This window comes from Clostridium thermobutyricum (assembly GCF_000371465.1).
In the GTDB taxonomy this organism is placed as follows: Bacteria; Bacillota; Clostridia; order Clostridiales; family Clostridiaceae; genus Clostridium; species Clostridium thermobutyricum.
Genome location: NZ_KB850956.1, coordinates 549,889 through 665,231 on the forward strand (window position 1 = coordinate 549,889; position 115,343 = coordinate 665,231).

Annotated in this window: 112 protein-coding genes, 1 tRNA gene, 1 other RNA gene, 1 pseudogene and 1 riboswitch (2 of these 116 only partly in view); of the genes and pseudogenes, 100 read left to right on the top strand and 15 right to left on the bottom strand. The window is 26.0% G+C overall.

Going from position 1 to position 115,343, the window contains the following annotated elements; all coding sequences use genetic code 11:
• The 6 genes from clpX to HMPREF1092_RS02450 all read left to right on the top strand — a co-directional run.
• Positions 1 to 293: the final stretch of an ATP-dependent Clp protease ATP-binding subunit ClpX gene (gene clpX, locus HMPREF1092_RS02425; protein ID WP_002597001.1), read on the top strand. Its footprint begins 982 nt before the window's first position; 293 of the gene's 1,275 nt are visible here — the last part of the coding sequence; the start codon falls outside the window, past its left edge; its stop codon occupies positions 291 to 293.
• Positions 294 to 434: 141 nt separating this feature from the next.
• Positions 435 to 2,750: an endopeptidase La gene (lon, locus tag HMPREF1092_RS02430; RefSeq protein ID WP_002597002.1), complete on the top strand. Its 2,316-nt coding sequence runs from the start codon at positions 435 to 437 to the stop codon at positions 2,748 to 2,750.
• The gene (gene yihA, locus HMPREF1092_RS02435; RefSeq protein WP_002597003.1) at positions 2,750 to 3,346 is read left to right on the top strand and encodes a ribosome biogenesis GTP-binding protein YihA/YsxC; all 597 of its coding nucleotides are present in this window, start codon (positions 2,750 to 2,752) and stop codon (positions 3,344 to 3,346) included. The genes lon and yihA overlap by 1 nt, the downstream gene beginning before the upstream one ends.
• A 137-nt stretch (positions 3,347 to 3,483) precedes the next feature.
• Positions 3,484 to 3,945 (top strand): hypothetical protein, encoded by a 462-nt coding sequence (locus tag HMPREF1092_RS17060; RefSeq protein ID WP_002597004.1) that lies wholly within the window; start codon positions 3,484 to 3,486, stop codon positions 3,943 to 3,945.
• 23 nt (positions 3,946 to 3,968) lie between these two features.
• A complete protein-coding gene (locus HMPREF1092_RS16920; RefSeq protein WP_002597005.1) occupies positions 3,969 to 4,232 on the top strand; it encodes a hypothetical protein in 264 nt (87 codons plus the stop codon).
• Between the two features lie 167 nt (positions 4,233 to 4,399).
• Positions 4,400 to 4,921 (top strand): hypothetical protein, encoded by a 522-nt coding sequence (locus HMPREF1092_RS02450; protein WP_002597006.1) that lies wholly within the window; start codon positions 4,400 to 4,402, stop codon positions 4,919 to 4,921.
• Between the two features lie 125 nt (positions 4,922 to 5,046).
• Here HMPREF1092_RS02450 and HMPREF1092_RS02455 read toward each other — a convergent pair whose 3' ends face one another.
• Entirely contained in the window at positions 5,047 to 5,970 is a 924-nt protein-coding gene (locus HMPREF1092_RS02455; RefSeq protein WP_002597007.1) for a hypothetical protein, read from the bottom strand.
• 79 nt (positions 5,971 to 6,049) lie between these two features.
• Between HMPREF1092_RS02455 and HMPREF1092_RS02460 the strand changes: the two genes are divergently transcribed.
• On the top strand, positions 6,050 to 7,273 hold the full coding sequence (locus tag HMPREF1092_RS02460) for a hypothetical protein (RefSeq protein WP_002597008.1): 1,224 nt from the start codon (positions 6,050 to 6,052) through the stop codon (positions 7,271 to 7,273).
• A gap of 10 nt (positions 7,274 to 7,283) precedes the next feature.
• On the opposite strand, the gene perR is transcribed toward HMPREF1092_RS02460, so the two are convergent.
• The gene (perR, locus tag HMPREF1092_RS02465; RefSeq protein ID WP_002597009.1) at positions 7,284 to 7,691 is read right to left on the bottom strand and encodes a transcriptional regulator PerR; all 408 of its coding nucleotides are present in this window, start codon (positions 7,689 to 7,691) and stop codon (positions 7,284 to 7,286) included.
• 371 nt (positions 7,692 to 8,062) lie between these two features.
• Here perR and HMPREF1092_RS02470 point away from each other — a divergent pair, with 371 nt between their 5' ends.
• The 3 genes from HMPREF1092_RS02470 (at position 8,063) to HMPREF1092_RS02480 (ending at position 9,351) form a co-directional block, all read left to right on the top strand.
• Positions 8,063 to 8,392, top strand: a complete 330-nt coding sequence (locus HMPREF1092_RS02470; RefSeq protein WP_002597010.1) for a hypothetical protein — start codon at positions 8,063 to 8,065, stop codon at positions 8,390 to 8,392.
• A gap of 76 nt (positions 8,393 to 8,468) precedes the next feature.
• On the top strand, positions 8,469 to 9,062 hold the full coding sequence (locus tag HMPREF1092_RS02475) for an EAL and HDOD domain-containing protein (protein WP_002597011.1): 594 nt from the start codon (positions 8,469 to 8,471) through the stop codon (positions 9,060 to 9,062).
• Between the two features lie 100 nt (positions 9,063 to 9,162).
• Positions 9,163 to 9,351: a hypothetical protein gene (locus HMPREF1092_RS02480; RefSeq protein WP_002597012.1), complete on the top strand. Its 189-nt coding sequence runs from the start codon at positions 9,163 to 9,165 to the stop codon at positions 9,349 to 9,351.
• 34 nt (positions 9,352 to 9,385) lie between these two features.
• Here HMPREF1092_RS02480 and HMPREF1092_RS02485 read toward each other — a convergent pair whose 3' ends face one another.
• Positions 9,386 to 10,858, bottom strand: coding sequence for a nicotinate phosphoribosyltransferase (locus HMPREF1092_RS02485; protein WP_002597013.1), 1,473 nt, complete (start codon positions 10,856 to 10,858; stop codon positions 9,386 to 9,388).
• 108 nt (positions 10,859 to 10,966) lie between these two features.
• Here HMPREF1092_RS02485 and HMPREF1092_RS02490 point away from each other — a divergent pair, with 108 nt between their 5' ends.
• From HMPREF1092_RS02490 to HMPREF1092_RS02505, 4 genes are all read left to right on the top strand, one after another.
• Complete coding sequence (locus tag HMPREF1092_RS02490) at positions 10,967 to 12,976, top strand: ATP-dependent helicase (protein ID WP_040413601.1); 2,010 nt, start codon at positions 10,967 to 10,969, stop codon at positions 12,974 to 12,976.
• 162 nt (positions 12,977 to 13,138) lie between these two features.
• On the top strand, positions 13,139 to 14,320 hold the full coding sequence (locus tag HMPREF1092_RS02495; RefSeq protein ID WP_002597015.1) for a M20 metallopeptidase family protein: 1,182 nt from the start codon (positions 13,139 to 13,141) through the stop codon (positions 14,318 to 14,320).
• A gap of 70 nt (positions 14,321 to 14,390) precedes the next feature.
• Entirely contained in the window at positions 14,391 to 15,362 is a 972-nt protein-coding gene (locus HMPREF1092_RS02500; RefSeq protein ID WP_002597016.1) for an RluA family pseudouridine synthase, read from the top strand.
• 15 nt (positions 15,363 to 15,377) lie between these two features.
• Positions 15,378 to 16,997 carry a putative polysaccharide biosynthesis protein gene (locus HMPREF1092_RS02505; RefSeq protein WP_002597017.1) on the top strand — a complete coding sequence of 540 codons (1,620 nt, stop codon included), beginning with the start codon at positions 15,378 to 15,380 and terminating at the stop codon, positions 16,995 to 16,997.
• Positions 16,998 to 17,045: 48 nt separating this feature from the next.
• On the opposite strand, the gene spoVB is transcribed toward HMPREF1092_RS02505, so the two are convergent.
• A complete protein-coding gene (gene spoVB / locus HMPREF1092_RS02510) occupies positions 17,046 to 18,542 on the bottom strand; it encodes a stage V sporulation protein B (protein ID WP_002597018.1) in 1,497 nt (498 codons plus the stop codon).
• Between the two features lie 163 nt (positions 18,543 to 18,705).
• Here spoVB and HMPREF1092_RS02515 point away from each other — a divergent pair, with 163 nt between their 5' ends.
• From HMPREF1092_RS02515 to ssrS, 27 genes are all read left to right on the top strand, one after another.
• Entirely contained in the window at positions 18,706 to 20,001 is a 1,296-nt protein-coding gene (locus tag HMPREF1092_RS02515; RefSeq protein WP_002597019.1) for a PQQ-dependent sugar dehydrogenase family protein, read from the top strand.
• A 100-nt stretch (positions 20,002 to 20,101) separates the two neighbouring features.
• The gene (locus tag HMPREF1092_RS02520) at positions 20,102 to 20,584 is read left to right on the top strand and encodes a hypothetical protein (protein ID WP_002597020.1); all 483 of its coding nucleotides are present in this window, start codon (positions 20,102 to 20,104) and stop codon (positions 20,582 to 20,584) included.
• Between the two features lie 22 nt (positions 20,585 to 20,606).
• Entirely contained in the window at positions 20,607 to 22,262 is a 1,656-nt protein-coding gene (locus tag HMPREF1092_RS02525; protein WP_002597021.1) for a B12-binding domain-containing radical SAM protein, read from the top strand.
• Between the two features lie 183 nt (positions 22,263 to 22,445).
• A complete protein-coding gene (locus HMPREF1092_RS02530) occupies positions 22,446 to 22,772 on the top strand; it encodes a hypothetical protein (RefSeq protein ID WP_002597022.1) in 327 nt (108 codons plus the stop codon).
• Positions 22,759 to 24,708 carry a V-type ATP synthase subunit I gene (locus tag HMPREF1092_RS02535; protein WP_002597023.1) on the top strand — a complete coding sequence of 650 codons (1,950 nt, stop codon included), beginning with the start codon at positions 22,759 to 22,761 and terminating at the stop codon, positions 24,706 to 24,708. The genes HMPREF1092_RS02530 and HMPREF1092_RS02535 overlap by 14 nt, the downstream gene beginning before the upstream one ends.
• Positions 24,709 to 24,733: 25 nt before the next feature.
• A complete protein-coding gene (locus tag HMPREF1092_RS02540; protein ID WP_002597024.1) occupies positions 24,734 to 25,225 on the top strand; it encodes a V-type ATP synthase subunit K in 492 nt (163 codons plus the stop codon).
• Positions 25,226 to 25,241: 16 nt separating this feature from the next.
• Positions 25,242 to 25,832 (top strand): V-type ATP synthase subunit E, encoded by a 591-nt coding sequence (locus HMPREF1092_RS02545; protein ID WP_002597025.1) that lies wholly within the window; start codon positions 25,242 to 25,244, stop codon positions 25,830 to 25,832.
• An 11-nt stretch (positions 25,833 to 25,843) separates the two neighbouring features.
• Positions 25,844 to 26,845, top strand: coding sequence for a V-type ATP synthase subunit C (locus HMPREF1092_RS02550; RefSeq protein ID WP_002597026.1), 1,002 nt, complete (start codon positions 25,844 to 25,846; stop codon positions 26,843 to 26,845).
• Positions 26,838 to 27,149, top strand: a complete 312-nt coding sequence (locus HMPREF1092_RS02555; protein WP_040413892.1) for a V-type ATP synthase subunit F — start codon at positions 26,838 to 26,840, stop codon at positions 27,147 to 27,149. The genes HMPREF1092_RS02550 and HMPREF1092_RS02555 overlap by 8 nt, the downstream gene beginning before the upstream one ends.
• A 17-nt stretch (positions 27,150 to 27,166) precedes the next feature.
• Positions 27,167 to 28,945 carry a V-type ATP synthase subunit A gene (locus HMPREF1092_RS02560; protein ID WP_002597028.1) on the top strand — a complete coding sequence of 593 codons (1,779 nt, stop codon included), beginning with the start codon at positions 27,167 to 27,169 and terminating at the stop codon, positions 28,943 to 28,945.
• A complete protein-coding gene (locus HMPREF1092_RS02565) occupies positions 28,938 to 30,317 on the top strand; it encodes a V-type ATP synthase subunit B (protein ID WP_002597029.1) in 1,380 nt (459 codons plus the stop codon). Before HMPREF1092_RS02560 ends, HMPREF1092_RS02565 begins: the two co-directional genes overlap by 8 nt.
• Positions 30,318 to 30,320: 3 nt before the next feature.
• Positions 30,321 to 30,962 (top strand): V-type ATP synthase subunit D, encoded by a 642-nt coding sequence (locus HMPREF1092_RS02570; RefSeq protein WP_002597030.1) that lies wholly within the window; start codon positions 30,321 to 30,323, stop codon positions 30,960 to 30,962.
• A gap of 207 nt (positions 30,963 to 31,169) precedes the next feature.
• Entirely contained in the window at positions 31,170 to 32,120 is a 951-nt protein-coding gene (locus tag HMPREF1092_RS02575) for an MraY family glycosyltransferase (protein WP_002597031.1), read from the top strand.
• 94 nt (positions 32,121 to 32,214) lie between these two features.
• Positions 32,215 to 32,305: riboswitch (SAM riboswitch) on the top strand.
• A 73-nt stretch (positions 32,306 to 32,378) separates the two neighbouring features.
• Positions 32,379 to 33,245 carry a methylenetetrahydrofolate reductase gene (locus HMPREF1092_RS02580; protein ID WP_002597032.1) on the top strand — a complete coding sequence of 289 codons (867 nt, stop codon included), beginning with the start codon at positions 32,379 to 32,381 and terminating at the stop codon, positions 33,243 to 33,245.
• 13 nt (positions 33,246 to 33,258) lie between these two features.
• Entirely contained in the window at positions 33,259 to 33,711 is a 453-nt protein-coding gene (locus tag HMPREF1092_RS02585) for an S-ribosylhomocysteine lyase (protein ID WP_040413602.1), read from the top strand.
• Positions 33,704 to 33,886, top strand: coding sequence for a hypothetical protein (locus HMPREF1092_RS17485; RefSeq protein WP_002597034.1), 183 nt, complete (start codon positions 33,704 to 33,706; stop codon positions 33,884 to 33,886). The genes HMPREF1092_RS02585 and HMPREF1092_RS17485 overlap by 8 nt, the downstream gene beginning before the upstream one ends.
• Positions 33,887 to 33,918: 32 nt before the next feature.
• Positions 33,919 to 34,374 (top strand): vitamin B12 dependent-methionine synthase activation domain-containing protein, encoded by a 456-nt coding sequence (locus tag HMPREF1092_RS02590; protein WP_002597035.1) that lies wholly within the window; start codon positions 33,919 to 33,921, stop codon positions 34,372 to 34,374.
• Positions 34,361 to 36,751 (top strand): homocysteine S-methyltransferase family protein, encoded by a 2,391-nt coding sequence (locus HMPREF1092_RS02595; protein WP_002597036.1) that lies wholly within the window; start codon positions 34,361 to 34,363, stop codon positions 36,749 to 36,751. The genes HMPREF1092_RS02590 and HMPREF1092_RS02595 overlap by 14 nt, the downstream gene beginning before the upstream one ends.
• Positions 36,752 to 36,917: 166 nt before the next feature.
• The gene (locus tag HMPREF1092_RS02600; RefSeq protein ID WP_002597037.1) at positions 36,918 to 38,678 is read left to right on the top strand and encodes a tetratricopeptide repeat protein; all 1,761 of its coding nucleotides are present in this window, start codon (positions 36,918 to 36,920) and stop codon (positions 38,676 to 38,678) included.
• A gap of 251 nt (positions 38,679 to 38,929) precedes the next feature.
• Complete coding sequence (locus tag HMPREF1092_RS02605) at positions 38,930 to 39,469, top strand: RNA polymerase sigma factor (RefSeq protein ID WP_002597038.1); 540 nt, start codon at positions 38,930 to 38,932, stop codon at positions 39,467 to 39,469.
• Entirely contained in the window at positions 39,456 to 39,776 is a 321-nt protein-coding gene (locus HMPREF1092_RS02610) for a hypothetical protein (protein WP_002597039.1), read from the top strand. Before HMPREF1092_RS02605 ends, HMPREF1092_RS02610 begins: the two co-directional genes overlap by 14 nt.
• 475 nt (positions 39,777 to 40,251) lie before the next feature.
• Positions 40,252 to 41,325, top strand: coding sequence for a pyridoxal phosphate-dependent aminotransferase (locus tag HMPREF1092_RS02615; RefSeq protein WP_002597041.1), 1,074 nt, complete (start codon positions 40,252 to 40,254; stop codon positions 41,323 to 41,325).
• Positions 41,326 to 41,439: 114 nt separating this feature from the next.
• Positions 41,440 to 41,988 carry an ECF transporter S component gene (locus HMPREF1092_RS02620; protein WP_002597042.1) on the top strand — a complete coding sequence of 183 codons (549 nt, stop codon included), beginning with the start codon at positions 41,440 to 41,442 and terminating at the stop codon, positions 41,986 to 41,988.
• 123 nt (positions 41,989 to 42,111) lie between these two features.
• The gene (gene helD / locus HMPREF1092_RS02625) at positions 42,112 to 44,400 is read left to right on the top strand and encodes an RNA polymerase recycling motor HelD (RefSeq protein ID WP_002597043.1); all 2,289 of its coding nucleotides are present in this window, start codon (positions 42,112 to 42,114) and stop codon (positions 44,398 to 44,400) included.
• A 184-nt stretch (positions 44,401 to 44,584) separates the two neighbouring features.
• Positions 44,585 to 44,833, top strand: a complete 249-nt coding sequence (locus HMPREF1092_RS02630) for a DUF1292 domain-containing protein (protein ID WP_002597044.1) — start codon at positions 44,585 to 44,587, stop codon at positions 44,831 to 44,833.
• Positions 44,834 to 44,844: 11 nt separating this feature from the next.
• Positions 44,845 to 45,240 carry a hypothetical protein gene (locus HMPREF1092_RS02635; protein ID WP_002597045.1) on the top strand — a complete coding sequence of 132 codons (396 nt, stop codon included), beginning with the start codon at positions 44,845 to 44,847 and terminating at the stop codon, positions 45,238 to 45,240.
• A gap of 67 nt (positions 45,241 to 45,307) precedes the next feature.
• Positions 45,308 to 45,505, top strand: a non-coding RNA gene (ssrS, locus tag HMPREF1092_RS16730) — 6S RNA.
• A 124-nt stretch (positions 45,506 to 45,629) separates the two neighbouring features.
• Here ssrS and HMPREF1092_RS02640 read toward each other — a convergent pair.
• Complete coding sequence (locus HMPREF1092_RS02640) at positions 45,630 to 45,836, bottom strand: hypothetical protein (protein WP_002597046.1); 207 nt, start codon at positions 45,834 to 45,836, stop codon at positions 45,630 to 45,632.
• Between the two features lie 294 nt (positions 45,837 to 46,130).
• Here HMPREF1092_RS02640 and HMPREF1092_RS02645 point away from each other — a divergent pair, with 294 nt between their 5' ends.
• The 4 genes from HMPREF1092_RS02645 to HMPREF1092_RS02660 all read left to right on the top strand — a co-directional run bounded on the left by HMPREF1092_RS02645 (position 46,131) and on the right by HMPREF1092_RS02660 (position 49,078).
• Positions 46,131 to 46,337, top strand: coding sequence for a DUF896 domain-containing protein (locus tag HMPREF1092_RS02645; protein WP_002597047.1), 207 nt, complete (start codon positions 46,131 to 46,133; stop codon positions 46,335 to 46,337).
• Between the two features lie 13 nt (positions 46,338 to 46,350).
• A complete protein-coding gene (hprK, locus tag HMPREF1092_RS02650) occupies positions 46,351 to 47,262 on the top strand; it encodes an HPr(Ser) kinase/phosphatase (RefSeq protein ID WP_002597048.1) in 912 nt (303 codons plus the stop codon).
• A 59-nt stretch (positions 47,263 to 47,321) separates the two neighbouring features.
• Positions 47,322 to 48,701: an aminopeptidase gene (locus HMPREF1092_RS02655; RefSeq protein ID WP_002597049.1), complete on the top strand. Its 1,380-nt coding sequence runs from the start codon at positions 47,322 to 47,324 to the stop codon at positions 48,699 to 48,701.
• Between the two features lie 152 nt (positions 48,702 to 48,853).
• On the top strand, positions 48,854 to 49,078 hold the full coding sequence (locus tag HMPREF1092_RS02660; protein WP_002597050.1) for a phage holin: 225 nt from the start codon (positions 48,854 to 48,856) through the stop codon (positions 49,076 to 49,078).
• A gap of 25 nt (positions 49,079 to 49,103) precedes the next feature.
• Here the strand turns inward: HMPREF1092_RS02660 and HMPREF1092_RS02665 are convergent, their stop codons facing one another.
• On the bottom strand, positions 49,104 to 49,937 hold the full coding sequence (locus tag HMPREF1092_RS02665) for a PHP domain-containing protein (protein ID WP_002597051.1): 834 nt from the start codon (positions 49,935 to 49,937) through the stop codon (positions 49,104 to 49,106).
• A 156-nt stretch (positions 49,938 to 50,093) separates the two neighbouring features.
• Between HMPREF1092_RS02665 and HMPREF1092_RS02670 the strand changes: the two genes are divergently transcribed.
• From HMPREF1092_RS02670 to folK, 7 genes are read left to right on the top strand one after another with little or no spacing between them, the layout of a single operon-like run.
• Positions 50,094 to 50,672, top strand: coding sequence for an anthranilate synthase component II (locus HMPREF1092_RS02670; RefSeq protein ID WP_002597052.1), 579 nt, complete (start codon positions 50,094 to 50,096; stop codon positions 50,670 to 50,672).
• 5 nt (positions 50,673 to 50,677) lie between these two features.
• A complete protein-coding gene (gene pabB, locus HMPREF1092_RS02675) occupies positions 50,678 to 52,033 on the top strand; it encodes an aminodeoxychorismate synthase component I (RefSeq protein ID WP_002597053.1) in 1,356 nt (451 codons plus the stop codon).
• Positions 52,030 to 52,770, top strand: coding sequence for an aminotransferase class IV (locus tag HMPREF1092_RS02680; RefSeq protein WP_002597054.1), 741 nt, complete (start codon positions 52,030 to 52,032; stop codon positions 52,768 to 52,770). The genes pabB and HMPREF1092_RS02680 overlap by 4 nt, the downstream gene beginning before the upstream one ends.
• Before the next feature lie 7 nt (positions 52,771 to 52,777).
• A complete protein-coding gene (folE, locus tag HMPREF1092_RS02685) occupies positions 52,778 to 53,329 on the top strand; it encodes a GTP cyclohydrolase I FolE (RefSeq protein WP_002597055.1) in 552 nt (183 codons plus the stop codon).
• 7 nt (positions 53,330 to 53,336) lie between these two features.
• The gene (locus HMPREF1092_RS02690) at positions 53,337 to 53,813 is read left to right on the top strand and encodes an HD domain-containing protein (RefSeq protein WP_002597056.1); all 477 of its coding nucleotides are present in this window, start codon (positions 53,337 to 53,339) and stop codon (positions 53,811 to 53,813) included.
• Positions 53,814 to 53,833: 20 nt separating this feature from the next.
• On the top strand, positions 53,834 to 54,643 hold the full coding sequence (folP, locus tag HMPREF1092_RS02695) for a dihydropteroate synthase (RefSeq protein WP_002597057.1): 810 nt from the start codon (positions 53,834 to 53,836) through the stop codon (positions 54,641 to 54,643).
• Positions 54,644 to 54,650: 7 nt separating this feature from the next.
• Positions 54,651 to 55,466: a 2-amino-4-hydroxy-6-hydroxymethyldihydropteridine diphosphokinase gene (gene folK / locus HMPREF1092_RS02700; protein ID WP_002597058.1), complete on the top strand. Its 816-nt coding sequence runs from the start codon at positions 54,651 to 54,653 to the stop codon at positions 55,464 to 55,466.
• 10 nt (positions 55,467 to 55,476) lie between these two features.
• On the opposite strand, the gene HMPREF1092_RS02705 is transcribed toward folK, so the two are convergent.
• A complete protein-coding gene (locus HMPREF1092_RS02705; RefSeq protein ID WP_002597059.1) occupies positions 55,477 to 55,959 on the bottom strand; it encodes a DUF4883 family protein in 483 nt (160 codons plus the stop codon).
• Between the two features lie 109 nt (positions 55,960 to 56,068).
• On the opposite strand from HMPREF1092_RS02705, the gene HMPREF1092_RS02710 reads away from it, so the two are divergent.
• The 3 genes from HMPREF1092_RS02710 (at position 56,069) to HMPREF1092_RS02720 (ending at position 59,909) form a co-directional block, all read left to right on the top strand.
• The gene (locus tag HMPREF1092_RS02710; protein WP_002597060.1) at positions 56,069 to 56,524 is read left to right on the top strand and encodes an N-acetylmuramoyl-L-alanine amidase CwlD; all 456 of its coding nucleotides are present in this window, start codon (positions 56,069 to 56,071) and stop codon (positions 56,522 to 56,524) included.
• Positions 56,525 to 56,598: 74 nt separating this feature from the next.
• The gene (locus HMPREF1092_RS02715) at positions 56,599 to 57,618 is read left to right on the top strand and encodes a pyruvate kinase (RefSeq protein ID WP_002597061.1); all 1,020 of its coding nucleotides are present in this window, start codon (positions 56,599 to 56,601) and stop codon (positions 57,616 to 57,618) included.
• A gap of 233 nt (positions 57,619 to 57,851) precedes the next feature.
• Complete coding sequence (locus tag HMPREF1092_RS02720) at positions 57,852 to 59,909, top strand: methyl-accepting chemotaxis protein (RefSeq protein WP_002597062.1); 2,058 nt, start codon at positions 57,852 to 57,854, stop codon at positions 59,907 to 59,909.
• Between the two features lie 120 nt (positions 59,910 to 60,029).
• Here the strand turns inward: HMPREF1092_RS02720 and HMPREF1092_RS02725 are convergent, their stop codons facing one another.
• The 5 genes from HMPREF1092_RS02725 to HMPREF1092_RS16415 form a co-directional block, all read right to left on the bottom strand.
• A complete protein-coding gene (locus HMPREF1092_RS02725; protein WP_002597063.1) occupies positions 60,030 to 60,980 on the bottom strand; it encodes a polysaccharide deacetylase family protein in 951 nt (316 codons plus the stop codon).
• Positions 60,981 to 61,166: 186 nt separating this feature from the next.
• Positions 61,167 to 61,496 (bottom strand): hypothetical protein, encoded by a 330-nt coding sequence (locus HMPREF1092_RS02730; RefSeq protein ID WP_002597064.1) that lies wholly within the window; start codon positions 61,494 to 61,496, stop codon positions 61,167 to 61,169.
• Positions 61,497 to 62,278: 782 nt separating this feature from the next.
• On the bottom strand, positions 62,279 to 63,460 hold the full coding sequence (locus HMPREF1092_RS02735) for a tyrosine-type recombinase/integrase (protein ID WP_002597065.1): 1,182 nt from the start codon (positions 63,458 to 63,460) through the stop codon (positions 62,279 to 62,281).
• A gap of 114 nt (positions 63,461 to 63,574) precedes the next feature.
• Positions 63,575 to 63,703, bottom strand: a complete 129-nt coding sequence (locus HMPREF1092_RS17630; protein WP_002597066.1) for a hypothetical protein — start codon at positions 63,701 to 63,703, stop codon at positions 63,575 to 63,577.
• Between the two features lie 1,298 nt (positions 63,704 to 65,001).
• Positions 65,002 to 65,787: a helix-turn-helix domain-containing protein gene (locus tag HMPREF1092_RS16415; RefSeq protein WP_002597067.1), complete on the bottom strand. Its 786-nt coding sequence runs from the start codon at positions 65,785 to 65,787 to the stop codon at positions 65,002 to 65,004.
• A gap of 203 nt (positions 65,788 to 65,990) precedes the next feature.
• Between HMPREF1092_RS16415 and HMPREF1092_RS02745 the strand changes: the two genes are divergently transcribed.
• The 9 genes from HMPREF1092_RS02745 (at position 65,991) to HMPREF1092_RS02780 (ending at position 73,957) form a co-directional block, all read left to right on the top strand.
• On the top strand, positions 65,991 to 66,179 hold the full coding sequence (locus HMPREF1092_RS02745) for a helix-turn-helix transcriptional regulator (protein ID WP_242830401.1): 189 nt from the start codon (positions 65,991 to 65,993) through the stop codon (positions 66,177 to 66,179).
• A 5-nt stretch (positions 66,180 to 66,184) separates the two neighbouring features.
• Positions 66,185 to 66,412, top strand: a complete 228-nt coding sequence (locus tag HMPREF1092_RS02750) for a helix-turn-helix transcriptional regulator (protein ID WP_002597069.1) — start codon at positions 66,185 to 66,187, stop codon at positions 66,410 to 66,412.
• A gap of 152 nt (positions 66,413 to 66,564) precedes the next feature.
• The gene (locus HMPREF1092_RS02755) at positions 66,565 to 67,551 is read left to right on the top strand and encodes a helix-turn-helix domain-containing protein (RefSeq protein ID WP_002597071.1); all 987 of its coding nucleotides are present in this window, start codon (positions 66,565 to 66,567) and stop codon (positions 67,549 to 67,551) included.
• A gap of 26 nt (positions 67,552 to 67,577) precedes the next feature.
• On the top strand, positions 67,578 to 68,393 hold the full coding sequence (locus HMPREF1092_RS02760) for an ATP-binding protein (protein WP_002597072.1): 816 nt from the start codon (positions 67,578 to 67,580) through the stop codon (positions 68,391 to 68,393).
• Positions 68,394 to 68,674: 281 nt separating this feature from the next.
• The gene (locus tag HMPREF1092_RS02765; RefSeq protein ID WP_002597073.1) at positions 68,675 to 68,989 is read left to right on the top strand and encodes a hypothetical protein; all 315 of its coding nucleotides are present in this window, start codon (positions 68,675 to 68,677) and stop codon (positions 68,987 to 68,989) included.
• A 65-nt stretch (positions 68,990 to 69,054) separates the two neighbouring features.
• On the top strand, positions 69,055 to 69,216 hold the full coding sequence (locus tag HMPREF1092_RS17065) for a hypothetical protein (protein ID WP_002597074.1): 162 nt from the start codon (positions 69,055 to 69,057) through the stop codon (positions 69,214 to 69,216).
• An 85-nt stretch (positions 69,217 to 69,301) separates the two neighbouring features.
• A complete protein-coding gene (locus HMPREF1092_RS02770) occupies positions 69,302 to 69,841 on the top strand; it encodes a hypothetical protein (RefSeq protein ID WP_002597075.1) in 540 nt (179 codons plus the stop codon).
• Positions 69,842 to 73,103: 3,262 nt separating this feature from the next.
• The gene (locus HMPREF1092_RS02775; RefSeq protein ID WP_002597077.1) at positions 73,104 to 73,454 is read left to right on the top strand and encodes a hypothetical protein; all 351 of its coding nucleotides are present in this window, start codon (positions 73,104 to 73,106) and stop codon (positions 73,452 to 73,454) included.
• A 293-nt stretch (positions 73,455 to 73,747) separates the two neighbouring features.
• Positions 73,748 to 73,957: a hypothetical protein gene (locus HMPREF1092_RS02780; RefSeq protein ID WP_002597078.1), complete on the top strand. Its 210-nt coding sequence runs from the start codon at positions 73,748 to 73,750 to the stop codon at positions 73,955 to 73,957.
• 224 nt (positions 73,958 to 74,181) lie between these two features.
• Here HMPREF1092_RS02780 and HMPREF1092_RS02785 read toward each other — a convergent pair.
• Positions 74,182 to 74,265: transfer RNA gene (locus tag HMPREF1092_RS02785), tRNA-Leu, on the bottom strand.
• A gap of 237 nt (positions 74,266 to 74,502) precedes the next feature.
• Here HMPREF1092_RS02785 and HMPREF1092_RS02790 point away from each other — a divergent pair.
• From HMPREF1092_RS02790 to HMPREF1092_RS02820, 7 genes are all read left to right on the top strand, one after another.
• Complete coding sequence (locus tag HMPREF1092_RS02790) at positions 74,503 to 75,195, top strand: iron-sulfur cluster assembly scaffold protein (RefSeq protein ID WP_002597079.1); 693 nt, start codon at positions 74,503 to 74,505, stop codon at positions 75,193 to 75,195.
• Between the two features lie 31 nt (positions 75,196 to 75,226).
• The gene (locus tag HMPREF1092_RS02795) at positions 75,227 to 76,228 is read left to right on the top strand and encodes a GGGtGRT protein (protein ID WP_002597080.1); all 1,002 of its coding nucleotides are present in this window, start codon (positions 75,227 to 75,229) and stop codon (positions 76,226 to 76,228) included.
• Between the two features lie 101 nt (positions 76,229 to 76,329).
• Entirely contained in the window at positions 76,330 to 77,637 is a 1,308-nt protein-coding gene (locus tag HMPREF1092_RS02800) for a hemolysin family protein (RefSeq protein ID WP_002597081.1), read from the top strand.
• Positions 77,638 to 77,809: 172 nt separating this feature from the next.
• Positions 77,810 to 79,135, top strand: coding sequence for an NCS2 family permease (locus tag HMPREF1092_RS02805; protein WP_002597082.1), 1,326 nt, complete (start codon positions 77,810 to 77,812; stop codon positions 79,133 to 79,135).
• A 248-nt stretch (positions 79,136 to 79,383) separates the two neighbouring features.
• Positions 79,384 to 80,817: an amino acid permease gene (locus HMPREF1092_RS02810; RefSeq protein WP_002597083.1), complete on the top strand. Its 1,434-nt coding sequence runs from the start codon at positions 79,384 to 79,386 to the stop codon at positions 80,815 to 80,817.
• A 277-nt stretch (positions 80,818 to 81,094) separates the two neighbouring features.
• Positions 81,095 to 81,394 carry a hypothetical protein gene (locus tag HMPREF1092_RS02815; RefSeq protein ID WP_002597085.1) on the top strand — a complete coding sequence of 100 codons (300 nt, stop codon included), beginning with the start codon at positions 81,095 to 81,097 and terminating at the stop codon, positions 81,392 to 81,394.
• 82 nt (positions 81,395 to 81,476) lie between these two features.
• Positions 81,477 to 82,343, top strand: coding sequence for a LysR family transcriptional regulator (locus tag HMPREF1092_RS02820; protein ID WP_002597086.1), 867 nt, complete (start codon positions 81,477 to 81,479; stop codon positions 82,341 to 82,343).
• Between the two features lie 98 nt (positions 82,344 to 82,441).
• Here the strand turns inward: HMPREF1092_RS02820 and HMPREF1092_RS02825 are convergent, their stop codons facing one another.
• Positions 82,442 to 83,404, bottom strand: a complete 963-nt coding sequence (locus tag HMPREF1092_RS02825) for a TDT family transporter (protein WP_002597087.1) — start codon at positions 83,402 to 83,404, stop codon at positions 82,442 to 82,444.
• Between the two features lie 601 nt (positions 83,405 to 84,005).
• Here HMPREF1092_RS02825 and HMPREF1092_RS02830 point away from each other — a divergent pair.
• The 15 genes from HMPREF1092_RS02830 to HMPREF1092_RS02900 all read left to right on the top strand — a co-directional run bounded on the left by HMPREF1092_RS02830 (position 84,006) and on the right by HMPREF1092_RS02900 (position 95,651).
• Complete coding sequence (locus HMPREF1092_RS02830) at positions 84,006 to 85,193, top strand: molybdopterin molybdotransferase MoeA (protein ID WP_002597088.1); 1,188 nt, start codon at positions 84,006 to 84,008, stop codon at positions 85,191 to 85,193.
• 2 nt (positions 85,194 to 85,195) lie between these two features.
• Positions 85,196 to 85,765, top strand: a complete 570-nt coding sequence (locus HMPREF1092_RS02835; protein WP_002597089.1) for a molybdenum cofactor guanylyltransferase — start codon at positions 85,196 to 85,198, stop codon at positions 85,763 to 85,765.
• On the top strand, positions 85,766 to 86,257 hold the full coding sequence (mobB, locus tag HMPREF1092_RS02840; protein WP_002597090.1) for a molybdopterin-guanine dinucleotide biosynthesis protein B: 492 nt from the start codon (positions 85,766 to 85,768) through the stop codon (positions 86,255 to 86,257).
• Between the two features lie 3 nt (positions 86,258 to 86,260).
• Positions 86,261 to 86,752: a MogA/MoaB family molybdenum cofactor biosynthesis protein gene (locus HMPREF1092_RS02845; RefSeq protein ID WP_002597091.1), complete on the top strand. Its 492-nt coding sequence runs from the start codon at positions 86,261 to 86,263 to the stop codon at positions 86,750 to 86,752.
• 38 nt (positions 86,753 to 86,790) lie between these two features.
• Complete coding sequence (gene modA, locus HMPREF1092_RS02850; protein WP_002597092.1) at positions 86,791 to 87,519, top strand: molybdate ABC transporter substrate-binding protein; 729 nt, start codon at positions 86,791 to 86,793, stop codon at positions 87,517 to 87,519.
• A complete protein-coding gene (gene modB / locus HMPREF1092_RS02855; protein WP_002597093.1) occupies positions 87,520 to 88,176 on the top strand; it encodes a molybdate ABC transporter permease subunit in 657 nt (218 codons plus the stop codon). It abuts the gene before it with no gap.
• A 10-nt stretch (positions 88,177 to 88,186) separates the two neighbouring features.
• Positions 88,187 to 89,206 carry a molybdopterin-binding protein gene (locus HMPREF1092_RS02860; RefSeq protein ID WP_002597094.1) on the top strand — a complete coding sequence of 340 codons (1,020 nt, stop codon included), beginning with the start codon at positions 88,187 to 88,189 and terminating at the stop codon, positions 89,204 to 89,206.
• A 1-nt stretch (position 89,207) separates the two neighbouring features.
• A complete protein-coding gene (moaC, locus tag HMPREF1092_RS02865; protein WP_002597095.1) occupies positions 89,208 to 89,684 on the top strand; it encodes a cyclic pyranopterin monophosphate synthase MoaC in 477 nt (158 codons plus the stop codon).
• A gap of 6 nt (positions 89,685 to 89,690) precedes the next feature.
• Positions 89,691 to 90,668, top strand: coding sequence for a GTP 3',8-cyclase MoaA (moaA, locus tag HMPREF1092_RS02870; RefSeq protein WP_242830402.1), 978 nt, complete (start codon positions 89,691 to 89,693; stop codon positions 90,666 to 90,668).
• A gap of 1 nt (position 90,669) precedes the next feature.
• A complete protein-coding gene (locus HMPREF1092_RS02875) occupies positions 90,670 to 91,101 on the top strand; it encodes an MOSC domain-containing protein (RefSeq protein ID WP_002597097.1) in 432 nt (143 codons plus the stop codon).
• Between the two features lie 78 nt (positions 91,102 to 91,179).
• Positions 91,180 to 92,388: an NADP-dependent isocitrate dehydrogenase gene (locus HMPREF1092_RS02880; protein ID WP_002597098.1), complete on the top strand. Its 1,209-nt coding sequence runs from the start codon at positions 91,180 to 91,182 to the stop codon at positions 92,386 to 92,388.
• Between the two features lie 369 nt (positions 92,389 to 92,757).
• Positions 92,758 to 93,069 carry a hypothetical protein gene (locus HMPREF1092_RS02885; protein ID WP_002597099.1) on the top strand — a complete coding sequence of 104 codons (312 nt, stop codon included), beginning with the start codon at positions 92,758 to 92,760 and terminating at the stop codon, positions 93,067 to 93,069.
• A gap of 12 nt (positions 93,070 to 93,081) precedes the next feature.
• Complete coding sequence (locus HMPREF1092_RS02890) at positions 93,082 to 93,393, top strand: hypothetical protein (RefSeq protein ID WP_002597100.1); 312 nt, start codon at positions 93,082 to 93,084, stop codon at positions 93,391 to 93,393.
• A 164-nt stretch (positions 93,394 to 93,557) separates the two neighbouring features.
• Positions 93,558 to 94,910 carry a PTS sugar transporter subunit IIC gene (locus HMPREF1092_RS02895; RefSeq protein WP_002597101.1) on the top strand — a complete coding sequence of 451 codons (1,353 nt, stop codon included), beginning with the start codon at positions 93,558 to 93,560 and terminating at the stop codon, positions 94,908 to 94,910.
• Positions 94,911 to 95,120: 210 nt separating this feature from the next.
• The gene (locus HMPREF1092_RS02900) at positions 95,121 to 95,651 is read left to right on the top strand and encodes a DUF3284 domain-containing protein (RefSeq protein WP_002597102.1); all 531 of its coding nucleotides are present in this window, start codon (positions 95,121 to 95,123) and stop codon (positions 95,649 to 95,651) included.
• Between the two features lie 34 nt (positions 95,652 to 95,685).
• Here HMPREF1092_RS02900 and HMPREF1092_RS02905 read toward each other — a convergent pair whose 3' ends face one another.
• Positions 95,686 to 96,924, bottom strand: coding sequence for an aminopeptidase (locus HMPREF1092_RS02905; RefSeq protein WP_002597103.1), 1,239 nt, complete (start codon positions 96,922 to 96,924; stop codon positions 95,686 to 95,688).
• A gap of 171 nt (positions 96,925 to 97,095) precedes the next feature.
• On the opposite strand from HMPREF1092_RS02905, the gene glsA reads away from it, so the two are divergent.
• From glsA to HMPREF1092_RS02975, 14 genes and pseudogenes are all read left to right on the top strand, one after another.
• Positions 97,096 to 98,013 (top strand): glutaminase A, encoded by a 918-nt coding sequence (gene glsA / locus HMPREF1092_RS02910; protein WP_002597104.1) that lies wholly within the window; start codon positions 97,096 to 97,098, stop codon positions 98,011 to 98,013.
• A 114-nt stretch (positions 98,014 to 98,127) separates the two neighbouring features.
• Complete coding sequence (gene polA, locus HMPREF1092_RS02915) at positions 98,128 to 100,713, top strand: DNA polymerase I (RefSeq protein WP_002597105.1); 2,586 nt, start codon at positions 98,128 to 98,130, stop codon at positions 100,711 to 100,713.
• A 15-nt stretch (positions 100,714 to 100,728) separates the two neighbouring features.
• Complete coding sequence (gene coaE / locus HMPREF1092_RS02920) at positions 100,729 to 101,328, top strand: dephospho-CoA kinase (protein WP_002597106.1); 600 nt, start codon at positions 100,729 to 100,731, stop codon at positions 101,326 to 101,328.
• 17 nt (positions 101,329 to 101,345) lie between these two features.
• Complete coding sequence (locus HMPREF1092_RS02925; RefSeq protein WP_002597107.1) at positions 101,346 to 101,891, top strand: lytic transglycosylase domain-containing protein; 546 nt, start codon at positions 101,346 to 101,348, stop codon at positions 101,889 to 101,891.
• Between the two features lie 86 nt (positions 101,892 to 101,977).
• Positions 101,978 to 103,111, top strand: a complete 1,134-nt coding sequence (locus HMPREF1092_RS02930) for a glycosyl hydrolase family 8 (protein WP_002597108.1) — start codon at positions 101,978 to 101,980, stop codon at positions 103,109 to 103,111.
• A gap of 170 nt (positions 103,112 to 103,281) precedes the next feature.
• Entirely contained in the window at positions 103,282 to 105,432 is a 2,151-nt protein-coding gene (locus HMPREF1092_RS02935) for a YhgE/Pip domain-containing protein (protein WP_002597109.1), read from the top strand.
• A 111-nt stretch (positions 105,433 to 105,543) separates the two neighbouring features.
• Positions 105,544 to 107,418, top strand: a complete 1,875-nt coding sequence (locus HMPREF1092_RS02940) for a sensor histidine kinase (RefSeq protein ID WP_002597110.1) — start codon at positions 105,544 to 105,546, stop codon at positions 107,416 to 107,418.
• Positions 107,419 to 107,422: 4 nt separating this feature from the next.
• Entirely contained in the window at positions 107,423 to 109,345 is a 1,923-nt protein-coding gene (locus HMPREF1092_RS02945; protein WP_002597111.1) for a sensor histidine kinase, read from the top strand.
• Between the two features lie 61 nt (positions 109,346 to 109,406).
• A complete protein-coding gene (locus tag HMPREF1092_RS02950; protein ID WP_002597112.1) occupies positions 109,407 to 109,910 on the top strand; it encodes a TspO/MBR family protein in 504 nt (167 codons plus the stop codon).
• Between the two features lie 103 nt (positions 109,911 to 110,013).
• A pseudogene (locus HMPREF1092_RS02955) lies at positions 110,014 to 110,367 on the top strand (toprim domain-containing protein); the annotation flags it as partial.
• Positions 110,368 to 110,470: 103 nt separating this feature from the next.
• Positions 110,471 to 111,763 (top strand): tyrosine-type recombinase/integrase, encoded by a 1,293-nt coding sequence (locus HMPREF1092_RS02960; RefSeq protein ID WP_002597114.1) that lies wholly within the window; start codon positions 110,471 to 110,473, stop codon positions 111,761 to 111,763.
• A gap of 8 nt (positions 111,764 to 111,771) precedes the next feature.
• Entirely contained in the window at positions 111,772 to 112,020 is a 249-nt protein-coding gene (locus HMPREF1092_RS02965) for a hypothetical protein (protein WP_002597115.1), read from the top strand.
• A 110-nt stretch (positions 112,021 to 112,130) separates the two neighbouring features.
• Entirely contained in the window at positions 112,131 to 114,047 is a 1,917-nt protein-coding gene (locus HMPREF1092_RS02970) for a hypothetical protein (protein WP_002597116.1), read from the top strand.
• Positions 114,028 to 115,343, top strand: partial view of a tyrosine-type recombinase/integrase gene (locus tag HMPREF1092_RS02975; RefSeq protein WP_002597117.1) — the 5' portion only. The gene runs 700 nt beyond the window's last position; 1,316 of the gene's 2,016 nt are visible here — the first part of the coding sequence; its start codon is at positions 114,028 to 114,030; the stop codon falls past the right edge of the window. The genes HMPREF1092_RS02970 and HMPREF1092_RS02975 overlap by 20 nt, the downstream gene beginning before the upstream one ends.

Consider the following 115,343-nt stretch of genomic DNA (forward strand, 5'->3'; position numbering starts at 1 on the left):
CTCTTGTAAAACAATACAAAAAGTTATTTGAATTAGACAATATTAACTTAGTATTTAAGGATGAATCTTTAAGAGCTATTGCTAAAGAAGCAATTAAAAGAAAAACTGGAGCAAGAGGATTAAGAGCCATAATAGAAGAAGTTATGATGGAAATTATGTTTGAAGTTCCATCTGATGAAACTGTTAGTGAAGTTATAATAAATGAAGAATGTATAACTTCTAAAAAAGATCCAGAAATAATTAGAGGGAATTCTAACGAAAATTTATTAGAAAGTCCTAAAATAGAAGAATAATAAAAACTCATCTTTGTAATTCAAAGATGAGTTTTTTTAATATTTAAATATTGGATTTTTATAAAGATTGAAAAATAAGTTACTTATGTTATACTAAATAAGTATAAATATAAATTAGAAGAAGTTCGGAGGAAGATGAAAATGGAAAATAATAGAGTACTTCCTTTAATTCCTCTTAGAGGATTAACTATTTTTCCTAATATGGTTATTCATTTTGATGTGGGAAGAGAAAAATCAAAAGAAGCTATTGAAGTGGCAATGAGAGCTGATGGAGATATATTCTTAGCACCACAAAAAGATTTAGAAATAGATGAACCTAAGAAGAGTGATGTAAATAAAATAGGGACAATAGCAAATATAAAGCAAATTGTTAAATTACCTAATGATGTTTTTAGAGTTCTTATTGAAGGAAAAGAAAAAGGAAAAATATTAAAATTTAAGAATAAAAAAAGTTATTTAGAAGTAGAAGTAGAGAGAATTAAAGAAGAAGTAATAGATGATGTGGAAATAGATGCGTATTTAAGAAGCCTTAAAAAAGCTTTTATATCATATATGAAAGCTATAGGTGATACAAATCCAGAAATGATTAAAGGAGTAGAAATGGACAATGATCCTTGGAGACTATCAGATATAATTTCTGGAATTGTTGCTACAAAAGAAGCAGATAGGTTAAGTCTTTTAGAAATATCAGATTTAAAAAAGAAGATAAAAAAATTATTATTTATAATAGATGAAGAAATTTCTATTATAAAGCTTCAAAAGAAAATAGGAAAAACTGTTAAAGATAAAGCTGATAAAAGTCAAAAAGAATATTTTTTAAGAGAGCAAATAAAAGCTATACAAGAAGAACTTGGTGAAGATGATGAAGAATCAGAAATTTCTAAATTAGAAGAGCAAATACAAAATAGAAATTTACCAAAAGAAGTTAAAGAAAAAGCTTTATATGAAGTTAAGAGATTAAAATCAATGAGCTCAAATTCTTCAGAAAGCAATGTAACTAAAACATATATTGAATGGATTTTAGATATTCCTTGGGAAATATCAACAGAAGAGAATATAGATATTAATTTTGCAGAAGAAATTATTAATAGAGACCATTTTGGGCTTAAAGATGTAAAAGATAGAATAATAGAATTTTTAGCAGTAAAACAAATAAGTGGAGATATGAAAGGTCCTATATTATGTCTTGTTGGACCTCCTGGAGTTGGTAAGACATCTATTGTTAAGTCAATTGCAGAATCTATGAATAGAAAATATTCAAGAATTGCATTAGGTGGTATGAGAGATGAATCTGAAATAAGAGGTCATAGAAAAACTTATGTTGGAGCAATGCCAGGAAGAATAGCATATGCACTTAAAGGTGCTAAAAGCATGAATCCAGTACTACTTTTTGATGAAATAGATAAGATAAGTTCAAGTTATAAAGGTGAGCCATCTGATGCTTTACTAGAAGTTTTAGATTCAGAGCAAAATAATACATTTAGAGATAACTATTTAGAAGTTCCTATGGATCTTTCAAAAGTATTATTTATAGCTACAGCAAATAGCTTAGATACTATACCAAGACCACTACTAGATAGAATGGAGATAATAGAGGTATCTGGATATACTTATGAAGAAAAATTCAATATAGCTAAAAAATATTTAGTTAATAAGCAATTAAAAGAACATAATGTAACAAATAAAATAGTTAAAATATCTGATGATGCTATAAGATTAGTTATAGAAGGATATACTAGAGAATCAGGTGTCAGAGGATTAAATAGAGCATTAGGTTCATTAATTAGAAAGGCATTAACAGAAATGCTTAAGAAAGGCAATAAGTCTATAACAGTAAATAGTAAAAAAGCAGAAGAACTTTTAGGAAAAAGATTTTATTCATTAGAAACAATGGATAAAGAGGATAAAGTTGGGGTAGTTACTGGAATGGCTTGGACTGCTTATGGTGGAGATACTTTACCTGTAGAAGCTATGGTTATGGAAGGTACAGGTAAGCTTCAGTTAACAGGAAAACTTGGAGATGTTATGCAAGAATCTGCAAAAGCTGCATTTACTTATGTTAGAGCAAATGCTAAAAAGTATGGAATAGATGTAGAATTCTATAAAAAGAAAGATGTTCATATTCATGTTCCAGAAGGAGCAGTGCCAAAAGATGGTCCCTCTGCTGGAGTAACAATGGTAACAGCTTTAGTATCAGCACTTTCAGAAAAAAAAGTTAAATATAATATAGCCATGACAGGAGAAGTAACTTTAACAGGTAGAGTTTTACCAATAGGTGGACTTAAAGAGAAAGCTCTTGCAGCTTCTAGATTTGGAATAGACACTATAATAATTCCTAAAGAAAATGAAAAAGATATAGATAAGATACCTGATTCAGTTAAAGACAGCTTAAACATAATAACTGCAAGTCATGTTGATACTGTTTTAGAAAATGCGATAATTGGAGTGAATAAATAATGAGAATAAAACAATCAGAATTTATAACATCAGCTGTTAGGAAACCACAATATCCTACTGATGAAAGAGTTGAAATTGCTTTTGTAGGAAGATCAAATGTTGGTAAAAGTTCTATAATAAATGCTCTTACGAATAGAAAAAAATTAGCAAAAGTTAGTCAAACTCCAGGAAAAACAAAGTTAATTAATTTCTTTTTAATTAATAATGATTTTTATCTTGTAGATTTACCTGGATATGGATATGCTAAAGTTTCTAAAGCTGAAAAAGAAAGCTGGGGAAAAACAATAGAGGATTATCTTGCAGGAAGAGAAGAACTTAAGAGGGTTGTTCTTTTAGTAGATTCAAGACATAAGCCAACTGCTGATGATATACTGATGCATGAATGGATTCTTCATTATGGATATGATGTTATTGTTGTTGCAACTAAAAGCGATAAGCTTTCAAATAATGAATTAAGAAAAAGTGAAAAAGTTATAAGAGAAACATTAAAGCTACAAAAAGAAGATAAATTATATTTCTTTTCATCTTTAAATAAAAAAGGAAAAGATGAATTAATAAATAATTTATTTGAAGATTTAGCTACAGATTTAGATTAAATTTATATTGGACTGAGAAATTAAAAAATTTCTCAGTCCTTTTTATTTAGTTTTGTGTCAAAAATAATGACGTCTCATACAATATAGTATAAACAACAAAAAAACAAAAAAACTTAAAAAATAGGAGGATTTTGTTTATGGAAATTAATGATATTTTAAACGGATTTAACGAATCAGATTGTGATGATTCAAATTCATGTGATTGCAATAATAATCATCATCATAATGATGGATGCAATAATGGATGTAATAACTTTGGTAATAATGGATGCAATAATAACTTCTTTTGTTGGTTTATATTGATAATATTATTATGTGGTTGTAATGGAAATAATAGAGGCGGACGTAGAAATAATTGCTGTTGCTGCTGTGATTGTTGTTGTGATTGTTGCTGCGAAAAACCTAGATTTAAAAAATGTAAAGAAACTTTCTATGTTCCAGTAGATCCTTGCTTTGGAATGATGAATAATAATCAAGGCTGGGGTGGATTCGGAGATGGATTCGGATGCGGAAATAGCTGGTTTGTATGGATCATATTAATATTAATATGTTGCTGTGGATCTGGTTTCAATGGAAATTCATGTAATTCATTTTGCTAATAAATAGTATGGAGGAATAAATTATGTCAAGAAGAAGAAGAAGAAGATGTTGCTGCTCAAACGGAAGTACAGTTATAATGCCTAATTGGAATAATAGTGGAAGTTGTCAAAATGATAACTGGGGAATCTGGATAATATTAGTTTTAATAATTGCTTGCTGTGGATGCGGAAACGATGGATTTGGAAATAATTCAAATTGCTGTAATAATGGAAATAATAGCTGGTTTTGCTGGTTATTTTTAATAATCATTGTTTGCGGTTGCGGAGGAAATGGATGGGGATGGTAATCTCTTAATTTCTTTAGGTGATTAAATCTAAACAAATTAATCAATTTAATAGATGAATTGATAGTTGTTGGAGGGCTTTTATAGCCCTCCAAAAAAATGCCTAAAAATAATAACAAAAATATATTTTATACATATAATGTAAAGATAAATTATAATTGGAGGTTAATATGGGTAGTAAGAGAAAGCATAGGAATAGAAATGAAGATGATTATTTAGAAGATTCACAAGGTCAAATTAATAATCCTTTTGGATTAGATATGAATAGTTTAATGGGAATGCTAGGAAATATAGATAAGAATAAACTTAACAATATGATGAATTCTCTAAATCAAAATGGTATAAACATGGATAACTTTAATGGGAATATTAATAATGGAATAGAGAATAATATGAATAGCCAAAATAATTTTGGAAATATGGATCCAATGAAATTATTAAATAATTTAATGAATAATAATATGAATAATGCTGTAAATAATAACGCTAATATTAATAATGAAGGCTTTAGTGGAGTAAATAATGAAAATAATATTAAACATAATGAAAAGAAGGATTATAATGTAGATAAAGATGATCCTAATATCCAAATGTTATTATCATTAAGAAAGATAGTTAGTAAAGAGAGAATTAAATTTATAGATAAGGCTATTTATTTATATGTAAATGGGGCATTTGGGGATTTAAATTAAAATGAATAAAAATAATATTACTGGTAAATAATATTACTGTAAAAGAAAAAATCTTTTATAAACTATATTATTAAATTAGTATAGTTATCCCCCATCCCCCTTTTAAGGCCGCAAAAGCGGCCTTTTTATTTTTTATTAAAAAAGAAATTCATTTTTGAAATTCTAAGAGTATTATTATAATAATCTTTATTTAAAGTAACTTCTACATTAAAAGGCTCTATAGTGTTATCTTTTAAATTTTTCCTATTAAAATATAGAGTATAATTACATTCTTTTATGTCTCCATTGTCATCTATTTCAGTATCAAAGAAAAAGCCATCAATTAGTTTATAAGAAAAATTGCTTTTATCAAGTTTCCAAAGATTAGATAAATCCTTAGAAGAAATTGAATCAGTGAATACATCAGGGTGACTTTCAACTTCAACATCAAGGTTTATATATTTTATAAGAGGAATAATACTATCAATTCCAGGGACTACTAATGAATCTCTAGTAGAATTAATTAATTCATTATTTATAATCATGTTAGATCTTATATTTTCCTTATTTTTATTATAATTTAATGAAATAAATTGAGGTGTTTTATTTAAATTAGAATCAATAACACCGCAAACATTATTGGAGTTTTGTAATGTTAATTCAAAATTATTATTATAAGAAAAAAGATAATTAATAGTTGAATTATTTTTTATACCTTGAATTAATATTTCAGGTTTATTATCTCTAGAGATATTTATAAATCTAAGTTTAAATATATTACCTTCTCCATTAGAGCAAAGAAAATTGTCCTCTAAAAGAGAGCTTAGAAGAATTGTTGATTTTTGAGTTGTTATTTTAACGTCATAAGAATTATCAGATTGTATTATTTCTATAGTTTCATTTACTCCATCACCAGTTAAATCAATTAAATGTTTTTTGTTAATATCTACTGAAGAATAAGTGCTAATAGTTTTTTTTGAGTTAATAAAGAAAATAAAAAGAGTAAAACAAAGAATTACTACTAATAATATAAGTAAGTATTTAAAATATTTTAATTTATTAAATTTCATTAATATCCCTCCCATAATAAAGTATATGAAAAAGAATAGAATAAATGATTAGATATTATATTTGTAAAAGGAGAAAAAGATGAGATACAGAAAAAGAAAAAGAATCTATTGTGCCTTATTATTAATTATTTTATTATTTAATTTTATATCATGTAGTAAAGAAGAAAGTAAAAATGTAAAACTTTATTACAATAAAAATACGGTTAAAGAGATAAGTGTAGTAGAAGAGATTATAAAAGAATATAAAAAGAAAGTTGGAAAAGAAATTACCTTAGTTGGAGTTGAAAAAGAAGAGGATATGGTAGAATTTATAGGAGAGGATAAAGAATCTAATATAGTAATTTTAGATGGATATTCTTTTGTAGATTTTGCTAATAAAGATTATTTAAGAGATATAAGTTATCTTTATAAAGATAAGAAAACAAGAGAAAAATTTGCACTTATAAATAATGTTTATGGAAGATTGTTAGGAAGTTATTATGGAATAGGATTTATGCCATTTTCATTAGATTTAGTATGTAATGATAAATTATTAGAAAGCATGGGGTTAAATGTTAAAGAAGATAATTTATTTAAAGCTATATCAATTTTAACTAGCAAAGGAATAAAAATACCAACATACATAAAAAGTGAGTATACAAAAGAATTGCTTTTAAGTGCTGTTGTTGCAAATGATACTATAATATATGATATGAATCAAGAATATGTAAAAGGAAAATTAGAAAATGATATATATACTATAAAAGATGGTCAAAAGATATTTAATGTAATAAATGATTATTATAAGCAAGGAATTTTAAAAGAAAGCAATTTCATAGAAGGTGGAGAGGATTTAATAGAAAAATTTAATAAAGGAGAAATTCCTGTTGTACTTACAACTACTCTTTCTTCAGATAAATTTGATAGCTCAATAAATACAACTCTAATCAATAAGCAACCTATAGAAAATAAATATGTAAATGCTGCAACTGGAGTAGATATAATAATTTGTGCAACAGTTGGAAATCATCAAGAAAATGATGTAGAAAGTTTTCTAAGATTTTTACTTCAAGGTGGAGCCATGGAAGGCTTAGATAAACTAAAAGTAGTAACAGGAAATAAAATGGGAGACAGTTCTTTAATAGGAGTCCAAGGAGATATGGCAAGTAGTATTCAAGCTATAGCAGAAGTAAATAGATTTTATTTTAATAGAATATCAAATAAAGATATATTGAGTATTAGTGATGAAGTTAAAAATGTAATGGAAGGAAAATATGATGGGAAAGAGTGGGAAAGAGTGTTAAATAAAAAAACAACGCAGTAATTGCGTTGTTTTATTGACAATCTTTACAGATTCCATAGAAATATAGTTGGTTTGAAAGAACTTTATAATCTGAAACTTTTTGTGCATCAGTATTTATATCTTTAAATACTTCATTAGATAAATCATCAACTCTACTACATTTGATACATTGAATATGTGGATGAGTTTCGCATTTACCATCATATCTAAAGTTTCCTTCTCCAACATTTAATTCTTTTACTAAACCTACTTCTACTAGAGTTTTTAAAGCTTTATATACTGTAGCTAAACTCATAGTTGGGTATTCTGGTTGAATAGCTTTGTATATAACTTCAGCAGATGGATGCTCTTTTGTACTCATAAGATACTTGTAAACTGCAAGTCTTTGAGGAGTAAGCTTAAGTTTTTTTTCTTTAAAAATTGTTGTTATATTCTCCATAGTAAATACTCCTTATCTTATATATAAGGTTATTATATATGCTAAACTAAAAAAAATCAATGATTATTCAATAAATATCTATCTTAATTAATAAATATTATTATCTAATATATGAAAAAATAATATAAAATATTATAAAATGGTTGAATTAGAAAAAGTTTTATGTTAAAATATAAACAAAGTTGTTAAAAAAATAACGATTCCGTGTTTATTTATTTTTATTTTTATAGAACAGTTCTCTGTTCTTTTTTTTTTAATAATTTATTAAATTTAAATCAAAATATACACAAATGGAAAAGATTAGTTGCAAGAAAAGGTGCAAGGTGATAAAATCGAGATATAGAATAGGATAAATTTAGGAGGAAAGTCACATGGCTAAATACAAAGTTGGAGATAAATTAATAATAATAAATGACCCTACAAAAGAAAAAGAAAAATTAAAAGAACTTACAAAATTAGAAGTTGAAGACCAATATGCTCAAATTTCTTGGGGAATAAAAATTGTAAAGGTTGAATATGATAAGCCAAATGTTACATTAACATATAGAAATATAAAGGGTGAATTAAATAAAGTTTTTGCTGAATGCAGAGATATTGAAAATTTTGATCAAGAAAAAGTTTTAGAAAAAGCTTTATTAAAGGCATTCCAAAATGAAATAATAGACCTTTCAGTAGGAAAAAATATTGGATTCTTTAAATAAACATTATATTACCGTATGCTATTAATTTAGTATACGGTAATTATTCTAATGTTAGGGTTTATTAGGAGGAATTTTGATGAATATATTTTTGGCAAAGCAAGGGATATATAATCGCCAAAATGAAATTGTTGCTTATGAACTATTATATAGAAATTCTTATAAAAATTATTATGATGAAAGTGTAGATGGGAATTATGCAACTCTACAAGTAGTTTCAAATATTTTAAATATAGGAAAAGAAAACTTAATAGAAGATAAAAGAGCATTTATAAACTTTTCAAAGAAATGTTTAATAAATGGATTAGTTAATACTTTGTCAAAAGATAATATAGTAGTAGAAATATTAGAAAATATAGATCCTACAGAAGAAGTTAAAAGGAAAATTAAAGAACTAAAAGATGAAGGCTACATAATTGCATTAGATGATGTTACCTTAAATATAAGATACATGGAATTCGCAGAATTAGTAGATATATATAAAATAGATTTCATAGATACAACTAAAAAAGATAGAAATATAATTTTATCTAAAATTAAAAGTATAAACTCAAAAGCAAAATTTTTAGCAGAGAAAATAGAGTGCAAAGAAGATTATGAAGAAGCTTTTTGCGAAGGGTATGATTATTTTCAGGGGTATTATTTAAGCAAACCTATAGTTGTTCAAGAATAAAAAGAGAAAAATAGGAAAATTTACAAAATACTTTATTTTTTGAGAAAAGTATTATATAATATTTATAAAATGGTTTCGTTTACAAGATGGAGGAGAATTTATGAGAAAATGCCCGTTTTGGTCATCAGATGAAAATTATACTGAATGCTTTTCAGAATGTGTCATGAATAAAGATGTAGAAAATGGAGATGAATGCGTTTTTATAAGTTATTTAGATTTAGATGATGGCTTTGGAAAACTAAGAATTGAAGATGTATTAAAAGAGGTAGTATTAGATATTGCTGAATAAAAATATTAAAAAGAGACGTTTTTAACGTCTCTTTTTAATATGCATTATTAGCAGCATGAAGTAATGTGTGTTTTAATGACCAAAGTTTGTGAGAAAGGTCAATATAATAAGTATGTGGATTTTCAAATCTAAGGATTTCAGACCAAAATCTATTTAACTCATTTTTAGCTCTATCCTTTGCTTCTAAAACTGTAGGGCATTCATAAATAAGATTACCTTTATCAAAAATTTTAACTGCTAAATCTTCATAGTAGAAATTAGTTATAGTCTTATTCTTCCATGTATCACTTGGGTGAAAAATAGTAAGAGGTTTATTAACATCTATTTCTTCGTCATTAAGAAGAATTAAATCAGCAATAGCCTTTTGTGAATTATTATCAAATAATCTAACAGTTCTTTTAAATCCTGGATTAGTTATCTTTTCATTATTTTCACTTATTTTAATTTTAGGAATTATTTCATTATCATTTTCTACAGCAACTAATTTATAAACTCCGCCAAATACAGGTTCAGATTTAGCTGTTATAAGTCTTTCACCAACACCAAATGAATCTATTTGAGCTCCTTGAGCTAAAACATCACGTATTATATGCTCATCAAGAGAGTTAGAAACAACTATCTTACAATCAGGATATCCAGCTTCATCTAGCATTTGTCTACATTTAGTTGTAAGATAAGTTATATCTCCAGAATCAATTCTTATACCAGTTGGTCTTTTACCTAATGGTTTTAAAATTTCATCAAAAACCTTTATTGCATTAGGAATACCAGATTTTAATACATTGTATGTGTCAACAAGTAAAAGACAATTATCTGGATAAACTTCTGCCCATGATTTGAAGGCTTCATATTCTGTGTCAAAAAGTTGAACCCAACTATGAGCCATAGTACCAATTGCAGGAATATTAAATTTTTGGTCAGCTATTGTACAAGCAGTTGAATCACAACCACCTATAATTGAAGCTCTAGCTCCATAAATAGCACCATCATATCCTTGAGCTCTTCTAGAACCAAATTCCATTACAGTTCTTCCTTTAGCAGCACGACAAATTCTATTAGCTTTTGTTGCTATTAAAGTTTGATGATTAATTGTAAGTAGAATCATAGTTTCTACAAATTGTGCTTGAACTATTGGACCTCTAACAGTTACAAGAGGTTCATTTGGAAATACTGGTGTTCCTTCAGGAACTGCCCAAACATCACATTCAAATTTAAAGTTTCTTAAATATTCTAAAAAATCTTTAGAAAATATATTTTTACTTTCTAAATATTCTATGTCATCATTAGTAAATTTTAAAGATTGTAAATACTCTACAAGCTGTTCAACTCCAGCCATTATACAATATCCACCACCATCAGGAACACGTCTAAAATACATATCAAAATATGCTATTTTATTTTGAAGATTTTTTGAAAAATAGCCGTTTCCCATTGTAAGTTCATAAAAGTCAGTTAACATGGTTAAATTTCTTTCATCTTTAATGTCGAAAATTTTATTAGTATTCATGTCTATCTCCTTATAAAAATATTTAAAACTATTGTACATCTTAAAAAGAATTATTACAATATAGTTATTTGAATGAAATAATGGATATAATTTTAAAAGGAAGGTGATATTTTGATATTAGATAAAAACCAAAAAGAAGCAGTCTATGGAAAAGAAAAAAATATACTTGTAGTTGCAGCTCCAGGTTCGGGAAAAACTACAGTTATAATAAATAGAATAAATTACTTAATAAATAACTTAAATGTACAAAATAAAAACATAGTTGTTATCACATTTACAAAGTCTGCAGCCTTAAATATGAAGGAAAGATATAAAAAGGTTTTTATGCGAAATTCAGCACCATTCTTTGGAACATTTCATGGATTATTTTATAAAATTCTATTAAGAGAGGGAATGAAAATATCTATAGTAGAAGAATATAAAACCAATAAATTAATTCAAGGAATTTTAAAAAATTATTTTGATGAAATAAATGATGATAAAGTAAAAGAAGTAAAAAATAATATTTCTCTTTTCAAAACTTCTAGAATAGATATAAAAGAATTTAAGCCAACTATAACAAAAAATATATTTGAAGAATGTTTATATACATATGAAAATTTCAAAAAAGAAAATGGGCTTTTAGATTTTGATGATTTAGCAATAAAGACATTAGAATTGTTAGAAAACAATAGTAAGCTTTTAAATGGATATAGAGGGTTATTTAAATATATGTTAGTTGATGAATTTCAAGATTGCGATAATTTGCAAGTTGAATTTTTAAAACTTATAAATAGTGGGGAAAATAATAATCTTTTTTGTGTTGGAGATGAAGATCAATGTATATATTCTTTTAGAGGCTCAAAACCAGAATATATGGTAATCTTTAATCAGATATTTAAAGAGGGGAAAAAATACTTTTTAGAAACTAATTATCGAAGTGTTAAAAATATAGTTGAAGGATCTAAAAATTTAATCTCTTCTAATATAAGTAGAAATGAAAAGACAATACAAGCTTTCAACAAAGAAGATGGAGAAGTTGAAATTTTATTTCCTTCTGATGAAAAAGAACAAAGTGATTTAGTTGTAAAAAAAATAAAAGAAAATGTTTGGAATAAAGATTATAAATTTGAAGATAACATAATTTTATATAGAACTAATGCTGAGGGAATGAGTTTTGTAGATGCTCTTACACGAAGTAAGATACCTTTTAATATATTAGATAAAGAATATAATTTTTATGATCATTTTATATGCAAAGACATAATTGCTTATTTAAATTTAGCTTTAAATAGTAATAGTAAAACAGATTTTTTAAGAATAATAAATAGACCTTTTAGATATGTAAGTAAGGCAAATGTTGAATATGTTAGAAGTTATAGAGAAGAGAAAAATCCTTTTGATATTTTAATTGAAAAAAAAGATATTCATTCATTTCAAAAGGGAAAATTAGAAGATTTAAAAAAAGATATAAACTATCTCTCTAAACTATCTCTCGGAAGTGCAATACAATTTATAATAAGTGATTTAGAATATATAGAATATTTAAAGGAATACGCTGAAAAATTTAGCCAAAGCTTAGATGATTTAGAAGAGATATTAGAAGAGTTTAAAATATTAGCAAGTGATTTTACAAATATATTAGACTTTTTTAATCATATAGAAGAAGTTAAAGAAGAAATAAAAAGTTCTAAAAACAAAGAAGAAAATGAAGATAGGGTTATATTAAGTACTATTCATAGAGTAAAAGGAATGGAATTTAAAAATGTATTTATAGCTAACTGTGTAGAAGATTCAATTCCTCATAGTTCTGCAAAAGAAAATATAGAGGAAGAAAGAAGAATTTTTTATGTTGGTATGACTAGAGCTATAGATAATCTTTATATGTTTTCTCCTAAAACTAAAGGTGGAAAAGTTAAAGATAGATCTAGATTTTTAGATGAAACAAAATTTGCTTTAAAAGAATTAGAGAATAAGGGATATATAGTAGGAGCAAAAGTATTTCATAAAGGTCGTGGAGAAAAAGGAATAATAAGAAAAATAGAGGGAGATAGAATAACTATTTTACTTATGGATAGTGGCGAAAAAACTTTCAAATTAAGTATTCTTTTAGAGAAAAATCTTTTAAGATTAGAATAACTCATAAGTTGAAGCCTTAGAAAATATGCTATATAATTTAAAATAAAGACTTATATTCAATATGAATATAAGTCTTTATTTACATTTCTTTAATAAGAATGAACCAAAATAGCAAAAGAATTATATCTTACTAAAGAATAAATAAAATTTAGGAGAAAAATAATGATAGATTTTTTAAATGAAGCAAAAGCTTTTAAAGATGAATTAATAGATATACGTAGAGATTTTCATATGCATCCTGAGTTAGGATTTGAACTTCCTAGAACTTTAGGAAAAATAAAAGAATTTTTAGATAATGAAGGAATAGAATACAAAGAATTTGGAATAAGTGGACTTTGTGGAATAATAAAAGGAGAAAAAGACGATAATGGAAAGGTAATAGGAATAAGAGCAGATATGGATGCACTTCCTATAGAAGATAGAAAAGCTTGTCCATATTCTTCAAAAGAAAAAGGAAAAATGCATGCATGTGGACATGATGCACATTCAACAATACTTCTTGGAGTAGCTAGAATTCTTAACAAAAATAAAGACAAATTTGGAGGAACAATTAAGCTTTTATTTGAACCTGCTGAAGAAACAACTGGAGGAGCACCTCACATGATAAAAGATGGTGTTTTAGAAAATCCAAGAGTTCAAAAAATAATAGGTCTTCACGTAGAAGAAAAATTAGAAGTAGGAAAAATAATGATAAAAAATGGAATGGTAAATGCAGCTTCTAATCCTTATAAAATAAAAGTTAAAGGACATGGAGGTCATGGAGCTAGACCAAACACAACTGTTGATCCTATAGTTATAGGAGCTAATATTGTTAGCACATTACAAACAATAATAAGTAGAGAATTGTCTCCATTAAACCCTGGAGTTATAACAGTTGGAAGTTTTCATTCTGGTACAGCTCAAAATATTATACCAGAAGAAGCACAAATAGAAGGAATTATAAGAACTACTACACCAGAAGATAGAAAATATGTAACTGAAAGAGTTGTTCAAGTTGCAGAAGGAATAGCAAAAGCATCAAGAGGAGAAGTAGAAGTATTAATAGAAGAAAGCTATCCATGTTTAATAAATGAAGATAGTGTAGTTTCTCTTATAAGAAATAGTGCTAAAGATATAATAGGAGAAGAAAATGTATTAGAACAACCAAATCCAAGTATGGGAGTAGAAAGTTTTGCATATTTTGCAATGGAAAGGGACTCAGCTTTTTATTTCTTAGGAACTGGAAGCGTAGCTAAAGATAGTTTTAGACCAGCACATAGTAGTCTTTTTGATATAGATGAAGAGGCTTTACCAATAGGTGTTGCAATTCAATGTAAAGCAGCCTTTGATTATTTGACATTATAGTAAATAAATATTAATCTATTTAGATGAGGAAAATGTTCACTAAAGAAGTAAAATAGGAGTTGATTAAGTAGTGAGAATTGAAATTGGTGTTAATGAGGCAGGCCAAAGATTAGATAAGTTCTTAAGAAAATTATTAAAAGATGTACCTTTAAGTGCAATTTTTAAAGCATTAAGAAAAGGTGACATAAGAGTTAATGGGAAAAAACAAAAAGAAAAGTATTCACTAGAATTAAATGATGTAGTGGAAATAAGATATATTCAAAGTAAAAAAGCAAAAGAAACTAATGATAATTTTATAAAAGTTGATGCAAAAAGAATGAAAATTTCTTATGAAGATGAAAATATGTTAGTTGTTGAAAAATGGCCAGGAATATTAGTTCATCCTGATAGCAACAAAAAAATACCAACGCTTACAGACTATGTGCTTTCATATTTAAATGAAAAAGGTGCATATCTTCCAGAAAAAGAAATAACTTTTACTCCAGCACCATGTAATAGATTGGATAGAAATACTTCAGGTATGGTTGTGTTTGGTAAAAGTTTTGAAGGATTAAAGGAATTAAATGAAATAATAAGAGAAGGTAAAGTTAAAAAATACTATAATACTATAGTAAAAGGAAGAATAAAAGATGGTCTTTATAAAGGATATATTCTAAAAAATGAAGATACTAATATATCAAGAATATTTGATAAAAAAGTTCCAGATTCAAAAGAGATTTCTATGGAAGTTAAAACAATACAGTCAAATGGAGCATTTTCATTTTTAGAAATTGACTTAATTACAGGAAGAAGTCATCAAATTAGAGCACATCTTTCACATTTAGGATGTCCAATAATAGGTGATGAAAAATATGGAGATAAAAAGACAAATTCATTCTTCAGAAGTAAGTTTGGATTAGAATTCCAATTCTTATATGCCTATAAATTAAATTTCAAAAAAATTGATGGTAAAATGAGCTACTTAACAGATAAAATAATAGTAGAAACATTACCACCTATATTTAAGAAAATTAAAAAGGATGTATTTAAATTTAATATTTAAATCAGGGGAAAGAAAATGAAGGAACAATCATCGGTTACAAAAGGATTTATGATACTTTCTTTTGCAGGGATAATATCTAAAGTGCTATCGGCATTTTATGTTCCGTTATTAACCAGAATAATTGGCTATGAAGGAATGGGGATATACGGAAAAGGGTATGATGTATTTATGTTTGTTTATGCAGTAACAACTATGGGATGTCAACCTGCCGTTGCAAAAGTAATTTCAGAATTAAAAGCTACTGGAAATGAAAGGGATTCTGAAAGAGCTCTTAAAGTTTCAAGAAAGATGTTTGGACTAATTGGAGGAATAGCAGCAGTTTTAGTTATTATATTAGCTTATCCAGTTGCTAAACTTACAAATACAGAGCCAGCAGTTTTTTCTATTATGTTTTTAGGGCCAAGTGTATTTTTAACAGCTGTATTAGCTGCATATAGAGGATATTTTCAAGGTAGAGAGATGATGCAAGGAATTGCTATATCTCAAGTTCTAGAACAAATATTAAATGTAATAATAAGTTTATTATGTGCATTTTTGTTCATGAATATAAGCTTACCTTTAGGAGCAGCAGGAGGAACTATTGGTACATCAATAGGAGCTCTAATTGCAGTAATTTATTTAATTTCTGTTTATGAGAAAAAAATAAAAAGAAAAAAAGCAAAAGTAACTGAAGAAACAGGAAATAAAATAAGTGATCATTCTATTAAAAGAAAAATTTATTCTTATGCTATTCCAATAACACTTATAGCAGGAATTCAAAACTTTGGTGGAATGGTAGATATGTTTAATGTAAATGATAGACTTTTACATGCAGGATATAATTTAGCAACAGCTAATACACTATATGGTTTATTTGTAAACTATAGAGTTTTACTAGGATTACCACTAATAATAATAACTTCATTAACAACAATAATATTACCAAATATTGCGAAGAATTATGCTTTAAGAAATAGAAAAGCTATAATAAAGCAAATTAATTTTGGATTTAGACTAACTTTTGCTATAACAATACCAGCAGCAGTTGGAATGTCTTTATTGAGTAAAGAAATTTATATGATTCTTTTCAATAGAGATAGAGGTTCATACATAATGATGTTAGGTTCCTTTATATTAATATTTATGTCAATTGCTCAAGTTCAATCATCTATTCTTCAAGGTATGAGTAAATTTAGACCTTTAATAGCAGCCTTTTCTATAGGTGTAATATTTAAAGTTCTTGGAAACTATATATTTGTTGGAATTCCTTCACTAAACATTTTAGGAGTTTTAATTGGTAATTTCTTTTATTTTGCAGTTCCATCCTTCTTATGTTATAAAACATTAAGAAAGACAGTTAAATATAGAATTCCTGTGCTTAGAGTTTGTATAAAACCAATTATTGCATCAATTGTTATGGGAATAGTTATTTGGGGATTAAAATTCCCATTAGAAAGCATAACTCTTATGTTAAGCTCAAAGTTGATAAAATGGATATTTATTTTAGTATACACAATAATTCTTACGGGAATAGGCTCATTTGTTTATTTTATTGTTATGATAAAAATAGGTGGTTTAAGAAAATCAGACTTAGAATCAATGTCACCTAAAATATATAGACTAATACCAGGATTTTTAAGAAATCAAATGAGATAAATAACTTAAAAAAGGAGTAAATCAGATATGATTTACTCCTTTTTTATATTAATCAGAACCAAATTTTGATAAATAAGTATAAATTGCAAATACTATAGCTACTATGGAAAGTGTTGTAAAAGTATTTAAAGTTATTTTAGTTATATTAATAAAAAGATTTATTAATAAGTAAATCAAAATACTTATTAAAGTAAATATAATTACATCAACAATAGAAATATTTATTTTTAAACATTTATCTACTTCATATAAATTGATAGTTAAGCAAACTATTGAACTTATAAATAAAGTTATACTGAAGCCATATACATTTATTTGTGGAATTGAAGTAAAGATAAACAATGATATAAGTTCTATTGAAGCCACTATCAACGAGTTCCTAACAATTATTCCTTGTTTATTCAATCCATTTAATATTCCAAACATAGTTACTGATGAAAAATAAATTGGTGCTGATAATGAAGCCATTTTTATATATCCACCTAAGTCATTTCTAGAATAAAAAATTTCTCCTAGATTTTGTGGGACAAGATTACAGATAACTGTAGTAGCAAGTCCTAATAAAAATGCAATTTTTAAAACTTTTCTTATCCTCATAGCAGCATCATAATTTCTACCCTGACTTAAAGTTTGAGAAAGGTCAGGAATTAGTAATGTATTTATAGTACCTACAACTATAAGAGGAATTCCTATTAATGTCATAGCCATTCCAGTATATTTACCTATCATTCCAAGAGCTTGATTATAATCAAATCCTGCTACCATAAGTCTACGGGGAACAACCCAAGTAGATAAAGTAGAGAATATGCCATTTAAAAATCCATTTACGCAAAGTGGAAATGATATAACTAATACATTAAATAATAATTGCATTCTACTTTCTGTTTTAATATTAGGTCTATAAGGAAGTTTGTTTGTACATTTTTTATAATAAAAAAATAAAAATATTAGACTTTGTAACTCTCCAATAGCAAGAGAAACATAAGCAAGAGTAACTAACATAGCTAAATTATTTGTTTTAAAAGTATATAAAAGCAAAAATATAGTTACTAATCTCATAGCTTTTTCAAAAATATCAATTAGAGCAGGAATTTTTATTTTTGATGTTCCTAAAAAGTATCCTTTTAATATATTTGATAAAGAAATGAAAACCATAGCCGGACAGGCAACTCTTATAGCGTTTATTGTTCTAATATCATGAACTCCAAATTTTGCAATTATAGGTGCAAAGAAAAATACAAAAATTCCTATTATAATAGCCCAAATGATATTGAATACAGAAACAGTCTTAATTGTTTTTGTTAAATTTTCATGTTCACCAGAATTATGATATACTGCAGCAACTTTAGAAATAGCTGCAACAATTCCTGATGTCATAAGACAAATAACAAGATGGTATATTGGTAGGACAAGATTATACAATCCCATTCCTTCAGCCCCTAATACTTTAGATAAATAAATTGAAAATATAAACCCAAGAATACCAGTGGCGATATTTGATGCTGTTAATAAGAAAGAATTTCTAAAAAAATTATCCTGTTTCAAATATAATCACTCCTTTAACTACAATACATACTATTCTTAAAAAGTAAGAATTATACTGTAAATTAGAAAAAGATTATCTAAATAATTAGAATTAAGTTAATTTAGGAATATTTATAAAGCTAATTTAAATATAAATTAAAGAGGAAATTATAGGAGAGATGTTATGAAGAAATTTTTTAAGTATTCTTTGGCGAGTATTTGCATTGTTTTAATAGCTTTTGGAATTTATATTTATACTAGTGGATATAGAATAGAAGTACAGCAAAAAGGAATAAATAGTGATGTATTTTTGAAGGGATTTGAAAATGCTATTGAATTAGAAACAGATGAAAATGGAAATTATTTTGTATGTTATGAAAAAGAGATAGTTAAAATTAATTCTGATAATAAAACAGAAAAAATTTACACTAATAATAGTTTAGAAATTGAAGATGTACTTTATATGAAAGAAAATCTTCTTATATTATCAAGAGGAGACTTATTGAAATTTGATTTATCTAATGGACATGTAGAGAGAATACTTAAAGATATTCCGTATGGTGGTGAAAATATAAAAAGAAAATTGCTTGAAAAAGACGGAAAATTACTGTTATCAATAGGAACATATACTAACACAGGGATAGCTGAAGAAGGAGATATATTTACTAAAAGCTTTTGGGATAAAAGTCCTATAAATCTAACTCTAAATGGAGAAAATTATGGAAATGATAAAACAGGTGCTTTTAGAGAATATGGAAAAGAGAGCAAAGAAAATGAAGAGGTTAAAGCAGCTCTATTAGGTAATGGAGCAGTATATGAAGTCGATATAAATAGTAAGAAATCAGTTCTTTATTCAAGTGGAATAAAAAATATAACTAGTTGGGATTTAAATAGTAAAAATGAAATTGTGTGTGCAGTTGAAGGATTAGAAGCTGAAGGAGTGAGAGGAGCTTTAAGAGACTCAGATTATATTTATAAAATAAATAAAGGGTCTTGGTATGGATGGCCAGATTATAGTGGTGGAGATAAAATAAGTTCACCTAAATTTTCAGATTCTAAAGAAATAGCACCTTTAATAAAATATCCTCCAGAAAAAAATGTTAAAGGTCCTTATTATGAGCATAATAAACTAAAAAGTATATCAGAGCTTGCAATAGATAAAAAGGGAATTTTATTAGAAAAAGATACAATAGTTTTCTTTGATAATTTAGAAAAGAAATTATATTCTATAGATAATAATAAAGTTGTAAAAGAAATTTTAAGTTTTGATAAGAATAGTAAAATAGAAAAAATAATTTTTTTAGATACAAAGTGTTTGTTATTAGATAGTAATTCAGGATATATATACAGTATACAAAAGGATAAAATGGCATTTATTAATGAAATACCTAAAAGTATAATAGTAATAATAATAACATTAGGATTAGTTATTATGTTAATTCTTGTAAATAAGGCTTTAAAAAGAAAAAATATAAAATAATTTAATTAAAGTATCTTCCTTTATTTAAAGAGAAGGTACTTTTTCTTTTAAAAAATGTAAAATAATGGTAAAATTAAATTGTTTAAAAGGGGGAGAGTTTATGAAAAAAACAATTTTATTAAATTTAATCAATTTAAAAATAGAAGGAGATGTTATAGATTATTCATTAGAAGATTTTTCTATAATACAAAATGAAAATAATTCAGCTATAGATGAAATAGCAATTACAACAGAAGCTTCTAAATTTATAAACCAATATGATTCAGGAATTTTATTTTTTAACCTTAATAATATTTGGACAAAAAGCAAAAGAGAAGAAATAATAGATGATATTACGGATTATATAAAGAAAGATGGATATATATATATATGGGATTTAAATAAGAGTTTTGGAGAAATTGTAGATGTAGAACTTAAAGTTTTATGTCCTGATGATAATTTTAAAAAAGTAAGTGTAAAAAATAACAACATATTTGCATGTTTAAATATAGAGGAAATAGAAAAAATTCTTGAAAAAAATTGTAAAATAGAAGAAACTAAAGTTTGGGAGGATATGTTTTTTATAAAAGCCCAAAAAATTTAAAACGAAAAGAGGAATTATTTTAATGAAAATATTATTTACAGCAGTTAATTCAAAATTTGTACACAGTAACTTAGCAGTGAGATATTTAAAAGCATTTACTAAGGATATGGATTATGAAGGAAAGATAAGAGAATTTTCAATAAATGATAGAGAAGAAAAGATATTAGAAGAAATAATTAAAGAAAAACCAGATGTTGTAGCTTTTTCTACTTATATATGGAATGTTGAAATGGTAGGAAGATTAGCAGATTTAATAAAAAGAGTTGATGAAAATATAGAAATATTATATGGAGGACCAGAAGTTTCATATGATAGCACTATATTTTTAAAAGAACATATTGGTGATTATGTAATAGTAGGGGAAGGAGAAAAGACATTAAGAGAGTTTATAGAATATAAGTTAGGTAAAAGAGAAATAACTTCTATAAGAGGATTAGTTTATAGAGAAGATAAAGAAATTAATTTTAATGGGAATAGACCTCTTATGTCATTAGACGAAATTGTTTTTCCTTATGAAGAGGATGAAGATCTAAATAATAAGATTGTTTACTATGAAGCATCAAGAGGATGTCCTTTTAATTGTAAATATTGTCTTTCATCAACAGTTCATGGAGTTAGATTTCAAGATATAGATAGAGTTTTAAAAGAACTTAAGTATTTTGTAGATAAAAAAGTAAGATTAGTTAAGTTTGTTGACAGAACTTTTAACTGTAATCATAAATTTGCAATGGCTATATGGGATTTTTTAATAAAGCAAGATACAGAAACTCAATTCCATTTTGAAATATCAGCAGACATATTAAAAAATGAAGAAATAGAGCTTTTAAGAAATGCACCAGATGGAAGATTCCAATTTGAAGTTGGTGTACAAACAACAAATGATGAAATTCTTCATAATATAAATAGATTTGTTAATTTTAGTGATATAAAAGAAAAAGTAGTAGAGCTTCTTTCATTAAGAAATATAAAACAACATTTAGATCTTATAGCAGGATTACCAGGAGAAGATTTTCAATCATTTAAAAAATCATTTAATGATGTTCATTCAATAAAACCAGAAGAAATACAATTAGGATTTTTAAAACTTCTAAAAGGATCATCAATGAGAGAAGAAAGTGAAAAATGGGGAATGAGATTTTCACAATACCCTCCTTATGAAATATTAAGTACAAATAACATAAGTTATTTTGAGTTATTAGAACTTAAAAAAGTTGAACACATGGTTGATAAATATTATAACAGTGGAAAATTTAATTATATTTTAGAATATTTCTATCCAAAATTTGAAACTCCATTTGATTTCTTTTATTCATTAGGAAAATTCTATGAAAGTAAAGGGTATTTTGATAGAAGTATAGGAAATAATGAATATTATAAATTATTTTTAGATTTTACAAATGAGATATTAAAAGAAGATAATACAAGATTAAAAGAAATAATAAGATATGAATATTTACTTCATAATAAAAAAAGAGGAATACCTGAATTTTTAAAGGGTAACATAACTAAAGATGAAGAGAGAGAGATAAAAGAAAGATTAAGAGAAGAATATTCTTTTAGAGAATATTTCATCGAAAAATTTACAATAGATATTGAAAGATATAAAAAATGTGGCGAAATATACGATAAAGATACATATTCGTTACTAAATAATAATAATAAATTCATATTTCTATAATTAAATAATATAAATTCGTTAAAAATTTGGAATATTAATCCTATATTAATAAAATTCTATAAAAATTAAGAATTTTATTGAAATTATTCTTAAAAGGTGTATAATGTAATTAAAGAGTAATTAATACTATATAAAGTATTAATTTATATATTTTTTTTAATTACTAGTAAAGGTGGTGAGATTTTGGCATTAGAGGCAATTAAAGAAGTTAAAAAAGCAGAAAGTACAGCAGAAGAGTTAATTAAAGATGCAAATGCAAAAGCAAAAGAGATGATTCAAATAGCTGATAAAGAGGCTTTAAACGAATATAATGAAGTCTTAAATGAGGCAAAAAAGGAATGCGAAAACATTATGAATAATGCAATCCAAGAAGGCAATAAAGAGGCAGAGCCTATTATTGCTAAAGGGGAATCAGAGGCAAAAGAGATTTTAAATGTATCCATTGATAAAAAAAAGGATGCAATGAAATTAGTGATTGAGAGGATAGTGAAGACAAATGGCAATAGTTAAGATGAATAAATTCACCTTACTAACCTTTGAGTCTAAAAAAGATGCTCTATTAGAAAAATTACAAGGGTTTTCAGAAGTAGAATTTATAGATTTACAAAATGAAGATTACTTAGAAGAAAATAAAGAGTTAAGAGAGCTTTCTAAGGATACTGTTGATGAAGAGTTTAGTAATTGTGAAGAAGAATTATCCAAAGCAAAATTTGCTCTTGACTTCTTAAAGGGTTATGTGCCTCAAAAATCAGGATTGAAAGCAATGAAAGAAGGAAAAAAATCCTTAAGCCAAAAAGAGCTTCAAGATAAAGTTTTAAATAGTAACTGGCATGAAGTTTATGATAAGGTAAAGGAAAAAGAGCTTCAATTAATAGAATTAGATAATGAAATTACAAAGTTAGAAACTGAATGCGCATTATTAAAGCCATGGGAAGGTTTAGATGCATCCTTTAGTGACATAAATAGTTTAAAAACTCCACATTTCATAGGAAGTGTAGCTAAAAATTATGAAGAAGCTTTAGTAAGTGAATTATCAAATTGCTACCTTGAAATAATATGCAGAAATAATCAAGACATTTTCTTTTTCGCATTATCTAATGAAGATAACAAAGAAAAAGTTGAAGAAGTTTTAAGAGGATTTGGATTTAGTCAATTCAAAATGGATACTGGCGAAATTCCAATGAATACAATACACACAGACATGGATAGAATTGAAAAAATCAAGTCTGAGAAGTTTTTTATAAAAGAAGAATTAGCAGCACTTGAAGAAGGATTAAATAAGCTAGAGTTAGTTTATGAATACTATCATAATATTTACACAAGAAAGCTTGCTAAAAATAACTTCTTAAAAACTAACAATACTGTAGTAATACAGGGATGGATACCTGTAGAGAAAAATGAAGAATTATCTAATATAGGAAAAAAAATACTTGGAGAAGACTATTACTTAACTTATGAAGAAGTTAAAGAAGAAGAAATACCAAATGTACCAATAAAACTTAAGAATAATTCTTTAAATAAATCATTTGAAAATATTACAGAGATGTATAGTTTACCAAGATATAATGATATTGACCCAACACCACTTTTAGCACCATTCTTCTTATTATTCTTTGGAATGATGGTTGCTGATATTGGGTATGGATTATTAGTGCTTATAGGTTCTTTAATAGCATTAAAAGCTTTTAAATTAGAGGAAAAGCAAAGGGAATTTGCTAAATTTTTCTTCTGGTTGAGTTTCCCAACAATTGCATTTGGGGCAATATATGGGGCATTCTTTGGTGATTTAATACCACTTCCAGCACTTATAAATACCAAAACAGATGTAACTACTATTTTAGTTATGTCAATAGTATTTGGTGTAATTCAAATATTCTTTGGATTAGGAATTAAAGCTTATGTTTTAGTAAGATCAGGAAAACCACTAGATGCATTTTTTGATGTTGGTTCATGGGTAATAACTCTTGTATCAATAGGAGTTTTTGCTTTTGGAAAAATGAATGGAAATGGATTAGTTGGAAATATTGGAATGTGGTGTATGATCTTTGGTATGGTGCTTATCGTACTTACACAAGGAAGACAAATGAAATCAAAAGGTGGAAAGATAGGTCAAGGGTTATACGAATTATATGGAATAACAGGGTATATCGGAGACTTAGTTTCTTATACAAGACTTATGGCTTTAGGGCTAGCAGGTGGTTCAATAGCAGGAGCATTAAATCTTATTATAGGGATGTTCCCAGGAGTAGCATTAGTAATTTTTGGTCCTATTGTATTTATTTTAGGACATGTATTTAACTTAGGTTTATCATTACTAGGTGCTTATGTTCACACATGTAGATTAGAGTATGTTGAATACTTCTCAAAATTCTATGATGGTGGAGGAAGACCATTCAAGCCATTTAAGACATTAGACAAGTTTATAGACATTAAAAAAGAAAGTTAGTTTTTATTAATTAGGAGGATTTAAAATGGAAAATACATTTACAACATGGATTGAGTTTTTTGGAGCAAATGGAGGAATTATATTTGCTGCATTAGGAGTAGCATTAGCAGTAGGATTATCAGGAATAGGTTCAGCTAAAGGAGTTGGGCTAGTAGGGGAAGCAGCTTCAGGATTAATGACAGAAGAACCAGAGAAATTTGGTAAAGCGTTAGTTCTTCAATTATTACCAGGTACTCAAGGGTTATATGGATTCGTTATCGGATTATTAGTTTACTTAAAAATCGGTGCTGGTATGGACTTTAAAACTGGTTTATTCTTATTCTTCGCTTGTTTACCAATAGCAATTGCTGGTTTATTCTCAGGTATAGCTCAAGGTAAAGTTGCAGCATCAGGTATTCAAATATTAGCTAAAAAGCCAGAGCAAACTACAAAAGGAATCATATTTGCGGCAATGGTTGAAACTTACGCATTATTAGGATTCGTTGTATCAATCTTATTAGTATTCAGCGTTAAATAGTTAGGGATGTGAAGATATGTCAAATGTTAATAATCTAACTTCTAAAATCTTAAAGGATGCAGAAGAAAGAAAAAGTAGCATATTAGCTAAGGCAGAAGAAGAAAAAAATAAGATAATTAATAAAAAAAGAGATGAAGCTAATAGGCTAAAAACTTCAATGATAGAAAAAGCAAAATTAGAAAGCGCTACAAGAAAAGAAAGAATACTTTCAAGTGCTGAATTAAAGGTTAGAAATGAAAAGTTACTTTCAAAGGGGAAGGTTATTGACGAAGTATTTAATATGAGCGTGGAAAACCTATGCCAAATGAATGAAAATGACTTTAGAAATTTCGTTAAAAGTTCTATATTAAGTTTAAATATAGAAGGAGACGAAAATATAATTTTAAATGCAAACGGAAAGAAAGCAATAAATGAAGCTTTCATTAAAGAAATAAATAATGAGCTTAAAGATAAAGGAAATCTTAAATTAAGTCAAAGTGAAGGAAAATTTAGAGGTGGATTTATCTTAGAAAAAAATGGAATAGAGATAAATTATACATTTGAAGCTCTAGTTCAATCACTAAGAGAAGAACTTGAATTTGAAGTAGCAAACATACTTTTTAATTAAGGAGGATTAATATGGATTCAATGAAATTTACTCAAGTTATACCAAGACTTAGAGTATTAGAAACAAGACTCCTTGATAAATCAAAACTTGATAGAATGATAGATGGTAATTCAGCAAATGAAGCACTAAAAGTTCTACAAGAATCAGAATATGCCAACGTAATGACAGGTATAAAAAGAGCAGAAGATTATGAAGAAATATTAAGCAGTGAGCTTAAGAGAGTGTATGCACTAATGTATAGTGCATCACCTTCAAAATCTTTAATAGATATAATGAGTTTAAAATATGACTACCATAATATAAAAGTTATTTTAAAAGGAATAATTTTAAGAAAAGATTTTAGCAATATGTTAATTCCAGTTGGAAAAATGGAATTAAGCAAGCTTAAATACATGGTAGAGAATAATAACTTAAGAGATTTACCTATTAGAATGAAGGAAGCTGTAATAAAAGCTAATGAGGATTTTGAAGTAAATAAAGATCCTCAAAGAATAGATATTATATTAGATAGATTTATGTTCTTAGAACTTCATGATATAGCTAAAGAGCTAAATGATAAATTTGTAGATAAATACCTTAGAGTATTAGTGGATTCTACTAATTTAAAAACGCTTTTAAGAGTTAAGAAACAAAATAAAGGAAGAGATTTCTTAGAAGAAGTTATTATAAAAGGCGGTTCAATAGACAAAGAGGTTTTAAAAGGGCTTCTTACAGATTCAATTGAGAATATAGTTTCAAAATTATCACATACTGATTATGCAGAAATGTTAAGAGAAGGAATTGATGAATTTACAAAAACGAATTCAGCAAGTCTATTAGAGAAACTTGTAGATAACTATATAATGAAACTTATGAAAGAAGCAAAATTTATACCATTTGGACCAGAACCAGTACTTGCTTATATCTATGCAAAGGAAACAGAAATAAAAGTTGTTAGAATAATAATGGTTGGTAAATTAAATAATATTGCATCTGAAGTAATAAGAGAAAGGTTGCGTGATATTTATGTCTAAGAAAATCGGAGTTGTTGGAGATAAAGATTCAGTTTTAGCATTTAAAGCTTTAGGAATAGATGTATTTCCAGTAGTTGAAGATGATGAAGCTAGAAAAACAATAGATAAATTAGCAATGAGTGATTACGCAATAATATTTGTAACTGAACAAGTTGCACAAAATATAGAAGAGACTATTGAAAGATACAATAGAGTAACTCTTCCAGCTGTAATATTAATTCCAAGCAATCAAGGATCATTAAATATAGGAATGCAAAGAATTAGCGACAATGTGGAAAAAGCCGTTGGTGTTAATATCTTATAGGAAGGTAGGTCGGTAAGGTGAAAATCGGAAAGATAATTAAAGTTTCAGGACCATTAGTAGTTGCTGAAGGTATGGATGAAGCTAATATATATGATGTATGTAAAGTAGGAGAAAAAGGTCTTATCGGTGAAATCATCGAAATGAGAGGAGATAAGGCTTCAATACAGGTTTATGAAGAAACTTCAGGTATAGGTCCTGGAGATCCAGTTCAAACTACTGGAGAACCATTAAGTGTTGAACTTGGACCAGGTCTTATTGAATCAATGTTTGATGGAATACAAAGACCACTAGATGCATTTATGGAGGCTGCTCAGTCGCCATTTTTAACAAAAGGTGTCTCAGTTAAATCATTAAATAGATCAAGAATATGGAAGTTTGTTCCTACAGTAAAAGAGGGGGACGAAGTTGAAGCTGGAGATATAATTGGAACAGTTCAAGAAACAGCAGTTGTTCTTCATAAGATTATGGTGCCATTTGGTGTTAAAGGTACTATTAAAAGTATAAAAGCTGGAGAGTTCAATGTTGAAGAAACTGTATGTATAGTAAACACAGAAAAAGGTGATAAAGAACTGTCAATGATGCAAAAATGGCCAGTAAGAAAAGGTAGACCATATGCAAGTAAAATGAATCCAGTAGCTCCAATGGTTACAGGACAAAGAGTTATAGATACTTTCTTCCCAGTTGCTAAAGGTGGAGCAGCAGCAGTTCCAGGTCCTTTCGGAGCAGGAAAAACAGTTGTTCAGCACCAAGTTGCTAAATGGGGAGATACTGAAATAGTTGTTTATGTTGGATGTGGAGAGCGTGGAAATGAGATGACAGACGTTCTTAATGAGTTCCCAGAACTTAAAGATCCAAAGACTGGTGAAAGCTTAATGAAGAGAACAGTTCTTATAGCTAACACTTCAAATATGCCAGTTGCTGCCAGAGAAGCTTCAATTTATACTGGTATAACAATAGCAGAATATTTTAGAGATATGGGTTATTCAGTTTCAATAATGGCTGACTCTACATCAAGATGGGCAGAAGCATTAAGAGAAATGTCAGGAAGACTTGAAGAAATGCCTGGGGATGAAGGATATCCAGCATATCTTGGTTCAAGACTTGCAGATTATTATGAAAGAGCTGGAAAAGTTATTTGTCTTGGAAAAGATGGAAGAGAAGGAGCTGTTACAGCAATTGGAGCAGTTTCACCTCCTGGAGGAGATATTTCAGAGCCAGTAACACAATCAACTTTAAGAATAGTTAAAGTATTCTGGGGATTAGATGCAAATCTTGCATATCAAAGACACTTCCCATCAATTAACTGGTTAAATTCATATTCATTATATGCAGATAACATAGATGCTTGGATGGATGAAGAAGTTGCAAGCGATTGGTCATCACTTAGAACAAAAGCTATGTCATTACTTCAAGAAGAATCAAACCTTCAAGAAATTGTTAGACTTGTTGGTATAGATGCTCTTTCAGAGGGAGATAGATTAAAATTAGAAGTTTCTAAGTCATTAAGAGAGGATTATTTACAACAAAATGCTTTCCATGAAATTGACACATATGCTTCTTTAAATAAACAACACAAAATGCTAAAACTTATACTTCAATTCCAAGTTGAAGCCGAAAGAGCTTTAAAAGCAGGCGTTTATTTAGATAAAATCCTTAAAATGGATGAAATAAGAGATAAGATTGCTAGATCTAAATATATATCAGAAGAAAACATTAATAAGATAGATGAAATAGGCGTTGAATTAACTGCTGAAATGGATAAATTAATCAGTGAGGGAGGGGTTCTAGATGCTTAAAGAATATAGAACAGTAACAGAAGTTGTAGGACCTTTAATGGCGGTTGAAGGCGTTGAAGGAGTTAAATACGACGAGTTAGTTGAAATAGAATTACAAAATGGAGAAATGAGAAAAGGTAAAGTACTTGAAGTTAATGGTTCAAAAGCTATGGTACAGATTTTCGAAGGTTCTTCAGGAATTAACTTAAAAGGAACTAAAGCAAGATTTTTAGGAAGACCTCTTGAATTAGGTGTTTCAGAAGATATGCTTGGAAGAGTCTTTGATGGAATGGGAAGACCTAATGATAATGGGCCAAAAATAATTCCAGAAAAAAGACTTGATATAAATGGAGAAGCTATAAATCCAGTTGCTAGAGATTATCCATCAGAATTTATTCAAACTGGTATATCAGCAATTGATGGGTTAAATACTCTAGTAAGAGGACAAAAATTACCAGTTTTCTCAGCTGCGGGACTTCCACATGCTCAACTTGCAGCTCAAATTGCAAGACAAGCAAAGGTTTTAAATTCAGATTCTAAATTTGCTGTTGTATTTGGTGCAATTGGAATAACTTTCGAAGAAGCACAATTTTTCGTAGATGAATTTAAAAAGACTGGAGCTATAGATAGATCAGTTTTATTTATGAACTTAGCTTCTGACCCAGCTATTGAAAGAATAGCTACTCCAAGAATGGCATTAACAACTGCTGAATTCCTTGCTTATGAAAAAGGAATGCACGTACTTGTTATCTTAACTGATATAACTAACTATGCTGAAGCATTAAGAGAAGTATCAGCTGCAAGAAAAGAAGTTCCAGGAAGAAGAGGATATCCAGGATACTTATATACTGACCTTTCAACATTATATGAAAGAGCAGGAAGACTTAGAGGGAAAGAAGGATCAATCACTCAAATTCCAATTCTTACAATGCCAGAAGAAGATAAAACTCACCCAATTCCAGACTTAACTGGATATATTACAGAAGGACAAATAATTCTTTCAAGAGAATTATATAAGAGAGGAATTATGCCTCCAATAGATGTTTTACCATCACTTTCAAGACTTAAAGATAAAGGAATTGGAAAAGGTAAGACAAGAGAAGATCATGCTGATACAATGAACCAATTATTCTCAGCTTATGCACAAGGTAAGCAAGCAAAAGAATTATCAGCTATCTTAGGTGAATCTGCATTATCAGATACAGATAAAGCATTTGCTAAATTTGCAGAAGCTTTTGAAAATGAATATGTTTCACAAGGATTTACTGCAAACAGAACTATAGAAGAAACATTAAATACAGGTTGGAAATTACTTAAGCTTCTTCCAAAAACTGAGCTTAAGAGAATTAGAGATGAATATTTAGAAAAATATATGCCAAGAGAGGAAGAATAATCTATGGCAAGATTAAATGTTAATCCTACAAGAATGGAGCTTTCTAAGCTGAAGAAAAGATTAACTACAGCTACAAGAGGGCATAAGCTTCTAAAGGATAAGCAAGATGAGTTAATGAGACAATTCATCAATCTAGTTAAATATAACAATACAATAAGACAAGAAGTTGAAAAAGAACTTCAAGGTTCTTTAAAAGATTTTGTTATGGCTAGAGCTGTTATGAGTTCAGAGTTTCTAGAGGAAGCAATTGCTTACCCAAAAGAAAATATCACAGTAGATGTTGGAAGTAAAAACATAATGAGTGTTAATGTACCTGTTATGAATTTTAAAAGACAACTAGAAGGTGATGAAGGAAGCATATTCCCTTATGGGTTTGCCAATACATCATCAGAATTAGATGATGCGTTAACAAAACTTTATGGAATAGTTCCAAAACTTTTAGAATTAGCAGAAGTAGAAAAGTCATGTCAGTTAATGGCTGATGAAATTGAGAAAACAAGGAGAAGAGTTAACGCCCTTGAATATATGACAATACCTCAATTACAAGAAACTATCAAGTATATTAGAATGAAGCTTGATGAAAATGAAAGAAGTGCTTTAACAAGACTTATGAAAGTTAAGAGCATGATAGAGCAAAGAGGTTAATATTTTTAATTAAAAGAAAAATATTCATATTTTTTAAAATACTCTAGATTTTTCTAGAGTATTTTTAATTAAAAGAAAAATATTCATTATAATATTACAAGTAAATTAAAATTATGATAAATAATTGCGAATAAAAGATAATAATAGTATAATCGAGGGTAGTAGTTAATAATCTATATACAATACATGAATGTTAAGGAGAAAATTATGGATTATTTAATAGAGTTTGTATGTGCTTTAATTATAACAGTAATAGCCATACCTATACTTATGAAATTATCATATAAATTTAAATTTACAGATAAACCAACCAAAAGAAAGCAGCATAAAAAAATAACACCTCTTTGTGGTGGAGTTGCAATGTACATAGGATTTTTTTCAGTGTACTTTTTTACTGGAGATGTAGATAAAAGGAAGATTTTTATATTCATAGGGTCTACGATGATACTTTTAATAGGTCTTGTAGACGATTTTTATAAATCAAAGGGAAAAGAATTTAAGATAGCTCCAAGATTAATTGTACAAATACTTTCAGCAGTATTAGTATATAATGCAGGAGTAGCTTTTAGAGGTTTTACAAATCCTTTTAGTGGAGAGTATATTGTGTTAAATCATACACTTCAATTTATATTAAGTATAACTTGGATTTTTGGAGTTACAACAGTTATAAATTGGTCTGATGGGATGGATGGACTAGCGGGAGGAATATCTCTTGTTTCATCAATAACATTTTTTATTGCAGCAATTATATTAGGTCAAGTTGATTCTGCAAATGTTTCAATAGTAATAGCTGGAACATTAATTGGATTTTTAATATTCAATGTGCATCCTGCTAAAATATTTATGGGAGATTCTGGAGCAAACTTTTTAGGATTCATTTTGAGTATAATAGCTTTAGATGGAGCTTTTAAACAAGCTACTGTTTTAAGTATACTACTACCAATATTAGCTTTAGCTGTACCTATATTTGATAATATTTTTGTTATAATAAAAAGATATAGTGAAGGAAAAGCAGTTTATGAAGCAGATAGAAGTCAAATACACTTTAGATTAGAAGCTAAAGGCTTTACTCCGAAACAAACTGTGAGTTGTATAGTTGGAATAAGTATAATGTGTAGTATTATATCAATATTACTATTATTTTATAATCATTTTTAAGAAAAATTTTTGAGAAGGCGATAGCCTTCTTTTTAATTTATATAAAAGATATATTTACAAAAAAAAGGAATATAATATATAATAATAAAAAATAAACTTATCAAGAGTGGTGGAGGGACTGGCCCTATGAAACCCAGCAACCTACATTTGATTTATGTGTGGTGCTAAATCCAAGGAGATAAGGAATTTTATTTAAGATTATATAAAGTCTTAGGGAAATATCCTTAAGACTTTTTTATATAAAAAGGGGGTAAAATATTGAGAATTAGAGATTTATTTAATGAAAAAAAGTTAGTTTTTTCTTTTGAGGTCTTTCCACCTAAAAATACGTCTCCAATAAAGAGTATATATAATGCTTTAAATGAGTTAAGTGAATTAAATCCAGATTTTATAAGTGTAACATATGGTGCAGGTGGGACAAGTGTAAATAATAAAACTACAGAAATATCATCACTTATAAAAAATGTTTATAAAATAGAAGCTTTAGCACATCTTACTAGCATAGGAGCAAAAAAAGAAAATATAAATTTTATAAAGGAACGATTGGCTCTTGAAGGAGTAGAAAATATACTTGCACTTAGAGGGGATAAAAAAGAAGAATGTAATAGTGGAGATTTTTTATATGCAAGTAATCTGATGAATCATTTAAGAGAAGATTTTAATATAATAGGTGCTTGTTATCCAGAAGGTCATATAGAAAACAAATCTATAGATTTAGAAATAGATAATATGAAGAGAAAAGAAGAAAATGGATGTAGCAGTTTTATAAGTCAATTATTTTTTTCAAATGAAACATATTATGAATTCTTAGAAAAAGCTAGAAATAGTGGTGTTAAAGCCCCTATTCAAGCTGGTATAATGCCAGTTATAAATAAAAAGCAAATTCAAAGGATAGGAAATCTTTGTGGAGCTTATATTCCATTAAAGTTTAAAAAAATAATGAATAGATATGAGCATAATCCAGAAGCTTTAAGAGAAGCTGGAATAGCATATGCTGTAGAGCAAATAATTGATCTTTCATCAAGTTCAGTAGATGGAATTCATCTTTATACAATGAATAATCCATATGTGGCGAGAAAAATAAAAGAAAATATAAAAACAGTATTAAAAGCAGTTAATGAGTAAAGGGGATAGAATTATGAATAAAGTAGAAAGTTTTGAATTAGATCACAGAACAGTAAAAGCACCATATATAAGAAAATGTTGTGCTCTTGTTGGAGAAAAAGGGGATACAGTAAGTAAATTTGATATAAGATTTCTTCAACCAAATAAAGAAAGTTTTGGAACAGCAGCAATGCATGGTTTGGAGCATTTATTAGCTCATTTTTTAAGAGAAAATTTAGAAGGTATAATTGATTTTTCACCTATGGGGTGTAGAACAGGATTTTATTTGAGTATTTGGGGAAATAGAGAGTGTGAAGAAATAAAGAAAGCTTTAGAAATTGGATTACAAAAAGTATTAAAAGCTACAGATATTCCTGCTAATAATGAGATTCAATGTGGAAATTATAAGGATTTATCTTTATTTGGAGCACAAGAATATGCAAAAGAAGCTTTAAAAAAAGGATTTTCATTAAATATATATGGATAAGTTAAAAATCCCAAGAGAAGAAGTTTTAAGATATTTAGGGTACAGAAATCAAGATATAGATGAAGAGTTAATAAGAAAAATAGATAAAATAAGAAGAGAAAGCATTGTAGTATTTAGACCTAAAAATATTTTTTCACTTCATAAAATAGAAATACAAGATAAAAGATATTTGTAGATAAAACAAATCTTATAATACAAAGTAATGATATGTTTAATTTACTTAATGATTCAGATAGAATATATTTATTAGCGGTAACACTTGGAAATGATATAGAGCGTTTAACAAGAAAATATGAAAAAATTAGCATGATAGATGCAGTTATTTTAGATGCTTGTGCCACTACTGCTATTGAAGAGTATTGTAATAACTTAGAAAAATACTTAGAGAAGGAGTTAAAAGAAGGGGAGAGTTTTACTTTTAGATATAGTCCAGGTTATGGAGATTTATCTTTAGATATTCAAAATGATTTAGTAAATATATTAAATTGTGAAAGAACTATAGGGCTTAAAGTATCAGAGCATAAACTATTATTTCCTAGGAAATCAGTAACAGCAATATTGGGAGTTACTAAAGGAGAGAAAACGAGAAAATCATGTTTAAATTGCTCAAATTATGACAATTGTATTTACAAAAGGGAAGGTGATATTTGTGGATGTTCTTAAATATATAGAAGAAAATATATTAGTATTTGATGGGGCTATGGGAACAATACTTCAAAAGAAAGGGTTAAAGCTTGGAGAAAATCCAGAAATTTTAAATATAGAAAATAGAGAAATAATTTTAGATATACACAAAGAGTATATTAAAAGTGGGGCAAATGTTATAACAACAAATACGTTTGGAAGTAATGAATTAAAATTAAAAAGGACAAATTATTCTGTTGAAGATATAATTTATGCTGGTGTTGATATAGCAAAAGAGGCCGCAAAGGGAACTGATACTTTAATTGCATTAGATATAGGACCTATAGGAGAACTTTTAGCTCCTATGGGAACTCTTAAATTTGAAAGAGCAGTTGAAATATTTAAGAGGGAAATTGAGGCAGGAGTAAAATCAGGAGTAGATTTAATATTAATTGAAACAATGACAGATCTTTATGAAGTAAAAGCTGCTATAATTGCTGCCAAAGAAACTTGCAATTTACCTATTCTTTGTACCATGACTTTTGAAGAGGATGGAAGAACTTTTACTGGATGTTTACCAGAAAGTATGTGTATAACTTTAGAGGCTTTAGGAGTTAATGCTGTTGGAATAAATTGTTCTTTAGGACCAAAAGAATTAAAAGATATAGTTGAAAGAGTTATAAATACTACTAATTTACCAGTAATGATACAACCAAATGCGGGACTTCCTAAAATAATAGATGAACAAACAGTTTTTACTATAGATGAAAAAGAATTTAGTAGGTATGTAGAAGAATATGTAAAGTTAGGAGTATCAATAATAGGTGGATGCTGTGGAACAAATCCTAAGTTTATAAAAGAATTAGATTTTATAAGAGAAAAATATAAAAGAGTAAAAAGAGATTATATAAAGCAATATGCTATATGTTCACCATCAAAAGTTGTTTTTATAGATGAGCCTAAGATTATAGGAGAAAGAATAAATCCGACTGGGAAAAAGAAATTTAAAGAGGCTTTAATAAAAGGTGATATAGATTATATTTTAAATCAAGGATTAGAACAAGTTGAAGGTGGAGCAGACATTCTTGATGTAAATGTAGGACTTCCTGAAATAAATGAGAAGGAAGTTATGAAAAAAGCAATTGAAGAATTACAATGCATTATAGATTTACCTTTGCAAATAGATTCAAATAAAAAAGATGTAATAGAAGCTGGACTTAGAACTTATAATGGAAAGCCAATAGTAAATTCCGTTAATGGAGATATAGAGTGTTTAGAAGAGATACTTCCTTTAGTTAAAAAATATGGTGGAGCAGTAGTTGGGTTAACTTTAGATAAGGAAGGAATAAAAAATAAGGCAGAAGAGAGATTAGAAATCGCAGATAGAATAATAAAAAAAGCTTTAGAATTTGGAATAAAAATAGAAGATATTTATATAGACTGTCTTTGTTTAACAGCTTCAGCACAACAAGAAGAAGTTATGGAAACTCTTAAAGGAATAAAATTAGTAAAAGAAAAATATGGAGTTAAAACTCTTTTAGGAGTATCTAATATATCTTTTGGATTGCCAAATAGACAACTTATAAATGAAACTTTTTTAGCATTGGCATTAGGAGCAGGATTAGATTTACCTATTATGAATCCAAATTCACAAGGAATGATGGATGTAATGAATTCTTTTAAGGTTTTAAATAATAATGATAAAAAAGCTAAAAATTATATAGAGAAATATGGGAACTTAAAAATAGAAAGAAAAATATCTAGTGGAAATGAAATAAAAAAGAAAATTGAAGAGGAAATTTCTTTAGAAAATGCTATTTTAAAAGGACTTAAGAGAAAGACTAAAATAATAACAGAAGAACTTTTAAAAGAAAAAACAGAATTAGATATTGTAAATGAATATCTTATTCCTTCATTAGATAAAGTTGGAGAAAAATTTGAAAAAGGAATAATATTTCTTCCACAACTTATTCAAGCTGCTGAAACAGTTAAAATATCTTTTGATATTATAAAGGATAGATTATCTGTAAATAATAATAAAAATATTTCAAAAGGAAAAATAATTCTTGCTACAGTTAAAGGAGATATTCACGATATAGGAAAAAATATAGTTAAAGTTATTTTAGAAAACTATGGGTATGAAATATTAGATTTAGGAAAAGATGTTCCGATTGAAGTTATAGTAGAAAAAGCTTTAAATGAAAAAGTTAAATTAGTAGGATTAAGTGCATTAATGACTACTACAGTAAAATCTATGGAGGATACGATAATAGCATTAAAAGAAAATGGCTATAAAGGAAGTATAATGGTTGGAGGAGCAGTTCTTACAAAAGATTATGCAGAAAAAATAGGTGCAACATATTATGCTAAAGATGCAAAAGAATCAGTAAATATAGCAAAGAAAGTTTTTGAATAAAATAAAGGTATTAAATATTATTAATAATCAATAAAAATCCCTCAGCTTAAAGCTGGGGGATTAATTTATTATTTTTCAGTAATTTTATAAAAAATAATATAATAAATGAAACTTTTTCTTTTAAACATTTGTCTAAATATTATAAAAGGAAAAGGAGAATTTAATTATGAAGGGGAAAATAAGAGTTAAAATAAAACATTTAATATTTATTCCTATATTCATTTTTATAATATTTCCAAATTTACTTTATTTTATTGGAAGAGTAATGTTTATGAATGAAAAAGAATATTTTTATGGAAATTTAGTAGTTAAGCCATATTCGTATGGAATATTTGAGCTTTATACTAAATTGCCCAAAATAAGCTTTTTTGATGGAAATGCGTATTTTTATATGGGAAGATTAAAATATGATTATAATGTTTCTGTTGCTACTAATGGAGGAAATGAGGTAACAGGAAATTATAATTTAGATTTAGGAACTTATGAGGAAGCAGTTAAGTTACATGAAAAAGGATTAGAAAAAAGTAATGGAAGAGATTATTCATTAAATGCTACGGCACTTTTTAACTTATATATGGAGAGAGGAGAAAGAGAAAAAGCAGAAAAAATAATTGAAGATAGTTTAAAAAAAGAAAGTTGGAAAAAAAATTCTGCGGGGAAAGTTTTAAAAATACACTTAGCAATTATAGATGGAGATAAAGAAGAAGCCATCAAAGCTTATAGAGAAACAGAAAAAATAGTTAAAAATTTGAAATTTGAAAAGTTCCCTTTAAAAATTTCAGATTATGAAGGCTTTTATTCTAAATATAGATTAAATTTAGGAGATAAATTATATTTAGTAAATGAAAAAGAGTTTATTTTGGAATTAGAAGATACAATGAATATAAATAAAATATATAGCTATAACGAAATTATGGGGGAAAATTCTAATATAGAGGGTAAAAATATTATAAAAGGAAAAATAACAATTGACGGAAAACCAGTTAAGTATAGACCTGTAATAATTGGAATATCAAAATTTAATGGATTTGTTTATAAAGATAATTTATTCCATAGTGGAGGAGAGATTGTATATACAGATGAAGATGGAAATTATGAAATGAAAAATGTTCCAAATATGGAATATGTAAATATAGTACCTTTGTTGACTAAAGAACAAGCTTTAGAGAATACAGTTGAATATACTGTAGTTAAAAATGTTAAAGGAGATAAAACTTATAATTGTAATTTGAATTATGAGAAAAAATTAAATATATATGCAGATGAAGAATTTGAAGCAGAAGGAGACAGCTTTGATATTACTTTTGATAAGGTAGAACGAGCAGATAAGTATAGAGTAAATTTAATTTTTGTTGAAAAGTTTTATAGTCAATCAGCTAGTTTTATAACTAAAGACAATAAAATTAAAATTCCTCTTTTAAATGGAAGCTTTTCTACAATGGTTGGATATGAAGAGAAAAGAAATGGAGAAGAAATTTTTACTGAAAATAGTTTTTTAGGAAGATATAAAAAAGATACTATTGATTTTATAAAAGTAATGGCCATTAAGGAAGTAGATGGTGAAGAAATAGTTATGAATTCAAATATAATAAAAACAAAAATAACTAGTAAAGAAAAAGCTTTAAATGAAGGTGAAAAACTTATACAAAAAGGTAAAGTTGATGAGGGAATTAAGTGGATAGAACAAAAGATAAATGAAGAAGGTTATAAAAGTGAATATATTTATCCCTTAATTTATATAACATCTAACTGTGGAGATTATATTAAATTTGAAAATGAAAAGGAACAAAAGAAAAAGATTAATATGGTCAAAGAATCAGAAAAAATATTATTAGATAAGCTATATGAAATAAATAAAAATAAATATGAAATTATGTATTTTAAAGAGCTATATGAGTATTTTTATAGTTATTATAAAAGCAATTAGTTTTTGTATAAATAGGATTTTAAATTTAGATGAATGTACGATATATAATTAAGTCATTTATATAAAAGAAGAATTAATATTAAGAGATTTATAAAATAAACGAAAATAAATAAGTAGTAAATTAGCTTAAATATAAACTAATTTATAAAAATAGGTTTTAAAACCTATATATTAATTTAGTAGACTATGACTATTATATTTTATTCATAATAGAAAAATTGATTAAATCAGTTTGTTTTGAGAGGAATACTATGGAGCTAATGGAGGGAAAAGAGGTCTTTAAGTTTATAAAGAATGATAGAGAAAAGGTTTTTAATAATATAGTGTTAGAATTTAGTGATAGGATATATAATCTCGCTAAATTATATACTAAAGATGAACATTTAAGTCAGGATATAACTCAAGAGACTTTAATAAAAATTTATAGATATTTAGATTCATTTAATGGAAATAGTAATATTTATACTTGGATATATAGGATTACTATAAATACTTGTAAGAATTCTATAATAAAAGAAAATAAATATAGAAGTATAGAAGATATTTCATTTATTAAAGATGAAGGATATGAGGACAAAATAATAGAAAGGCTTCAGGAGGGAAAGCTTTTAGAAGCTTTAGGAAACATTAAGAAGGAGTATAGTTCAGTCTTATATTTATATTATTATGATGACTTAAAAATAAAAGAAATAAGTGAAATTATGGGTAAAAGAGAAGGGACTATTAAGACCTGGTTAAGAAGAGGAAAAGATGCATTGGAAAAGGAGCTTTTAAAATATGAAAAAAGATAATGATAAATTAGAGATAGAATTTAATAAAAGCTTTAAAGAAAACTTTAATAAAAAATCATTAGATAAGGATTTTTATAAAAGTTTAGAAAAAAGAATAGAAGATGAGAAAGTTTTAGAGAAGAGTATAAAAGGTAAAATAAATAAATTTTTAAATAAAGAGATAGAGATAGATATAAAAAGTGTAATAGCAGCAGCAATAGTATTATTTTCACTTCCAACAATATTTTCTTTAAAAGAAATAGATTCAAGTTATGTAGAAAAAATACGATTAACTAAAGCACTTGAAAATAGAGTAGATAAAAAATAAATATATATTGAGGGCAAAATAAAGAGGATATCTAATAGTAGATATCCTCTTTAAATTTAATATTATAAATTTTTAAGTTTTCTTTTTAATTTAGCTACTATTTTAGGACTAGTTCCCTTATTTTCTAATAAAGAAATTCTAGCTTGTAATTGTAATTTTTTAATGTTGTTTTCCATAATATCCACCTCATAAAATAAAATTTTAAATTTACCTTTAAAACATTATATTAAGTAGATGCTTATAATATGAATATAAAAATTTATTTTTTTATAGTTTATTTATAAACCTTAATTTAATCTATATTGTCTATTCAATTTAAAAAAAGATATATTTGAATTATAATGTAAGTTAGTAGTTAAATTATTTTATTTTTCTATTATTTATAATATATTTTTGAAAAGAAATTTTATAGACAAATAAAATGTACTAATATGTAGTATTATAATAATTATAATAGAATAAGGAGTGAATAGTTATGAGCATAACTCATGGAGCAAATTTATTTGAGCTAGCAGAAAAACTTGGATTAGAAAAAGAAGAGATTTTAGATTTTAGTTCAAATATAAATCCTTTTGGAGCTTCAAACAAAGCAAAAAAAGCAGTAATAGAAAAAATAGAACAAGTATCAATTTATCCAGACCCAGAATATAGAGACCTTAGAAGGGCTATTGGAGAATATGCAGAATGTAATATGGATAATATCGTTTTAGGAGAAGGTGCAACAGAGCTTATATCTTCATATATAAGCATTATAAATCCTAAAAAAGCAATTATATTATATCCTTCATATTCAGAATATGAAAAAGAACTAAATAAAATTAATTGCGAAGTACATAAATATTTTGCAAAAAAAGAAAATAATTTTAAAGTAGATTTAGAAGATTTTAAAAATGAAATAAATAAAGAAAATTACGATTTAGTAATAATCTGTAATCCAAATAATCCTACAGGTTTCTGTTTTAAAAGAGAAGAGATAGAAGATATTTTAAAAAGTACAAAATCAGCAGTAATGTTAGATGAAACTTACATAGAATTTGCAGATAAAAAAGAATATTCATCTGCAAGTTTGGTAGATAAATATGAAAATATTTTTCTTATAAGAGGGACATCAAAATTCTTTAGTACTCCAGGAATAAGACTTGGGTATGGACTTATTTCTAATGTTGATATAAAAAAAGAAATATTAAAGAAAATTCCATTATGGAATATAAACATATTTGCTACAGTAATGGGTGAAGTTATGTTTAGAGATAAAGAATTTATAGAAAATACTTTAGTTCATGTTAAAAAAGAAATAAAAAATCTTGTGGAAAATTTAAATACAATAGATTATATAAAGGTTTATGAAACTAAAGGAAACTTTATTCTTTGTGAAATAAGTAGTGGTAAGAAAGCTAAAGAACTTTATGATATTCTATTAAAAAAAGGAATGATTATAAGAGATTGTGCTTCATTTGAAGGATTAGGTGAAAATTTCTTTAGAGTATGTATATTAAAAACTGAGGATAATAAAAAATTAATAGATGAAATGAAGAAAATAAATCTTTAAAAAACAAGCTCTTTAATGTAAATTGCATTAAAGAGTTTATTTTTTTTGGTAAAAAGCATTTACAAAAATATACATTTGATATATTCTAGTGTATATACACTTAGGGGGAATATTATGAGAGATAAAACAAAACAATTAGTTTATGCAGCACTTTTAACAGCGCTTGCAATTATTATTCCAATTCAATTTGGATTTTTAAAGGTTTATATACCACCTTTTTCAGCAACTCTTGCAGCTCATGTACCAATGTTTATAGGAATTCTTATATCACCAATGGTTGCAGTTGTAGTTGGAATAGGATCAACTTTAGGATTTTTATTAGCAGGTATGCCAATGCCAGTAGTATTTAGAGCAGCTACTCATATTTTAGTTGGATTTATAGGGGCAAAATTTATAGAAAAAAATATTTCTTATGGAAAGATGAGTTTTATAACAGCTATTATTCATGGAGGAGCAGAGGCTTTAGTAGTAATTCCTTTTATAGGATTAGATATATTCCAACTCTTAATAGTTACTGGAGTTGGAGGTGCTATACATCATTTAGTTGATAGTGGATTAGCTTATGGAATTGTAAATGTTATGGCAAAAGGGAGAAAGAAGACTATATATACAATTTTCAAATCAGAAGAAGAAAAAGTAGAAAATAAGGAACCTATAAGATAGAAATATAAAAAAGCTTGTCTTAGTTTTATAAGACAAGCTTTTTTATTTGCAAACTTCTTAATAAAAGGATATTATTAAAGATATGTTTTTTGGAAAAAAATTTAGTTTAAAGAGGTGAATGCTATGGAAAATAAATCTTTAATTGAAGAAAGAAAAATATTAGAAGAAAAAAGAGTTTTAATTGAAAAAGAACTTAAGTTAAAAGAAGAATATGAAAATAATATAACAGAAAAATTTATAAGCTTAAGTAAGGAATTAAAAGGTAAATATAATTTTGAAAAAGTTACTACTGAAAAAGCTATGGATTTAGCTAAAAAAGATATAATGAAATATGAAGAATCATATAATTCACCTTACTTTGGAAGAGTAGATTTTAGAGAGAAAAAAACTATTAATGTTGAAAAAATATATATAGGAAAGCATGGAGTAACAGATAGTGAAAATGGTGATGAGATAATAGTAGACTGGAGAGCTCCAGTTGCTGATCTTTATTATAGTGGAACAGGTGGAGATGCTAGCTATAAAGCTCCAATAGGAATAATAGATGGAGAACTTTCATTAAAAAGAAAATTTTTATTTGATTCAGAAGGAGAGCTTGAAAGAGTATTTGATGAAGGTTTAAATGAGCTTATGATAAATGGAGAAGAAGGTCAAGAGCTTGTTGATGAATTTCTTAAGATAAACTTAGAAGAAAGTAGAGGAAAAAAGCTTAAAGAAGTTGTTGCAACTATTCAGAAAGAGCAAAATGATATTATTAGATGGCCAAGAAATCTGCCAATAATAGTTCAAGGTTCAGCAGGTTCAGGAAAAACTACAATAGCACTTCATAGGCTTGCTTATCTTATATACAGATATAAAGAAACAATGAGTGGACAAGATATTTTAGTTTTAGCACCAAACAAATTATTCTTAGATTATATATCAGATATACTACCAAATTTAGGAGCACATGAAGTAACTCAAAGCACTTTTGAAGAGTTAGTAAAGAAGAGAGCTAAGCTTAAAGGTAAAATTTATAATAAAGATGAAAAACTTAAATCTATTCTTGAATCAAAAGATGAAAATGAGAAGAAGCTTATAGTAAATTCTGCGAAAATAAGAGGTTCTTTAGCTTTTAAAACAATGATAGATAGATATATAACTCTTATTGAAAGTAAATCATTTGATATAGAAGATGTAGAAATAGAAGGTGAAGTTTTATTTACAAGAAAAGAAATATTAAGACTTTACCTAAAAGATTTAAAATCATATCCAATAAATAAAAGAAAAGATGAAATAAAAAGATATTTAGGATTAAAGTTAAAAGAAAGAACGGCTAATTTAGTGGTAAGCTTTGATACTAGATGGGAAACTAAAATAAATGAAATAAAAAGAAATGCTGAGGACAAAGAAGAAAGAAGAAAATTACTTGTAGAAAGTTATGATGAAAGAGACAGAATAAAAGAAAGTATAAAGAAAAATTCTAAAAATGCATTAAATGAATACTTTAAAGAATGGAGAGGAATAGACTCAAGTAGTGTATATAAGGGATTTTTTGAAGATGAGGATTTATTTAGCATAGCGACTGATGATAAAATTCCAAAAGTATTAGCAGACTTTATGAAAAAAGAGTATAAAGAAAAAGAAGAAAAAGGTCTTATAGATGAAGATGATTTAGCAGCACTTTTATATATACGAGTTTTATTAGAAGGAATAACTGATGAAGAGAAGTTTAAGCATATAGTTGTAGATGAAGCACAAGATTATAGTCCATTCCAAATATATTTAATAAATGAAATTGCTAAAGGAAATTCATTAACTCTTGTTGGTGATATAGCTCAAGGAATTTATTATTATAAAGGGCTTAAAGATTGGGAAGATGTTACTGAAGGATTGTTTAAAGGAAATGCAACATATATAAGCTTAAGTCAAAGTTATCGTTCAACAGTTGAAATAATAGATTTTGCAAAAGGAGCTTTAGAATCACAAAATCTAGGATTAAAAGATGCAAAACCAGTTTTAAGACATGGAGATAAGCCAGAAATTATACAATGTAACGAACAGAAAGAAATTGGTGAAACAATAGATAGAATAATAGAAAAAGTAAAGAATGCTGGAAAAAATGTTGTTGCTATAATAACAAAGGATGGAACAGAAGCAGAAAAAGTAGAAAAGATATTAAAGAAAAACAGTAAAAATAAATTCCAAAGAATAAAAGGAAAAGAAAAAGAAACTACTGAAGATTTCATTATAATACCTTCTTACTTAACTAAGGGATTAGAATTTGATTGTAGTATCATATTTAATCCAAGCAAAGATATTTATGCAAATAATATTTTAGATCAAAGACTATTATATGTATCTTTAACTAGAGCACTTCATAGTGAATATGTTATACAAATAGATAGCTTAACAGAACTTATAAAAGAATAATAAAAAGTATATAGCTAGGAGAAATTTTTAAAGTTTATTTTAAAATTATCTACCTAGCTATAATAAATTGTATTAAAATACATAAATTATAATTATAAAAATTTAAAAAATAAATAAATTTATATTTGAATTTATAATAAGAAGAAATTATAATGTTTATAGCAAAACGAAGGAGGAGTAAATAATGGAAGTAAATGAAATAATGTCTTTTAAAGATGAAGACGGTAACAAAGTAGATTTTGAAGTTGTTGCAAAGATATTTCTAGAAGAAACAAAAAAAGAATATTTACTATTAACATCAGTAGAAGATGATGCAGATGATATGTATATGTTTAGAATAGATGTTGTAGATGAAAAAGAAGAATTAAATTTAGTAGAAGATGATAAAGAGTTTTTAGCAGTTAAGAAAGAATACAAAAAGCTTTTATATTAGGAGGGGTAAAAATGAATATAGCGAATATAGTAGAAATGCTTGAAGAAAATAGATTATCAGAAATAACAGAATTACTAGTAGATGAAGAAAAATGTGTTTTAGAATTTTTCTATGATTTTGATAGAGATGAAATCGAAGGTGCTAAAGCATATGCAAATGAAGAAAGCGATTTAGAAGAAGAAAGTGAAGAGTGGAGAACAGACTACTATATACCTTATTTATTAGATATTGCTAAAGATAATATAGAGAGCATAGTTGAAGAAATTTGTGAAGAATTAGGTATTGAGGGTAAAGCAGAAGAATTAGATATTGATGCTAATACACTTGATTATATAAAATTTAGAGTAGCTTTTTGTATAGAGGATTATGAAGGAGATATAGAAAGCTTATTAAACGATTACTTATAGAAATAGCCTTATATTGGCAAAAACAATCTCTTGAATTCAAAAAAAAATGTGATATAATAAAATCATAACATTCCTGAGATGTTCGCCAAGCTTATAATATTCAACCTACATTATATTTTCGGGATTTGCAACAGGTTTAAATATGTCGGGCTTCAAAGCTTTTAGCTTCATATTATGCAGAAGAAGGCAGAAGGTAAATTGAGCAGAACCCACCTGCGAGAGGCAGGTCTTGAATATATAGGCAAACGGCATATTTGGGAATTTAATATTAAAAAAAGCAATACCTCATATGAGGTATTTTTTTTATATATAAGGGAAAAAATAAGTTAAATATTAAATTAAAAAAAGGGCTTCAATATAAAATTGAAGCCCTAAAATAAAAGCAATTATTAAGCTACAAGTCTACGTTTTCTAACAAATCTTCTATTATGACGTTTATAATATTTATATATATGTCTTTGATATTTTGAAACATCTTTATCTAGGCTTTCAGAAAGATAGACAATAAATTTATTAGTTGGATTAATGAAAAGAAGTAATTTGTTTAAAAGTGTTTTTTTGAATTTCATTTTTCGCCTTAATTTCTTAATAGTCATACAATTATACCTCCACCCCTTAGGGAAAAATTAACGTTATAGTCATATTATAACAAGAAATGGGGAAAAGTGAAGGTTTATCGTTCTCCTTTATATTACAAATAATAGCAAATAATAGTCTAAAACAGAGGGAAACATGTAGATAATAGGTTGTTAATTGTAAATTATGAATATTAACTGTCGAAAAAAAATAAAAATTAAAAAAAATATAAATTTATAGAAATACTATTGAGTTGATTATATAAGTAAATATAGGTAAAATATAATCAATGTAAAGAAAAGTGAGGAATTTTTATGAAAGATATTAAAATAGAAGATATTAAAAATCTATCTATAGATGAAGTAACAATAAAAATAAATGAATTATATAAAAAAAGCAAAGAAGAAGGATTATCTGAAGAAGAAAAAGAGCTTCAAGGAGAATTAAGAAAAAGATATATAGACGCGGTAAAGGGAAATTTAAGAGCACAGTTAAGTGGAATAGAATATAAGAAAAAATAGAGGGGGGATCTATATGGCTGTAACTGTAAAGAAGCTAATAAATGATTTTGAGTTAGAAGTAATTGTTGAAGGGGGCAAAGATGAAGTTATAAATGTAAGTGATATAAACAGACCAGGACTTCAATTATCAGGATTCTACAATTACTTTACTCCAGAACGAATACAAGTTATTGGAAAAGCTGAATGGAGCTTTTTAGATGATATGCAAGTAGAGATTAGAAAAAAACGTTTAAAAAAATATTTTAGTTTTGATGTAAAATGCATAATAATAACTAGAGATCTAGAACCACATGAAGAATTTTTAAAATATGCAAGAGAAAAAAAAGTTTGGATTTTAAGAAGTTCTTTAGTAACAACTAAATTTATTAGTAAATTAACTGTATATATGTCTGCTAAACTTGCACCAGAAACTAGATTACATGGAGTTCTTGTAGATGTCTATGGAATAGGTATCTTAATAACAGGAGAAAGTGGAATAGGTAAAAGTGAAGTTGCTTTAGAGCTTATAAAAAGAGGACATAGATTAGTAACTGATGATGCTGTTGATATAAAAGAAATAGATGGAGAACTAACTGGATATTCACCTAAAATTACAATAGGAATGTTAGAAGTTAGAGGAATAGGAATAATTGATGTATCTTCTTTATATGGATTAAGTTCTGTTCTTCAAGAAAAAGATATAAAACTTGTTATGCACTTTGAGCATTGGAAAGATGATGGAGATTATGATAGATTAGGAACTAATTGTGAATATATGGATATATTAGGAGTTCCAGTTAGAAAACTAACTGTTCCAATCAGACCAGGTAGAAATATAGCAGTTATAGTTGAAGCAGCAGCAGTTAACTTTAGATATACATTAATGTCTAAAGAAACTCCAGTAGATATAATAGAAAGCAGAATGAATTTAATTAGTGATAATTAATGACAGATGCTTATAATATATAATACCCTTATAAGATATAAGTTTAAGGAGGAAAGAAAATGGAAATAAAGAATGCTTGGAATAAGTATGATGAAAATGGAATAAAAGAAGTATTCTCATTTTGTGAAGGATACAAAGACTTTATGTCAAAATGTAAAACAGAAAGAGAATGTGTTAAAGAATCAATAGAAATAGCAGAAAAACATGGCTTTGTTGATTTAAAAGAAGTTATTAAAAGTGGAAAGAGCTTAAAGGCTGGAGATAAAGTTTATGCAAATAATATGGACAAAGCTTTAGCTCTTTTTGTAATAGGAACTGAGCCACTTGAAAAAGGATTAAAAATATTAGGTGCTCACATAGATTCACCAAGACTAGATTTAAAACAAAATCCTTTATATGAAGATTCAGAATTAGCACTTTTAGAAACTCACTATTATGGTGGAGTTAAAAAATATCAATGGGTAACATTACCTTTAGCAATACATGGAGTTGTAGCTAAAAAAGATGGTAGCAAAATAGATGTTGTAATAGGAGAAGATGATAATGATCCTGTAGTAGGAATATCAGATCTTTTAATTCACTTATCAGCTGACCAACTTGGAAAAACTGCTGCAAAAGTTATTGAAGGTGAAGATTTAAATGTTTTAGTTGGAAGCATGCCACTAAAAGATGAAGAAAAAAATGCTGTTAAAGCTAATGTTTTAAAATTATTAAAAGAAAAATATGATTTTGAAGAAGAAGATTTCTTATCAGCAGAATTAGAAGTAGTTCCAGCAGGAAAAGCTAGAGACTATGGATTAGATAGAAGTATGGTAATGGCTTATGGTCATGATGATAGAGTATGTTCATATACATCTTTAGTAGCTCTTTTAGAAGTAGAAAATTTAGATAGAACAGCTGTATGTCTTCTTGTAGATAAAGAAGAAGTTGGAAGCATTGGTGCTACAGGAATGCATTCAAAATTCTTTGAAAATATGGTTGCAGAAGTAATGGATAGAACAGAAGGATATTCAGAATTAAAAATGAGAAGATGTCTTTCAAGTTCAAGAATGCTTTCATCAGATGTAAGTGCAGCATTTGATCCAAACTATCCAGGAGTTATGGAAAGAAAAAATAGTGCTTTCTTCGGAAAAGGATTAGTATTTAATAAATATACTGGTGCTAGAGGAAAAGGTGGATGTAATGATGCTAATGCAGAATATATGGCAGCTCTTAGAGCAATGATGGAAAAACATGATGTTACATTCCAAACAGCAGAACTTGGCAAAGTTGACCAAGGAGGCGGTGGAACTATCGCTTATATTTTAGCTGAATATGGAATGGAAGTTATAGATTGTGGTGTTGCTCTTCAAAATATGCATGCTCCATGGGAAATTGCTTCAAAAGTTGATATATATGAAACTAAAAAAGGATATGTTGCTTTCTTAAAAGAAGCATAAAATTATAAAATCCAATCAAATGCTAAATTTTTAAAGGATAGCTTTTGATTGGATTTTTTTATAAACTTGTAAAAATTCATATATTTATCTCTTTATTTTTTACACAGAATATTATGTATACTCATATATTATACTAAAAAGGAGTGATATATATGGATTGGTCACGTTTAAAAAATTATGGACTTTGGGTATCTATATTAGCACTTATTCCATTAATATTAAAACAATTTGGAATTTATATAATACCAGAAGAGTATACTCAAATTACTACTGCTATTTTAAGTATATTAGTAATGGCAGGAATTTTAAATAATCCAACCACTGAGAATAAAGGATTTTTAGATGATAATATAAAAAATAAAAAAGAAATAGAATAAAAAAGGTGCATTAGCACCTTTTAATTTATAATAAATTTAATATGTTTAATATTTTTTCTAAGTCTTTTTCTGGCAATTTCATATCTCCAATATCCCCATGTCTAGCATCATTTTTAAAATCTCCATGGCAATCTGAACCAGCAGTAATTAATAAATTATGAATTTTAGCAAATTCTAAAAAGTGTTTTTCATCTTCTGATTTATTTTGATAATAAATAGCTTCTATTCCATCTAGTTTAAAAGGTAAAAATTCTTCTATATTAGAGTTTTTTATTAAAACTGGATGAGCTAAAATAGCAATTGCATTAAATTTATGAAGAAGTTTTACTCCATCTTCAGTACTTAATTTATTAGTAGGAACATATGCAGGCATATCTTTTCCAATAAAATTATCAAATATATGGTCAAAAGAATAATCATAACCAGAATCAATTATTTCTTTTGCAATATGAGGTCTAGCTACAACATCTTTTCCTCTTTTTAAAACATTATCAAAAGATATTTTAATTTTAAAATGCTCCTCTAATTTTTTAACCATTTCTTTAGCACGTTTAATTCTTCTAGTTTTTATTTCATTTAATATTTCTATAAGTTCTGGATTTTTATAAGATTCATCTTTGAAAAATCCTAAAACATGAATACTTTCATTTTTGAAATTAGTTGAAAGTTCTATACCGGGTATTATAGTAATTGAATATTTTTTTGCTTCTTTTAAAGCTTCATCTATGCCTAAAACAGTATCATGGTCAGTTATTGCTAAATATTTAACTCCGTTCTTAGCAGCTCTTCTTACTACTTCTGTAGGAGATAAGACCCCATCAGAGGATGTAGTATGTACATGAAAATCTGATTTTAACATTTAAAGTCTCCTTTCTTTAATCAAGTGATATAATTTAGATATTAAGAATATTTTATCATAAATTATGTAAATATATTTATTTATAAAAAATATTTATAAATAATGAAATTATAGTATGGTATAATTTTTGAAAATATAAAATAAAGGAGAGTTTAAATGTTAATAATGATAGATAATTATGATTCCTTTGTATATAACTTAGTTAGGTATTTTGAAGAATTAGATGAAGAGATTAAAATTTTTAGAAGAGATGAAATAAGTATAAAAGAAATAAGAGATTTAAATCCAGATGGAATTGTTATTTCCCCAGGACCAAAAGCTCCGAAAGATTCAAAAGAAATAATAGAAATAATTAATAGTTTTAAAGAGGAAAAACCAATTTTAGGAGTTTGTTTAGGGCATCAATGCATAGGATATTCTTTTGGAGGAGATATAATAAAAGGAAAAATACCTATGCATGGAAAAATATCTAAAATAAAAAATACTGGAGAAGGAATTTTTAAAAATACAAAAAGAGAATTTAATGTAACTAGATATCATTCTTTAATAATTGATAAAGAAACATTACCATCTTGTTTAAAAATAACAGCTGAAACTGAAGATGGAGTTATTATGGGAATTCAGCATAAAGAATTTAAAATATATGGAGTTCAATATCACCCAGAAGCTGTTCTTACAGAAGAGGGGCATACTGTATTAAAAGAATTTATTGAAATATGTAAAGAAGGGAAGTAGCTTAAATGAAAATTAAGATAAAAGAGTTAGATAAATGTTTAAGCTCTATAGAAGTTTTTGAGAAATTAAAAGAAGAGGGAGCTATATTCTTAGATAGTTCAAAGAAAGATGAAAAGCTATCAAAGTATTCCTTTATAGGTTTAAATATTATAGAAAAGTTTGAAGTTAGAGGGGAAACATCTTATATAAATGATGATAAAATAGCTGAAAAAAATCCTTTTGAGGAATTAGAAAAAAGAATTAAAATACATAAAATAGATATAAAAAGTGATATACCTTTAATTGGAGGGTATATAGGTTATATTTCATATGATACTGGAAGAATTTTAGAAAAAATAATTGATAAAAGTACGCAAGATATAGATATACCTAATATGAGATTTTATCTTTATGAAAATATAGTTGTATTTGACCATTTAAATGAAAAAATGTTTATTACAGCAATTGGAGAAAATGAAAATAGAATAGATAAGAGTTTAATTGACTTAGAGGAAAAAATATTTAAAAGTATTAAGCTTGAAAATTATAAAAGCACTAAAGAAAGTATAGAGTTTAAAAGTAATTTTACTAAAGAGAGTTATATAGAAACTGTTAAAAAAATGAGGGATTATATAAGAGAAGGAGATATTTATATTGCAAATATGACTCAAAGATATATTTCTAATTGTAATAAAGATGGATTTTCTATTTATAAGAATTTAAGAAGTATAAATGGAGCTCCTTTTTCTACATATGTTAATTATGGAGATTTTGAAATTATAAGCTCTTCACCAGAAAGATTTATACAAGTTAAAGAAGGATTAGTCCATACAAGACCAATTAAGGGGACAAGACCTAGAGGAAAAAATAAAGAAGAGGATGATTTTTATAGAAATGAATTGATAAATAGTGAAAAAGATAAGTCAGAGCTTTTAATGATAGTAGATTTAGAGAGAAATGATTTAAGTAAAGTTTGTGAAAAGGGAAGTGTTAATGTAACTGAACTTTTTAAAATAGAAGAATATGAAACAGTATTTCATTTAGTTTCTACGATAGAAGGAAGATTAAAAGAAGGTGTTAGCTCTGTAAGATGTATACAGGAGTGTTTCCCAGGAGGTTCTATAACTGGAGCACCTAAAATAAGAGCAATGGAAGTTATAGAGGAGTTAGAAGGACTTAAGAGAAATCTTTATACAGGATCAATAGGTTATTTTGACTTAAGAGGAAATAGTGATTTTAATATAGTAATTAGAACAATAGTTAAAAAAGATGATATTGCTTATTTTGGAGTAGGGGGAGGAGTAACTTATGAATCTTTAGAAGAAGATGAATATTATGAAACTCTTCAAAAGGCAAAAGCTTTAATGGAGGCTTTAAGATGAGAAAAATAATATATCAAGGAGATAAGTTTATTAAAGATTCAGGAATTTTTTTTGGAAGAGGACTTTTTGAAACAATTTTAATTAAAGAAAAACCAGAATTCTTAAAATTTCATATAAATAGGCTTAAAGAAGGATTAAATAAAATAAAGCTTTCACCTTTAGAAGAAAATTTAGAGGAACTTATAGAAAGTCAAAATTTAAAAAACTGTGTTCTTAAAATTGTAGTAACTGAAGAGAATATAATATTTACAACTAGAAATATTCCTTATAAAAAAGAAGATTATGAAAAAGGATTCAATTTAACTATAAGTAATGTTTTTAGAAATTCTACTTCTATAATACATAAGATAAAATCTTTAAATTATCTTGAAAATGTATTAGAAAGAGAAAAAGCTTTAGAAAAAGGATTTAATGACTGTTTATTTATAAATGAAAAAGGAAATGTTTGTGAGACATCAACAGGAAATATTTTTTTTGTTAAAGATGAAAAAATATATACTCCAGATTTAAAAGAGGGGTTATTAAATGGGACAATAAGAGATTTTATTTTAAAAGAATTTGACGTAAAATTAAAAAATATTAAGGTAGAAGATTTAAAAAATTATGATGAAATTTTCATGACAAATAGTATAATAGGAATAATGAAAATAAAAAAGATAGATGATTATACTTTTAGTCATGAAAAGATAACAAGCTTAGTTTTAAAAAAATATATTGAGAGAATAAGGAGAGTGTAGTCAAAAGATGAATAAAGAACAAATAATAGAAGGTGTAAAATTAATTTTACAAGGGATAGGAGAAGATCCTGAAAGAGAAGGACTTATAGAAACTCCTGAAAGAGTATATAGAATGTATGAAGAAATTTTTTCAGGAATAAATAGAGATTCAAAAGAATATTTTGAAAAGACATTTAAAGTTGAAAATGATGATTTAGTAATAGAGAAAGATATAACTTTTTATTCTATGTGTGAGCATCATATAGTTCCTTTCTTTGGAAAGGCTCATATAGCATATATTCCAAATGGAAGAGTTGCAGGACTTTCTAAACTTGCTAGATGTGTTGAAATCCATTCAAAAAAACCACAAATTCAAGAAAAGTTAACTTCTGAAATTGCTGATGATATAATGAAACATTTAAAGGCAAAAGGAGTTATTGTAATGATTGAAGGTGAGCATATGTGTATGACTATGCGAGGAGTTAAAAAGCCAGGAACAAAAACTATAACTACAACATATAGAGGAATATTAAAGGAAGATAAGGGCCTTAGAAAAGAAGCGTTAGAGCTTATGAAGTAGGGAAAATATGGACAAGATAAATGAAATTTTTAATAGCAATAAATATAAAAATCTATTAAAGGAATTAGAAGAGATAGAAAAAGACAGAAAATTTTGCAAACATAATTTAGAGCATTTTTTAAGTATGTCTAGGATTGCATATATAAAGGTATTAGAAAATAATTTAAATGTGTCTAAAGATGTTATTTATGCAATAGGTCTTTTACATGATATAGGAAGAGTACTGGAATATAAACAAGGAATCCCACATCATAAAGGAAGTTTAATTTTAAGTGAAGAGATTTTAAAAGAAACTAGCTATACGGAAGAAGAAAAAAGTTTAATTTATAAGTGTATAGAAGCTCATAGAAGTGAGGAAGATCAAGATGAGCTTATAGAAATAATATATAAAAGTGATAAACTTTCTAGAGAGTGCTTTAGTTGTAAAGCTGAAAAAGAATGTTATTGGAATAAAGAAAAAAAGAATATGATTATAAAATATTAAAATCAAAGGAGAGATGTATAATGAAAATTGGAAATAAGGAATTTGATTTAAAAGAAAGAACATATGTAATGGGAATTTTAAATATAACTCCAGATTCATTTTCAGATGGTGGTAAATTTAATGAGTTAGGAAAAGCATTAAAAAGAGTCCAAGAAATGATAGAAGAAGGTGCTGATATTATTGATATTGGAGGAGAATCTACAAGACCGGGATTTGAAGTTGTAGAAGCAGAAGAAGAGATAAATAGAGTTGTTCCTGTTATAAAAGCAATAAAAGAAAAATTTGATATTCCAATATCTATAGATACTTATAAAAGTGAAACTGCAAAAGCTGCAATAGAAGCAGGAGCAGATATTATAAATGATATTTGGGGATTTAAAAAAGATAAAGATATGGCAAAGCTTTGTGCAGAAAAAAATGTACCATGTATATTAATGCATAATAGAGATAATGCTGAGTATACAGATATAATGAAAGATATAAAAGAAGATTTAATTGAGAGCATAAATATTGCTATTGATGCAGGAGTAAAAAGAGAAAATATAATATTAGACCCAGGAATAGGTTTTGCAAAAAGTTTAGAAGAAAACTTAAAGGTTATGAATAATATAGAAAAGATAAAGGAATTAGGTTTTCCAATACTTTTAGGAACTTCTAGAAAATCAATGATCGGTTTAACTTTAAACTTACCAAAAGATGAAAGATTAGAAGGAACATTAGCAACAACAGTTTTAGGAATAACAAAAGGTTGCGAATTTATTAGAGTTCATGATATAAAAGAGAATAAAAGAGTTTGTGTTATGACAGATTCAATTTTAAAAAGTAAGTAGGGATGATATGGATAAAATATATTTAAAAGACGTTGAGATATTTGGTAATCATGGAGTTTTTAAGGAAGAAAAAGTATTAGGACAAAAGTTTATATTTGATATAGAATTAAGTTTAGATTTATCAAAAGCAGGAAAAGAAAATGATTTAACAGCTTCAGTTCATTATGGGGAGCTTTGTCATGAAATAGAAAAGATTTGTGTTGAAGAATGTTTTGATTTAATAGAAACATTAGGTGAAAAAGTAAGTGAACATATACTTTATAAATATAGAATGGTTAAGGAAGTAAAGGTTAAAGTTAAAAAACCTTGGGCACCTATAGGAAGACATTTAAAATATGCTGCAATAGAAGTAAATAGAAAATGGAGTGAAAGCTATCTTTCAATAGGAAGCAATATAGGTGATAAAGAAGCAAACCTAAATAAAGCAGTAAAAATGATAGATGAATTAGATGGAGTTTTTGTAGAAAAAGTTTCAACATTTATAAAAACAGAGCCATGGGGATTTTTAGATCAAGAAGAATTTTTAAATGGAGCTTTAAAAATAAAAACTATTCTTTCACCAAAAGAGCTTATGGAGAAATTATTAGAAATTGAACTTAAGATGAAGAGAAAAAGAGAAATGAGATGGGGACCAAGAATAATAGATATAGATATTATATTCTTTGATGATTTAATATCTGATGATGAATATTGCATTTTACCTCATCCAAGAATGGAAGAAAGAAGCTTTGTTTTAGAACCTTTAAATGAAATAGCTCCAAATAAATTACATCCAATACTTAAAAAAAGAGTATTTAAACTTTTAGAAGAAGTAAATAAATAAAAAAAGAGCCTTACAAAGGCTCTTTTTTATTTGTTATGAATTTACAAAAACTATAAAGGTTATAGTTCTTATCAATTTTAGACATATCTATAAAATCACTTTTAATATATCCATCATAAGGAGATATATAAATTGAATTTTCATCAATAATAGTTACATAATAAGTTTCAGACTTAAATTTAATAATTATTTCAAATAATTTTTCATCAGCTTTTTTTTCTATAGGATCTATAAAGTTATCTGAAGTTAAAGAATTAAAAAATCCAGTGATTATATTTTTATATTCATCTTCAACTTTAAAAGTTTTATAGAAATTATTATCAAAAACTTCTAATTCAAAAGGCTCATTTGAAGAAAACTTTTTTATGATTTCATTATAATAATAATTTTTACTAGTATTATCTTTTAAGTTTATGTATCTAGTAAAATCATCACTACACCCTTGAAGAGAAATAATTATTATGAAAAATAAAGAGCAAAATAACTTTTTCAAAAAGACACCCCCTTTTATACATTAATTAATATTCTTTTTTTTCTTAGAATAGAACCTTTTTACAAACTTTTGAATATAGTATATTAATCAAAATCCTGGAGGGATTACTTTGAAGATAGGATTAGATAGCAACAATAGAGAATTCGCTAAATCTATAGTTAAAAAAATACGAGAAGAAAAATTTTTTTTAATTGATATGTCAATAGATAAACATAAAAATGAAGGTTATGAAATATATAAAAAAACAATGTTAGCAAATGCAACTAGGCTAGACTTATATATAGGAATTTATTTTAAAAGCAATACAGAGAAAAAAGAAGAGTTATCTATTTTTTATGATGATACTTTTTTAGGAGAATATTTTTCAAATTATATTTATGATAACTTAGGTTTAGAATATGGAAAAGAAATATTAAGTTTAAAAAAAGGAGAGAGCTTTTATTTATTAAAAAATATAAAAACTCCAAGTTTAATAATTAAAGGAAATTTAATAGATAAAGTTAGATTTCAAGAAAGTTTAAAAAGAGTTATAAAGAATATCTTTGAAATGGAGAAGTGTAATTAATATGGAAAATTTTAAATAAGGCTGTCTTAAAAATAAGAAAAAGACAGCCTAAATTTATTTAAAGGAGTGGTAATATGCATATAATCGCAACAATAGGGCCAAGCTGTATAAGTAAAAATGTAATAAAAGAATTAATAAATAATGGAGTTGATATTTTTAGATTTAATTTTTCACATGGAAATCTAAAAGATTTTACTAATATAAAAAAAATAATTAAAGAATTAAATGAAAAAATACATATAATGGGGGATTTGTCAGGTGGAAAAGTGAGAATATCTGATAGACTGCCTTATATATATAAAATATACAATGGAGAAGAAATATTAATTTGTGGAGAAGATAAATATAAAGTACCTAATTATAATAAAAGAAAACTTATACCACTAAACTTAAATTCAGAATTAATAAATAAAAAAAATATAAAAAACATATCAATGAAAGATAATACTATGCATTTCAAGATAATAGAATATACAGAAAAAGGAATTAAAGCTATTGTTAAGCGAGGAGGAATAGTAAGAGGCGGAAAAGGTTGTAATATAAAAAGTTTAGAGAGAGAGAAAGGAATTATAACAGAGCGAGATAAAGTATATTTAGATTGGTGTATAGAAGAAAAAATAGAAATAATATGCCAATCATTTGTTGAGGAAGTAGAAGACATAAAAGTAGTAAAAGAATATATAAAAAATAAATCAGATAAATATAATCCTAAAATTTGGGGGAAAATAGAAACTCCAAGAGGAATAAAAAATACAAAAGAAATAGAAAAAGAAGTAGATGGAATAGTAATAGGAAGGGGTGACTTAATTCCTGAAACCAATCTTTTAAGTGCTCCTATATATCAAAATAAACTTTTAAAAAAAATAAATGAAGATAGAAAAGTAGAGGATATAATAATAGGAACTCATATTTTAAATAGTATGAAACAAGGAAGAAGACCAGAATTTTCAGAAGTTGATTCTATTTATAATTTAATAAATAAAAATGTAAATGGATTTCTATTATCAGGTGAAACATCTATAGGAAAAGCACCAGTGGAAACAGTTAAATTTCTTAAAGGATTGATTCGTATGTATAGTGGGATAATTAAATAAATGCAAAATAGAATAGGAAAGTTTAGAGTTTTAGTTAAAATAATGTGGATTTTTGTAGGTATTTTACTTATATATTTATTAATTCATGTATATAGAGAACTATTTTAAGATAAAGATAAACATCTTTTTTCTAGATGTTTATTTTTTTCAAAATATTGTTTGTAATTCCAAAATATATTATAATATTTATTAACAATATTAACTAAAAGTTAATAATGTTTGGAGGTATAATAATGAAAAAGGGTAAGTCGAGTATAAAGAATAATATGATAAGAAGCTTAGTTCCAATGATTATTGTAACTATAGTAGTTTCAGTTGGAATAATTTATTTTATTTCTAGAAATTCATTAATTACTAATAGTAGAAATTATTTAAATAAAATTAGTATGTTAACTGCAATAAGAATAGAAACAACTGTAAATCAAATGAAAAATGATACTAAGTTAGTGGGTAGTGAAGAAATTTTTACAAATGACTCAAATATGAAAGAAAAGTTAGATTACCTAAAAAAAGAAAATAAAAAGTTAGGATATTTGGATTTAGCTTTTGTATGGGCTGATGGAACTATAATTTCAGCTAAAGGAAAATCAGGAAATATAAAAAATGAAAAGTATTTTAAAGATTTAATGAAAGGTGATAATTTCTTAATTACTACGGAAAATAATGTTGAAAAAGAAGAATTACCTATTGTTGTAGGAACACCAATTGTAAGAAATGGGAAAATTAGAGGTGGGATAATAGCAGAAAAAAATGCTTATGATTTTGAATACATATTAAAAGATATGGGTATAAGTGAAATTGGAGATATATATATATTTGATGAAAATGGACTAGCTGTAGGATCAGAAAATAGTTCAAATGTAAAAGAAAAACATAATATTTTTACTGAAATGGAAGAAACACAAGGTGAGAATATAAGATTATCAGTACTGAATGATTTAGAAGCAGGAAAATCAGGTAATATAAAATATGGTGGAAAAGGATTTGAAAAAAATTATTTAGTATATGCACCTATTAAATCTACAGACTTATTTATAGGAATCAAAATTAGTAACTCAGCATTAATAAAAGATTTAACAAGTGTTATATTAGGAACTATTATATGTTTAATAGTAGCTTTAATAATTATTATAAAAATAATAACTAAGACAGGAAATAAATTAACAAAGCCAATATTAGATTTTAAAGAAGAAGTGCGTAGATTTGCAGAAGGAGATTTTAAAGAAAATATAGTTGTAGATGAAAAAGAATTAATAGAAATATCTGAAATGTATGATAGTGTAATAGAAACTCAACATTCTGTAGGAGATATAATAAATAATGTTAAATTTAACGCAGAAGCTATAGATATGAATGCAATGGGACTTTCAGAAATTGCACATGAACTTTCAAAATTAACAGAAGGAATAGTTTTAGCTATTGCAGATGTAACTGAGGGAACAACAAGTCAAGCAACAGATTTATCAGAGATATCTATGTCTATGCTATCTTTTGGTGAAAATATTGAAAAAGTAAGTAAAGATATATCTGAAATTTCAAATATGTCAGAAAGAATAAATAATAAATCTAAAAATAGTAATAAAGAGTTAGCTATATTAACTAAAAATATAGAAAATTTTAAAGAGGAGTTTGATGGATTTAATAATGCTATAAATATTACTTCAAATAAAATAAGAAATATAAATGAAATGACAGATTTAATAAATAATATATCTGAACAAACTAATCTATTAGCATTAAATGCAGCAATTGAAGCAGCAAGAGCAGGAGAAGCTGGTAGAGGATTTGCAGTAGTTGCTGAAGAAATAAGAAAACTTGCAGAGATGAGTAAAGAATCTACAGCAGATATTTGTAATACAGTAAAAGTAATATTAAAAAACACTGATTCATTAGTTGAGAGAACTGCTGTTATGGATGATGAGCTTTCAAGACAAACAAAAACAATAGAAAGTTCTATTAAGGTATTTGAAGATATTTCATTATCTCTTAATGAAGTAGTACCTAAAATAGAAGCTATGACAGAGGCATTTAGAAAAATAATAAAAGAGAAAAGCGAAATATTAGAAAGAGTAGATAATGTGTCAGCTATTTCTCAGGAAATATCTGCAACTTCAGAAGAAGTTACAGCATCATCTCAAGAATTAAATTCTGCAAGTCAAGAAGTAGCTGGATCTGCAGAAAGTTTAAATGCACTTACAACAGATATGAAAACAGGACTTGAAATATTTAAAATAAAAGACATGGAAGAAATAATGGAATTTAAAGAAAGTAAAGCTGAACAACAAGAATAAATTATAAAGATGCATCATTAAAAGGTGCATCTTTTTTAGATTAAATAAAGATAATATTACGAAATGCCTAATAAAATTAAAAATATAATATTAAATAAAATTATTAATAATAAACTTAAGTTAATTTGGATTAGATATTACTTTAAAGCTATAACCTTTATCTTTAAAATATTGTATTATTTTTGGTAATGCTTCTAATGTTACAGTTTTTTCAGGCAAATCATGAATCAATACAACTACTTTTGATTTATTAACAGATTCCTTAATTACATTATCTAATATTTTATTAGCAGATATATTTTTAGTTATAGCATCTTCTGAATCTGCATTCCAATCAACTGATATAATTCCGTATTTTGATAAGTCCTCATTTAGAATATTCAAGTTTTTGTCGTTATAATAAACCCTTGACATATAGCCACCTGGCATTCTTAATACTTTAGTACAGAAATTGTTACCTAAAATATTATTCATTACATCATTAGCTTTTTTTATCTCATTTATAAAAACTTCTGTATCAACATTATTTTTAGGATATATCTTTTTTAGATCATGAGAATATGTATGATTTCCTATTGCATTTCCACTATTATATATTTCTTTTAAAAAGTTTTGATTTTCCTTTGAATCTTTTAAATTACTACCTAAAATAAAAAAGGTAGCATGTACTCCATTATTTTTAAGAATTTCTAATATTTTAGGAGTGTTTTTGCTTGGACCATCATCAATAGTTAAGAATATTTCTTTTTCAGGATTATTTTTACTTCCTGAAGTTAACATTTTAGCTACTTGATTAGCAGGTACAGCATAACTTATAGCATTTGGAATGATATTTGATTTATTGACATATATAATATCTTCTCTATTTTGATTAGTTTCATTTGAGTTAGATGTATCCTGATTTTTGTTTAAATTTTTTAAATTAGTAGAACTAGTATCAACATTATAAGTTTCTAAAGGTTTGTCTTTATTTATATTATATTTAAAATTTAGTAAGACGAGTATTGATATAAATAAGAATAAAATAGCTAATACAGTAATTATTAAATTTTTTCTTTTTAAATCCTTCATTTTATCCTCCGTTAATAATAAATAATTTTATTTATATTATTTGTTGTTAAAAAATTTACATACAAATATTTTTAAATAAAACTAATGGATTTTAAAAATCAGATATTTAATTATTTATGGACAATAAAAGAGCTATTGCAATATTAAAATTAATTTTGCAATAGCTCTTTTATATTAAATATAATTTTAGTTATTTGTAATCCAATATATTATTCCTAATATAGGAAATATGTAAGACCAATATTTTATATCTATGAAAAAGAATGTGTGAGATTTTTTTAATACTACTTCTTTTCCAGTTGATTTTTCTATATATGTTTTCGATTCTTTATTAAGAATACGTCCTAAGAAAAAGCATATTAATCCTGCAATGGCAAGTGCCACAAATTTAGGCCATCCATGTGATTGATAGTATAATTCATCTTTAAGAGATAAATTAACTAAAACTTCAGTTAAAGCAAGACTTAAAATAGCAGCTACAGGTGCTAATATGCCATATCTGCTCCAAATAATCATAAGATTTTTCCCCCTAATTGTAAAAATGTAATATATATTATATATATATACAAAATTTATATTAAATTAAGCTATTAGTTAATGTCAATAGTTAGGGTAAATTGATAAATTTATATAAAAAGGAGTAAATTTAATAGTTTAAAATAAAAAACTCTATCAATATATATTGATAGAGTAAAAACTTTTATAAAATTATGGTGCCACCAGTGGGATTCGGTTCCTAGCATTTTAATAAAATTGTATATTGCGTTAAACCCAGTAAATAAGCCATTTTAATTTTTTTTATTGTAATAAAATTGCATAAAATATTATAGTTTTTTATGTGGGTTGCACTACCGTTACACTACTTTTAAAGTTTGAAGAGGATTGAAAATAGGGCATTATAACTGGATAATTATATTTTTAATTTTAATAATTATAAAATATAGAGTATTTTGAACAAGGGGATTTTTAGATAATAAAAATATTTGAAAAATAGTTTAAATCATATTTAACTACTAAAATATTATTATGAATTTAAAAAAAATAATGTTGCATATAAAACGTTATTATATAGATATAAAAATGTGAAATTAAATTACTTTTAAAATAATGAAATAAATATTATTATTTAATTATCACTTTATATCAAAAGTGGTGTGAATATTTTTGCTTAACTTGGTATATTTAAAAGGAGTTACTTTTTATAAGGTAGCTCCTTTTAACTTTGAATAAATAGTCATAAAAAGCAATATTACATAATAAAATGCAAAAATATTATATTGACTTTAATCACTCACTTTTTATATACATAATAAATCATTCAATTTATCAACTGCTTTTGTTTTCTCTTCTGGCATAACATGAGTATAAATATCTAATGTTGTATTACTATCTTTATGTCCCATTAGCTTTTGTACTGTCTTTATAGGTACATTTTGTTCGAATAGTCTAGTAGCATAAGTATGTCTTAGAGAATGAAATTTAATAGGAGTTATATTAATAGATTTTAATACACTTTGAAAATTCCTATTTGGTCTTTTATTTTCTAATGGGTTGCCGTAATTATCTGCAAAAATATAATCCATATCGTGGTAAATATCTCTATTCTTAATTTTTATAACATTTTGCTGTAATTTATGTTCTGTAAGAGCTTTAATTAAATTTGAGGGAAGAGGTACTGTTCTAATTGAATTTTTAGTTTTAGGAGATTGCTCTATAAGTTTATATGTTCTAGAGCCGTCTGGATTGATAAAAGGAACTCTTTTTATAGTTTTATTAACAGTAACAGTATTATTATTAAAATCAATATCATTCCATTTTAAAGCTAAAAGCTCACCTTCTCTTAAACCTGTACCAAGAGCCATTAGAAATAAACATTTAAATTTATGCCCCTGTATTGCTTCAATAAATTTCTTTTGGTCTGATAGAGATAAAACAGAATAATCACTATTATATTCAACTTTAGGAAGTTTAACTAAACTAGCACATGATTTTTTGATTATATCTTGTCTTACAGCTTCATGTAATATAGTTGTTATATATTTGTTTATTGTTGCTAATATAGAAGGTGTCTTATTTTCATCTGTAAGCAATTTATTATAGTATTGTTGTAAATCTATTGCTCTAAGTTTAATAAGCTTTATAGAGCCTATAGGGCTGTTTAAAATATAATTTTTATATATACTATAATATCTTTCAAAAGTAGAGGGCTTTAAATCGTTTTTCCTAAATTCAAAAAGATAAGTATGATACCATTCAGCTAATGTTATATTTTCATTAGTAGACAATTCACCTTTAAGCATTTTATTTTTATAATCATTCATTTTTTCAGAGACTTCCTGTCTTTTTTTAGAACTAAAAGTTTTTCTAATTAATTTTCCCTCTTCATTTCTTCCAATAGTTAAAATCCCTTTATAATAAGTAATACCATTCTTAGTAAACTTAGATATAGATCCCTCTCCATTTGCGTTTTTTCTAGCCATTAACATCACCTCAATTTAAATATAATTATTTTAATTTGTATAAGTTAATTACAGAACAATGTAGTGTTAAAAGATATATAACACTACATTAAATAAAAAAACATATAATAAAAATTAAAAAAATATTAGAAATATAATATAAGTAATTCCACCAATAAGAATTAGTAATATTGTAATTAATAGTATTAGTAAAGTTAAAGCGAAGCCACAAGCTCCTATATCATTTCTAGAACGCCACATCATAATATACGCCCCCTATTAATTAATATATAAATAACGATTCCTATTGTATATGAATCGTATATAAACTATATTTTATTTTGAGTAATTATTTATATAGGCTCGTCCTAATGACGAACCCTCTTTATGTAGGCTCCTCTTAATGAGGACCACTATTTATGTATTATTAAAAATTCAACCGTTAATATCGGTTCAGTTTTATAAATCGATTTAAACAGATTCTAAATTCCAGAAGTCGTTTAAAGCTACTTTAGGTACAATCAAGAATTTTATAAATTTTGTATTTATTATGTAAATAGGATAAAGGGAAATTCCCGTTTTCCTAAACTTATAAAAATCCTCTTCTAAGTTACTAAAATTATGAAATTACTACATATAATCAATACAATTATTTTTCATTCACTTATGGGTGAAATATTTTAAATAAATTCTAAACCCTTCTGAAAGATTTAGAAAATAGTCTATTTTTAGTTACTCACTTTATATATAAAATAATTACTTACAAAGTACGAATTTCGTACCTCCCAAAATATGAGGTATTTAATTTATATATAATAACTATATTCCTATATAAATTCGGAAGTCGTTTAAATCGACATCTGAAATAAAGTATAATTTTACACCTAGCTAATATTAAAAATTTCTAAGTTCCTATGGAGCACTTAGAAAGTATATTAATTATTTCAACCTAGGGAAAAATTCCTTTGTTTGTTTATGAACCTAGTGTAATTTTCCACGTCGTGTAATTTTACATCTACTAATAACTAAGTACGAATTTCGTACCTAGTTCAAATATTTAATAAGTTTTTTATATTATAAAAGCTAATATATGGAAGAGGATAAAAAGAAAATCGTGTTTTGTATTATCCTTAATTTGGAAATAAAAAAATAATTAGTTTTTAAATTTAGTAGTGACATTAAATATATATCACTACTAATTGTTATTTATTTAATAATATAATTTGACTTGTTTAAAGTACGAATCCCGTACTTTAGAATTAATCCTCTTCTTGGGTATTAAATGAGCGACAATTTTGATTATATAATTGTGTACACTTTTAATGACACCGCAATTTTACCGAGTCCTACACCTCTTCTAATAATTAACTACAAGCTCCATATTAAAAGTAATACTGTAAGCGGAAAATTCCGCTGACTCAATTATTTTTATGTCTCAAAGGGTAGTTAATATTATTTACTACCATTATAAAAGTTTTTAGTTTATTATTTTTTAAGCGAGGTAAAATGTTATCATATAAATTTATTATTATATTTAGTTATAATAATTAGACTTTTTAAATTCATAATTTATTTTCAGATAAATTTTTTTTATTAGTATATTTAAAATTAATTTTTTCTTTTTGATTTAATAAATCAAAAATTTCTTTTTTAAAAAATAGAATTGGATTATCTTTTTCATAATCTGAATTAGATATAGAGTTGTTTAATGAGTATATGTAAAATTTAATAAATTCATTTAATAAATTAGTAAATTCACATACAGTTTCTAGTGAAATTGAATTCATTCTAGTGCAACGTTCAAAATCTAATTCATGTACTATTTGATTATCTAAATTAGAATTAAATTCCAAAAAACAACTAATAATTTTACATTCAAAATTACTAATTAATTTTGAGATACGAGTTACAATATACATATAATCTAAATCGTAATTGCGAATATGGTTATCAGGATAAAAAACACAACTCATTCCATCACTTAAATTTAATGAATTTATATGATCATTAAACATATCATAAAAAGCTGTTTTAAGATTATCAGGAAGGTTTTCTATAAAAGAGTTTAGTTTGCTTTTGTTTAATATAGTTTCAAAATTATTATCAAAAGAAATTTCACTCATATTTAATTTATCTGTATTTCCTAATAAATAATCTGTAGATACATCAAAAAATTGAGCTAATCTAAGTAACATATTTAAATTTGGTTCTCTACCATTTTCCCAATATGATATTGTTTGTGGATAAACTTTATCTAATTTAAAAGCTTCATTTAATTGTTCGGAAAGTTCTTTTTGGGTTAATCCACGAGATTCTCTTAATTCCTTTATTCTTGTTTTAAAATTCAAAAAAAAACAACTCCCTTCGTTATTATATATATAATTATATCATAAATTAATAATTTGTTGAATTAAATAATAATATAATTCATAAAAGTGTTGACTAATTAAAAATATATGGTAATATTTAAGTGTAAAACATAAAATAAACGAATTTATAAAAAAACAAATCAACAAAACGATGAGGAAGTGATAAAATGCTTAAATTTAATGTGAAGAGTGAAAGGGTTAAACAAGATATTCAACAAAAAGATTTTGCTAAAGAATTAGGAATAACTCCACAATATCTTTGTTTAATTGAAAAGGGGAAAGTTGAGCCCAGAAGAGATTTAATGATAAAAATAGCAAAAGCACTAGACACAACAGTTCAAGAATTATTTTTTACAGATGAAGAGGAGTGATTTAAATGGTTGATGTAACAGAATTACAAAAACAACATATTGAAAAAATTACTAGAGAAAAGAAATTAATAACAATAAAAGAATGTAGTCAATTAACAGGAATAGGTGAGAGAAAACTTAGAGAATTAGCACATACTAAGGGATTCCCTGTAATTAGATTTGGTAAGAAGTGTATGGTAGTAGGCTCATTAATAGATGAATGGATAATTAATCATATAGGAGAAACATTTTAGGAGGTGCTTATAATGAGTTTAAAGTTGTTTGTGAAGTATATAGAGCTATGTAGGGAGCTTAATAAAGAGCCGAGTTTAAAAGGCGCAATGGCTTTTAAAATAGCATTTAAATAAACCTCTTCATAGTATGAGAAAAGAGGTGATATTAATAAATGGAGAATTTTACACAAATATCTAATAAACTAATTAAACATAAAGAGTTAGATTGTATCGAAAAAATGATTTTAATTAACTTTTTAAGTTATGGAGATAACATATATCCGTCAATAACTCGAATTTGTGAAGAATTAAGTATTAGTAGACCGACATGTGTTAAGAAAATAAAAAAATTAAAAGATAATGGATATTTGAAAGTTACTAAAAATAAATCTTTAAACGGTGATTATGGTAATAACTCCTATGAGGTAGTTAAAAATTTTAACCACCTAGTTAAAAATATTAACCAAGTAGTTAAGGAATTTAACTACGGTAGTAAAAATAATTTACCACAGGTAGTTAAGGAAATTAACTCTAATAATACTAATAAAACAATACTAAATAATAATATATATTATTCTTCATCAGAAGTAGAAAAAGAACTATTAGAAAATAATAAAGAAATAGATGAAGAGGAAATAATAAAAAATAGGATTTTAAATAATTATTCTAAAAGCTTAATAGAAAAGGAACTATTAAAACTTAAAAATAGTAAATTAAATAAATTAGAGTTAGTTAAAGAATTAGAAAATAACTTAAAGGTTATATCTAGTAATAAAATTAAAAAAAACAAGTATTCAGAAGATAGTAAAGAATACAAGTTAAGTATATTACTTAGAGATTTAATACTTGAAAGAGATAGTAATTCAAGGTGTAGAAATGCAAATATACAAAGTTGGAGTAAATATATTGATTTATTACATAGAAAAGATAATAGGAGCTATGAGGATATAGAGAATATTATCAAATGGTCTCAACAAGATAACTTTTGGAAAAGTAATATATTATCTACACAGAAATTAAGAGAGAAATTCGATACTCTTTATCAAAAGTATAATAGTGGACAAGCTAGTCATAAGAATTGTAATTCAAATAAACTACATGATGAATCTGAAAAGGATGAATATGATTGGTATTGGAAAAATAGTTTTAAGATAAATTAGAGGATATAAAAAAGGGAGTGTGTAAAATGCAATCAATTAATACAAGCAGAACTATTGAAAAAATTTGTGCTAAGTGTGGTGGAAAACAAATTTATAGAAAAATATATTTAATGAGTAAAGAAATAGAACTAATGGATAAACCTTGTGAGTGTATTCAGAAAGATAGAGCATTACAAGAAGCAGAATCAAAGACTAGAAAAGAGAGAATTGAGCGAGAAGAAAGAAAAATATATATTGACCGATTAAAAAATCACAGTATGGTAGATTCAAGATTTAAAAATAGCACATTTAATAATTCAGATAAAAAAGATTCAAATGTAATGAAAATATGTAAGAGATATAGTGATGAGTTTAAAAAAAATAAAGAGAAAAATATAGGAATGCTATTGTTTGGTAATCCTGGAGTAGGAAAAACATACGGTGTTACATGTATAGCTAATGCATTAATGGAACAATTAAATTCAGTTATTTGCGTTTCAATAAATGGACTATTAAGGCAATTTAAAGACACGTATAACTCACAAAATAATGCTAATGAAAATAGTTTACTTAATGCGATAAAAAATAGTGATTTATTTATAATAGATGATTTAGGCACAGAGCAATTAACAGAGTGGTCCAATAGTATGCTATATGAAATTATAGATACTAGATATAGAAGTGATAAACCTTTAATAATAACAACTAATTTAAGTGGTGAAGATTTTAAAAAAAGATATCATAAAAGAATAAATGACAGAATATTTGAAATGTGTACACCTGTAAATTGTCAAGGGACAAGTTTAAGAGGTATGTTATCAAGAGATAAATTTGAGCAATTTAAAAATCAGATTATAAAATAAAGAAATTTAATAGAGATTTTAAGCTTATATAAGGAATTTAAAGAGGCTTAAATAGCAAGTAATATAAAAAGACTAAGGATATAGTAAAACATCATTACAGGCGTAATATACGCTTAGAAATGACATATGCAAATAATAGAAGCACTTAGAAAATAAAAAAAGCTAATGTATATTCAGTGGTTATACATTAGCAAAAGGTAATATGTTACCAAAAATCACGCAATTTGAAGGTAACATATTATCTCTAATATATCAAGTAGATAAAATTGGAGGAATTACAAATGAATATTAAAGAACAAGTAAAATTAATGAGAAATATTATAGAAAATGAATATAGACATATACAAAATCGTGAGAGAGAAGCATTAAATTTAGAATCAGATGACTATAGAATATCTCAAAATAATCAAGATGAGTTAATAAATAAATTACAATCTTTATTAGATAAAGAGGGGATTAATTATTTAGATGATTTGATAATGGTTGATAGTGATATTATGGGGATTTTATCTGAATATTACTTTAAAGAAGGAGTAAAAGCAGGATTAACTAATTTAAGTTTTTTAAATGAATATGAAACAAAATTACTTTTATAGTTAAAGAATTCGTAAGTAAAATTACTTAAAATATTAAACATATTAAATTAAGGAGAGTAAAAAAAATGAACTTAAACTTAAGTTATAAAATATTAGATGAAAATAAACAATTAAGCAATGATGATTCTATAAGAATATTAGAATCAATAAAAGAATCTGTAAAACAAGAATTACTAATTAAGGAGCTTCTCCATAGACAAAATAAAATACAAAAGGAATTAAGATAACAATTGGAAGAGGTTAAGCCTCTTCTTTTTAAAATATAAAATGTAGTGGCAATTAGTAAATAACACTACATAAAGGAGTGAATATATGTTTTGTTCAGTTAAAAAAGGTAAAGACAGTTTTGGAAATACATATAGATTTTATTTATGTGAGAGACATAGAGATAAAGAGACTGGAAAAGTTAAAAGTAGTGATAAATATATAATGACACTACAAGAAGAGGACTTTAGGGAAATTAAAATAAGTTATATAGTTAAGCATTTGGACAAAATTTTAAAAGAAAAGAATATATTAAATGAGAAGGTCGAAGATTTAATTTATGATAAATTTTTAGATATTAGAGAAGGCATTTTAGAAAAAGATAGACTTAAGCAAGAGGAAGAGTATAAACAGAGACAAAAAGAGTATGAGGAATATAGAGAGCATTATAATTCATATTCTAGTAGATTTAGTAGTGATATAAGTTCTATAAATTTTGATGACACTACAAAAGATATTGCAAAAGAATTTATAAAGTTAGGATTTAAAGCAATGGCTAAAAAATATCACCCTGATTTAACTAAAGATAATGGAGATAAAATGAAATTAATAAATGAGGTAAAAGAAAAGCTTGAGAACGTTCTATAGAATTATTTTTTATAGGTTAAGCCTCTTCTTTTTTACTATAGAATATAAAAAGAGCCCAGGGGGATGGACTCTTTTAAGTAGTGTGTGAATAGAAAAAAGTATATAACTTTTATAATTATTATACTACCTATTTTACTTATTTTTGTTAATAATTAGTAAATTTAAAATGAAAAGTAAATTTAACCTTTTTAAAGTAAAAATAGCCTTTAATATCAAGGCTTTCTTTATCTTAAAAGCTATTAAAAAATAAAAAAATAAATAAAAAATTAAATGGAATGAAAATTAAATGAAATAAAATCTACAATTGTACTATATTATGTTTATTTGTAAATAAAAAGAGCCTATAAAAGGCTCTTTTAGTATAAAAGGAAACAAATATTTAATAGAATATCTGTAAAAAAGTGTAATGTTATGTATTTAGATTATAACATACTACTATATATAAAAACAAAATTTCAAATAATGATGTTTATAATCATAATTAATAGAAAATTTTTAACTGCTTCATTAAGTAGCTTAATTAACTGTGATGAATTTTTACAGTTCTATAAGTGTAAGTAATTAAAATTATTATAAATAATATAAATTTATATACTAATTATCAATATACATTAAAAATACCAATGTAATAAAAATAGCACTGGTATTTTAATGTATATGGAATGTAAAAAATTTAATTTTAAAATAGCATAAATTATAATATTCATCAAGTAATATTATTGTAAACTTGGATAATTAAAGTAGATAAGTTTGTATTTTATAAAAATACAATAATAATATTTATATAAGAAACAATGTTTTAGTAATTTTTAATAAGCCTATGGTTGAATAAAAAAAATAAATTCACAAATTTCTAAAAAATGTTTAAAAATAAAAGATTTATATTTTAACTAAAATGAAATTTGTTAAGTTGAAATTTCCGCACGATATGTTTATATATACAAAGAATATTTAAAAGCTTACAGTAAGCTAAAAATAATATTATTGATAATATATATATTATTCAATATAACAACATTAATTCACTCACTTTTGAGATTTAAAAATAAGGTTTAAATTTTGAGATAACTATTTTATAAGGGCTCTTTTGATTTATGCTTAAAATATGATATAATTTTTTTTGTAAAAATAAAACACTTTCTGTATGTACTTTAATGTTAAAATTTTATTCAATAATTTAAGGAGTCTAGTCTATATAGGCTCTTTTTACATTTAAAAAGAAATCTTTATAGTTATGATAAAATATGATATAATATAAATAAGTTTTTCGTAAGTTTTTTTAGTTTAATCAAGTTAGTGTTTTTTATTAATTATTTTTTAAAAAGAACCCCTTTACGGGTTCTTTTTATTATAAATAAATATGATATAATGTAATTGTTATTTACTTTTATTCATTATTTAAAATAATTATAAAAAGAGCTTAATCTATATTAAGTTCTTTTTACTTATATACAATTATGTTATAATATAAATACCAATTTTAGATGTAAAAGCATTGTTTAGCAAACATTATTGTAAAAGAACCCTTTTTATGGGTTCTTTTTGTTTTAACTAAATATAATTTTTAGTTACTTTTATTATATATATATATATAATGTTTTATAATTCTAATTGTATTTTTAGTTGATTTTTTATTATTTTAAAAGTCAAAAAATGATAAGATACTCTGACATAATTTTTAAAAATAGTAATGAGCAAATGTTTTAAAAGATTACACTTATTTGATTTGTTATATTTTTTTATATAAAAAAGGTGGCAAAAATGTGCCACCATTAAACAATTATGAAAAACGAAAGTACTGGTTAATTTAATTATAACACTTTAAATTTCAAATTAAAAACACATTATATTGTATATTGTTTTATGTTGAATTAATAATGTTGTATTTCAGACAAATGTCATATTTCCTATTTATTGTATTACAATAACTAACGTTTATGTTTTCTAAAATCAATATCTTTGACATATAAATTTTTAACTTGAATTATTTAGTTTTTGTATATCTGTACTGTGCATATCCGAATTTTTGTTTTGGACTGTTCGGAATATTACTCCGTTCAGATTTTATTCTTCATAAATTTCTTTTAAATTTTCTCATTTAAAGTGTTCTAATAAAAGTGAAGCCTATCAAATTGCATTTTTGAAAGATAAAAAAAGTAAATCAGGATATCACCGTCAGGCTAACAAATTACTAGCACGAACAGATATTCAGCAGGCAATTTTTATGCAACAAATTTCGCTAGAAAAAAATTAAAAAGATTTTAATGAAAATTCTATGTTTTAAATATGAGAATATTTGTTCTGTTTATGGTTCAACATAATATTGAGGGTTTGACATGGTATCGAAGGCAAATAAAATGAATTGGGTTATTTTATCGGAAACTTATTATAAAAATATGAAAAAAATACTTAAAAGTGTAATTGTGTATTTAGATTATTTAAGAAAATTATTATTATCTATTTTATTAAAGAATAATAATCAGTTTACTATTATTAAAATAATAAATTAAATCGCTTTTTAAAATAGATTGTTTAATATTATACTATATTTATAGTCCAAACTAAAACTAATTGTATTAAACTAAATTTTTTTGTGTAGAGAAGAGGTTATTTATAAATAGCCTCTTTTCTTTATGCAATGAGAATATAAAAAGAGTTGATAACAATTACTTATGCATATTAAGGGTTCTTTTGAAGAACCGTTAATTAGAATCTTATGTATAGAATATTTATCCCAGTCCAATTTTGGACAGGGCTAAATCAATTTAAATTTAAGATTACATATAAATTGGAAAAGTGGAATTTTCTATTATCAGAATATTGTTGGTTTAATGTAATAAATTAATAGTATAAGATAATAGTTTTCGTACTTATGACGAGAATTAATCTAATAAGTTGTTTTGTAGGAAAAATACCATAAATAATACTAAAAGAGTAGGTAAAAGAAGTATATTTACTATGGGAATAGGATTAATATTATAAGAATTTCTATATTTAGGATAATAATTCGTATAGTGAAAAAACAAGTATTTTTGGATTATAATTTTAATTTAAAATTGAGTATAAAGTATTGAAAAGAAAGGGATTAGGCTATATTTAATATTTAAATATAAAGTCCAATAATCTAATATAAATGTGTACGAATAATAAGAACAAAAAGAAAATAGAAGCAAATTAAAAAATACATAAAAATTATAGTAAAATTTATTGCAATTAAAGCTTATTATAAAGTCAATAGATTATTTCGCAAGGAGCTGACTATATGATGAGTATAGAAAGATTATTACAAACATATAAAGCTAGAAAAGTTAAGATAATGACTTTAAAGCAAGAAAGAAATGTTTTTAATTATGATGAGGAAAGAGTTGAATTGATAACTAAAGAAGTCAATGAGCTTAGCTACTATCAACAGAAAATTAAGAATGGACTACTAATATTAAATGAATCAGAAAGAGAAATAATATATAAGAGATATATGGATTTAGATTATATATTTAAAAGTATGTTAGGATTGGGAAGAGATTTAAATAAGAGTTATGCACTATTAAGACAAGAATATAAAAATGCAATGTTAAAATTAAAAAGATGGGAAGATGGTAAAGAGTTATATTAAATTTTATAAAGAATACTCATATAATAGTTAGTATTATTCAAATATAGTACTAACTATTTATTTATGTAGAAAAATATATTTAATTATAAGGGATAAGAGGGGTTATGGTTTTTATAAAGATAGTTATAGATTGATGTAAGTTTTATGGATAAAAATAAAAAATGGATAACTTATACACGCCCGTAAATTATACGATACAAAATTATATTAATTATTTTATAATCTTATATTAAAGATAAATAATATAGATACGATAATTTAATGAAAGAATTTATAAGTAAAAGGAGGTAAATATGAGAGTTTTATTTTGCAGTGAAGACGGAGACGTAAGATATAAAAAAAATATAGAGGAATTAGATAAGATAATGCCTTTAATTAAGAAAGGAATGGAAGTTAATTTTTATAAAAGTAAAGATGATTTTTTGCATGGATATGTAAATGATATTATGATACAGGTGGATGAAAATAGTGATGAAATAGAATTATACGTTTATATTGTATAGCAATTAAAAAATAATTATAGAATCCACAGGTAGTGAGTTGGAATTTAATAAATAGAGATTTACCAGCTACTCTTTTTAGGGGAGTTGGTATCTTTATTTTTAAAGTAAATAAAATTAATTTTTATGAGGTTACACTACCGTTGCACTACTTTAGATAAAAAAGAAAACCTGTTAACTTATAAAACCCAGTGTTTTCAATAGTTAACAGGTTATTGTAATTTGTTTGGTGCCACCAGTGGGAATCGAACCCACACGGTAAAACCGCATGATTTTGAGTCATGTGCGTCTGCCAGTTCCGCCATGGTGACTTAATATATAAATAACTTACTAAAATATTATATCAGAATAAATAAGTTAATTCAAATAAAAATACAAATAATTAAAAACAAATATTTATAAATTTTTAAAATAAGGTTGTTTGATTCTACTACTTTTGATAAAATGAGTGTAGGATAAAATTACCCGGTGGGGCAATTTTTGACCTAGATAGAAATATAGATTTTAAAAAGGTCTATTAATCTAATAATAGGGAGGAGAAAAAGAATATGATGTATTCAACAGAAGTTCAAGAAATGTGTGTAATCGCTAAAGGTCCTAACCATGGTCCAGCACCAATTCCTGTAGAAGGGAAATGGGTTCTAGCAAAAGAAGTAAAAGATATATCAGGTTTAACTCATGGAGTGGGCTGGTGTGCACCTCAACAAGGAGCTTGTAAACTTACTTTAAATGTTAAAGATGGTATAATAGAAGAGGCATTAGTAGAAACAATAGGATGTTCAGGTATGACTCACTCTGCTGCTATGGCTTCAGAAATATTACCAGGAAAAACTATATTAGAAGCATTAAACACAGACTTAGTTTGTGATGCTATAAACACTGCAATGAGAGAATTATTCTTACAAATAGTATACGGAAGATCTCAAACTGCATTCTCAGAAGGAGGATTACCAATAGGAGCTGGTCTTGAAGACTTAGGAAAAGGATTAAGATCACAAGTTGGTACTATGTACGGAACTCTTGCTAAAGGACCAAGATATCTTGAAATGGCTGAAGGTTACGTAACAAAAATTGCTTTAGATGAAGATAATGAAATCATTGGATATAAGTTTGTACACTTAGGAAAAATGATGGAGTTCGTTGCTAAAGGAATGAGCGCTAACGAAGCTATGGAAAAAGCATCTGGACAATACGGAAGAGTTGCTGATGCTGCTAGATTAGTAGATCCAAGACACGAATAATTAAATTGAGATTGTAAGGAGGAATTTTATCATGGCATTATTTGAAAGTTATGAAAGAAGAATAGATCAAATCGTTCCTGTTCTTAAGAAATATGGGATGGAAAAAATAGAAGATGCTAAAGCTGTATGTGCTGAAGCAGGGATTGACCCATACACTATAGTTAAAGAAACTCAACCAATCGCATTTGAAAATGCTGGATGGGCTTATACTTTAGGTGCTGCTATAGCAATTAAAAAAGGATGTAAAAAAGCTGCTGATGCTGCAGAAGCAATCGGAGAAGGATTACAAGCATTCTGTATCCCAGGTTCAGTTGCTGATGACAGAAAAGTTGGTTTAGGACACGGAAACTTAGGAGCAATGCTTTTAAGAGAAGAAACTAAATGTTTCGCATTCTTAGCTGGACACGAAAGTTTCGCTGCTGCTGAAGGAGCTATCAAAATAGCTGAAAAAGCAAACAAAGTTAGAAAAGAGCCATTAAGAGTAATCTTAAACGGTCTTGGAAAAGATGCTGCTCAAATAATATCAAGAATCAATGGATTCACTTATGTTCAAACTGAGTTTGATTTCTATACTTCAGAATTAAAAGTAGTTAAAGAAAAAGCTTACTCAAACGGAGAAAGAGCTAAAGTAAGATGTTATGGAGCTAATGACGTTAGAGAAGGTGTTGCTATAATGCACGCTGAAGGAGTTGACGTATCAATAACTGGTAACTCAACTAACCCAACAAGATTCCAACACCCAGTTGCTGGAACATACAAAAAAGAATGTTTCAACGAAGGTAAGAAATACTTCTCAGTTGCATCAGGTGGTGGAACAGGAAGAACTCTTCACCCAGATAACATGGCTGCTGGACCAGCTTCATACGGTATGACAGATACTATGGGAAGAATGCACTCAGATGCACAATTCGCAGGATCATCATCAGTTCCAGCTCACGTTGAAATGATGGGTCTTATCGGAATGGGTAACAACCCAATGGTAGGAGCTACTGTTGCTGTAGCTGTTGCTGTAGAAGAAGCAATGAGTAAATAATCTATATTGAATAAAACTTTTATAGTTTAAATATAGTAACCTTGTATATACTATTAGTGTATACAAGGTATTTTTTTATATGATTTTTAGGAGGAAAATATATGACTTCATCTACTTTAACAAGTATTATTCCAGATTTGGTATTGATAGCTATATTAACAGGAATAAATGCTTTCTTTTCATCAGCTGAAATGGCAATAGTTTCAGTTAATAAAACAAAAATTAAATTGTTAAGTGAAGAAGGAGATAAGAGAGCAAAGCTTTTAGAAAAATTAATGAATGAACCAAGTAGTTTTTTAGCTACTATACAAGTAGGAATAACTTTTGCAAGTTTCTTCTCTAGTGCATCAGCAGCTACAGGAGTATCAGCAGAAATATCTAGAATATTAAGTAGATATAATATTCCATATATAAATCAGATTTCTTTAATCGGAGTTACAATTATATTGTCTTATATTACATTAGTTTTTGGTGAATTAGTACCAAAGAGAATTGCTTTAAAAAAATCAGAAAAAAAAGCTCTTTCATCTGCTAGAATTATTTATTTTGTTTCTATAATTGCAAAACCATTTATAAAAATTCTTTCTTTTTCAGCTTTAGTTGTTTTAAAGCTAACAAAAAATGATGAAGAGGGGATTGAAGAAAAAGTTTCCGAAGAGGAAATAAGAGCAATGCTTTCAGAGGGAGAAGAATATGGAACAATAAAAGAAGAAGAAAGAGAAATGATAGATAGTGTTTTTGAATTTAATGACATTATGGCAAAAGAAATAATGACTTCAAGAAAAGACACTTATATGATAAATATTGAAGATACATATGAAGAATATATGGAGCAAATTTTTAATCTCCAATATTCTAGAATTCCTGTATATGAAGGGAAAATAGATAATATAATAGGTATACTTTACTTAAAAGACTTTTTAGTTGAAGCTAAAAGAGTTGGATTTGAGAATATAGATATAAGAAAAATACTTCAGGCACCTAAATTTATTCCCGAAAATAAAAGAACAAATGAACTTTTCAAAGAACTTAAAAAAACTAGAAATCATATGGCTATACTTATAGATGAATATGGAGGTTTTTCAGGAATAGTTACTATGGAAGATTTGATTGAAGAAATAATGGGTGACATTGAAGATGAATATGATTTAGAAGAACCTAATATACGAAAAATAGATGAAAAAAATTATATAGTTAAAGGTACATATACTATTCATGAGTTTAATGAATTTTTTGATGTAGAGTTAGAAGAAGGAGATTATGATACTATAAATGGATTTATGATAACAAAAATAGGAGAAATTCCTGATTATGATAAAGAAGTAGTATTAGATATGGATTCATTTATTTTAGAAGCTATAGAAATTAAAGAAAGAAGAATAGAAAAAGTAAAAGTTACAATCAAATAAAAAGTTATCACAAATCCGTATAATTAGTTGTTAAATACACGAATAATATACGGATTTTTTTAATTTCCAGTAAATATTTTAAATAAAATTATAAAAAATATTCGGATAAGTGTAGAAATATGAAGGAAAATAGTTTATTATAAATTAGTACTAAATTTGAAAGAGTGATATGATGAAAAAATTTTTTAGAAAAGATGGATTATTAGATAACTATTTTGAAATTACTAAGAATGGTTCTAATACTAAAACTGAAATATTAGCTGGGGTAACTACTTTTATGACAATGGCTTATATTTTAATAGTAAATCCAGCAATACTTTCAGAAGCAGGAATGAATAGTGGAGCAGTATTTACTTCAACAGCTGTTTCTGCAGTTATAGCAACTTTAATTATGGGGTTTTATGCAAAATTACCATTTGCTCAGGCTCCAGGAATGGGATTAAATGCATTTTTTGCTTACACTATAGTTTTACAAATGGGATATTCATATGAATTTGCTTTAACAGCTGTTTTCATAGAAGGAATAATATTTATCCTTTTAACTTTATTTAACGTAAGAGAAGCTATAGTTAATTCAATACCTGATTGTATAAAAAAAGGAATATCAGTAGGGATTGGATTATTTATAGCACTTCTTGGACTTGAAGGAGCAGGAATAGTTGTGCATCCAAAAGATGGTGGAACAATTCTTGCTTTAGGAAATGTGGTTAAAGGACCAGGACTTTTAGCTATTATTGGATTATTAATAACAGGAATTCTTTTAGCAAGAAGAATAAAAGGAGCATTATTTATTGGAATGATTTTAACAGCCATAATAGGAATTCCTTTTGGTATTACTAAAGTTCCTACAGCTATAGTTAGTGCACCACCTTCAATTACACATAGCTTATTTAATTTTCAATGGCATGATGTATTATCAATGAATATGGTAGTTGTACTATTTACTTTATTATTTATGGATTTATTTGATACAATAGGAACTCTTGTTGGAGTTGCTACAAAAGCTAAAATGATTGATGAAAATGGACGAGTACCAAATATTAAAAAGGCACTTTTATCAGATGCTATTGGAACAACAATTGGAGCATGTCTTGGAACAAGTACTGTAAGTACTTTTGTAGAAAGTGCATCAGGAGTAGCAGAAGGTGGAAGAACTGGATTAACAGCAGTTACTACAGGAATTATGTTTATAATTTCATTATTTTTCTTCCCTATATTTGGTGTTATAACTTCAGCAGTTACTGCTTCAACATTAATATTAGTTGGTCTTTTTATGATTGAGCCAATTAGAGAAATAAACTTAGAAGATTTTACAGAATCAATTCCAGCTTTTTTAACTATAATAATGATGCCTTTTTCATATAGTATTTCAGATGGAATAATATTTGGAGTTATATCATATATAGTTTTAAAAGTAGGGACTGGAAAAGCGAAACAAGTTACTCTTACAACTGTAATAATTGGAGTTATTTTTATTCTGAAATTTTTTATAAAATAGATATGATTAAACACAAAATCTGTAAAGATTTTGTGTTTATTATTTTTTAATAAGTTATAAAATGATCAGAGTTAATATAATGATAAAAAGAATAGGGGGAAATTAAAAAAATTAAGATATAATTCGAATAAAATTTAAAATAAGAAAAAATAATTTATATATTAACAAAATGTTGCTGAATTATGTAGAAATTGATAAAATAATATTAAGGGTAAATGAATATATACAAAAGAAAGTGGGACAAATAAATGATAGATAATGAAGAAAAGAAATTAAGATGGTATAATTTAGCATTCATGGCCTTCGTAATGGTATTTGGTTTTGGTAATGTTGTTAACAATTTTGCGAATCAAGGATTAGAAGTTATAGTATCATGGATTCTTATATTAGCATTATATTTTATACCATATGCGTTAATGGTTGGAGAGCTTGGTTCTGTATTTAAGGATAGTAAAGCAGGAGTAAGTAGTTGGATAGGAAATACAATGGGAAGAAGACTTGCATATTTTGCAGGATGGACATACTGGGTTGTACATATTCCTTATTTAGCACAAAAGCCACAATATGTTTTAGTTGCTTTAGGATGGGTATTTAAAGGTGATGGTACATTCTATAGTAGTATGAATCCTTTAGTTGCTCAATTAATATCTTTAGCAATATTCTTATTTTTCTTATGGATTGCTTCAAGAGGAATGAATTCATTAAAGAAGATTGGAACAATAGCAGGAACAGCTACTTTTGTAATGGGTATTTTATATATACTATTAATGCTTGGAGCACCTTTTATAAGAGGAATACATCCAGCAACTACTGATGTTTCTGTTCATACAGTTATGCCTAAATTTAATTTTATGTATTTAACAACTATTTCAATGCTTGTATTTGCAGTAGGTGGTTCAGAAAAAATTTCACCATATGTAAATAATACAAAAAACCCTAGTAAAGAATTCCCATTAGGAATGATTTTATTAGCTATAATGGTTGGAGTAACTGCAATATTAGGTTCAGTTGCAATGGGAATGATGTTTGATGCAAATAATATTCCAAAAGATCTTATGATGAATGGGCAATATTACGCATTTAAATTATTAGGTCAATATTATGGTATTGGAAATGTACTTATGATAATTTATGCAATAGCAAATGTTCTTGCACAAGTTTCAGCATTAATATTCTCAATTGATGCTCCTCTAAAGGTTTTACTTGCAGATACAGATGATGAGTTTGTACCAAAAGGATTAACTGTAGTAAATAAACATGGAGCACCTATAAGAGGTTACTTAATGACAGCTATATTAGTTGGTATATTAATAATAGTTCCAGCTTTAGGAATTGGAAATATGAATGAATTATTCAATTGGTTATTAAGACTTAATGCAGTAGTTATGCCACTTAGATATTTATGGGTATTCTTAGCATATATTGCAATTAAGAAGGCTGTTGGAAAATATGATTCACAATATAAATTTATTAAAAATCATACTATAGGATTAATAGTTGGTGTTTGGTGTTTCGCATTTACAGCATTTGCATGTATATTTGGAATGGTTCCTTCTGGAATACCAGTGTATACTTCAGGATGGTGGTTCCAACTTATATTAAATGTAATAACACCATTTATATTAATTGGGCTTGGTTTTATACTTCCAATTATAGCAAGAAGAAAAAAGAAAAGAGCTTAATTAAATTTATAATAAAAAGTTTTACAATTAGTAAATATAGTAGAGTTAAAACTACTAAAAAGTCCTTTTTCAAATTGAAGAAGGACTTTTTTAATTATTATTAAAATAAATTTGTTTTTATTGACAAAATTTATATATAGGTGTAATATGTATAAAACAAAAGGGTTATACAATAACTTTAATAAAGGTATTAAATATAATAAAAGATTAGATGCTTTGAATAGAACTTTATTTTATTGTATAATAATAATATATTACATAATAAAGGAATGAGAATATGAATAAGAACTTTAAAGGAGCTTTATACGCTGTAATTACAATATTGATAATTATTCTAATTGTTAGATTTTTAATAAGATTACTTCCATATTTTTTAGTAATTGGATTTATAATATGGCTTATTTTTAAATTTAAAAAGAAGACTAATAAGACAAGTGAATATAGAGAAGAAAATTATTATAATAAAGATAGCTACAATAATCAAACTTATTCTAATGTAGATTCTTATGAAGAAGATGACGATTTTGATACAAGTAATGCTATTGATGTTGATTATGAAGATGTAGATAATAAATAAGATTATCTTTTATATTAAAAAGGTGAATAGAGAAATTAGTCTATTCACCTTTATTCATATTTTAGAATATTAGGAGGGACATATGAACTTTAGAAAGCTTAGAATATTTTATGAAACAGCAATGGAACTTAATATGACAAAAGTAGGAAAGAAATTATATATTAGTCAACCTTCAGTTAGTCAAGCAATTCAGGAGCTAGAAGCTGAATTAGATGTTAAGTTATTTGATAGAATAGGAAAAAAAATAAAACTTACTAATGAAGGTGAGGTTTATTTAAATTATGTAAGAAGAATACTTAATATTTATGAAGAGGGTGTAGATAAAATAAAGAGTATAAGGGAAAGTAGGAGTGGAGAAATAAAGATTGGGGCAAGTACTACTATAGGGATTTATGTTTTGCCTAAAATAATAAAAAAATTTCATAATAAATATAATGATATAAAAATTTCTTTAATTATTGATAATACAGAAAATATTGAAAATTTAATTTTAAAAAATGAAATTGATTTTGCTTTTGTTGAAGGAAATGTTCATTCTGATGAAATTAATGTTGAAAAATTTTGGGAAGATAATCTTGTTTTTATATGTGAAAATAAAAGTAATATAGAAACAATACAAGATGGTAAGAAATTATCTATAATAATGAGAGAAAAAGGTAGTGGAACTAGAGAAATAATAGAAAATAAATTGATTAAAGAGAATATACCATTTGATATATTTATGGAGCTTGGAAGCACAGAAGCTATTAAAAGAAGTGTAGAAAGTGGAATGGGAATAGGATGTGTTTCTGAAAGGTGTATAAAACGAGAATTAAAGTATGGAATATTAAAGAAAATATCTGTTAAAGGAATAGATATAAGAAGAGACTTATTATTCATTTGTCATAGAGATAAATTTATAAATAATAACATGAGTATATTTATTAAGGAAGCTAAATTATATAAATAAAAAAGAGATGCTTAACTTAAGCATCTCTTTTTTGTATATATATAATATTTAAAGCTCTACGCTTTCAAAGGAGGGTAGAGTTTATTTAATTTAAAAGTCTATTTTGTAAATTTAGCTTTTGGTATGTTAAAGAAAAAATTAACTATAAAGTTGTAGAATACAAAAGCTATTATTGCTGTAGTAACAAAAAACTCTATTCCGGCTATTCCCTTAACTATATTTGCATAAGTTATATATCCAAATTTAACTAGATATTCATTAACCTTTACAGAAGCTACAAGAGATATAGCCAATGGGAAGGTAAGGGCTGCAAAAGTTGGATTGAACTTTATAGAGAAAAACTTAGGACAGTTTATATAATCATATAAAGTTGCAAGTAAAGTTAATCCAAAGAAAAAGCTTACTATGTATATATTAGGGTGTTTATATAATGTTATATAACTAATTGTACAAAGTGATCCAGGTGCTGCAAATATTGCTATTAAAGGATATTGATTATCTGGAACTTCTACAGTACAAAGTCTATAAATTACCACAGGTAAGTATGTTAAAAATGACATTACTACAAAATAAAAAACTGGTTTTACTAATTTAGTAGCGTGCATTGGTACACTTGTAGTACAAGATACTGAAATACCAACAAGTAAAACATACCAACAAGGTAATACTGTATTTATATCAAATTTTATAATTACGTGTCTTATTAAAAAGAAAACTACAAAAAAGACATTAAGTAAAAGTCCAAACATCCAAATACTATGTCCTAATGAATAATTAAATTTTAAAAAATAAACACCTATATTCATTAAAAGCATTGTTGATGTAGGATATAATGCCATTAAAATAGTATTGTTCATTTCGCTCCAAACTGTTTTTGGATGACGAATTACCTTAGCTAAAGCTACAATTAAAGCTAAGCAACTTATGTATACAAATATGCTTTGTATAATTGGAAAACCGTGTTTAGCAAAAACACTGGATAAGCTAACGGCTCCAAGACATGTCCCAATAAATCCAATAGGATAGTCTTTTAATTCAATGTTAAAAAATCCATTTTTCAAAAGAAATCACCTCATATTAAAGTATATTAATTAAATAAAGAATAAATAGTGAAAATACAAAACCACACAAGGCTAATATTTTAACAGTTCCACTAGCTTTAGGTCTTTTTGAGATAGAATCCAAAAAAAACACATCCTTTCTTTAATAAGCTTGTGATAATTATAACAATTATGAGAAGGTTTATAATGTGACGATTATCACACTTGTTTACAAAATGTATAATAAATTTAAATGAAATGTGATTTATATCACATTTAATGTATATTAAAGATAGTAATATTAAGATAACATTTATCAAAATTTAAACAATATAAAATATGATTATTAAATAAACTAAATATTTTTTTGGTTGTTTTATAATTTAAATAAAATTTGTCAATTAAATTATATAGTGATAAAATTGTTAGGATATGATGTGAAAATAATTAATAAATAATTTTTATAATAAGTGATATAGAATTTTGGTGACTCAAGAGGTTTTATTTGCTAAATATTTAAATATATCTATTTTATAAACTTATAACAATAAAATAAATAGAAATAAAGCTGTATTATATTAGGTTATGTAATACAGCTTTATTAAAAATGGGAGGGAAATTAATGATTTCTTTAGAAGAGGCAAAAAAAATAATTTTAGATAATATAAAGGAAAAGGATTCAGAAGAAGTTTTTTTACATGAAGCTTTAAATAGGACTTTATATGATGATGTAATTTCACCAATAAATAATCCTCCTTTTCCAAAATCACCTTTAGATGGGTATGCTTTAAATGGGGAAGAATTAGAAGATTTAATTGATTATAAAGAGTTTGAAGTTATAGATAAAATATTTGCAGGAATGGTATCTAAAAAAAATGTAGGCAAAGGTCAATGTATAAGAATAATGACTGGAGCAAAAATTCCAAATGGATGTAATTGTGTTGTAAGACAAGAAGATACAGAAGAAAAAGATAGGTTTGTTAAAATATTCAAAAAACATAAAGCTTTTGATAATTATATTTATGAAGGTGAAGATTTTAAAAAAGATGATATAATTTTAAAGGGAGGAACAAAATTAAAAGCTTCAGAAATAATGGCAATATCATCTCTTGGAATTGAAAAAGTTAAAGTTTATAAAAGACCTGTTGTTGGAATTATAAATACTGGAGACGAAATTCAAAATTCAGGAGAAGCATTAAAGGAAGGAAAAGTATATAATTGCAATGGTCCCTTTTTAGCTTCAAGAATAAATGAGTTAAATCTTATAGCAAAGCTTAATGATAATCTTTTAGATAATGAAGAAAGCTTAAAGAATGGAATAGAGAGTTTAGAAAAAGAAACAGATATCATAATTTCTACTGGAGGAGTGTCTGTTGGAGAAAAAGATATAGTACAAAAAGTTGTTAAAGATTTAGGGTATGAGATTTTATTTTGGAAGGTAAATATAAAGCCAGGTTCTCCACTTTTTGTGGGCAAAAAAGGGGAAAAATTATATATAGGACTTTCAGGAACACCAGTTGCAAGTGCAACAACTTTTGAGCTTCTTTGTCGTGATGCTTTATTGAAAATGATAAATTGTACTGAAGATATGTTAAAAGAGCATAAAGGTATCTTATTAGAAGATTTTAAGAAGAAAAGTAAAAAAAGAAGATTTTTAAGAGTAAATATAGATAATAATGATAATGTTACAATTAATAATATTTATCAAAGTCCTGGGCAAGTTCACACTATGATAAATAGTAACGCAATTTTAGAAGTAAAGGAAAATGAAACATTAGAAGCAGGGACTAAAGTTTCAGTTTTAATTTAGTTATGATTAAATGTTCAGCAATAATATTAGCAGGTGGAAAAAGCAGTAGAATGAATTATAATCCAAAAGGATTGTTAAAATTTAAAGATAAAAAATTTATAGATAGAGAAATTGAAGCATTAAAGGATTTTAGTGAAATAATAATATCTTCTAATGATGAGAGGATAGATAATGAATATAAAAGCTTCCATATTATAAAGGATATAATAAAAGATATCGGACCAATGGGAGGTTTTTATTCTTGCTTAAATGAAATAAAAGAAGAAAAAAGTATTATTGTTTCATGTGATATGCCATTTTTAAATAGAGATATTTTAAATAAATTAGGAAGTATAAATTTTGAAGAAGATTGTTTAATTCCACTTGTTAATGGAGAAATAGAGCCTTTTTGTGGAGTGTATAAAAAGAAAATTTTAAAAGATATTAGAAAAACTATAGATGATGGAAATTATAGTCTAAGAAGATTTATAAAAACATTAAATGTAAAGTTTATTTGTATAGAAGACAATAATAATTTTATAAATATAAATACTGTAGAAGATTATAATAATTTACTGAAAGAGGATAAATAAATGGCAAATGTAATAAATGTAGTAGGAGAATGTTCTAATGTAGGTAAAACTACTCTTATAGTTGGGATAATAAAAGAATTGAAGTCTAGAGGATTTAGTGTAGGAACTATAAAGCATCATAGCCATAAGTTAGATTTAGACAAAAAAGGTAAAGATACATATAAGCATAGAGAGGCAGGAGCAGAAGAAATTTGCATAACTTCAGAAGGAAGAACGGCAATATTTATTGAAAGAGAGCTCGATTTAGAAGAGGTAATTAGTTTATTTGAACATAAGGATTTTATAATAGTAGAAGGTTATAAAAATAGTAATTTAAAAAAAATTGAAGTATATAATTCAAAATTAAGTACTAAAATTATAACTAAAAAAGAAAATTTAATATGTGTAGCCTCAGATATAGAGCTTAATATAGATAATATAAAGGTTATAGATAGAAATGATTATAAAAAGTTAGCTGATATTATAATAGCCTTTAAGGAGGGAGTTGTTTAGATTATGTATACACTTGGAATAATAACTAGTAGTGACACAGGATATAAAGGAGGAAGAGAGGATTTAAGCGGAAAAGTAATTGAAGAGATTGGAAAAGAACATGGTTTTAAAGTAGAAAGATATGTAATGCTTCCTGATGAGAAAGAAATGCTAAAAGAAGAAATGATAAATATGAGTGATAATTTAAAATTAGAACTTGTATTAACAACAGGGGGAACTGGTTTTAGCAAGAGAGATATAACACCAGAAGCGACAAAAGAAGTTATAGAAAGAGAAGCATTAGGAATACCAGAGGCAATAAGAGCATATAGCTTAACTTTAACTAAGAGAGCAATGCTTTCAAGAGCAACAGCTGGTATAAGAGGTGAAACATTAATAATAAATATGCCAGGAAGTCCAAAGGCATGTAGAGAAATAATGGATTATATAATAGAAGATATAAAGCATGGAATAGACATAATGAAGGGAAGAACAGGAGAATGCGCAAGAAAATAAAACTACTTATTTCCATAATAGTATTAGGGGGCGCTGTTATGGGGCTAGTTGCATGTGGTGAAAAAAATGATAATAAAAATAATAAAAAAGTAATCACAATTAGTGTTGCAGCTAGTTTAGAAGAGCCTATGAAAACAATACAAGGATTATTTTATGATAAAACTGGTATAGAGATTAAATTAAATGTAGGCGGTTCAGGAACATTAGAAAAACAAATATCCAATGGAGCAAAAGTTGATATGTTTTTCTCAGCAAATAAAGAGAACACAGATAAATTAATAGATAAAGGATTTGTTTATGAAAATAAAAGCTATAATTTCCTAGAAAATTCTTTAGTAGTAATTGGCGGAAAAGATACAAAAAAGTTAAATAATTTAAATGAGCTTAAAGATGCAAAAGGAAAGATAGCAATTGGAGAAATAAATACAGTACCAGCAGGTTCATATGCAAAAGAAGCACTAGAAAAAGCAAATTCATGGAACTTAGTAGATAATAAACTTGTTTATGCTAAAAGTGTAACAAGTGTAAAAAACTATGTTGAAAGTGGAGATGCTGAATATGGTTTTGTATATAAAACTGATGCTTATAAATTAAAAAATGGAAAAATAGTTTATGAAATAAATGATAATATGCATAAGAAAATAGAATATAATTTAGTTATTTTAAAGAATAGCGAAAATAAAAAAGATGATACATCCTTACTAGAATTTTTACAAAGCCCAGAAGCTAAAAAAGTATTTGAGCAATACGGATTTAAGGAAAATTAATTGATTTTAAATGCTTTTATAGTTTCTTTAAAGGTTGTATTTGTAGCAGTTTCAATAAGTCTTTTATTAGGTATCTTATTGAATTATGTATTAATTGAAAAAAGAAGTAGGGGGAAAAGCTTATTAGAAACTTTAATAATATTTCCTATGTTTTTACCGCCATCAGCTATAGGATATATAGTTCTTATAGTATTTGGCAAAAGTGGAGCAATAGGAGAGTTTCTTTCTGAAAGCTTTAATGTATCAGTGATATTTACTATAATTGGAGCAATTATAGTAGGAATAATTGTTTCATTGCCTATAATGTATCAAAGTATAAAAACTTCTCTTTTAGGAGTTGATATGGATATAAAATGGGCAGCTAGTGAGATGGGAGCTTCAAAAGCACAAATATATAGAAAAATAAGTTTACCACTTAGTAAAAAAGGAATTTTAACTGGAGTAATACTTTCTATAGCAAGAGTATTTGGAGAATTTGGAGCTACTATACTTGTAGCAGGAAATATACCGGGAGAAACACAAACTGTTCCAATGGCAATGTATTATGCTATTGAAAATGATAATAGAGAGATTGCCACAATTATTTTAATTTGTATAGTTATAATATCTGTTGCTTTAACTTTATCTTATAATTTTATACTTAAAAGAATGAAATGAGGGATTAAAAGTGAAAAAAGTATATGTTAAAGATGCAATAGGAATGGTTCTTTGTCATGATATAACGAAGATAGTTCCAGGAGAATTTAAAGGAAGAGCCTTTAAAAAAGGTCATATAATAAGAGAAGAAGATATAGATGAACTTCTTTCAATAGGAAAAGAACATATTTATGTTTGGGAAGCCAAAGAAGGTATGTTACATGAAAATGATGCAGCAGAAAGAATAAAAAATTTAGTATGCGGTGAAGGAATAAAATTTGGAGAAATAAAAGAAGGAAAAATAAATTTTATAGCAGAAAGAAATGGGCTTCTAAAGATAAATAAAGAAAAGCTTTTAGACATAAATGATTTAGGAGAAATAATAATAGCGACAATTCATAATAATACTCCAGTTAAAGAAGGAGAATTATTAGGGGGAACTAGAGTTATTCCTCTTGTTATAGATGAAAAGAAAATAATAGAAGCAGAAAATCTTATAAATGAAAAGATAATAGAAGTAAAAGAAATAAAAGGAAAGAAAGTTCACATGATAACTACTGGAAGCGAAGTTTTTCATGGAAGAATAAAAGATGCTTTTGGACCAGCAGTTAAAAGAAAAATAGAATATTATGGTTGTGAATTAGTAAATCAAGCAATTGTAGATGATAAAAAAGAAGATATAATAAGAGAAATACATAAAGCTTTGGATGCTGGAGCAGAATTTATAGTCTGTACAGGAGGAATGTCAGTAGATCCAGATGATATAACTCCAACAGCAATAAAAGAATGTGGAGCAGAATTAGTAACATATGGTGCGCCAGTTCTTCCAGGAGCTATGTTTCTTTTAGCTTATTATGGAGATATACCAATAGTAGGTCTTCCAGGATGTGTAATGTATTCAAAAAGAACAATATTTGACATAGTTCTTCCTAGAATATTAGCAGATGAAAAATTAAAAAGAAGAGATATTAGTGAGCTTGGGCATGGAGGTCAATGTTTAGATTGTAAAGTTTGTACATTCCCACATTGTTCATTTGGAAAGGGTGTTTAATTTGGAAGGTAAATTTACTCATTTTGATAATGAAGGTAATGCTGTAATGGTTGATGTTACAGATAAAAAAGAAACTAAAAGAGTTGCAATAGCAACAGGAAAAGTAAAGGTAAGTAAGGAAACTTTAGAATTAATAAAAGAAGGTAAAATAGGAAAAGGAGATGTTTTAGGAGTAGCTAGAGTTGCAGGTATTATGGGAATGAAAAGAACATCAGATTTAATTCCTATGTGCCATCCAATAATGATAAATGGTTGTTCAATAAATTTTGAAATAGATGATGAAAATAATTCTATTATAATAGAAGGAATGGCTAAAATAAGTGAAAAAACAGGTGTTGAAATGGAAGCCTTAACAGGAGTTACTATAGCAGCATTAACTATTTATGATATGTGTAAAGCTGTAGATAAAAGAATAACAATTTCAGATGTACACTTAAAAAGTAAGACAGGTGGAAAAAGTGGAGACTTTTTTTACTAATAAGAGGTGAATTTTTTGAAAGATAAGTATGGTAGAACAGTAGATTATATAAGAATATCACTTACAGATAAATGTAATTTAAGATGTATTTACTGTATGCCTAGTGATGGAAATATTTTTTTTGAAAAAGAAGAAAATTTAAATAATGATGAAATATATAAAATAGTTAAAGAAAGTGCTAAACTTGGAATAAGAAAAGTTAGATTGACAGGGGGAGAACCATTAGTTAGAAAAGATATAAATGAGCTAATAGAAAAAATATATTTAATAGATGGAATTGAAGAGATAGCATTAACTACTAATGGTATGCTTTTAGAAGAAAGATTAGAATTCTTACATAGTCATGGAGTAAAAAGTTTAAATATAAGTTTAGATACTTTAAATGAAGAAAAATTTAAGTATATAACTCGTGGAGGAGATATACATAAAGTATTTAGAAGTATAGAAAAAAGTTTAAAGTTAGGTATAAAAATAAAAATAAATACTGTTGTTATAGAAGATATAAATAAAAATGAGATTATAGATTTAATAAATTTTACTAAAGATAGAGATATTTCATTGAGATTTATAGAGCTTATGCCAATAGGAGAAGGTAAAAAATTCAAAGGTGTTTCTAATGGAGAAATAATGAAAATTATAGAAGATAATAATTTAGAAACTGTAATTTTAGAAAGAAATAAAAAAGATGGTCCTGCAAAATATATAAAAATAAAAGATTATAAAGGGAAAATTGGATTCATAAGCGCAATGAGTAACTGTTTTTGTGAGGACTGTAATAGAATAAGAATTACTACTGATGGAATGCTTAAAAAATGTTTAAATTGGAAAAGTGATATAAATTTAAAAAAAGTTATTAGAGAAGGTAAAGAAGAAAAACTATTAGAAACAATAAAAAATGGAATCTACAATAAACCTAAAATGTATTTATTTAATAAACAAGATTCTAATGAAGAAAATAGAAATATGAACGAAATTGGAGGCTAGTATGGGAAAAATAGTAGCAATATGCAAAAGTGAAAAAAAAGGAACAGCTAAGAAAAGAATAGGCGAAATAAATTTAATTGAAAACTTTGGCTTAGAAGGAGATGCCCATGGTGGAAATTGGCATAGACAAGTTAGCTTATTAGATGTTCAAAAAATAAATGACTTCAATAAAGAAGGCGGAAATGTAGTTTTTGGAGATTTTGGAGAAAATCTTGTTATAGAAGGAATCGAAGTAGATAAATTACCAATTGGACAAAAGTTACAAGTAGGTGATGCTATTTTAGAAGTAACTCAAATAGGGAAAAAATGCCATAATGAATGCGAGATTTTTCATAGAGTAGGAAGATGCATCATGCCAGTATATGGAACTTTTGCACGTGTTTTAAAAAGTGGACATATAGAAGAAGGTATAGATATTGAATTAATAAAATAAAGCATATAAAATTGAAAAATATTTACAAATAATGTATAATATCCCTAAATTTATTAAAAGATTTGGGGGTATTTTTTTATGGTTAAAATTAAAATGAAAACACCATTAGTTGAAATGGATGGAGATGAAATGACAAGAATTCTATGGAAGAGCATAAAAGAAGATTTATTAGAACCTTTTATAGAATTAAAAACAGAATATTATGATTTGGGGCTAAAACATAGAGATGAAACATTAGATAAAGTAACAATAGAGGCAGCAGAAGCAATAAAAAAATATGGAGTAGGAGTAAAATGTGCTACAATAACTGCAAATTCAGATAGAGTAAAAGAATATAATTTAAAAGAAATGTGGAAAAGTCCAAATGGAACTATTAGAGCTATTTTGGATGGGACAGTTTTTAGATCACCAATATTAGTTAATAATATAAAACCATACGTTAATAATTGGGAGAAACCTATAACAATTGCTAGACATGCTTATGGAGATATATATAAGGATGTTGAAATGAAAATAGAAGGAAAAGGAAAGTGTGAGCTAGTATTCACTGATGAAAATGGAAAAGAAACTAGAGAATTAATTCATAATTTTAATGGTGAAGGTGTAGTTTTAGGAATGCATAATTTAAATTCATCTATAGAAAGTTTTGCAAGGAGCTGTTTTAATTATGCTTTAGATATAAAAGAAGATTTATGGTTTTCAAGTAAAGATACTATTTCTAAAAAATATGATCATACTTTTAAAGATATTTTTGAAGATATATATAATAAAGAATATAAAGAGAAATTTGAAAAATTAGGAATTGAATATTTTTATACTTTAATAGATGATGCTGTAGCAAGAGTTATTAAATCTAATGGAGGGATGATTTGGGCATGTAAAAATTATGATGGAGATGTTATGAGTGATATGATAGCAACTGCATTTGGATCTTTAGCAATGATGACATCTGTTTTAGTATCTCCAGAAGGAAATTATGAATATGAAGCAGCTCATGGAACAGTTCAAAGGCATTACTATAGATATTTAAAAGGAGGAGATACATCCACTAATTCAATTGCTACAATATTTGCATGGACTGGAGCTTTAAGAAAGCGTGGAGAATTAGATGAGAATGAAGAATTAATAATATTTGCTAATAAATTAGAAAAAGCTTCAATTAAAGTAATAGAAGATGGTAAGATGACAAAAGATTTAGCTTTAATAACAAGTTATAAAAATCCACTTGTATTAAATAGTTTTCAATTTATAAAGGAAATAAGAAATGAATTAGAAAAAATACTATAAAGTCATAAAAAAATAAGGTTTTGATTTGGCCTCATTAAGAATAATATATAATATTTTTAATGAGGTCAAATTCTTTTTTTTTATAAGTATATAAAAAAAGAAAAAAATCAAAAAAATGTTAATAAAATTGTTTACATTTATAGGGAAATATTATAGAATATAAATGTAAACAAAAAGTAACAAAATTGTAAATGATTTCGAATTTATAAGAGAAAACAATGGAAATGCAAAATATGTAAAAATTATAAAATAAATGATAATATTTTAATAAGTTTAATAAAGTATTCATGAAAACTTTTTTAAAACATATAATTCAAATAGATATAATTTAAAAGGAGAAATAGATGTAATTTAAAAGGAGATGGGAATGTGAATAAAATATTAGTATTATCAAAAGGAACTGGACAATCTAAAGCTTTCGAAAGAGCAGCTATGGCATATACAGAAAAAAATAATAATCCAGTTGAATGGATTTTTGCTACTGAAGCTACAATGGGAGAAGCTATTTCAAAAGGTGATATTACTGTTGCAATTATATCACCAGAATTAATGTTAGTAGAGAAAAAGCTTAAAGCTGAATTAGAAACAGTTGAGATTCCATATATAACAATAAAGCCAGTTGATTTTGGTCTTAAAAATATGGAAAAGATAATGCCGCAATTAAAACCTTATATAAAATAATAAATGTGACATATGGGAGACATTATACTAACTAGACCCGGAAGAGAAATTTTTAGATTACTTGATTATGGAATTTACGTGGATGGAAAAAAGGTTAACTTTATAAGGGATGATACAAGAAAGGTATTAAAGTTAAAAGAAGGTAATCATGAAATATATATTAGAGCACTTGGTGCTAAAAGTAATATTTTAAATATAAATATAAAAAATAAGGAAACAGTTAGGTTAACATGTAAAAATAATTTAACAGGTTTCAAGTATTTATTCTCATATTTATATATTTTTAGTAAAAATTTACTTAAGTTAGATTATACTAAGATTTAATGGTCAAAGTCATTAGTAGAATTTTAAGGGGATAACTTAAATTAAATTTAACTAAAGATCGGGAATAAACAAAAAGGGGTATGTATATCTTTTATAAAAAGAGGACGGCACTTTCTCAATGTAAAGGATAATCATATAAATAAATGTATATAGGGGGAACTAAAATGAAATTTATGGACAAATTAGCGGCTGGCTTAGAAAAATTTCTTATGCCAATAGCTGAAAAGCTAGGTCGCCAAAAGCAATTATGTGCTTTAAGAGACGGATTTATAGCAACATTACCAGTGGCAATGGCAGGAGCCATGGGGTCATTATTTTTAAACGCACTTGTAAGAGATACATCAGTATTTGGTGAAAAATTAAACAAAATTGATGCATACGCACAAAATATCCAACCATTTTTAACAAAATATATAGTACCTATACTTGGTAACATGTGGTGGGGAACTATTGCATTAACGTCATTATTCATAGTATTAGCTATCGCTTATTCATTAGGAAGAGCTTATGATATTGACCCATTTGCAACAGCTTTAGTTTCATTAGGAGCATTTTTAACATTAGTTCCAGATTCAACTAATGTTTCAGTAACTCCAGAAGGTGCAACTGAAGCAATAACAGGCGGTATGTGGGGAGTTATGAACTATAGTTCATTTAACTCAACTGCCATGTTTACAGCAATGCTTGTAGCATTATTAGGAGGGCAATTATTTATTTATCTTACTAAAAAAGGAATTGTTATTAAAATGCCTGAGCAAGTGCCACCAGCTGTATCAAAAGCATTTGCAGCTGTTATACCAGCAATCGTTGTAATAGGATTAGCAGGATTAGTACATTCATTATCTTTAGCATTTACAGGAATGGACTTTAAGGTATTTATCGAAAAAACAATTCAAGAACCTTTAATGGCACTTGGACAATCACCAGTAACTTATATAATATTAATTTTATTATCACAATTATTATGGTTCTTTGGATTACATGGATTAAACATGGTAGAACCAGCATTAAATACTTTATATAAACCAGCATTATATGATAATATTGATGCTGTAACAGCTGGAGGACAAGCACTTAATACATTAACAAGAAACTTTGTTGACGTATATGCAATGCCAGGAGGATCAGGAGGTACTCTAGCACTATTAATAGCTATATTCATATTCTCTAAGAGACAAGAATCAAGAGAACTTGCTAAATTAGCTATAGCACCAGGATGTTTCAATATTAATGAGCCAGTAATATTCGGTTTACCACTAGTATTAAACCCAATTTACTTTATACCATTTGTAATTACACCACCAATCTGTATAGCAATAGCTTATATGGTAACGGAAGCAGGATTTGTATCTAGAATTTGTGCAGAACTTCCATGGGTTACACCACCAGTGTTCCATGCTGTACTAGCTACAAATGGAGATATAAGAGCAGGTATCCTTTCAGCAGCATTATTACTTCTTTCAGTATTAATCTGGACTCCATTCGTTATAGCTGCTAACAGAGTAGGAAATGAATAATAATTAAAAATTAACTATATGAATTTAAAAGGGATATAAGTAGAACTTATATCCCTTGTATTTTGAGTAAAATAATTATATGTAATAAGAAAACTATTTAAATATATTACATAAATTATAATAAAAACATAAAGTTTTAAAAATATAGAAAACAAATACCTTTATATGTTAAAATAATTATATAATAGTAAATAATAGGAGGGATTATAGGTGGGATTTATAAATTCAACTGTAGTAGATTATCCAGTAGAAGAGGTTTTTAAAGTTTTTATAAGAACTGCAAAAAGAGATTTTCCAAAATTTAATGAAAAAGATCCTATAGGAAGTGCTGTTATAAAACAAGTAGGAACATATTCAGCTAAAACAGGAACTCTTAGAATTGAGATAACTGATTATAAATTAAATGAAAAATATCAAATAACAAGTGTAAGAGATAAAATGATGTATATTTCAACTTATTCTTTTGAAAAAGATGGAGAAGATAGAACAAAAATAACTCTTGAAGAGACTGAAGAAACTCCAGGAGCATTTCAAATTATTAATACTATAATACAAAAAGTACTTTTTAAGAAAACTGTAAGACGAAGATTTGGAACTTTTATAAATGGTCTTGAAAGTGAGATTGAAAAGCATAGAGAAAAAGTTTTAAAGGCACAACCTAAAAAAGTATTAGAAAACTCAGAAGAAGAGATTGCTATTGAAAAGGAAAGTGCACAATTGGAAAATATAGAAGAAAAATAAAAATGATGTGAGATAATCTCACATCATTTTTGTTTTAAAAAGCAAAGTTTCCATCTTTAAATACTTGAATTTCTTCTCCGGAATGAGTTATTCCTATTATATTTAAATCTTTAGAACCAACCATAAAATCAACATGTTGTAAAGAATCATTAACACCATGTTTTTCTAATTCTTCTTCACTCATTTGCTCTCCACCTTCAATACAGCTTCCATATGCACGACCAATAGCAAGGTGGCATGAAGCATTTTCATCAAATAGTGTATTATAGAAAAGAATGTTTGAATTTGATATAGGAGAATCATAAGGAACAAGAGCAACTTCTCCTAAATAGTGTGAACCTTCATCAGTTTCTATTAATTCTTTTAAAGAATCATAGCCTTCTTTTGCAGTAAAATCTACTATTTTTCCATCTTTAAAAGTAAGAGAAAAATCAGTTATTAAAGTTCCACTATGATTTAGTGGTTTAGTTGAATAAACAATTCCATTAACACCAGTCTTTTTAGGTAAAGTAAATATTTCTTCTGTAGGGATATTAGCTATAAATTCTAATCCTTCAGAAGTAAAATCAGAACCTCCACACCAAATATGTCCTTCTGGTAATTCAATTTCTAAATCTGTACCTAAACTATTTGAATATTTAAGAGTTTTAAAATTATATTTTTTGAAAGATTTAATTTTTTCTTTTAAGTTATTTGAGTGATTTGTCCATTCAGTATTAGGGTCTTCTAGATCAACTCTAACAATTTTAAATATAGCTTCCCATAAAGCTTCAACTGCTTTTTCTTCAGATAAATCTGGGAATACTTTTTTAGCCCAAGCTACAGTTGGTAAGGAAACAACACACCATGCATTTTCATTATTCATAACTTTTGCATAATAATCTTTTAAAGCTATGCTTCTACTTTGAGAAAATGCTGCTACTTTTTTTGAATCTATATCTTTAAGAAGTTCAGGATTACTTGCAGAGATTGAAAGAAATGATGAACCTTCTCTTTGATAATAAAGATATTTTTCAACTTCAAATGATGGAACATTTTTTAATGTCTCCATAGAAGTATTTTCAAATCTTATTTTAGAAAAGTTTTCATCTCCATAATTTATATAAACATCTTTAGCTCCAGCTTTATATGCCTTTTCTGAAACTTTTCTAGCAAAGCTAGCACATTCGATTGGAGAATTTATAAATAATAAACCATCTTTTTGAATATTAAGTCCTTTTTTTACAATTAAATCTGCATATTTTTCTATCATATTGTCAAAATTATTAATCATGTCAATACCTCCAAATTAATATAATAAAATTATTTTACCATATATAGTAAAGTAAATGGATAACAAAGTTTAAACAACTTGAAAACATATTTATTGTATGCGTACATAATAAGTAATATAATATATTTACTTAATAATAATGTTTTAATTAATAGAAATGAGGTGCTAAATTTGAATAAGCTATTAACTGAATTAATAGAAAAAAATAAAGTATATGGGAATAAGGGAAAACTAGCTTCATATATACCAGCACTTTTAAAAGCAAACAAAGAAGATTTAGGAATAGTTATCGTAGATCTTAATGGAGAAGAATTTTCAGCAGGAAAAAGTGATAAAATTTTTACAATACAAAGTATATCTAAAGTAATTAGCTTAATGTTAGCTATAAAAGATAATGGATACCAAAAAGTTTTAGAAAAGGTTAATGTAGAACCAACAGGGGAAGGGTTTAATTCAATAGTTAACTTAGAGACAAAAGATACTAAGAGACCATATAATCCAATGATAAATGCAGGAGCTATAGTAACGACTTCTTTAATAAAAGGAAAAACTGAAGAAGAAAAATTAAAAAAATTAATTGATTTTATGAAAAAAGCAACGAACAATGAAAATATAGGAATTAACGAAGAAGTTTATGTTTCAGAAAAATTAACTGGTGATAGAAATAGAGCTTTAGCATATTACATGAAAAGTAATGGAATATTAGAAGGTAATATAGAAGAAATTTTAGATTTATATTTTAGACAATGTTCAATAGAAGGAAGTGCTAGAGATTTAGCCAGATTAGGGGCTGTTCTTGCAAATGATGGTGTTATACCATGGAGTGGAGAAATATTAATAGAAAAAGAAATTTGTAGAATAGCAAAAACTATAATGGTAACTTGCGGAATGTATGATGCTTCAGGAGAATTTGCTGTAAAAATAGGTATACCAGCTAAAAGTGGAGTTGGTGGAGGAATTTTAGGTGCAGTTCCAAAGCGAATGGGAATAGGTGTATATGGTCCTGCATTAGATGAAAAAGGAAACAGTATAGCGGGAATAGAGCTTTTAAAAGATTTATCAAATGAATTAGATTTAAGCATATTTTAAAATAAAGTTTAGTACATATGGAAATATAATTAACTATTGTAAACTATACGTTACTAAATTTAATTATAAAATGTTATAATTATGAAAAGAGAGAAAAAATAACTGGAGGAAAAAATGGAAAAATTATTGATATTAGATTCAAATTCACTTATGAATAGGGCATTTTTTGCAATTCCACAAACATTAACAAATAGCGAAGGAATACATACAAATGCTATTTATGGATTTATAAATATGCTAATAAAAATGAAAGAAGACATAAATCCTAATTATATAATTGCAACTTTTGATAAAAAAGCTCCTACTTTTAGACATAAGGAATATAAAGATTATAAAGCAGGAAGAAAAAAAATGGCTCCAGAACTTTATGAACAATTTCCAATTATAAAAGAACTTTTAGATTATTTAGGAATAGATTGTTATGAATTAGATGGTTTTGAGGCGGATGATTTAATAGGAACTATAGCTAAAGAAGCATGTAGAAATGGAATAGAAGTATTTGTTGTTACAGGAGATAAAGATGCTCTTCAATTAGCAGAAGATAACATAAATGTAGTTATAACTAAAAAAGGTGTTTCAGAAGTAGCAATATATAATGAAAAAGCATTCATTGATGAATTTGGAGTTACTCCAACACAATTTATAGATGTAAAAGGACTTATGGGAGATAAGTCAGATAATATACCAGGAGTTCCTGGTGTAGGAGAAAAAACAGCATTTAAATTAATTAAAGAATATGGTTCTATTGAAGCTGTTTTAGAAAATATACCTAATATAGCAGGAAAAAAATTAAAAGAAAACTTAGAAGAAAATAGAGAACAAGCGATTTTTAGTAAGAGATTAGCTACAATAGAAGTTAATGCTCCTATAACAGGAATAATGGACGCAATAACAGCTGAAAAAGAGCCTAATAACCATATGGCAAAAGAACTTTTATTAAAACTTGGTATGAATAGAAATATAATAAACAAATTAGTTCAAGAAGAAGAAAAAGAAGAGAAAGAAATTGAGGTTTTAGAGTTAAAAGAAGAAAAAGAGATTAAAGACTTCTTAAAAAAATATAATAAATATTATATAACTTACTCTGAAATTCACACTCCTTTAAATTCTGAAAGAAATATAAATAACTTATATCTATTTGCAGAAGATAAAGTAGTAAAATTAAATAATTCAGTAGAATTAGAGTGGGTAAAAGGCTTCTTTGAGGATAAGAATATTGAAAAAGTTATTCATGACGGAAAGGCATTAATAAAAATTCTTGATAATAATGGAATAAAAATAGAAGGATTTAATTTTGATACAGCAATTGGAGCGTATATAATCGATTCTTCAAAAGGTGATTATTCTATTGATAAAGTTGCAGCTTTTACAATTTTTGAAGAAATAAAAGGTGAAACACCAGAAGATAGATTTTTAAATGGAGTATCATATTTAAAAGTAATAGAAAAGGATTTAAAAGATAAAATCGCTAAAGAAGGAATGGAAGAACTTTACTATAATATAGAACATCCATTAATGTTTGTATTAGCTGATATGGAAAATGTAGGATTTAAAATAGATAGAGATGTTTTAGATTCACTTCAAGTTAAATTTAAAGCTGAATTAGATAAGACTGAAGAAGAGATATATGATTTAGCAGAAGAGAAGTTTAATATAAACTCTCCAAAACAATTAGGAGTTATTCTTTTTGAAAAGCTTGATTTAAGAGTAATAAAAAAGACTAAAACAGGATATTCAACAAATGTTGATGTTTTAAATAAACTTAAAGATGACCATCCTATAATAGAAAAAATAATTTATTATAGACAAATAAGTAAAATATATTCAACTTATGTGGAAGGAATGAAGGCGTTAATAGATCATGATGGAAGAATCCATACAAACTTTAATCAAACTGTTACTACAACAGGAAGACTTTCAAGTACAGAACCAAACCTTCAAAATATTCCAATAAGATATGATATGGGAAGAGAAATAAGAAAGATATTTATACCTCAAGAGAAAGATGATATATTATTATCTCTTGATTATTCACAAATAGAGCTTAGAGTTTTAGCTCATATTAGTGGTGATGAAAATATGATAGATTCTTTTAAACACCATAGTGATATCCATACAAAGACAGCTTCAGAGGTATTTAATGTTCCTATAGAAGAAGTTACAAGTCTTATGAGGTCAAGAGCTAAAGCTGTAAACTTTGGTATAGTTTATGGAATAAGTGATTTTTCACTTGCTCAAGACTTAAAAATAACAAAAAAAGAAGCAAGCAACTATATGGAAATATATTTTAATAGATATCCAAAGATAAAAGATTATCTTAATAATGTAGTTGAAGAAGCAAAAGAAACTGGTATAGCAAAAACTATTTTAAATAGAAAAAGATTTATACCTGAAATTAAATCTTCTAATAGAATAGTTAAAGCTTTAGGAGAAAGACTTGCAATGAATGCACCTATTCAAGGAAGTGCAGCAGATATAATAAAAATTGCAATGATAAATGTCTATAATAGAATAAAAAATGAAAAGCTTAATAGTGAATTAATTTTACAAGTACATGATGAACTTATTTTAAATGTAAAGAAAGATGAGTTAGAAAAAGTAAAAAGTCTTGTAAAAGAAGAAATGGAAAATGTATTAGAGTTAAAAGTTCCATTAGAAGTTGATTCTAATACTGGAACTACATGGTATAATACGAAGTAGAGAGGAGACTTAAAAGTGCTTAAGATAGGGCTTACAGGTGGAATAGGAACAGGAAAATCAACTGTTTCTGCTATATTTAGAGAGCATGGTATAGAAATAGTTGATGCAGATATAATAGCAAGAGAAGTTCTTGAAAAATATCCTGAAATATTAAATAAAGTAAGAGTAGAATTTGGAGAAGGTTTTTTTGATTGGAGAGGTGACTTTAGACGTAAAGAATTTGGAAACCATATTTTTAAATTTCCAAAGCAACGTATAAAGTATGAATCAATAGTAATGCCTTATATAAAAAAAGAAATACACAATGAAATAGAAAGATTAGAAAAAGAAAAAAACCAATTAATAATAGTTGATGCACCAATATTAATAGAAACTGGGTTACATGAAGAAATGGATTATGTTGTTTTGGTAAGTGCAGATACACAAACACAAATACAAAGAATAAAGGCTAGAGATGGATTGGCTAATAATGATGCATTGAATAGAATAAACGCGCAAATGTCTTTAGATAAGAAACGTGAATTTTCTAATATAATTATAGATAATAATAAAGATTTAGAAAATACAAGAGTTCAAGTAGAAGATATAATTACATTTTTTAAAGAAATGTTGTAAAGGATGAGGGAAGACTAATGAAATTAAAAAAGTGGATAATAGCAATAATTGTATTAATTATTGTTATTATAGGTGGAAGAATCCTTATAAAAGATTATTTCTTTCCATATGCTCATAAAGATGCTGTAATCAAATATAGTAAGGAATATAATTTAGATCCATTGTTTGTTCTCTCTGTTATGAAAGCGGAAAGCGGATTTAATCCTGATGCAACTTCTCATAAAAATGCAGTAGGTTTAATGCAAATAACTAAGGAAACTGGTACTTGGATAGCAGAACAAATGAAAATGGAAAATTTTAATGTAAATGACTTATATGATGAAAATACTAATATAAAAATGGCTTGTTGGTATTTAAACAATTTGTCTAAAGAATTTGATGGGGATAGGGATTTAATTGTAGCTGCTTATAATGCAGGAAGAGGGAATGTTAATAAATGGCTTAAAAATAATGAATATTCAGGTGATGGTAAAAAATTAACTTATATTCCTTTTAAAGAAACTAAACATTACGTAGATAAAGTAAATATTTATTATAAAATATATAAAAGACTATATAATTAATAAATATAGCATATGTTTTATATAGAGGAGGTGGAGCTATTACCTTTTAATAAGTAAGTTATTATTAGTAGGTAAAGCAAAATATAATGGGTAAGAAAATGGGGATAAAGCTAGGAGTAGGATTAGGATTAGCCTTAATATTAATAGTACTGATAGGGGTAAAAGCATTACTTCCATATTTTATTCCAGTAAAGATAATACAAACTTGGGGAAATGGCGCTCCAACTAGTAGAGAAGAGATTTTATATGATTTTATACAAAATCATATGACTACAGATAATGGAGGAATAAAAACTAATTATCTTAATGAAAAAAATGACGGTGATATAACAAAGGGAGATTCTGTTTTATCTGAGTCAGAAGGATTAATGCTTTTATATTATCTTGAAAGAGATGATAAAGAAGGATTCAATAAGACATTTGAATATATAAAGAATAATATGCTTTTATCAAATGGGCTTATAAGTTGGAGAGTTGATGGAGATAAAAGATCTACTGTATCAGCAACTATAGATGATTTAAGAATAATTAAGGCTCTTATTATGGGAGGAGAAAAATGGAATAATTTAAAATACAGATATTATGCTATAGAAATGGCAAATGGAGTATATAGAAAATTAAGAACAGAAAATATTCTCGTTGATTTTAATGATGGTCAAACTAATAGTGATAAAGTAACTCTTTGCTATATTGATTTAGAAGCTTTACAATATTTAAATAATATAGATTTTAAATGGAAAAGTATTAGAGTTGAATCAGAGAAAATACTAAATGGAGGATTTATAAGCAATAAAGTTCCTTTATACAGAAAATATTATGATATAAAAACTAAAAAATACGATAATGATAAAAATGTAGATATGCTTTTAAATACAATAATATTATTAGATAAAGCAGAAGTAGGCCAAAATATTTCTGAAAGTTTAAATTGGATAATAGATAAATTTAAAACAGATGGAGCAATTTATGTTTCTTATAATGATGCTACAGGGGAAATGACATCTGATATTCAATCAACATCAATATATGCAAACTTATTACAAATAGCAGAAATAGAAAATAATAAAGAACTTTACACTCTAGCTCTAAGAAAACTTAATGCTTATCAAGTTTTAGATAAAAAGAGTAAGCTTTATGGTGGATATGGAGATAAAAAAACAATGCAAGTATATTCATTTGATAATTTAAATGCATTACTTGCTTATAGAGATGTAGAATAAAATATATCTATATTGAAGATTCTATTTATAGGAGTCTTTAATATAGATTTTTTTATTATGTAAAAAATATTTTTATAAATTTAAGATGAATAAAAATTTATAAAAAATAAATGACTTTTGGTCATAAAAATGTTATAATAAGTTCATAGATTATGGGGAGGAAACAATAAATGAAAAATATTTTTAAAATTTATAAAAAAGATTTAGTCAAAATATTTACCAATTGGGTTGCTCTAGTAGTTGTAATAGGTTTGATAATTCTTCCTTCATTATATGCATGGTTTAATATAAAATCATCATGGGACCCTTATGGAAACACAAAGGGGATAAAGGTTGCTATAGTAAATGAAGATACAGGAGCAAGTTATAAAGATAAAAATATAAATGTTGGTGATGAACTTGTAAATGAACTTAAGAAAAATGATAACTTAGGATGGAATTTCGTTACAAGTGAAGAGGCTAAATATGGAGTAGAACGAGGAGTATATTTTGCGAGTATAACTATTCCTAAAGATTTCTCACAAGATATAATTTCTTTAACTTCAAAAGACATAAAAAGACCGGATTTAGTTTATACAGTAAATGAGGCAGCTAATGCAATAGCACCAAAGATAACAGATAAAGGTGTAGAAACATTAAAACAAAATGTAGATAGTACAATTGTTAAAACTGTAAATGGAATAATATTTAAAATATTTAATGAAATAGGCTTTGGATATATAAATGAAAGACCTAAAATACAAGATTCAGTTAAACTTCTTTATAATTTAAATGATAATTCAGATAAAATTGGGGATTTAATAAATAAAGCTTATAACGGAACAATAACAGTAAATCAAATGATAGACAAAGTAAATGCTATTGTACCAAGTTTAGAAAAAACTCTTAATAGTGCAGATAATGTTTTAAATAGTAGTGAAACATTCTTAAATAATTCTAAGCAAGCTATAAATAAAATATCACCAATGGTAAAAGAAGATTTAGGATTAGCTAAAAAGTTTATTGATGGTACTTTAACAATTAGTGATTCAATAGAGAGCAATGTAGATAAAGATACAATAATAAGAAATTTAAGTTTAATAAAAGATAGATTAAATTCAGCAAATAATATAGTAAGTACGTTATCTAATTTACTAAACAATATAAATCAAAATGGAAAATTAGATGGAACTATAGGAAAATTAAACAACTTAAAAGATAAAATAAATAATACTATGAATGTAATAAATAGTATAGAAAATACTCTAAATGGAAATGGAGTAATAAATGCTACTGATATACAACAATTAAAAAGTAAGCTTAAAAATGTTTCAAGTGGAATAAATGAAATTTTAAATAGTTATGACAGCACAATACTACCAAAAATAAATGAAAGTATGGATAGCTTAATAACTTTAGCTAATAATGGAGAAGAAACAATCCAAAAAACAAAAGAAGCTCTTCCAAAAGTAAAAGAAACATTAGGATTATTGAAAAAAGGAACAGCTTTATCTAATACTGAACTTAAGAAATTAAAGGATAATTATCCAGAAATGCAAAAAAGTTTAAGTAAAATAGTAGGAAAAATAAAAGAAGTTGATAAAGGGGATAATGTAGATAGTATATTAAGTCTTTTAACTAATAACTGGGAAAGTGAAAGTAATTTCTTAGGAAATCCAGTAAATATAAAAGAAAATAGATTATTTAAAATTCCTAATTACGGATCAGCTATGTCTCCATTCTACACTACACTTTCATTATGGGTTGGAGGATTAATACTTGTTTCTATTTTAACTGTATCAGTTAAAGGAATAGACAAAGAAAAAGAAAACATAAAACCTCATGAAGTATTCTTTGGAAAATATCTAACATTTATATCTATTGGAATATTACAAGGATTTGTGGTAACAATGGGAGATATATTTATACTGAAAACTTATGTTTTAAATAAATTTGGCTTTGTACTCTTAGGTATGTTTATAAGTTTAGTGTTTATAACAATAATTTATAGTATAGTATCTGTATTTGGAAATATAGGTAAAGCAATATGTATAATATTCTTAGTACTTCAAGTTGCAGCATCAGGGGGAACATTCCCAGTTCAAGTTATGTCAGGATTCTTTAAAGGAATAAATCCTTTCTTACCATTTAAATATGCTATAGATGGAATGAGATATTTAGTTGCAGGTGGAGTTCAAGATTTATTTATGAAAGATTTAGCTATTTTAGCAGCTTTAATTATACCTTGTATTGTAATTGGAGCTATACTTAAAAAGCCACTTAATAAAGCAAGTGAGAAATTTATAAAAAAATTAGCTGAAAGTGAAATAGTAGAACATTAAAAAAAAAGAAGTTACACAAAGTAACTTCTTTTTTTTATTTAATATTCCAACAATAAATTGAAAACTTCACAAATAAAGTAAAATAAAGTAAAATTATAGAGGGAGGGTTGTATGGAAAAGAATAATGAGAAGATTGATTTAATTTATATTAATAAAGTCTATTTTTATAAATTTGCATTTTGTATATGTATATTGGCAACTATTATAAGTTCTTTAAATTATGTAAAGATAGATATAAAAAGTATAGTAGAGGCATATTATTTAATAATTAATTTAGTAATAATATTATTAGTTTTTTCAATAAAAAAAGTATATGAGCATAAATTTTATAAATATGTAGCTGTCATATTTATTATAATGTCTTATACTAATATTTATAAAATTATATTAGAAGATGTATGGAAATTTAGTAATCAATATTTTATTCATATGTTGAGAAGTATGATTGTATTAATAGGTATAGATATTATAAATAGGTATTTAAATAATTTGAATAAAACAAAAAAAAATATATATATAATAGTAATTATCGTTATGGGATTAACAATTTTAAAAGAGATTAAAAATTTATTAATTTTTACATTAATAATTACATTATATGCTATCAAGATAAAATTAGATACTCCAAAATTAAAAAATGATTATAATATAAATTATATAAAAAATTATCTAAATTTATTTTTAATTAGAAATATAATCATAATTTTAAATTATATATGTATAAATAATGGAATTTTACTATATTTATTGCAATATTTTATTATATTAACAGAATCATTACTTATGGGGTGCTTAATATATAAAATAATTAATTTGCCTTATGGAAAAATTGAAAATGAACTTAAAGAAGTAATAGGATTAATAAGTTATCTAAATGAAGATTTAAAATTAACAAATCAAAAAATTGTGTCAAATAGAATTTTTATAAATGATATAGAAAAAACTTTTAAAAGTTTATTTAGAAATATACCAGTCCCAACATTAATAGTAAACTTGAATAAAAATAATATAGTTTATGCAAATAAACAGTGTTTAGATTTATTTGATGAGGAAAAATTTTTAGATTTAGTTGGGGTAAATTTTTATAAATTAATAGAAATAATTGATGATAAAAATATAAAAAAATTAGATGAAAAAGGTAATATTGGTATAATTAAGAAAAATAATAAAAAAGTAACTATAGAAATAAAAGATAAGAGTTTAGAACAAGGGGAAGCTATAATTATATTAACTGATATGACATCGAGAACAAAATATATAAATATAGAAAATAGAATAATGGAAAAAAAACTTCAAGAGGATATAAAAAGAAGCTTTTTATCTAATATTAGTCATGATTTAAAAACTCCTATAAATGTAATATATTCTTCTGCACAAGTTCAAGATATATTTATAAATAATAGAAATAAAAAAGAATTAGAGAATCATATGAATATTTCTAAACAAAATTATTTAGTATTAAAAAGGTTAACTAATAATATAATTGATGTTGGCAAAATAGATTCAGGAGCTTTAAAATGTAATTTAAAAAAGGGAAATATAGTCTACTTTGTAGAAGATGTATTTTCAGGTCTTGTAAGTTATGCAAAAGAAGAAAATATAGAAATGCAATTTGATACAGATGAAGAAGAGATCTATATTAAATTTAATAACGATTTTATGGAAAGAGTAATAATAAATTTAATATCTAATTCAATCAAATATAATAAAGAGATAGGAGAAATTTTTGTAGATATAAAAACTGAAAATAACTATGTATATATAATTATTAGAGATACTGGAATTGGAATACAAAAAGAATTTTTAGATAAGATATTTGAAAGATATTCAAAAGATAAAAAAACAAAAAAAGCAATATTAAAAAGTAGTGGAATAGGAATGTATGTTGTAAAGAATTTAATAGAGGCACAAAACGGAGAAATATCTATAGAGAGTGAAGAAGGGGTAGGAACTGAAATAGTTATGAGATTTATTAGGGAGAACTAAATAAATGAATTATTTAAGAGAGTATAAAAGAATATTTTTTATTGGAGTTATAGTTTTTATTATTCATTTGATATTTATTATAATATCTAATTTTAATGAAAAAATATGGTTATATATAAAGCTAACAGATATTTTTTGTGGATCCATTGCAATAGCTTTAAGTTTATTAACTGTATTTAGAAAAAACTTTAGTTTTTATAAATATTTAGGAATTGGGTTTATATCAATTGGGATATTAGAATATTCAAATATATTTTTAGGAACATATGTATATAGAGATATAGAAGCAGATTTATTTTTATATACCACCAGTTGCTTAGTAACTTTAGAATTATTAATAGTTATAGAAGCAATATTTTTTATGAAAAATAAATTTTCTAATTTAAAATCTTTTATGGGATATTTAAGTGTTATGTTAATAACTTTAGGGTTTATATATTTTATTAGAAAGTTCGAGATTAAATATATAGTATTGATATTAAATATTGCATTAGTTACATTTTTATTTTTTTTGATTAGAAAAGAAGATAATATTGAAAAAAAATATATAAATATATATTTAATAATTATTGCAGCAGTTAGAATTATTACATTGGTTATGTTAATATTTGATAATTACACATATATTTTACCAAATTGCTTGCAAACTATTGCTTATTTTGTAATTTATGAAGGGATAGCAAAAAATGTATATTCTTTAGAAATATTTAGTATGAAAAATGAAATTAAAGATAATAAAAAAGAAGAGGGTATAATATTAGAGGAATTACAGAAAAGATTATATATAATGGACATTCTTGATGCAAAAAAAAGTAATGAGGAAACAAGATATTATAATTTAATTGATGATTTTAATGACGGAATAATATTATATGGAGAAAAAATAAAATATGCTAATAAAAGTGCTACATTTATGTTAGGAATAGAAGATAATAAAAATTTTTCTGAAAAAAATTTTTTTAAGAAAATACAATGGGTTGAAAGAAATAAGAAACGAGCTAAAATATATGTAGAAAATGATTGGATATATGTAGAAATATATACAGTTAAAATTGACGAAAATATTTTTATGATATATATGAAGGATATTACAGATATAAAAATATATGAAGAAAAAATAAGAGAATATGAATCATATTTAAGATATGAAAATATTCAAAATGAGTTTTTTGCCAATATTTCTCATGAACTTAGAACACCAATAAATATAATAAATGTAGCTTTAGAATTAAATAAAATAAATATAGAAAAAAATGAATTTGATAAGGTTAAAGAGAGTAATAAAAAAATTAAAAAAAATTGTTTAAGACTTATAAGAACTATAAATAATTTTATAGATGCAAATAAATTTTCAGAAGGTTATTTTAAAATAAATAAAGGTGTTTTTAATATTGTTGAAGTAGTAGAAAATGTTGTTACAAGCTGTATAAACTGTATTGAGGAAAATAATATGAGTATTATTTTTGACTCTACTCATGAAGAAATTCCATTAAATATAGATAGAGATGCTATTGAAAGAGTAATTCTAAATTTATTATCAAATAGTGTTAAACATAGAAATAAAAATAGATATGATGGACAAATAAAAGTTGATATAACAAAAACTAACAAAAAAGTTGAAATAATAGTATCTAACAATGGGCAAAAAATAAATAAAATAGAAGAAGGATATTTATTTGATGAGTTTACTAAAATAAATAAGAGTTTAACTAGAGAAAATGAAGGAAGCGGATTAGGATTATATTTATCAAGAAAATTGTTATCTGCTCATTCTGGGGCATTAAGATTTCATTCTAAGGATAAAGCTAATAATATCTTTATAATAGAACTTCCTATAGAGGAAGGATTAACTGTTGACTACACAAGTGATTATTCAATAAACGATTTAAAAGAAAAAGTTAATATTGAATTTTCTGATGTTATTTAAAGAATAATTTAATAAAAAAACGTATAGAATAATATGTAAGTAATTGTTTTAAGGAGAAAAAATGACTAACATATTTAAAGTTGAAGGAAAATTTAAATTAAAACCACTATTAATATCAATAGTAATTCCTTTTATAGGTTCAGGCTTATCAATACTTATTAATGGCGGTAACATGGGAGAATTCTATTCTACTTTAGAAAAGCCTCCTTTATCACCACCAGAATGGATTTTTGCGGTAGTTTGGCCAATTCTATATTTATTAATGGGAATAGCTTGTTATAGAGTTTATATGAAAGAAGAAATAACCAGAAAAGGTAGCAATAGTATTTTTATATACGGAGTTCAACTATTGTTAAATTTACTTTGGCCAATATTATTTTTTGGTTTAAGATTATATGGAATAGCATTCATAGAGCTAATAATATTATTTATTTTTATAATAATTACAATAATTAAATTTTATAAAGTTGATAAATTAGCAGGATTATTATTATTGCCATATTTACTTTGGACTATTTTTGCAGGATATTTAAACTTTGGAGTATGGTTTTTAAATGAAATGTAATCAATAGATTTGGAATTTTAAAAAAATAATAGTATAATTTTAATAAGACCCTCTAATTTTTAAGAGGGCCTTATTTTTTGAAAAATATTTAGGAGCTGATAATTTGAAGAAAGTTATAATAGCAGAAAAACCATCAGTAGCTAAAAATATTGCAGATGCCTTTAAAATAAAAGGACGTAAAGATGGATATTTTGAAGGTGAAGATTACATAATAACTTGGGCATTTGGTCATCTTTTGCAACTTTATGATGCAAAAGACTATGATGAAAATATGAAGGGATGGAGAATGGAGAAGTTCCCTTTTATACCGGATACTTTTATGTATAAAATAAAAAGCGATAACATAAATAAATCTATTCCTGACAAAGGAGCAAAAAAACAATTAGATATAATAAAAGGATTAATTGATAGAGAAGATGTAGATGGAATAATATCAGCAACAGACTTTGACCGTGAAGTTATACTTACTTAGGAGGATGAGTAAAGTATAACTTTTTTTATATAAAAATATTGATATACTTACTTATGAAAATGAGTAAATAAAGAGGTGAGGATATTAAATGAAAATAGCAGAGGAAATAAAAGGAAAATGGAATAGATATGTAGTTAGAGTAAATAATATTGAAATAAAAATAATAGATATAAAAAGAGTTAAAAGGAGAAGAAGAGATAAGGAATATCTTTTTTTGATAGATTCTAAAGGAAAGGTTATAGAGGAAGTATTTATATATCTAAATTACAAATGCAATATAAAATCTATAAATGCAAGAGAACAAGCACAATCTGCACTCAAAATTTTATATGAATTTAAAGAAGTAGTAGGAAAAGAGTTAGAAGAATTTACACAAAACGACTTGAGAAATTTGAGCAATTTTATTTTAGGTATTTCAATGACAGGAAATAGTAAATCAATAAAACATATAAAGACAAGAAGTATTGCAACTCATAATTTATATTTTAGTGCAATAAGAAGATTTTGTACGTATATGGAGATAAAAAATAAATATCTATATGATGCAATAAATGTTTTTACTGAGAATAGAAAACAAATAGAGTTAAAATATAAAACCAATTTAAATAGAAATAGTAGTTTTATTGATACAGCACCAAAATATATTTCAGTAGAAGAATATAAAAAAATTATTAGACATTTAGATGAAAAAATAGATAATTTATATGTAAGAAGAGATATGATAATGGTTAAGTTAATGTTTTTATATGGATTACGATTAGGGGAAGTGCTAGGATTAACAATTGAAGATATAGAGGAAAAGAAAATTATTTTACGTAATCGAATAAGTGATAAGGAGTATCAAAAAGCTAAGACGTGCTTTATGCCAGAAGATAAGGAAGATTATAAAAGTAAAATGTATAAATTGAAGGATAGAGGATTTCATGAAATATATATTAGTGAAGAAATGAGAGAGGAAATACTAGAGTATATCGATGATTCAAGAGATATATTTACAGTTAGTGAAATAAAATTAAAAAATATAATGGAGAATTCAATAGCTGATTCAGTGCTAAAAGAAAAACAAGCAAATTATTATATATTTTTAAATAAAAATGGGGGAGCATTATCGTCAAGTGGATGGAATAAAAGTTTGAAAAAAATTTATTCGGAATGTGGGATTATACTTGATAGAGGAAGTAAGAGAATAAATTTAAGTCATAGATTTAGACATGGATATGCGATGAATTTAAGAAGAATGGGGAAAGATCCATTATTTATAAAAAGAAAGTTAAGGCAGAGAAGTTTATCATCTACAGAGAAGTATTTTAATCCAACAGAAGATGATGTATTACATGAAAATGAAATTATTATTAGATCAATAGAAAAAAGTATGGAGTAAAGATAAGAATGTTGAAAATTGAATTTATGGAAAATGAACTGATGAATATTATAGGAATGGTAAAGAGTAAGGAGGCACAAACAATTCTTGAAAAAATCTTTATAGAGCTAAGTAAAGATGGGAAGACCGGAATGTTTAGGAATGAAGAATTGATTATGCTATTTTTTATAACTGATATTGTTAAAGAATATAGACGGGAAGATTTCTCATGGGAGAGCATGACTCGAAATCAAAATATAGATAAAAAATTTTTTTAGAGAATAGAATTTCCTTAGTAGAAAGATTTTTAAATAAAGAACAAATTAGAATATGGAAAGCTGATGAGAGAGAGATAGGTGGTGTATTTTATAAAAAGACTTTATGTAGGGTGTATAGTGCGATAGTAGATGATGAAAAAATAACTAGATTTTTTAAAGCAGAGAATAGAATGAGAAAAGAGGATAGGGGAGAAAAATACTTAGATGATTATCCTGAAAATGTGAAAATAAACCATATGATTGTTGGAGAATATAGAAGAGTAAAGAGAAGAGTAATAAATATAAACTGTAATACTGAAAATGAATTATTAAAACAAATATATATAGATTTTTATAATAAATATAATGTAGAAGGAGCTGCAAATAAAGAGTTAAGAAGATTTTTTTATTATTTTTCAGAAGTATTAAGAAGGTTTAAAATAGTAAAATATGAAGAAATTAATTTTGAAATTATAAGAAAAATATATTTAGAGCTTCAAAGAAAAAAGTGTAATGTAGAAAAAAATAGAATGTGCAATTATGTATATATACTTTTCCGTTTTTTGATAGAAGATAAGAAGTATAGATGGATGAATTGGAATTTAAAAGAAGCAGAAAAAAAAGCATTTAGAACTAAAGTGATTGCAAAGATTTTAAGAGAAGGATTTAAACCAATATATTATACACCGATTGAAAAGGAGTTTTCTAGCAATAAGTTTTGCATAATTCCTAATGAATATTCATTGAGATCTTCTGATTCAGCAAATTTAAAAATATTATTTTGTGATTTAGAACATATAAGTCAAGTTTATATAAAAGCAGTAAAAAGGTATATATGGGAAAATGAAGGGAATTTAAGAACAAAGGTACACTCTTTAAAAGAAATATATAAATTTTTAGAATATATATGCAAAGATAGGGAATATGATATAACATTAGAAAAAGCATATATGTATAGAAAAATTTTAGAGGGAGAAACACAGAATTTAAATGGGTTAAAAGGAAAATTAAAAGCGTTAAGAAAGTTTTTAAAAATTAATAAAAAATATTATAAAATAGATGAAAAAATATTTGATATATTTTCATTGAAAAATCTAGAAAAGCCTAAAGGTGGAACGATTATTACGGATAATGATTTAAAATTAATATATGGTGATTTTTTAAGATTAGAGGATAAATATGAAAATGGGAGAATTTATACAATAGCATTTGAAATTTGCATATATTCTAATTTAAGAATAGGTGCGATATTAAATTTAGAGAGAGATTGTCTTTATAAAGAAGATAAAAAAACATATGTTAATTATTTTCCTAAAATCGGAGGAAAAGAAAAAATAAGAATTCCAATTAATGAAAAAATAGAAAAATTGATTTTAGAAGCTATAGAAATCACAGACAAGTATAGTAAACAACAAGAATTAGCAAATTATATTTTTATTGAAGAATATTTAAGAATAGAAAGAGGTCTTAAGCGTATAGATTTTTTAAAGTATTTTAAAAAAATAATTAAAAGTTTAAATGAAAAATTAGATAAAAAGAACTATACAGTGCAAAATATTAGAGATACTTACATGAATACAGTTTGTGATGAGGCAAGAAAAAATGATTTAAGCTTTAATGAAATTAAAGCGATTACAAATGATTCAGTAAAAACAATAAAAAAGTATTATCAACAAAGAAATAGGATTGAACTGATAGCAGAGAGTATGTTTGGAATTATGATTAATGATGTTAGCTGCGAAGGAAAGATTCTTGCTAATGAAGAAAAATCTAAATTAAAAGGAGCAAAAGATAATTTAGGAAAATGTTCTGAAGATGAATGTGTATTTGATTTAGCAGAATGTTTAATCTGTAAGAATTTTATAACATTTATAAATAGAAAAAATGCATTTATAGAGAAAATTAAAGAATGTGATAGGATAATCCAAGAAACTAATAATAAGTTTATAAAGGATGAAAGATTATATGAAAAAAAATTATTGACAAAATATATAACGGAAATTATGAAATTAGAACAAGGAGAAAGCAATGAGCTACATCACAATTGATAATGTTAATATACTTAAAAAGTCACAGGAAATAAAGGAAAATTTAAAAAAACATACAGCAGAGATAAGTAATTTTAATATCCTTAAAGGTGTTGAATTTGATGGAGTATTATGGGATTTTTCAAGGCTTAACACACTAAAGAGAGAATCCGTAGCATATAAGTTTAATTTTGAGTATATAAATAGCGAGTTTTTATACTATATTAAATTAGTAATACTAGAAGAACTTATATATGGTGTTAATAAAATTCAAACTATACATAAGGATTTTGATATAATGAAAACTTTTAGTAATGAATGCATTAAATTAGGGATAGAAATCCCAATATTGATTGATGAAGAATTCTTGAAAAAATATATTTTAGAGAAAGAGAAAAGATGTAAGTATAATTATTTAGAAAGATTTTTAGGTAGCATTATAAAATTAATTAAATTAATATATGAAATTAAAGAGATTGACTATTCTAAAATAGTAACCTACATAGAAAAGAAAAGGGAATACTATAGAAAATTTAAAATGGATAAAGTAGTGAGTGAGTATATACCTGATGAATTTTTAAATAAGATGGTTTCACTAGCAATAGAGGATAGTAAAAATAATCAGATATCAGTAACAAATAGAATATTTTGTAATTTGTTAATTATAGTGGCTGAAACTGGGATGAGAATAGAGGAATTATGTTTATTAGAAAGGAGGAAGGTAGAGGAGATTAAGGTAGGTAAAAATAAAGTTGCATATTTAAATTTTATTTCAACAAAAGGTGAAAATAAATTTAGTGAAAAGCGTGAGACTTATTGCTGCTTGACGGAATTAGGTTATGAGGCGTATAGACGAGCAGAGGTATTAGTAGATGAATTAATTAGTGGAATGCGCATAGAGGTAAGGTTGAAAAAATATAGAAAAATGGCAAAGGAAAAAGGAATTGAACTTGATAAGATAACTCCAAGTACGTATAAAAATGTGTTGTCAGAAAAAATTATAAATGAAATGGAAAGTGATTTGAGAAAATTCCTTTTTATAGGAGATACTACCTATGAGAAAATTATGAATACAAGCTCACTTAAAGAGTATTTAAATAGGTTTTTTATTAGACACTATGAAGAGTTTAAAGAGATACATGAGAAAAATAAAAATGAGATACCTTGTTTTAAAATTGAAAGTCAAACAAGGTATGAAAAATATTGTGGCAGAGGGCAGAAAAAGCTAGAAGCTTTTGAGAAGATTAGTAAAAAGGAGTTTCCATTGATTAATTTTCATAGATTTAGAGTAACTGTATGTTCGAAGATGTATAAGAA

Bases quoted from the DNA above. Each gene is read 5' to 3' on its own strand.
- lon (WP_002597002.1), top strand. From the start codon at position 435: ATGGAAAATAATAGAGTACTTCCTTTAATTCCTCTTAGAGGATTAACT.
- yihA (WP_002597003.1), top strand. From the start codon at position 2,750: ATGAGAATAAAACAATCAGAATTTATAACATCAGCTGTTAGGAAACCA.
- HMPREF1092_RS17060 (WP_002597004.1), top strand. From the start codon at position 3,484: ATGGAAATTAATGATATTTTAAACGGATTTAACGAATCAGATTGTGAT.
- HMPREF1092_RS16920 (WP_002597005.1), top strand. From the start codon at position 3,969: ATGTCAAGAAGAAGAAGAAGAAGATGTTGCTGCTCAAACGGAAGTACA.
- HMPREF1092_RS02450 (WP_002597006.1), top strand. From the start codon at position 4,400: ATGGGTAGTAAGAGAAAGCATAGGAATAGAAATGAAGATGATTATTTA.
- HMPREF1092_RS02455 (WP_002597007.1), bottom strand. From the start codon at position 5,970: ATGAAATTTAATAAATTAAAATATTTTAAATACTTACTTATATTATTA.
- HMPREF1092_RS02460 (WP_002597008.1), top strand. From the start codon at position 6,050: ATGAGATACAGAAAAAGAAAAAGAATCTATTGTGCCTTATTATTAATT.
- perR (WP_002597009.1), bottom strand. From the start codon at position 7,691: ATGGAGAATATAACAACAATTTTTAAAGAAAAAAAACTTAAGCTTACT.
- HMPREF1092_RS02470 (WP_002597010.1), top strand. From the start codon at position 8,063: ATGGCTAAATACAAAGTTGGAGATAAATTAATAATAATAAATGACCCT.
- HMPREF1092_RS02475 (WP_002597011.1), top strand. From the start codon at position 8,469: ATGAATATATTTTTGGCAAAGCAAGGGATATATAATCGCCAAAATGAA.
- HMPREF1092_RS02480 (WP_002597012.1), top strand. From the start codon at position 9,163: ATGAGAAAATGCCCGTTTTGGTCATCAGATGAAAATTATACTGAATGC.
- HMPREF1092_RS02485 (WP_002597013.1), bottom strand. From the start codon at position 10,858: ATGAATACTAATAAAATTTTCGACATTAAAGATGAAAGAAATTTAACC.
- HMPREF1092_RS02495 (WP_002597015.1), top strand. From the start codon at position 13,139: ATGATAGATTTTTTAAATGAAGCAAAAGCTTTTAAAGATGAATTAATA.
- HMPREF1092_RS02505 (WP_002597017.1), top strand. From the start codon at position 15,378: ATGAAGGAACAATCATCGGTTACAAAAGGATTTATGATACTTTCTTTT.
- HMPREF1092_RS02515 (WP_002597019.1), top strand. From the start codon at position 18,706: ATGAAGAAATTTTTTAAGTATTCTTTGGCGAGTATTTGCATTGTTTTA.
- HMPREF1092_RS02520 (WP_002597020.1), top strand. From the start codon at position 20,102: ATGAAAAAAACAATTTTATTAAATTTAATCAATTTAAAAATAGAAGGA.
- HMPREF1092_RS02525 (WP_002597021.1), top strand. From the start codon at position 20,607: ATGAAAATATTATTTACAGCAGTTAATTCAAAATTTGTACACAGTAAC.
- HMPREF1092_RS02535 (WP_002597023.1), top strand. From the start codon at position 22,759: ATGGCAATAGTTAAGATGAATAAATTCACCTTACTAACCTTTGAGTCT.
- HMPREF1092_RS02540 (WP_002597024.1), top strand. From the start codon at position 24,734: ATGGAAAATACATTTACAACATGGATTGAGTTTTTTGGAGCAAATGGA.
- HMPREF1092_RS02545 (WP_002597025.1), top strand. From the start codon at position 25,242: ATGTCAAATGTTAATAATCTAACTTCTAAAATCTTAAAGGATGCAGAA.
- HMPREF1092_RS02550 (WP_002597026.1), top strand. From the start codon at position 25,844: ATGGATTCAATGAAATTTACTCAAGTTATACCAAGACTTAGAGTATTA.
- HMPREF1092_RS02555 (WP_040413892.1), top strand. From the start codon at position 26,838: ATGTCTAAGAAAATCGGAGTTGTTGGAGATAAAGATTCAGTTTTAGCA.
- HMPREF1092_RS02565 (WP_002597029.1), top strand. From the start codon at position 28,938: ATGCTTAAAGAATATAGAACAGTAACAGAAGTTGTAGGACCTTTAATG.
- HMPREF1092_RS02570 (WP_002597030.1), top strand. From the start codon at position 30,321: ATGGCAAGATTAAATGTTAATCCTACAAGAATGGAGCTTTCTAAGCTG.
- HMPREF1092_RS02575 (WP_002597031.1), top strand. From the start codon at position 31,170: ATGGATTATTTAATAGAGTTTGTATGTGCTTTAATTATAACAGTAATA.
- HMPREF1092_RS02585 (WP_040413602.1), top strand. From the start codon at position 33,259: ATGAATAAAGTAGAAAGTTTTGAATTAGATCACAGAACAGTAAAAGCA.
- HMPREF1092_RS17485 (WP_002597034.1), top strand. From the start codon at position 33,704: ATGGATAAGTTAAAAATCCCAAGAGAAGAAGTTTTAAGATATTTAGGG.
- HMPREF1092_RS02590 (WP_002597035.1), top strand. From the start codon at position 33,919: ATGTTTAATTTACTTAATGATTCAGATAGAATATATTTATTAGCGGTA.
- HMPREF1092_RS02600 (WP_002597037.1), top strand. From the start codon at position 36,918: ATGAAGGGGAAAATAAGAGTTAAAATAAAACATTTAATATTTATTCCT.
- HMPREF1092_RS02605 (WP_002597038.1), top strand. From the start codon at position 38,930: ATGGAGCTAATGGAGGGAAAAGAGGTCTTTAAGTTTATAAAGAATGAT.
- HMPREF1092_RS02610 (WP_002597039.1), top strand. From the start codon at position 39,456: ATGAAAAAAGATAATGATAAATTAGAGATAGAATTTAATAAAAGCTTT.
- HMPREF1092_RS02615 (WP_002597041.1), top strand. From the start codon at position 40,252: ATGAGCATAACTCATGGAGCAAATTTATTTGAGCTAGCAGAAAAACTT.
- HMPREF1092_RS02620 (WP_002597042.1), top strand. From the start codon at position 41,440: ATGAGAGATAAAACAAAACAATTAGTTTATGCAGCACTTTTAACAGCG.
- helD (WP_002597043.1), top strand. From the start codon at position 42,112: ATGGAAAATAAATCTTTAATTGAAGAAAGAAAAATATTAGAAGAAAAA.
- HMPREF1092_RS02630 (WP_002597044.1), top strand. From the start codon at position 44,585: ATGGAAGTAAATGAAATAATGTCTTTTAAAGATGAAGACGGTAACAAA.
- HMPREF1092_RS02635 (WP_002597045.1), top strand. From the start codon at position 44,845: ATGAATATAGCGAATATAGTAGAAATGCTTGAAGAAAATAGATTATCA.
- HMPREF1092_RS02640 (WP_002597046.1), bottom strand. From the start codon at position 45,836: ATGACTATTAAGAAATTAAGGCGAAAAATGAAATTCAAAAAAACACTT.
- HMPREF1092_RS02645 (WP_002597047.1), top strand. From the start codon at position 46,131: ATGAAAGATATTAAAATAGAAGATATTAAAAATCTATCTATAGATGAA.
- hprK (WP_002597048.1), top strand. From the start codon at position 46,351: ATGGCTGTAACTGTAAAGAAGCTAATAAATGATTTTGAGTTAGAAGTA.
- HMPREF1092_RS02655 (WP_002597049.1), top strand. From the start codon at position 47,322: ATGGAAATAAAGAATGCTTGGAATAAGTATGATGAAAATGGAATAAAA.
- HMPREF1092_RS02660 (WP_002597050.1), top strand. From the start codon at position 48,854: ATGGATTGGTCACGTTTAAAAAATTATGGACTTTGGGTATCTATATTA.
- HMPREF1092_RS02665 (WP_002597051.1), bottom strand. From the start codon at position 49,937: ATGTTAAAATCAGATTTTCATGTACATACTACATCCTCTGATGGGGTC.
- HMPREF1092_RS02670 (WP_002597052.1), top strand. From the start codon at position 50,094: ATGTTAATAATGATAGATAATTATGATTCCTTTGTATATAACTTAGTT.
- pabB (WP_002597053.1), top strand. From the start codon at position 50,678: ATGAAAATTAAGATAAAAGAGTTAGATAAATGTTTAAGCTCTATAGAA.
- HMPREF1092_RS02680 (WP_002597054.1), top strand. From the start codon at position 52,030: ATGAGAAAAATAATATATCAAGGAGATAAGTTTATTAAAGATTCAGGA.
- folE (WP_002597055.1), top strand. From the start codon at position 52,778: ATGAATAAAGAACAAATAATAGAAGGTGTAAAATTAATTTTACAAGGG.
- HMPREF1092_RS02690 (WP_002597056.1), top strand. From the start codon at position 53,337: ATGGACAAGATAAATGAAATTTTTAATAGCAATAAATATAAAAATCTA.
- folP (WP_002597057.1), top strand. From the start codon at position 53,834: ATGAAAATTGGAAATAAGGAATTTGATTTAAAAGAAAGAACATATGTA.
- folK (WP_002597058.1), top strand. From the start codon at position 54,651: ATGGATAAAATATATTTAAAAGACGTTGAGATATTTGGTAATCATGGA.
- HMPREF1092_RS02715 (WP_002597061.1), top strand. From the start codon at position 56,599: ATGCATATAATCGCAACAATAGGGCCAAGCTGTATAAGTAAAAATGTA.
- HMPREF1092_RS02720 (WP_002597062.1), top strand. From the start codon at position 57,852: ATGAAAAAGGGTAAGTCGAGTATAAAGAATAATATGATAAGAAGCTTA.
- HMPREF1092_RS02725 (WP_002597063.1), bottom strand. From the start codon at position 60,980: ATGAAGGATTTAAAAAGAAAAAATTTAATAATTACTGTATTAGCTATT.
- HMPREF1092_RS02730 (WP_002597064.1), bottom strand. From the start codon at position 61,496: ATGATTATTTGGAGCAGATATGGCATATTAGCACCTGTAGCTGCTATT.
- HMPREF1092_RS02735 (WP_002597065.1), bottom strand. From the start codon at position 63,460: ATGGCTAGAAAAAACGCAAATGGAGAGGGATCTATATCTAAGTTTACT.
- HMPREF1092_RS17630 (WP_002597066.1), bottom strand. From the start codon at position 63,703: ATGATGTGGCGTTCTAGAAATGATATAGGAGCTTGTGGCTTCGCTTTA.
- HMPREF1092_RS02750 (WP_002597069.1), top strand. From the start codon at position 66,185: ATGGTTGATGTAACAGAATTACAAAAACAACATATTGAAAAAATTACT.
- HMPREF1092_RS02755 (WP_002597071.1), top strand. From the start codon at position 66,565: ATGGAGAATTTTACACAAATATCTAATAAACTAATTAAACATAAAGAG.
- HMPREF1092_RS02760 (WP_002597072.1), top strand. From the start codon at position 67,578: ATGCAATCAATTAATACAAGCAGAACTATTGAAAAAATTTGTGCTAAG.
- HMPREF1092_RS02765 (WP_002597073.1), top strand. From the start codon at position 68,675: ATGAATATTAAAGAACAAGTAAAATTAATGAGAAATATTATAGAAAAT.
- HMPREF1092_RS17065 (WP_002597074.1), top strand. From the start codon at position 69,055: ATGAACTTAAACTTAAGTTATAAAATATTAGATGAAAATAAACAATTA.
- HMPREF1092_RS02770 (WP_002597075.1), top strand. From the start codon at position 69,302: ATGTTTTGTTCAGTTAAAAAAGGTAAAGACAGTTTTGGAAATACATAT.
- HMPREF1092_RS02775 (WP_002597077.1), top strand. From the start codon at position 73,104: ATGATGAGTATAGAAAGATTATTACAAACATATAAAGCTAGAAAAGTT.
- HMPREF1092_RS02780 (WP_002597078.1), top strand. From the start codon at position 73,748: ATGAGAGTTTTATTTTGCAGTGAAGACGGAGACGTAAGATATAAAAAA.
- HMPREF1092_RS02790 (WP_002597079.1), top strand. From the start codon at position 74,503: ATGATGTATTCAACAGAAGTTCAAGAAATGTGTGTAATCGCTAAAGGT.
- HMPREF1092_RS02795 (WP_002597080.1), top strand. From the start codon at position 75,227: ATGGCATTATTTGAAAGTTATGAAAGAAGAATAGATCAAATCGTTCCT.
- HMPREF1092_RS02800 (WP_002597081.1), top strand. From the start codon at position 76,330: ATGACTTCATCTACTTTAACAAGTATTATTCCAGATTTGGTATTGATA.
- HMPREF1092_RS02805 (WP_002597082.1), top strand. From the start codon at position 77,810: ATGAAAAAATTTTTTAGAAAAGATGGATTATTAGATAACTATTTTGAA.
- HMPREF1092_RS02810 (WP_002597083.1), top strand. From the start codon at position 79,384: ATGATAGATAATGAAGAAAAGAAATTAAGATGGTATAATTTAGCATTC.
- HMPREF1092_RS02815 (WP_002597085.1), top strand. From the start codon at position 81,095: ATGAATAAGAACTTTAAAGGAGCTTTATACGCTGTAATTACAATATTG.
- HMPREF1092_RS02820 (WP_002597086.1), top strand. From the start codon at position 81,477: ATGAACTTTAGAAAGCTTAGAATATTTTATGAAACAGCAATGGAACTT.
- HMPREF1092_RS02830 (WP_002597088.1), top strand. From the start codon at position 84,006: ATGATTTCTTTAGAAGAGGCAAAAAAAATAATTTTAGATAATATAAAG.
- HMPREF1092_RS02835 (WP_002597089.1), top strand. From the start codon at position 85,196: ATGATTAAATGTTCAGCAATAATATTAGCAGGTGGAAAAAGCAGTAGA.
- mobB (WP_002597090.1), top strand. From the start codon at position 85,766: ATGGCAAATGTAATAAATGTAGTAGGAGAATGTTCTAATGTAGGTAAA.
- HMPREF1092_RS02845 (WP_002597091.1), top strand. From the start codon at position 86,261: ATGTATACACTTGGAATAATAACTAGTAGTGACACAGGATATAAAGGA.
- modA (WP_002597092.1), top strand. From the start codon at position 86,791: ATGGGGCTAGTTGCATGTGGTGAAAAAAATGATAATAAAAATAATAAA.
- HMPREF1092_RS02875 (WP_002597097.1), top strand. From the start codon at position 90,670: ATGGGAAAAATAGTAGCAATATGCAAAAGTGAAAAAAAAGGAACAGCT.
- HMPREF1092_RS02880 (WP_002597098.1), top strand. From the start codon at position 91,180: ATGGTTAAAATTAAAATGAAAACACCATTAGTTGAAATGGATGGAGAT.
- HMPREF1092_RS02890 (WP_002597100.1), top strand. From the start codon at position 93,082: ATGGGAGACATTATACTAACTAGACCCGGAAGAGAAATTTTTAGATTA.
- HMPREF1092_RS02895 (WP_002597101.1), top strand. From the start codon at position 93,558: ATGAAATTTATGGACAAATTAGCGGCTGGCTTAGAAAAATTTCTTATG.
- HMPREF1092_RS02905 (WP_002597103.1), bottom strand. From the start codon at position 96,924: ATGATTAATAATTTTGACAATATGATAGAAAAATATGCAGATTTAATT.
- polA (WP_002597105.1), top strand. From the start codon at position 98,128: ATGGAAAAATTATTGATATTAGATTCAAATTCACTTATGAATAGGGCA.
- HMPREF1092_RS02925 (WP_002597107.1), top strand. From the start codon at position 101,346: ATGAAATTAAAAAAGTGGATAATAGCAATAATTGTATTAATTATTGTT.
- HMPREF1092_RS02930 (WP_002597108.1), top strand. From the start codon at position 101,978: ATGGGTAAGAAAATGGGGATAAAGCTAGGAGTAGGATTAGGATTAGCC.
- HMPREF1092_RS02935 (WP_002597109.1), top strand. From the start codon at position 103,282: ATGAAAAATATTTTTAAAATTTATAAAAAAGATTTAGTCAAAATATTT.
- HMPREF1092_RS02940 (WP_002597110.1), top strand. From the start codon at position 105,544: ATGGAAAAGAATAATGAGAAGATTGATTTAATTTATATTAATAAAGTC.
- HMPREF1092_RS02945 (WP_002597111.1), top strand. From the start codon at position 107,423: ATGAATTATTTAAGAGAGTATAAAAGAATATTTTTTATTGGAGTTATA.
- HMPREF1092_RS02950 (WP_002597112.1), top strand. From the start codon at position 109,407: ATGACTAACATATTTAAAGTTGAAGGAAAATTTAAATTAAAACCACTA.
- HMPREF1092_RS02960 (WP_002597114.1), top strand. From the start codon at position 110,471: ATGAAAATAGCAGAGGAAATAAAAGGAAAATGGAATAGATATGTAGTT.
- HMPREF1092_RS02965 (WP_002597115.1), top strand. From the start codon at position 111,772: ATGTTGAAAATTGAATTTATGGAAAATGAACTGATGAATATTATAGGA.